Consider the following 106,234-nt stretch of genomic DNA (forward strand, 5'->3'; position numbering starts at 1 on the left):
CGCGAGGTAGTGCGACTCCAGGGCCCGGGTGGTGAGGCCGTCCTTCTCGGTCAGCCCCGCCTGATACGCCATGATCTTGGAACGGACGATGATGTTCGGATTCACCTTCCGGAACGACATTCCGACCAGGTCGACGATGGTGACGTTGGCCTGGGTGAGGAAGGCCTGGATCCAGAGGTTGAAGTACTTCGTGATGAAGATGCCGCCCAGCAGCGCGATCACGCCGAGCGTGACCACCCCCAGCCAGAACATCGTCGGGCCGGGCATCGCGACCGGGTTCGCTTGGGCGAGTATCATGGCTGTCATGGAGGATCCTCGAGGTTCGTGGGTGATTCTCAGTGGACGGGCGATGCTAGGTCCCGGCCCCGACGTCGACGCGAGGCGGCGACGGGGCCGGATCCTCGGACGTCGAGGTCCGATCCGCCGAGCCGGGGACTTCGATGGTTCGGACCACCACCTGGCCGGATCGGACGCGGATCACGCGGACCCGGTCGCCCTCGGCGATCAGGCCGGACTCGGCCATCCCATCGTAGCGACGCCCCTGAATTTCGACGTGGCCGCAGGGATGAAGCGGCGTGAGGGCCCGTCCGTCGGCGCCGACGAGGTCTCGGACGCGACGGTCGCGGTGCGAGACGTCGATCTCTTCCGGCTCCGGGGGCGCCAGCGAGAGGCGACGGCCCATGGGCGACCGCACCCACAGCCGGAACGCCACGATCGCCGTCGTGGGGACCGCGACGAAGTCGACCATGAGGAACGTGATCCCGAGCCTTCGCGAGCTCTGGAAGGCGTTCCACAGCCCCAGGCCGAGGCACACCACCGCGCTGAAGCCGATGAACCCGCCCGAGGGCACGAACAATTCCAGCGTCAGGAGCAGCAGGCCCATCGCCAGGAAGACGATCGGCCAGAAAGCCTCGTTCACGATCACCCTCCGCGGTCGAGCCTCGCGGCGCACGGCCCGGCGGCCGATTCCGCCCCGGCCTCGCAATTCGCCTCATTGTACCATGCCGTGATTCTACGCAAACGAGGGAGACGATCTCGAAAAGATCCGGCGACCTCGCCCGGGGCGACCTCCCCTCGTCGATGTGATAGGCTAATCCACGTCGCCCTCGCGGACGCCCGGACCGCCCCGCGCATCCCGTTGCAAGAGGGCGGCGGGGGGCACGCCTTGGCTGAAACGACCCGCGACTCGAATCTCTCGCTCGCCGCGACGCGCCGGGGCGGTCCCGCGATCCGCCGGCTCGTCTTGCTCCGCGTGCAGGTGCCGCTGAAGAAGCCGATCAAGCACGCCTCCCACGAGCGCTCGTCGAGCGAGAATCTGGTCGTCCGCGTCGACCTCGACGATGGGTCGGTCGGCTACGGCGAGGGCGTCCCCCGAGCCTACGTCACCGGCGAGACCATCGAGACGACCTTCCAGGCCCTCGCGAAGTGTGAATGGCCCCGCGCGATCGGTCGCCCCGGCTCGTTCGCCGACGTCGTCTCGACCCTCGAACGGCTGACCCTGCCGGAGATCGACGACGATCCCCGCGGCATGCGCGGGAACGCCGCCCGGTGCGCCCTGGAGTTGGCGGTCCTCGACGCTTACGGCCGGTCGTTCGGGGCCTCGCTCGGCGAGGCGGTCGACCTTTCCACGGCCGAAGGCCTGGAACGCAACTCGAGGCCGCTCTCCGTCCGCTACAGCGCGGCGATCACGGCCGAATCGCGACGGAAGGAGCGGATCTCGGCGATCAAGTTCCGCATCTACGGCTTCCGCGACGTGAAGGCGAAGGTCGGCGTCGCGGGCCAAGACGACGAGCGTCGGATGGAGGGCCTGCGGCGGATCCTCGGCCGCAGGATGGACCTGCGACTCGACGCCAACGAGGCCTGGCGATCGGACGAGCTGCTCGCGAAGGTCGCCCCCCTGCTCCGCTTCCGGCCCTCGCTCCTGGAACAGCCGCTCGCGCACGCCGAGGTCGACGCGCTCGCCGAGCTACGTCCTCGGCTCGGCGTGTCGGTGATGCTCGACGAGTCGCTCTGCGGCTGGCCGGACGGCGTGGCGGCGATCGAACGGAGGACGACCGACTTCTTCAACGTCAGGCTCTCCAAGTGCGGGGGCCTCCTGCCCTCGCTCCGGCTGATCGGCCTGGCGCGTCGGCACGGCCTGGGCGTGCAGTTGGGCTGCCATCCGGGGGAGACGGCGATCCTCTCGGCCGCCGGTCGCCACGTGGCTTCTCGAGTGGGGGGGGTCCGTTACCTCGAAGGATCCTACGACCGCCACATCCTCGCTGCCAACGTGACCGCCGACGACCTCACCTTCGGCTACGGGGGTCGAGCCAGGCCCATCGCGGGCCCCGGATCGGGCGTGCTCGTCGACGCCGGCCTGCTCGCGGCGATGACGACGGAGACGCTGGAGATCGACCATGTCTGAGGTTTCGCCGAACGAGGAGATCTTCACCGCGTCCGACGGCTATGGCTGCCTCGTGGCTCGCTGGCCGGCCGTGGGCGACGTCCGAGGCCGCGTCGTCGTCCTGCATGGGGTGCAGAGCCATTCGGGGTGGTATCCCGGCCTCGGGACGCGACTCGCGGAAGCGGGGTACGATGTCTCCTTCCCGAATCGTCGCGGCTCGGGGCCGAATCGCGAGGAGCGCGGGCACGCCCCGTCGGCACGACGGCTGATCGCGGACGTGTCCGAATGGATCGAGCGGCTGAAGGCCGAGGATCCCGCCCTGCCGGTCGCTCTGGCGGGGATCAGCTGGGGGGGGAAGATCGCCCTACTCACGGCCGCCCGACGCCCGGAACTGGTGGACGTCCTCGCGCTCATCTGCCCTGGGCTGGAGCCGCAGGTCGGCGTGACTTTCGGGGAGAAGCTTCGGATCGCCAAGGCGGTTCTCACCGACCTCCGCAAGACTTTCCCGATTCCCCTGGCCGACCCGGCGCTCTTCACCGACGATCCCGTGAAGCAAGAATTCATCCGCCGCGACCCCATGAGCCTGCGACAGGGGACGGCGGGGCTGCTGCTCGCCAGCTTCCTGATCGACCGGATGATCAAGCGTTCGCCCGGAAAGCTGCTCCAGCCGACGCTGTTGATGCTGGGGGGGAGGGATCGGATCGTAGACAACACGCGGACCCGAGCGTATTTCCAGAAGATCGCCGCCGCGGACCGCGAGATCATCGAGTACCCGGAAGGCTGCCACACCTTCGAGTTCGACCCGCGCCCGGAAATCTATGCTCGCGACCTAGCAGCCTGGCTGAAACCCAGGCTGGAGGCGAGACGGCGCCATCCTGGCTGATCAGGGCCGACGGGGAGCCTTCGTCCCGGCGCTCTCCCCGGTCGGGGCCGTGGATTCCGACGATTCCGGGCGATCGTCGCGCGTGGCGCCCGAGCGTCGCCGGGGTGTGGCCTTGCGTGTCGCGGTCTCCGGGCGGGTCGGCTCGGAGTCCAGTTTGAGCGCCAGCGAGTTGATGCAGTAGCGAAGGCCGGTGGGGGCTGGGCCGTCGTTGAAGACGTGCCCCAGGTGCGCGCCGCAGCGGGTGCAGGTGACCTCGATGCGGGGCTCAGCCTCGCTGCGATCCAGGCTCTCCTCCAGCGCCTGGGGGGCCATCGGCCGCCAGAAGCTCGGCCAGCCGGTGCCTGAGTCGAACTTGTGGCGAGAGTCGAAAAGCTTGGCCCCGCAGCAGACGCAGAGGAACGTCCCCTTGAAGCGGCCGTGCGCGTAACGCCCGGAGAAGGCCGGCTCGGTCGCCTTCATCCGAGTGACGAGGTACTGGTCGTAAGTCAAGAGCCGACGCCATTCCGCGTCGGTCTTCACGACCCGCTCGGGCTCCTTCGCGGACGCCTCATTCGACTCGGGTTTCGGTGCCGGGTCTTTCGCGTCGTCGCCGGCCGCGATCGTTTCCCCGGCCGGGGCTTCCGGCTTGGCCTCGGTCTTCTTCTGGACCTCCTGCGCGCGGACATGTGAGGTGAGGATGAGCAACCCCATGACCGCCAGGAGGATCCGAGGAGGGGCCAGCGCCGGGAGGAGGGTTCGCATGGACCAGTCGCCTTGAAGGGGGTGTCGGTCCGAGTCGGCGCCGCCACGCTGCGACGCCGAAAACATATGACCTCGCATCCATTCTACAGCGACGTCTAGTGCCCTGTCGGCACTTAATCCTGGTTCGGCCCGGGGACCGGCTTCATCTCGGACCTCTCGGACTTGAACGCCGCCTCCAAGAGCAGGCCGGCCGTGCTCCCCGGAAAGCCTTCGACCACGGCCACATCGGTCCCCCGTCGCTCGACGATCCGGCAGACGTCGTCCACGCACCGCCAGAGCGAGTCGGGGATCTCCACGGGTTGGAACTTCTTGTCGCCCATCCGATCGGTCTGGTAACGAATCATGCCCTGGGCGAATTCCTTCGCGTCCGATTCACCGTCCCAGGTCGTCATCCAGACCAGGCCGAGCCGCCCGTCGGGCCCCTCGAATGCGGCGTACCGATCGCCGTCCCAGCCGGCCGCGGCGGCGGCGCCGCCGTTGCGACGGAGGAGGACCGCCGTCTGCATCTCGCCCAGGACGTTGCGGCCGACTTCCTTCCACCCCTGGCCGGGATCGAGTACGCCGAGGTCGATCAACGTCGGGACGTCGGGCTTCGCCCGGTACTTCTCGGGGTGGAGGATCTGCTCGGTCGACAGCGGCGGGTTGCGGTAGGCGTCGTCCACCCCCTTCCAGCCGTCGTCGTTGGCGAGCTTCGCGCAGAAGACCATGCCCCGCAGATAGGGGAAGAGCATCGATTCGGCGATGATCGGCGGCGCGCCTTTCAGGCTCTTGCCCCCTCCCAGCGAGGTCAGGAACGGCGCCATCAGGCTCAGCCCCCGGCCCAGGTTCTCGGCGGGGGTCTTGATGATCTGGTCCCCCTCCCAGTCGTCCATCCCGGCCGCCATCATGGCCAGGGTCGCCTCGCCTTCGATGAGCGCCGACACAGCCAGCGAGTGGTCGTCGTTCTTCTTCGAGAGCTGGTGCAGGGCGTCGAGGTCGAAGTGCTGGTCGGACAGGGCGTGGGTCATCTCGTGGGCGATGACGGTCTTGTTCTCGTCCTTGTCGAAGCCGCCGGTCTTGCCCAGGAATCGTTCGAAGAACGTCGGCGGCTCGTTCTTCTTCGCCTCCGGCTCCTCGATCATGAACATGGTCTTGGTCTTTGGATCGTAGTAGGCGGCGATCTCCTCGGAGTAGACGTCGACGAGCAGCTTCTTCAGGTCCATCTCGACCGGAAGCATCCCGAACGCCTTCAGGGCCTTCTCGTTCGCCTCGAACTCGGCCGGGGTCATGTCCTCCTCGAACTCCTTGAGGAGCATGTCCTGGAGCTTATCGCGCTTCGTCACGTCGCGCTTCACTTCATGCTTGAAAGGGATGCGACGCAGCCGGGGGAGGATCTTCTCGAAGGCTTCCTTGTAGCGGAGTTGGGCGTCGTTGGGCTTTCCCTCGTCGGCGAGGCCGTCGCCCGTCTGCAGCAGGTCGGTCCCGGCCTTCACGTCGGGATGAACGTCGCCGCCGCGGGATGGGCTACCGGCGAGGAACACGAGCGCCAGGAGGAGCGGCGCAGCGGAGTTGATGGCGAAGGAGTGCATGGGGCGCTTCCCTGGTCGACGGGGCTGGTGATGGGGATGAGGTCGCTTCGGACGACGTCCGGGGCTTGTGGGCGGATCAGGGGCGGCGGACGTTCGTCGTCCGACGGACCGAGGCCGGCTTGCGGTCGGTCGACGTTGCGGGGGCCGGAGCCGGAACGGCCGAGGGGTCGACCTTGATCCGAAGGAGTTGGCGGGCCGCGAACAGCCGGACCTCCCCGGGATCGCGGGGACCGTTCCGGGATTTCATCGAGCGGTGGAGTCGATTGGCCAGGTAATCGAGGATGCCCGCCTCGGGTACGCCGATGGCGCGGAGCATCTGCACCTCGCCCTCGCGGGAGAGCTTTCCCTTGTAGTGGGCCAGGCTCCCATACGCCCGATTCTTGACGTCCTCGTTATAGCCGCGACCGAACCGATTGCAGAGGTCGTCGATCGCCTCGCCGGCGTCCTGCCCCCCCGAGGCGACGATATCCTGGAGCGCCTGGCGGAACTCGACTCGCTCGTTCTCGACCCGCTCCAGGGCCTCCGCCTCGACCGCACCCCGCGCCTCCGACTTGCGGCGTTCGATCTCCTCCTCCCGCGCCTGCTTGAGGAGCCCCTCCTGCCGGATGCGCTCCATCAACTCCTCGCGGGTCGGCGGCGGGGGGTCGACGACGGGCTCGGGATCGGCGGCCGCCGGCTCGGGCTGGAAGGGGAAAGACCTGGCCCGGTCGGGGGCCGCGGACGCGATCGAGATCGGCGCAGGGCCTTCCGGCTCGGCCCCGACGATCGGGGTCGCCGGCGCGGGGGGCGGCGCCGGGTCGGCGGGAGGCTCGGCCGAGGCCGCGGGCGTGACCTCGTCCCGGTTCGCGACGGAGTCGGTCTCGGCTCGTTCCGCAACCTTGGGATCGGCGCCGATCGTCGGCGGCAGGAAGAAGCCGGAAGGAAGCGGCTGACTCTCCAGGGTCAAGGGCATCGGGATCGACTGGAGTTCGGCGGGCATCGCCGCCGCCACCCTCGCCAGCGCCTCATCCGGGTTCACCATGGGGCGAGCGGGAGGTGCGGCCGTGGGCTGGGCGAGTGCCTCGGCGCGCGAGGTGATCGGCTCGACGAAAAAGTGATGGTAGCCGATGAACAGGGCCAAAGAGGCCAGCAGGGTGAGGGGGAAGAGCAGGACGGGCGACATCCCCCGGTTCCGGTACTGGATCACCACCACGGGCTCGGCCGGTTGGGATCCCTCCGGGGCGTTCGCTCCTCCAGCCGGCCCGGGGACGGGGGGGAGGTCGGTCCACTCCGAGTCGAGGTTGATGTCGGCATCGTCCGTCATGGGAGGTCGCCCTCGTGGTCGCGTGCTTCGATCACCTCTCCATTCTCCCCGATAGCACGCCTGGACTCCCAGAGAAGTTTCATCGAAACCACGATTATCCCCCGCCGCCGCCCCCTTCGAGCCCCCTCCGGGTTTGACGCATCGGGTCGAGCAGACGGTCGACCTCGGCGCGTGCGGGGAAGCCGCCGTGTTCGCGGAGCGAGTCCTCGGACGCCGGCGGGCCGAGCCTCCGGACGATCTCGGCCGGGGACTGCCCCTCCAGGGTTCGTGCGACCTCGCGAATGGTCAGGTCCTCGCGGTAGGCGGCCTTGGCCATGGCGGAGGCGTTGTCGTAGCCGATCCGGGGAGCGAGCGCGGTGCACATCGCCAGGCTCTGCTCCACATGCTCGCGACAGCGGGCCTCGTCGGCCTCGATCCGCGTCGCGCCTTGCGCCTTCTGGCCTTCCAGGAACGCCCGGGCGTCGATGCACTTCCGGTCGAGGTGCTCCGCGGCGGCGGTCAGCAGCTCGATCGACTGCAGGAGGTTGTAGCCCATGACGGGCATCATGACGTTGAGGTCGAAGTTCGACCCCAGGGCGTTCGCCCAGGCGATCGTGGCGTCGTTCCCCACGACCTGCGCGGCGACCATCATGACGGCCTCGGGGATCACCGGGTTCACCTTGCCGGGCATGATGGAGCTGCCGGGCTGAAGCTCGGGGATGAGGATCTCGCCGATCCCGCAGCGCGGGCCGCTACCCAGCAGCCGCAGGTTATTGGCGATGTTAGAGAGGCTTACCGCGACGGTCCGCAACATGGCGGATGCCTCGACGACCGCGTCGCGGTTGGCCATCGCCTCGAAGAAATCGGCGGCCGGGCGGAAGGCCAGCCCCGTCTCGCGACTCAGGGCTTCGGCCATCCTGGCGGGAGACTCGGCGTGGGTGTTCACGCCGGTCCCCAGCGCGGTGCCGCCGATCGGCAACTCGCCGAGGGCCTCGGAGGCGATGCCGACCCTCCGCAGCCCGTGCTCGACCTGCGCGGCGTATCCCGAAAACTCCTGGCCGAGCCGGACCGGCACCGCGTCTTGCAGGTGGGTCCGGCCGATCTTGACCACGCCGTCGAAGGCCCGGGCGCGCTCGCCGAGGGCGTCGCGGAGCCGGCTCAGCGCGGGGATGAGCCGCTTCTCCAACTCCTCGCGGGCCGCGACGTGGATCGCGGTCGGGATCACGTCGTTGGAGGACTGGCCCAGGTTCACCGCGTCGTTGGGGTGGACCGGCGAGCGACCGCCTCGAGTCCCTGCGGCCTTCTCATTCGCTCGCCCGGCGATGACCTCGTTGACGTTCATGTTCGTCGAGGTCCCGCTCCCCGTCTGGAACACGACCAGGGGGAAGTGGTCGTCGAGGAGGCCGTCGGCGACCTCCTGGGCCGCTTCCTCGATCCAGGCGCCGAGCCCGGGGTCGAGCAGATCGAGCCCGACGTTGACCGTCGCCGCGCTCTTCTTGATGAGCCCGAGCGCCCGGAGGAACGCCCGGGGGAACCGGAGCGAGCCGATCTCGAAATTCCGCCGCGCCCGCTCGGTCTGCGCCCCGTAGTAGGCGTCGATCGGCACCTGCATCTCGCCCATCGAATCGCGTTCGGTCCGGGTCTCCGCCATGGCACGCTCCAGCTGAGCTCGGTTCGAGGGAGATCGGGAGGGTCGATTTGCCGTCGACGTGCGGGCCCTCCCGGCGGATCCCTAACAAGGAAACCCCGTGCCGATCAGCCGATCGCCGGGATGATCGGGAAGTTCGCCCCGGGCGATGGGCCCGGCGCCTCCGCCTCAGGCCTCGTCGGGGGATCGAGGACGAAGGCCGGGAGCGGCCAGAATTCCAGGCGGACTTCTTCGCCCTCCACGACGACGAAAGGGCAAGGCGGGGCCTCGGTCCAGGTCCCGCTGTTGATGTAGGTCACCCCATCGCACTCGGCGGTCAGCGGCAGGTGGGTATGGCCGCAGGTGACGTATCGGAAGCCCCGGCTCCGGGCGTACTCGGTCGCCCGATGCTCGATCAGCTGGCTGTTGCGCTGGAACTTCTTCACGAGGCGGCGGATCCCCCGGGCGGCCTGGTGCGGCACCCACTTCTGGATGTAATAGAAGGCCCCGCAGGCCAGGTCGGTGATCCAGGGATAGTCGCTGACGATCGTGTCGAACTGGTCGCCGTGGAAGATCAGGAGTTGGAGCCGCCCGTTGTCGTAGACGTACTCGTCCAGGATCTCGACGCCGACGATGTGGCTCACGATGTCGGCCGGCCCGTCGTGGTTGCCCCGCACCCAGACCACGCGGACGTCGTCGCGATCGCTGTTGCGTCGGATCTGCTTGAGGCAGGCGAAGTGCCGCTTGCTCAGGCGTTTGAAGTTGAGATCGTCGAAGATGTCGCCGTTGATGACCATCGTTCGGCAATGGTCGAACGCCCAGATCAGGAACTCCTCCAGCAACCTCGCCTGGCAGACCGCGCTGCCGAGGTGCAGGTCGCTGATGACGATGCAGTCGTAGATCCGGTTCTCGGGGCTGGCGGGCGAGTTCTCGGCCATCGTGCTCTGTCGACTCCATCGGGACTCCGCGGGTCGATCGGCGTCTTCCGCATCGAGCCTACAGCCGACGCGGGGGGGCTGCCAACCACCGGCCGCCGTCGCCACGAAATCTTCAAGGACCGCCCGGAGACCAGGCGGCGTAGTAGGTCATGGCCGGATAGTCGCGGACGAACCCCAGCGCGGCCAGCCGGCCCGCCGCCGGGCTCGCCAGGGTCGGCTGGCCGTTGAAGGTCTCGACCTTGAACACCCGTCGATCCGGCGACACCAGGTCCAGCACCCGGCCCAGCGCCGAATCGAGTTCGGCCTGGGACGCCGAGGCCAGCCCCGTGAGCCGCTTCCCGTGGCCTTCCAGGATCAGGATCGGGCGCCCCCCCTTCAGCACGAGGAAGTTGCCCGGCGAGCGGAGGAGCCGGGCCGAGCCGCCCTCGAGCAGCGGGATGTCGAGCGGAGCCCCCGCCCCGTAGAGGTTGGCCGGGTCGCCCGCGGCCAGCAGGATCTCGGGGCCGTCGCCGATCGCGCCGGCCGACATCGACGCCAGCGCCTCGGCCGCCTCCTCGGTCGCGTACTGGACCCCCGAGAGCCCCTCCACGAAGTAGCCGCGGCGGATCTCGCCACGGAGTTCCAGGCGGGCCAGGTGGGGATACAGCCCGGACCAGGGCGGAGCCCAGGGATCCATCCCGGTCGTCTCTCGCGTGAGCACGCCGTAACGTGCGAACAGGGCGTCGATCCACGCCAGCGTCCGTTCTTCGGATTCGACCGCCGTCGCCACGACCTCCCACCGCCCCTCGGGCCGAGAGGACTCGGCGCGACGGGAACGCCCGCCCCGACGCCCCGCGCGTGAGGCCCCCGCGACGGCTCGATCGACCACGTCGAGCACCTCGAAAGCCCCCGGCCGCAGCGGATCGAAGCGGTCGTTCGCGATCGCGCCACGACGCATGAGCGCCCTCAGCGTCCGACGCGCTGCGAGCAGGTCGACGCCCACGGCCCGCGAAAGGTCGGCGGCGAACGACGCCCCGCGCCGCTCCAGGGCTTCGAGGATCCCGCGCTCGTCGTCCGACCAGGGCGCCGGCTCGGCGGCCTCGGGCCACGCCCCGGCGAATTCGCGTGCGACGATCGCGACGAGGGCTTCCTCTCGTCCTTCGGCGGACGCACGCCAGGTCCAACCCCCCCGGGCGAGAGCCTCGTCGAGCCAGGCCGATTGGAAACCCGCCACGCGGCGAGGGAGCAACTCCTCCTCCCAGGACGCCGCCGTCGCGGCGAAACCCTGGAGCTGCTCCAGCACCGACTCGACCCCTTCGACGCCGGAGCCTCGCGACAGGGGATGCACGCGCTGGCGACGGGCGACGAAGTCGGCGAACACCTCGGGCGACACGGCCACGCTCTCGCGACGACGCTGCGCCAGCGTGAGGCGCTGGATCTCGGCGAGGTTCTCCCGTTCGGCCCAGCGCGGACCGTCCTCCCCTTCCTCGACCCGCACGACGTCGCTCGACTCCACCCAGGCTTCAAGCAGGGTGCGGGCGGTCTCGGGGGCGATGGGGTACCTGCGGATCACGTCGCCAAGTCCCACGAGGGCGTGGGTTCGCAGGTGACGCCGGACGATCGTCTCGACGGCTTGGGGCTCGGCCCTGTCCGGCGCGGCGAAGGCCGAATCATAAAGCTCGCGCTCCTCGGCCGAGATCCAGCGGCCGGGTTCCGCGACGCCCTCCAGAGTGATCCAAGCGGCCCTCCCCTGCCCGGCCAGGTCCTTCGCGAAGGCCTCCATCGGGCCGGCCAGCTCGGACGACGCGAGGTCGCCCAGCATGCGCAGCGTCTCGGCCATCTCGTCGACGGACCGTGGCGGACGTCCTCGTTGCCGGAGCCGGCTATCCACCCGACCCACGGCTTGCTCGTCCAGACCTCGACCGGCGTCCAGGCCGTGCAAGAGCCCGTCCAGCAAGTCCTCGTCGACCTTCGTGGATGACGACGGTTCGGGCTTGCGCCGGGGCTCGTCCCACTCGTAGAGATAGGCCATGGTGAACTGGAAGACCAGGTCGGAGGCGAACGGCGAGGCCAGTTCGGCGGCTCGCTTCTCGACGCGGATCTCGCCGGCGTCGATCGCGTCCAGGAATTCCCGCAGTTTCGGGACCTGGAGATCGTCGTCGAGGCACTCCCGGTAAGTCTCGACGACGATCGGATGGTCGGGGAACTCTCCGACGACGCCGAGCAGGTCCTTCGCCCGGAGCCGTTGGAGCCAGAGCGGCGTCCGTTTCGAGGGGTCGGGGCGAGGCATGAGCAGGGCCCGGCCGGCGTTCTGTCGGAACCTCAGGCCGAACAGGGAGGTGTCGGGCAAAACCCGCCGGATGAGCCGCTCGGCCTCGGCCCCGTCGAGCCCGTCCAGCAGGTCGAGCGGCGGCTCATCGGTCTGGGGCAGTCGGAACAGGAGGCCGTCGTCGCCGTGCAGGCACGACGCCGTGAATCCGTACCGGTCCTGGATCCGCGCCAGGAGCGCGAGCTTCAGCCCCAGGTGCATCCGCCCATAAGGCGAGAGCACCGCCAGCGCGATCTCGCCGGTCGGATCGCGGAAGCTCTCCACCAGGATCGTGCGGTCGTCGGGGACCACCCCAGCAAGCCTCTGCTGCCTGGCGACCCGCCGGATCAGCAGGCGGGCGGCGGCGGGTTCGAGCCGACATTCCTCCTCAAGCCAGGCGGGGAGGCCGGGATCGTCCAGCCCGGCCGCGATCTGACGGGAAAGCACTCCCACCGCGCGTCCGAGTTCCAGCGATCGAGGGTTCGTCTCGCCTCGCCAGAAGGGCATGACGACCTGGCTCCCCTCGGCCGGGGCGACGATCACCTTGTGGACGTCGATGACCTCGATCCGCCAGGCGCTGTTGCCGAGCATGAAGCTCTCGCCGACCCGGCGTTCGAAGACGAACTCCTCGTCCAGCTCGCCCAACCTCGGCCCCCCTTCCCCCAGGTAGACCGGATAATGCCCCACGTCGGGGATCGTGCCGCCGCCGGTGAGCGCCAGCCGTGAGGTGCCGGGGAGGGCCCCCAGCCGGTTGTGGACGCGGTCCCAGGCCACTCGCGCGCGCAGGTCGCGGATCGAGCCGGTCGAGTACCGACCCGAGACGAGCCGGAGGACGCGCTCGAAGGCGTCCGCCGAAAGCTCGCGGAACGGGTACGCCCGACGCACGAGGTTGTACAGCTCGGAGGCGTCCCATCGGTCCATCGCTACGCAGGCGATCACCTGCTGCGCCAGGACGTCCAGGCAGTTCCTCGGCACGCGAAGCGGCTCGATGTCCCCCGCGAGCATCGCCCGGGCGAGCGCCGCCGATTCCAGCAAGTCGCCCGGCGTCTTGGCGATCAACCGGCCGCGACTCGTCCCACCGACGAGGTGGCCCGACCGACCCACGCGCTGGAGCCCTCGCGCGACGTTCCCCGGCGATTCCACCTGGCAGACCAGGTCCACCTCGCCCATGTCGATGCCCAGTTCCAGCGAGGCTGTGGAGACGACCGCCTTCAACTCGGCCCGCTTGAGCATCTCCTCAGTCGTCCGGCGCTCGTCCAGGCTCAGGCTTCCGTGATGAGCCCGGAACGGCGGAGCGGTAAGCTCCTCGGCGTCGGCGGGGGCCTCGCGCTCGACGTCTCGGGTCGCCAGCTCGTTGAGCCGGGCCGTGAGCTTCTCGACCGTCCGCCGATTGTTGGCGAAGACCAGGGTCGAACGATGCTCCTCCACCAGGCCGAGGATCCGGTCCTCGATCGCCGGCCAGATGGAGCCGGGGGGCCCGAGGGCCGCGTCGCGGTCGGCCGAAGGCCAGATCACGCTCAGGTCGATCGGCTTGCGGGCCGTGGCGTCGACGATCTCGACCGGGCGGAACACGTCGCCGCCGTCAGCGTGCCGCAGGCCCCCCAAATAGCGCGCGACTTCTTCCAACGGCTTCTGCGTCGCGGAGAGGCCGATGCGTACGAACGGCCTGCCCGACCCGATGGCTTCGAGGCGTTCGAGGAGGAGTGCCAGGAAGACCCCGCGCTTGTCGCCGCAGAGGGCGTGGATCTCGTCGACGACGACGTGCGACACCTCGCGGAGGGTCTCGCGGGCCCGCGAGGTCAGCATCAGGTGGAGCGACTCGGGGGTGATGATGAGGATCTCGGGCGGCTTGCGGAGGATCCGCGCCCGCTCGCTGGCCGGCGTGTCGCCGCTCCGGACGGCCGTGGACAGGGCGCGGAGAGGGGTCCCGGACGCCTCGGCCTCCTCCAGGATGCCCTGCAGCGGCACGCGCAGGTTGCGGTGCACGTCGGCGTTGAGGGCCTTGAGCGGCGAGATGTAGAGGATCCGCACGCCTCGCGAGCGTTCGGGGGAACGCCAGAGCAGGTCCAGCGCGGCGAGGAACGCCGCCAGGCTCTTGCCCGATCCCGTGGGAGCGGCGATCAGGGTGTTGCGTCCCGAGGCGATCGAACGCCAGCCGAGGCGTTGGGGGAGCGTGGGCTCGCCGAGGTTCGTCTGGAACCAGGTCGCGACGGGGGGCAGGAATAGGTCCAGGACGTCGGCGTCCTCGTCCGGGTCGGCCTTGGCTCGACCGCCTGGCTGCTTGCGTCCCGACGTCATGGCGCCTCGCGATGCTCGTACCCGATCGGCCTCGTCGTTCGGACTTCCGCACCAACTATGATACGGAAGTCCACCGCCTGGTCCATCGGGGGCGTCAGGAATGCAGGAAGAGCGCGATCGCGAGCACGGCGATAAGCCCCACCGCCAGGACGACCAGCGAGAAGTGGATCAACCAGCGATTGTCCTCCCCGTCGCCTCGGGCCGCGTCCGTCGGGGCGGGCCGGACGCGGGCCGCGATCGGCAGGGGGGCCTTGCGATGGCGCGGGGCCGGGGAGGGCTCGGCCTCCCCGAGATCGCGGATCGAGATCACGCTGGGGCTGGTGTCGGGGGCGAGGAGCCGCAGGTCGTCCTCCTCCAGCACGGGCGGCGGGGGGTGGAAGGCCTGCGCCGTCTCGGCGGCGGAGCCGAGCAAGGACCGGACGCGAAGCGGGTCGGTCCAGCGTTCGAGGTCGACGCGAAGCTCGGCGCAGTTCTGATACCGATCGGCAGGGTCCTTCGCCATCAGCTTGCGAATGATCGCGGCGAAGGCCGCCGGGACCCCTTTCGCGACCCGCTCGATCGGCTCCGGGTCTTCCATGCGCTGCTTGAAGATCTTATTGATGGCGTCGCCCCCCTCGAACGGGGGATCGCCCGCGAGGGCGAAATAGAGCGTGCAGCCGAAGCTGTAGAGGTCGCTGCGGGCGTCGGCGCGACTGGCGTCGCTGAGCTGCTCCGGGCTGGCGTAGTCGAGCGTCCCCAGGAGCGTGTTCGCGCGGGTCAGCCCCCCTTCCTCGCCGAGCGCCTTGGCCAGGCCGAGGTCGAGGACCTTGGCGTCCCCCTCGGGCGTGATCATGATGTTCGACGGCTTGATGTCGCGGTGGACGAGCCCCGCCGCGTGCGCCGCCTCCAGTCCGTTGAGGATCCGGAGGAACAGTCGGGAGGCCGCCGCGACCCGGAGCGGACCGAAACGCTCGCTCTTGATCATGTCGTACAGGCTGAGGCCCGGGATGAACTCCAGGACCATGAAGTGGACGTCGCCGTCGTTGCCGAAATCGAGCGTGCGAGCGACGTTCGGATGGTCGCAACGCATCGAGAGTTCCATCTCCCGCTTGAATCGCGCCAGGCTGTTCACCTCCTCCTGGGCGCGTCGCGGGGGGAGGACCTTGATCGCGACCTTGCGGCCGTCTTCCTCGTGAGCGGCGAGGAAGACCTTGCCCATGCCCCCCTCGCCCAGCGGGCGGAGGATGCGATACCCCCCGAGGAAGAATCCTCGGGTCGCCCCGGCCAGGAGCTTGCGGGCCTGGTATTGGGTGAGAAGACCCTGCTGGACGAGGCGGCGGGCGAGGGCCGCCGCGTCGTCGCGATCGTTCGCCGCGCAGAGAGGCTGGACCGTCGCACGGGGGATCAGGCCCGAGCGGTCGACGCACTCCAGGAACTCGTCGAGACCGATCATCGCCCGACCTTTATCGCCCAGGATCGTGGGAGCTCGCCCGGAGTCGCCCGCCGCCCCCCGTCGCCTCGCGACGCCCGCGCCCGCTCAGGATTGCGCGACGACATGGACGATCAGGCACGTGACGTTGTCCTTGGAGTCGTTGGCGAGGGCCAGGTTCTTGAGCAGCACGGCCGCCTCCTGCGGGTCTTCGACCTGGCCCAGCACGCGGCCGATCTCCTCGTCCGAGACGACCCCGGTCAGTCCGTCGCTGGCCATGAGGAAGCGGTCCCCCAGCCGAACGTCCATCACCCGGAAGTCTTCGGGGCCGCTCCTGGCGTCCTTGCTCCCCAGGTAGAGATAGAGGACGTTCTTGAACTTATGGTTGCGAAGCTCGTCCGGGGTTATGGTGCCGGCGTCGAGGAGGGCGTCGGCCAGCGAGTGGTCCTTGGTCAGCCGTTCCAGGACTCCGTCGCGAAGCCGATACGCGCGGGAGTCGCCGATCCCGGCCACATAGACCTTGTCCGGCCGGAATTGCGCGAGGACCACGGTGGTCCCCATGTTCGAGAACTCGGTGATCGCGCCTGAACTCCCCAGGATCTCCTGATTGACGTGGGCGACCGCCTCGCGGATCGCTTCCTGGACGTACCGGGGCTCGGCCTGGTCGGGCGCCAGCCGCTTGGCGACCTCGCGGGGGATCAGTTCGACGGCCATGAGGCTGGCCTGCTCGCCCCCCTGCTGGCCCCCCATGCCATCGGCCACGATGAACAGGTTCGAGGGTTCCAGCGTCATCGTCGGGTGCTCGCCGCTCTCGTTCAGCACGTCGTGCCGGACGGGTCGTCGGCCGGGGACGAAATAGTTGTCTTCGTTGTGATCGCGGTAATTGCCGCGGACCGACACCACCCCGACCCGAAGGCGGAGCTTCCCCGGGTCGAGCGTCAGGGACGACAGCGTGGCGAACTCGTCGGTCGCCTCCGGGTCGTGGCCGGAAGGGCCGCCGAACGTGCGCCGCCACCATCGCTTCAGGTTCGATAACACGGCCACGAGAACCGCCTTCGTCTATCTTGCGACCGCCGTCCCGGTCACCCCGCCGACGTCCCCGCCGCCGCCCGTGGCGCATCGACGCGCTCGTGGAGGGCTCCACAAACCCCACGCCGCCCCTCGGGCTCAGGAGCGGACGTGGGCCGGGCTGGCCCATCGCATGAGGTCGTCGACGCCGACCGACCTGTAGGTGAGGAACAATTCGCCGGCCTCGAAACCGGCCGTCAGACCGTGGTAGCGATTCATGGTCTCGACGGCCTTGAAGATACCTACCTTGCTCGCCGGAAACTGTGTCTGGTAACACCGCACCGCTTCGAGCTTTTGCTCGAGCGTGCTCCCCATCTCGGCGATGATGAATCCCGACGCCTCGGGCAAGTCTAACCCATGAAGGGCCAGCGGAAAACTCAATTGGTTCTGGATCGTGTGGGGGGCCAAGCCGTCGAAGTGCTCGTCCCATTTCGTGAGCCGGCTGTAGAAGACGGCGGCGTCGGTGATCAGCATCGCCTGATAGTGGTCGGGCGAGGCCATCACCGTCTTGCCGCCGAACCCCAGCACGACCTTGGGGCGGTGGCGGCGGAAGACCTTGGCGAGCGCCACCCGCGACTCGAACCCGTCGAACAGCCGACGGTTGGGCAGGTTCAGGTTGATGCGCGTGTGGACCCCCAGGATCTCGGCCGCCTTGCGGGCCTCCTCCAGGCGGACGTCGGGGCCGGGCGACCCCGGCGTCGGCTCGCCGTCGGTCAGGTCCACGATCCCTACCGCGTAGCCCTTCCGGGCCAGCTTCGCGAGCGTCCCGCCGCAGGCGATCTCCACGTCGTCGGGATGCGCCCCCACGGCGATCAGGTCCAGCTCCACATCGTCGGGGACGGCCATACCTTGATCCATCTTTCGCATCGAACCTCGTGAACCCGACGCCGCGCCGTCGATCGACCCCGCCTCGCGAAGACCTCACGCCGGGGAGGATCATTGTAGCCCTCGCGACGGCCGGGGGCCAGGGACGAGGGCCTTACGCCCGGGCGGGTTCGGCCTCGCGGAAGATCATGCTGGCGAACGAGACGCAGCCCCGCCCCCGTTCATCGACGGCCTGATCATACCGGAGGACCTCCCCCTTCGACGGCCCGATCGCATGGAGCATCGTGTAGGTCGCGGCCAGGCCACAGACCCGCCAGCGGTCGCCCACCTCGGCAGCGGTCCGAAACCAACCTTCCGGGTCGACCGCCTCGGCACGGTCGAGCAAACTCCGGTCGAATTCGCGGATCGTCGCCCGCATCGTCCTGTCCACCCGTTCGGGGTCGCCGAACTCGGGGCCGACGTGGCAGAGATCCACGCCGCCGATGTACGCCACCTTCCGCCCGCTCGCGCGCTCGGCCTCCCGAAGCGCGGCGATGAACCGCGCGATCTCCGGGTCGGCGAGCGGGTCCGACCGCCGCAGGAGCAGGTCGTGGAACGAGCCCACCAGGATCGGCACGATCGTGAACGGACGGTCCTTGAGGACGTGCTTCAGGAAGACGGCCTGGAACTCGATCGAGTGTTCGGTGCGGTGCGTCAGTTCGTCGGCGAACAGATGGTCCCCGCACTCGCGGACGAGGGCGTCCACGAACGCCTGGTCCGTCCGTGCCGCGCCCAACGGCGTGGCGAAGTCTTTTCGCGTCAGCACGAACCGACTCCGACAGTACTGGTGGGCCACCCCCAAGATCACGAAGACCTCGGCGTCGCTCTCCTCGACGAGATGCTTGTAGGCCCAGGTGTAGACGGGCCCGCCGCGCTCGAAGTCGATGTGCGGGCTCACCACGGCCCGGAGCCGGGGCCTCGTCGCGGCACCACCAGCGGCGGGCCTGGGCGCGGGCAAGGCGAGACGCCCGGCACCTCCGCGAGATCGGAAGAGCCGGTCCAACTCGGCGGCCAGCCGCCTCGGTTCCGAATCGTAGGATCTTCCCGCCAGCGCCGCGGGACGTTCTTCGGCGTCGCGGAACCTCTGGACGACGGCGTCGAACGTGGAGCCTTCCAAGGCCAGCGACCGATCCAGTTCGGCGATCAGCCCGCGCAGGAAACCGACGTCGACGCTCAGCGACGTCGCTTGGCGGATCAGGCGCTGGAGGTCCTCCACCGTATTGGTGCCGTCGAGACGGCGGGCGACATGTTCATAAACGTCGGAGGGAAGGACGATCGGGGCCGGACAGAATCGCTGGGGGTCGACCAGCACGACGACCGACTGGCCCTCGGTATCATGCCGTCGCGCGGAAAGAGGGCGAAGACGGGGTCGTTCGGGTACGGCCATGGGGCGTCCAGATCTCGATGCGGATGGAGGATGCGTCGACATCGCGTCCGACTTCGAGATTTTCGAGGCCCCGCCGGCTTCGGTCAAGCCGTCGGCCTCAATCGCCCTTTCGCGGACCTCTCGGCTCGATTGCAATCAAGGGGAGCGGCCACGTCGGGGGTGCCATTTCCTGGATGGGATGAGGTCGCATCTCTTGCTCCTCCCTCGTTTGAAAGTCCGAGCCGCCCGGTGAAGGCGGCCGACCAAAGCGTCCGGATGGGCCGGCGGCTGAAATCTTTGCAAATCCTGGTCCACCAACAGCCGATTCACCCAAGATTAAATCAGGACTTGGTTTACATCCCGGATCACCCTTCCGACGGCCAGGCGTGGGCCGGAGATTCGCGCCTCCTTCAGGCGGCTTGATGGGAAAAACGACAATGGCGGGTTTCGCCCTGGAAGACCTCGCCGGCTGCTCTGGTGGGAATTCGAGGTCTTTGGTAGTTAGATTCCTCAAGGAACGGGACGACGCGCGCCGAGAGGGCGGCGGGTCCTTCGGATCGGAGGGCCGGAGTCGGCCGGGACGTGTCGCAAGGATGGGGAGGCATTTCCAGATGGGACGAGGACTGATCAACGGGGCGGGCGGATGGCTGGCGGCCTGGGCCGTCGGAGGGACGCTCGCGTTCGGACAGGCCGCGCAGCCGCCCGCCGCGCCTCGCCAGGCCCAGGACGCCTCCCAGCCCGCGCCCGTCGCGGCCGGGACCGACGTCGAAACCTTGCTCAAGCGATGGGAGGAGCAGAGCACCAAGCTCAAGACTCTCGACGTCACCATCTTCCGGACCGACGTCATCCCCGCCTGGGACGAGATCGAATACTATGAAGGCCGGGCCATCTTCAAGAGCCCGAACCTGGCCTTCATCGACTTCAAGAAGATCAAGCAGGACGACGGCAAGAAGCCCGTCAAGAAGGCCGACGACTCGTGGGACAGCACCCATGAGGAGCGGATCGTCTGCACCGGCAGCGAGGTCTGGCAGTACAAGAGCGATACCACCCAAATCTTCATCTTCCCCTTGGAGAAGGACCAGGCCGAGAAGGCGATCGAGGAGGGGCCGCTCCCGTTCCTCTTCAACATGAAGGCCGAGGAGGCCAAGCAGCGCTATCAGATCGGCCTCGTCGCCACGAAGGACGACAAGACCTACGGCGTGAACATCAAGCCCAAGCTCGATGTGGACAAGGAGAGCTTCAGCCAAGCCTTCGTCCAGCTCGATCGCCGGTACATGCTGCCGATCCGGATCGTCCTGATCTCGCCCGACGGCAAGAGCCGGAAAGACTTCCAGCTCGACCCGGTAAAGCCGAACGCCGCGGTGAAGGACGAAAACTTCCAGGGGAAAGAGTTCCCCAAATGGAAGGTGGTCCGCAATCCGGCGGGCGAGGATCGTCCCCGGAACGCACCGCCCGCGAGCGCCGCGCGGCCCGCCCCCGCCCAGTCGGCCCCCCGACGCTGAAAACTCGGCCGCGCCCTGAACTCCCGTCGAGCCCTCCGCCGCGGAGGGCTCTTCGCTGCGCCGCGGTGCACCGAGGACGACCGGCCGGCGGCCCGAGTGGCGAGCCGTCGCGGTTTGACGGTCATTTCGCCCGGCCCTATAATCAGCGCGGTCGAACGGTCAGGGACGCATCCGAGGCGACCCGCTGCTTCTTCGACCTGCCGAGGACGTCCTGCGGGGCCTGAACGGCCCCCACCAGATCCGTCCCCTTCCTCGGCGGTCGATCGGACGCGCGATCCTCCCCAATGCCCGGCGTCGACGCTTCGCGGAGGGAGTCCGACTTCGATGACACGCCCCCTTGTGGTCTCCTGGCTCGCGACGGCTCTCGGTTGCTGGATCGCCGGCGGAGCGGCGGCTCGCGCCGAGGCCCCGAACGTCCAGGACGAGGCGACCCCCGGCCAGTTCTTCACCATCGTCGAGCCGATCACCCACGAGACGATCGCGAAGGTCCGCGCCAAGACGAAGAGCCTCGTGGATAAGGCGTCCGGCGGCGCCCAGGGCCGCAGCCCGATCCTGATCTTTCAATTTCTTCCCGGCGAGTCCGCCCCGGGCACGAGCGACTTCGGCGCCTCCTACGACCTCGCGAACTATATCGCCAAGGATCTCGGCGGCGCGCGGCTCACCGTGGCCTACGTGCCCGAGCCTTTGACGGGATACGCCGTCCTGCCGGTGGTCGCCTGCACCGAGATCGTGATGGCCTCGCGCGCCAGCCTGGGCCCGATCACCCCGGAGAACCAGTCGTTCGACCCCGCCCTGCGCGAGCCGGTCCGTTTCCTCGCCGTCCGCAAGACCCGCGACCCGGACCTCATCCTGGGGATGCTCGAGCCCGACGCCGACCTTCGCCTGGTCCGCACCGCCGACAAGGGGGTGCATTACGTCCTCGCCGATCACATGCCCGACTTCCTCCGGGCGCACCAGGTCGTCGACCAACCGCCGGCCTGGGAGGGAGGACGTCGAGGCGTCCTCACGTCCGAGCGGGCGCGTGAAGAGGGATTCTGCAAGCGCGTGGCGGAGACCCCCGCCGACGTCGCGCATCTCTATCGCATCGACGGCGGGTCGACGATCGACGACCCGACCCTGGGGAGCCTCCTGCGTCCGGTCTGGATCAAGATCGAAGGCCCGATCGAGGGGGCGAAGCTCTCGTATCTCGGCCGCCGGATCCAGCAGGCTCGCCAGGAGCAGGCGAACCTGGTCTTCTTCGAAATCGACAGCCCCGGCGGCATGGTCGAGGCCGCCGACTCCGTAGCCGACCTCATCGCCGGGGTCGAGGATATGAAGACCGTCGCCTACATCAGCGACCGCGCGCAAGGCGTCGCGGCGCTTCTCCCCCTGGCCTGCCGCGACATCGTCTTCAAGGATGGCGCCTCGCTGGGCGACGTCCGCCAGCTCATCACGACGCGCGGGAGGCTCGAAGCCCTTTCCGACGAGCAGGTCGCCGGCCTAGCCGAGAAGGCCGCGATGCTCGCCTCCAGGAAGGGCCATCCCGAGGCCGTCGCCCGCGCCATGGTCGATCCGACGACCGAACTTGTCGAGGCGCTCGATCAGACGACCGGGGCCACGCGCCTGCTCCTTCGGCGTGAGGCCGAGGCGGACCGAGTGCGGTTCGCCAACGTACAGCCCCGCAACGAGCCGGGCCGCCCTTTGCTCGTCGAGGCCGAGCGGGCCTCCTCGTTCGACCTGGGCCAGACGGTGCGCGACGTCGAGGAGTTGAAGGCCGTCTACGGCCTGCAGGGAGTCGCGATCCGCGTGGAAGGGCCGGGGTGGGTGGACTCGCTCGTGACCGTCCTGACCGACCCTTATGTGAGCTGGCTCCTCCTGTTCATCGGCCTCTTCATGATGGTCCTGGAACTCAAGCTCCCCGGCATCGGGCTCCCCGCGATCACCTCGGCCACCGCCTTCATGCTGTTCTTCTGGAGCCATTACCTCAGCGGGACCGCGGATCAGCTCGAAATCATCCTGTTCCTCATGGGGCTGCTCTCGCTGGCCGTCGAGCTCTTCGTGCTCCCCGGTTTCGGCGTGTTCGGCATGTCGGGCATCCTGATGATGCTGGCCAGCATCGTCATGGCAAGCCATACCTTCACATGGCCGACCCAGGAGTACGAGTATCGCGAGATGGGCCTGACGCTCATCCAGCTCACGCTCTCGCTCGTCGGCGTCTCCATCGGGGCGATGGTCCTTGCCCGGTACTTCCCGGTCATCCCCATCTTCAACAGGCTGATCCTCAAGCCGGAACCCTGGGTCGCTGTCGAGGCCGCGGACCCCGCCATCAAGCCCTCGATGGAGGGCTACGAGTCTCTGGCCTTCCTGATCGGCGAAACCGGACGCACCACCTCGCCGCTGCGTCCGACGGGCAAGGCGCGGTTCGGCAACCTGCTGATCGACGTCACCGCCGACAACTTCTACATCGAGCCGGACAGTCTCGTCGAAGTCATCGACGTCCAGGGCTCGCGCGTGATCGTCAAGCAGTGGAGCGCGCCCGAGAACACGACCGAGTCGGGGCCGAGCCTCGATTTCGACGCCGACCCGCTGGCCTGAGAGTGGAGATAGGCGGGACGATCCGCCGGACCATCCCGGCCCCGCGTCAGTTGTCGTAGAACTTGCGCAGGGCCTTGTGGACCACGTGGACGACCACATGGCGGCTGACCGGCTTCTCCAGCACGCAGAAGGCGTGTTCGGAAAGCGCTCGCCGAAGCAAGCTCTCGTCACAGGCCCCGGAGATCAGGATCGCCGGCAGGGCCCCGCGCATCTGGCGGAAGACCGCGAGGGTCTCCAAACCGGATAGGCGGGGGAGGTGCATGTCGAGCAGGGCGATGTGGACCTGATTGTCGCGAACGATGTCGATCGCCTCCTCGCCGCTCTCGGCGAGGAACGTCCGATAGCCGTGCGGGATCAGGATGTCGCGGAGGGTTTCGCGCACGCCCGCATCATCGTCCGTGATGAGGATCGAGTAATCGTGTACTGCTGGTGACGGCATATTCCCGACCCACGTTTGATCCGCTCCGAGGATTCTATCCGGAAGATCGCACGCAAAGGGCGGGCCAATCTCACGACCGGCCCTCCAACCGTCCTTCGTGATCGCAGCAAGCCGATCGAAGATCAGACGTTAAGTCATCGGATCCTCAGGCTTTCGTGTCACGAGCCGATTCTCAAGGCGTCAGGGTGCCGGCCGTTTTGGCAGTCAACGCTGCGTGGTAGGCGCGGCGGAATCGGACCCTCCGGCCGCCGCCCTGGCGAAACGGGAGAAGAGACCCTTGGCCTCGCCCCAGCGCTTGTCGGGATCGAACGCGTCGGCGGAGGCCAACTCGGTGGGATCGGTCTTCAGGCCCTCATAACGGTAGGACTCAAGAAGCCCGCCGTCGGCCTGATGGGCCGTGACCACGACGGGCATCAGGCTCTCGGGATCGAGGTAGACCCGCCAGACTTCCTTGGCCGGCGTGATGCGCTGGATGAGGTGGCAGGCGTGGTCGACGTCTTGAGGCTTCTGGAGGCCCTTGTAGGTCAGCCGACCTTCGGCGCCGGTGGGGCGTCCCTGGGCGTCGACCTGCTTGGCGAGGTTCTTGAAGATGGTATCGAAGCCCGCCTCGGTGATGGCGTGTCGGCTGTTGCGGAGCGCCAGCGGGCTGTCCACCGGCAGGCTCATGCGGGGGATCGGGATGGCCGAATTGCCGACGTTGACGTGCATCATCCGCTCGTTGATGGCGGCGGAGTAGATGACCTCACGGCCCTTGTTGGCCCCTTCGGGCCATTCCAGTCGGACAGCCTTCGGGTTGCGACGGATGCTCAGCAGGGCCTTCTCCTCGGGGAGCACCTGGTTGCCGACCCGCTCGATCCGGGTGATGGACACCTGATAGGTCGACATGGCCTCCAGCCGCTCCTGGGCCTCGTCGAGGATGGATTTGAGCGAAGGCTCGGCGGACCTGGCACGGGGTTCCTCCACGGGCTCCGACTGGGCGAGTTCCGGCGCGGGGGCCGCCTCGACCTCGACGGCGTGGGCCGGCCTCGGCTCGGGGGTCGGATCCGCCTCGGCGGCGGCGAGTTCCGGCGGAGCGGACGCGATGTCGGCCTCGGGCGCGGCCTCGAACGGTCGCGGGGCGACCGAAGGAGGAACCGCAGGCGTTGTGGTCGGAGCGGCTGATGCCAGGAGAGGTCCGGGCGAGCCGTCGGGATCGCGGAGGACGGGCAGGCTCTCGGGACGGCCCAGGGTCACCCGAACGCTCTCATCGGAGGTGCCGCGATGCCGAGGCCGCGATTCGGCGATCGCGGCCGCGGTGGATTGATCGGCCGCGACGGGCTCTTCGTCCACGGGCTCGCCGCCGTCGAGGCCGGGATGGCGGTCGGATGCCGACGCAAGGGCCTCGGCGTCCTTCACACTCTTCGACTGGGCCATGTTCTGCGCGTAGAGGTCGTATCCCGGCTGGGTCGGGGCCGTGGCGCGAGACCAGAGCATGCTCGACATCGCTCCGGCTCCCGCGCGCCAGCTCTCGCCGGTCGCGCAGCCGATCTCGGCGGTCACCGAGGCCGCCGCGGCAGCCAGGATCAGGACGGTTCGTCGTGCGGGATTCGCCCGCCGCGCGGCGTTCGCCGGATTCATGAGCAACGTTCCCCCTCGCTGGGGAAATCCGCCAGATTCGGAATCATCTGGACGGCGGCCCTGGAGCCCTGGCCTTTGGAAAGAAAAGCTGCCGAACCCTTACCAGATCCGGCCGGATGCGGCAAGCCGAACCGTCCCGGGGACGGCCTGGCGTGAGGCGATCGAAGGTTCGCCGTCCCGTCTCAGGAGCCGACGGCGGCGACCATCGGGAATCCGTGGATCGCCTCGACGTCGGGGATGAGGTGCGGCTGCTTGTATTGTTCGACGGTCCCCCCGCTGCGGGCGAGCCGGCGCTTCTGGAAATCGGACCAGGCTCCGTCCTGGATGCGGATCGTGCGGACGGGGCCGAGACGGAGGGAGTCTCGCTTCGCCGCGTACTCCACATTCAACTCGCGAAGCTGCTCCTCGACGGCCGCGGCCAGGCGGTCGGCCGCCTCGTCGTCGCCCAGGTCGGAGTTCTCCACCAGGAGCCCGTAGGAAGGGGGATCGCCCCAGAGCGGAAGCAACAGGTAAGACCGCAGCCTGACCCCGGCGGTTCGCTGGGCCGATTCGACGGCCGAGATCACCTGATGCTCCGAGATCTTCTCCCCCGTCAGGCTGGAGAAGTGCGCCCCCTTGTTGAGGAACTCGACCACCGGCGCCTCGCCGTGGAAGCCGACGCAGCGCACGAGGTCGGAGATATTGTAACGGTAAAGCCCGCCCGCCGTGGTCAGGAGGATGAAGTAGTTCTTCCCTTCCACGAGGTCCACCGCCTCCACCGTCCGGGGATCGGCCTGTTCGGCCTCTTCCTCGGGGATGAACTCGAAGTAGTGGTGGCGGACGTCGAGCACGCCGGCGGGGGTGCCGTCCTCGATCGGGATCGTCATCCGGCCCTCGGACGCGATCAGCCCGACGTCGCGGACCGGCTTCTCGCCGAAGAACTCGGGATATCCGCGCAGGTAGGCCCGCATCGTCCCGCCCATCCAGTTCGACAGAAACTCCAGGTTGGGCCAGTAGTCCTTCGGGAGCAGGCGCCCGGTCTCGCCGACGATCGCTTCCAGGCGTCGCGAGGCCGCCTTGCGGCGGAATCGGGTCCGGAACCTCAGTTCCTTGCGCACGTCGTCAGGGATCGCCCACTTCGAGGAGATCGTCCCGTCGAACAGGTCGCGGATCAGGGTCTCCCGCTCGCGATCGCCGAGCCGAACCATGTTGAGGATGGTGCTGGGGTTCGCCGCGATGATCGTCCCGAGATTCTTGGCGATCGCGAACCGAAGCGCGACGTAGTACTTGGACTCGACGTCCTTGATCCGCGAGCCGCAGGGGGGCATGCAGTAGGTCGTCCGGATCATCCGCGACTGCATCGAGGCGGTCAGGCCGGTGATGGCCCCGCAGGGGATGCCGCCGGGGGTGTAGCTCTCACGCCAGTCGCTGGCGATCTGGAGGATCGGGCGAAGGCCGTTCTGGATGATGCTCGGGTGGGAGTCGAACGCCTGAATGCCCCAGATGAGCCAGCCGTGGCGATAGTTCTCCAGCGCCTCGCGCGTGACCGGGATCGTCTTGGGACGGTTCGTCGTCCCGGAGGTCATTGCGAACATCAGGACTTCCGTACCGGGCCCGAAGAGGGCCGACACGTCGCCGTTGCGGACCCGGTCGATGTAGGGCTCGTGCCGGGTGTAGTCGCCGATGGGCACCTGCCGACGGAAGTCTTCGGGCGTACGAATCTCGCCGAAGCGATGATCGCGGCCGAAGCCGCTGTCGGCGTTGCGGGCGATGCGATCCAGGAGAAGCTTGCGCTGGACCACACCCGCTTGCTTGGCCTGGCCGTGGAACTCGACGGCCAGCGCGCGGGCGCGATTGGCGATCCGGCGGCCGACGAGCCGCTTGATGAAGGTCAGCATGGTCGGCGCCCGGGGGTGAGGGAGGGGGTTCAGCGGTTGACGGAGGAAGCGACGTTGACGATCAGGCCCGGAGCCTCGCCGCACCCCTGCTCGGCGGTCTCGTAGCGGCCGAAGCCCGACCCCATCGACTCCGCCTCGACCTCGGCCAGCGGGCGTCGGGGGGCGTGCACGTCGACGAACTCGCCGAGGCGACGGGCGTATTCCTCGGGCTGGGCTTCGCGGCAGCGGTTGTGCTTGGCGCCGGCCACGAACCATTGATCCTTGGGCTCGCTCGCGAACGAGTAGATCTCGCGGGCGATGTCGGGGCCGATGTAGACGTCGCGCTCGCCGTGGATCTGGAGCCACGGACGGGGAGCCAGGCCGGCGACGGCCTTCTCGACGCTCGGATAGACGCAGTTGCGACGCCGCTCCGTCCCGCGCCGGGCGACGTCGCCGAGGATCGCGAAGATGAAACGAGGGACGATAGCCAGGAACCACCGGCTGCGGACGTAGATCTCGGCCCAGCGGACGATGTAAGCGGTCATCGTCCCGCGAGTCGGGAAGGCCCCGTCGGTGACCACGCCCCAGACGTCGGCCTCGGCCTCCGCCACCAGCAGGGCGGTGCCGCCCCCTCGGCTGACCCCGAAGAGGCCGTAGCCCGCCAGGTCCCGGTCGGGCCGCGAGCGGAGGTAGTTCAGGGCGCTCTGCAGGTCTTCCACCTCGCGGTCGGATGCGTACTGGAGCGGCTCGTACGCGGGGTCGACTCCGCTCGCGCCATGGCTTCGGAAGTCGAAGCTGAAGACGTCGAACCCGCGATCCCGCAGGTGGTCCAGGTACGGCGCGTAGCTAAAGCGATCGCTGAGGAACTCGTGGCAATAGACGAGGACGCCCACGCGGGAGTCGGTCCGGGCCTTGAAATAGCTCCCCTTGAGAGTCAATCCGTCCGAGGTCCGGAAGGAGGCCGTCTCGCCGACGTCCTCGGGGAGGACCTTCAGCGGCTGGAACATCGGCCGTTCCTCGAAGATCCGACGGATGACCGGGCAGTACATCCAGATGGTGTACGCCAGGAATCCGCCGAAGACCAAGACCGGCAGGGTCGCCACGACCGCCAGGGCGATGAGAAGCGTAGAGAGGCCGATCACGGCAAGGCTCCCGTCGGATTCGTCCGGACCGTCCGAGGCCTGCCGGGGCCGCGCCTGCCACGGGGCGAGCGGGTCGTCGGTGGCGACGTCGGCTGCAAGACTTCGGTCAATCGGTGTAGCGTTTGAGGATCAAGGTGATGTTCTGGCCGCCGAAGCCGAAGCTGTTCGAGAGCGCGACGTCGACCTGCTTCTTGCGAGATTCATGCGGGATGTAGTCGAGGTCGCAGTCAGGGTCTGGGTTGTCCAGGTTGATCGTCGGGGGGAGCAGGCCGTCGCGGATCGTCAGCAGGCAGACGATGGCCTCGACGCTGCCGGCGGCGGCGATCAGGTGGCCCATCATGCTCTTGGTGCTGGAGATCGGCACCTTGTACGCCGCTTCGCCGAAGGTCTTCTTGATCGCCAGGGTCTCGACCGAGTCGTTGACGGAAGTGCTGGTGCCGTGCGCGTTGATGTAGTCGATCTGCTCGGGCTTCAGGCCAGCGCCGTCGAGCGCCTCCTTGAGGCAGGCGATGGCGCCCCGGCCGTCCTCGTGACTGTCGGTGATCCGGAAGGCGTCGGCCGTCGAGCCGTAGCCCACGATCTCGCCGTAGATCTTCGCGCCCCGGGCCTTGGCGTGCTCCAACTCCTCAAGGACGAGCATGCCCGCCCCTTCGCCGATGATGAAGCCGTCGCGGTCGCGGTCGAACGGACGGCTGGCCTTCTCGGGCTCGTCGTTGCGGGTCGAGAGGGCGGTGAGCAGGATGAAGCCGGTGACGCCGAACGGGTGGATCATGCTGTGGGTGCCGCCCGACAGCATGACGTCGGCGCAGCCGTGGCGGATCATCTCGTAGGCCTCGCCGATGGCCTGGGAGCTGGCCGCGCAGGCGGTGAGGCAGTTGGCGTTCGCTCCCCGGGCCCCGAACTTGGCCGCGAGGTGGGCGGCCGGGGTGCCCGGCTCCTGCTCGGCCTCGTGGATCACGTGCAGGTCGTGGACGCCGTGCTTGGTGAAGTCCTGGGTGGCGACCTTGCCCGACTTCCCGGTCTTGTAGACCAGCTTCACGAACCGCTCGAAGTCCTGCTGCCCTTCGCCGGCCCCAAGATAGACGCCGAACCGCGTGCGATCGAATTCGTCAACGGCGCGGGAAAGCCCCGAGTCGTCCATCGCCATCCGGCCGGCGGCGAGGGCGAACCGCGTATTGCGCGAGTGCTCTTTCCAGCGGTCCCCGTCCTCGATGTAGGAGCTGAGGTCGAAGTCCTTGACCTCGGCGGCGATCCGCGTCGGGAAGGTGTGGGCGTCGAACAGCGAGATCGCCCCGACCCCGCTGCGGCCTTCGAGCAGCGCGGCCCAGGTCGACTCGACGTCCCGGCCGACCGGGGTGACCATGCCCATTCCTGTGACAACGACGCGCCGCATGAAGCAACTTCCCGGGACTGAGCCCGACCTTGGATGGAATGAATCGCGATCGGAACCGAGTCGAGGGCCGCGGATCAGCTCGACGAGCCCTCAGGGGCGCCGCCCCGCACGACGACGGCGGAGGCCTGGCCGTTGACGGTGACGTTGGAATTCACGAAGACCGGATTGTCGGTCGGCCGGGGTTCGCCCGTCACGACGTCGATGCCGCAACCCGGATCCAACTCCTCGCAGTTGAGCGTGGGGGGGATCAGGCCCCGATTCACGCCCACCAGGCTGGCGATCAGCTCGACCGCGCCGGCCCCGGAGGCGATGTTCCCGAAAAATCCTTTGAGGCCGACCACAGGCACCTTGCCCGGGCCGAAGACCCGTTCGAAGGCCCGCGCCTCGGCCAGGTCGCCGAGCTTGGAGCCCGACCCGTGCGCGTTGACGTGGCCGACCGCCTCCGGGCCGATGCCGGCCTCGCGGAGGGCCGACTTGACGGCGATCTCGGTCCCGCCCCCCTGGGCATCCTGGCCGCCGGTCGGGACCGCGTCGCAGCCCGAGCCGGCCCCGAGGATCTCGCCGTGGATCTTCGCGCCGCGCCGCAGGGCGTGCCCCAGTTCCTCGAGAATCAGGATCCCCGCCCCTTCGCCGGCGAGCGTCCCGTCCCGACGGGCGTCGAACGGCCGAAGGCCCTCGGCGGGCTCGCCCCGCCATCGCGACATGGTGTCGTAGAGGGCCATCCGGGTCAGGCTGAGCGGGTGGATCTTGGAGTCGGCGCCGCCGGTGATCATGACGTCGGCCTTGCCGCGGGCGATGATCCGCGCGGCCTCGGCGATCGCCAGGTTCGACGAGGCGTCGGCCTCCGTGATCGTGTTGCTCGGCCCCTGACAGTCCATCAGGATCGAGATATGGCAGGCCAGCATGTTGGGCAGGTACTTGAGCAGCCAGATCGGCTCGATGACGCCGATCCCCTCGCGTCCCCAGATGGGGAACTCGAACTGGCCGGTGTTCGAGGAGGCCATGGCGATGGCGGGCGCCAGCTCGTCCAGCTCGGTCGAGATCAGGCCGGCGCCCAGGTCGATGCCGATGCGGGTCGGCTGTACGCCGCCGTCGACCAGGCCGGCGTCGTCCATGGCTCGCTGGGCGGCGGCCACCGCGAGCTGGATGTCCCGGGCCATGTACTTGCGGCTCTTGCGCAGGGAGTTTCGATACTTCGGCAGGGCGTAGCCCTTCAGGAAGTCGAAATCGCGGATCTCGGCGACGATGTCGTTGGGCAGCCCCTCGACGGGGAACGCCTCGACGCGTCGCAGCGCCCCTTGGCCGGAGGCGAGCCGCTCCCAGATGCGATCCGGAGCGTCACCCAGGGGCGTGACGAACCCTAACCCGGTAATGACCACGCGGCGTTCGGAACCAAGCATGAATGACCCGTCGAACTCCCCGGTGATGGTCCGCGACTCGATCCCCGAGGCCGCCCCGCCCTACTCGGCGAGTCGGTCGGGGGCTCCCAGAACCGCCCGGAATGGATTCGTCCCGCGAGGGGACCCTGAACTTGGAACGCGTACAGTCTACCGAACGAACGCGGCGATGGCGACCGATTCAAGGCGTCGGGGCCGGCGTCGCCGTGGGGGGCTCGCCGTTGACCTCGCCGTCGACCGGCGCCCCGTCCAGCTCCTTGGCCCGCTGCTGCGCCTTGGCGAGATCGAGCACGCCCAGGAGCTGTTGCGTGAAGACGAAGTTCTTTGGGCCGAAGATCTGGTTGGCCCGGGTGTTGTCCAGGTGGGCGAAGACGATCTCGCAATCGGCCAGGAGGTCCCCGCCCAGGAACGCCTTGGCGTCGACCACCGCACCTTCCGAGCGGAGGTCCGTCAGGGTCACCTCGTAGATCAGCTGATCGCCGGCGCAGGCCACCCCGAAGAACTCGGCGCGGGGGATCTTGGCGAGCACCACCTTCTCCGTGAAGCCCCCCGCCTCGCCGACCAGGATCCCGCCGGTCTGAGCCAGCCCCTCGATGATGAGCGAGGCCGGCATGACCGGGTAGCCCGGGAAATGGTCGTGCAGGTGCTCCTCGGCGAGGGTCAGGTTCTTGATCGCTCGCGCGAACTGACCGCTCCGAAACTCCGTGAATTTGTCGATCCAGATCCATCGCATGGTCGAACGCGCCGCCAGGCAAAGGGGGGGAAGGAAGGAGAAGGGCCGGCCGTCCGGCCCGCGATCACCCGGAGACGCCGACCACGCCCGCGCGGATGGACGTGAGTCCACCCGCCGCGGCGTCGCGCGGCCCGTCCGCCTTTCGGGACGGCCGTCAGCCCTGGATCAGGCGCCGACCTTGCTCTGCACGTACTGCACGAGCATGTCGACCGTGTAGAGGTCGCCCATCTTCTCGACGTCGGGATCGGCCTCGAACTTCGAGAGGTCGGCGAAGGGGAGCCGGGCCTTCAGCTCGGAGACGCCCTTCGACGTCAGGCGGCCGTCGGCGATCCACTCGGGGTCGGCGACCAGGTTCTCCGGGAACAGCTCGCCCCGGGGGATCTTGATCCCGAAGTTCCGCTCGAGGCGGAAGACGATGTCGAGGAAGTCGATCGACTCGGCGCCCAGGTCGCCCTGCAGGGTGGACTCGCGGGAGACTTCCTCCTCATCCACTCCCAGCGCGTCGACGAGAGTGGACTGGACCTTCTCGAAGATTTCTTCGTATGCGGGCATGTCATCCTCAGGATTTAGGGGAACACGGGCTCGCACTCGATCCACGGCGAATCGGGGACGCGGACGGGCCTTCGATCAAGTCGGCTCACTTAATCGTCGGCGAGATCGAGCGGCGAACTTCAAGGGGGGTGGGTCGCAGGGTGGAAGCCCGATTCGCTTGGGGGGCGTTCCCGGATCCTTCGGCCGGAATCCGGGGTCGTCCTCGATTGTCCAGAAAATCGGGAATCCTTGCAACCTCATCACGCTCAAGCAAGGATACGACCGGAATGGGCAAGATCGGCGAAGATTTCCGGCGCGTCCCCCGGGCTGTTTAACGACCTTGCGGGCTGGGGCGGTCGCGACTGCCGCGACGGCCCACGTCCTGCCGATCAGACCGACTTCGCCGCGGCCGGCTCGGGCGTCCGCGAGATCGCGCGGGCCCCGACCGAGCCCTTCCGGAGCGTGACGTAGAGGTCGCGCAGGCCGGCGACGATCTGGGCGTCGGTGTTGTGGAGCAGCGGATTCTTGTCGCGCAGGTTGTACCGCGTCAGGACGATCCGCCCCTTGACCATCTCCTGCCCGTCGATCACGCCCACCCCCTTCAAGGTGGCGTCGGTCGCGTCGCTGGACACCAGGTCGATCTTCAGCTCGAGCTGGCGGCCCGGCTCGACGAAGCTGCCGTACTTGATGGTCTTCGCGAGCTTCAGCACGATGATGCTGTGAGCGAAGTCCTCCATGTCCCGCAGCAGCCAGGCCCCGGCCTGGGTCAAGGCCTCCAGCATCAGCACCCCGGGCATGACCGGGAAACCCGGGAAGTGGTCGGCGAGATATTCCTCGGCGAGCGACAGGTTCTTCACGGCATGCAACGAACGCCCGGGTTGGACGTCGAGGATCCGATCGATCAGGACGAAACGCATGGAAGCTCCCGAAAGCTAGAAGGCGGAGACTCAAGGGGCTCGACTCTCGAGCCGTCCGGGACCGGGGCGCCGGGGGAGTTGGCGGGTGGCGACCCGGCATTTTACTCCCGGGAGAGCCGGGCTTACAAGGACCGGTCGATGGTCCTCGGACTCGGCGTCAGGCCGCAACTCTTTCGAGGAACCATACAACCTGGGGACGACCGGTCAAATCCGGCGAGGCCCCCGGGCGGCCGATCGCGCCGCGGGTTCGGGCGGACGGGGTTGGGCGGGGCCCTTTTCAACTAGGAAGTCCCCGCCCACCCCCTTATACTTGAAGCGCGTCGTCGTCACGCCGGGCGATCGACGCCCGGCCCGGACGCGGAGTCGGACCGCGTCCCCGTCCCGGCGGAGGCTTTCGGATCATGTTGTCGAGCCTGGTCGGCCTCTCGCACGTGCTGTCGGCCGCCCTCGCGACGGCCACATTCGGCGCCCCGATCGACTGGTCGAAGGACGGCAAGTGGATCGCCCATCTCGCCGTCGCCTCGCCCGACGCCCCCGCCCTGCCCCCCGACTGGATGCTGACGCCGGGCGGAGCCGCCGCGAGCGCCGACGCCTCCGCCGCGGGGAAGTCCTACCGCCTCTGGGCCACGCGGGTCGAGGGGAACGAGTCGGTTTTGATCGAGGAATCGGCCCATCCCCTGTCGTCGCCGACCTGGTCGGCCGACGGCCGGTCGCTCGTATACGGTCGGTTCGTGCCCTTCGAATCCCAGGGTGGGTCCGCCCTGCGGGGGCGGTACGAGGTCGTCGTCCAATCGGGCCTCGATCGAAAACGTTCGGTCGTGGTGCACCCCGGCCTGGAGCTGGACGCCGCGGCGCTCGCGGCCCTGAGCCTCCAGAAGCCGGCGATGAACGTCGACGGCCGTCGAGTGGCCCTCGTCAGGCCCGGCGGCGACCCCGCAGTCTGGATCGTGGGCATCGAGAGCGGCCTCGTCACGACGGTCGAGGGTGCCCGGTCGCCCGCCTGGTCCCCCGACGGCCAGCGTCTGGCGTACCTTCGCCCGAATCCCGGACCGAACGGCGAGGCGGCCGTTTCACTCCACCTGCTGGGGGTCTCCGGCGGTGAGCGGCTGCTGAGCGGCGACCCCTCGCTGACCCCCTCGGCTCCGGTCTGGGGGATCGACGGCCAGTCGATCCTGATGCTGGCCGCGCCGATGCGCGGGCCCTTCCGTCACACCCAGGTCGATCTCATGCGAATCAGCCTGGAAGGCTTCAGCGCCCGGATCTCGACCCTTGAGGCCGCAGCCCCCGCTCCGGTGAACGCCCCCCAGCGATTTCGGGGGCCGATCACCCATTTCGGCGAGCGGCCGCCGGCCCTGCGCGTCGATCTCGCACTCGACGGCGAGCAGGAGCAGGGGGCCTGCCTGATCGAGTCGGACGGCCACGATCAGTCCGTGAAGTGGTACAACGTCCGCACGCAGAATACTTTCAAGAAGATCCACCCGCTCGACGCCGGCCTCCGGCTCGCCTCCCCGTCGCTCTCCCCAGACGGCCAGACGCTGGCCTTGCGGGTCGATGACGGCAGCGTCGCGGGCCTCGCGTTCCTCTGCGACCTGAACACGGAGGCGATCACGCTCCTCGCCCCGGACGAGGCGACCCGAGAGCGATGGCTGGACCGCCTCGCCGCCTGCGCCGTCGACCATCTCCAGACCTGGCTGCCCATGACGGCCGGCGACAGCACGACCGTCCGCGCCACGGTTCTCCCCCTCATGGCCGAACTCGGCGGCATCCATCCCCGTCAGTACCGTCTGCAACGGATCGCGAAGTTCGCGCTCTCGCTGCTCGATGATAAGGCGAGCGACAGTGTCGGGGACCGGTCCGGGGTCTACCGACTCTTCTTCAGTTACCTGAACCGGGATTACGACTCGGCCGAGCGGCATCTCGCCGCCGTGGAGGCCTCGGCCGACGATCCCGCCGCCCGCCTCCGGTGGCTCTGTCTTCGGGCCCAGGTCCTCCTCGGGCAAGGCGAGTTCGAGCGGGCTCGGGGCCTGATCGCCTATCTCGATCGCGAGACGACGTCGCGCACCCTGACTCTCGAAGACTCGCCCATCGGCCCGGCCCTGACCGGCGTCCCCAGCCCCGAGAACGTCTGGGCGAAGCACCTGGAGCAAAAGTCCGGCCCCGGCGCCCTTCAACGGGCGCAGACCGGCCTGGACGGGCTCGACGTCGAAGACGGCCGCGACCCCCTGCAGGGCCTCGATCCGGCGGAACGGCTGCCCAACCTTCCCTTCGCCCCGAATCCGGGCCTCGGCAGGGATCTCGAACCGATCGCGCCCGACGAGTTCGGCGGCCAGGCCCCACAGCGTCCCCGCCGTCGAATCTTCATCGAGCCTCAGGATCCGGGCGAGGGGCCGGCGGGAAGGCCGTTCCGGGCCCCGACGCAGGTGCCTCCCGTCCTGCGACTCGAAGTCGAGGGTTGACCCTCAGAACAGGGTCATGAGGACCAGGCGGGCGGCCTGGATCATGCTCGATCGCTCCGAAGGCGTGACCACGCCTCGTTCAACCACGCCTTCGAGCGACTTGAGCGTGCTGGCGATCACGAAGCCCTGCGCGGCATTGATGCCGAGCAGGCCGCGGTTGGCGTCGAGGATCCGCAGGACGTCGCGGATGGTGACGACCTCCTCGATGGGGCGATCGATCTCATCATTCCAGCGCGGCAGCGAGGGGGCGTCGGCCGACCGGGCGATCACGGCGTGGATCAGCCGGCTGATCTCGGTGAGCTTCGGATAGTCGAGCGTATCCGGGGTGTCGCTCGGGGCATGGTAGCGCGGATTCTCGCCGGTGCTGAAGAACAGGAACGGGATCTTGCGGCTCCGGAACGGCCCGTAGTCGCTACGGTTCAGCACCAGCAGGTCCGCCCCCAGGATGCCAAGCGTGAGCGGCTTCCCGGCCACCGCCTCGAACAGCCAGGGCCTAAGCGTGGGGACGTGCTCGGTCCCCATGACGAAGACGAGATCCTCGCAGACCCCGCCGAGCGACCGACCGATCATGTCGGCCGTGACGAACAGGTCGACGCCCTCCAGCGGGAACGGCGGATTCGCGGCGAAGTACCGCGAGCCGTAGAGCCCGACCTCCTCCTGATCGAAGGCGACGAAGACGACCGAGCGTCGAGGTCGGACGCCCGACTCGACCAGGGCGCGGGCCGTTTCCATGAGCATCGCTACGCCGGAGGCGTTGTCGTCGGCCCCGGGGTAGAGGACGCCCCCGCGTACGCCGAGGTGGTCGTAATGGGCCGAGACGATGACGCAGCGATCCTTCAACTCGGGGTCCGACCCCTTCAGGATCGCGCCGACGTTCCGCCCGGGCGCGTCGACCGGGGGCGCGGCCGGGACTTCCTGAGTGAACCGCCCCTGGAAGAGCGGCTCCAGGCCGAGCCGGCGGAACTCGTCGGCGATGAGGGCGGCGGCCTTTCGGGCCCCTTCCCCGCGTCGCCCCTCGAACTCCGGCGAGGCCAGCAGGCGGACCCAGCGTTCAAGCTCGGGGCGTTCGGGGCGGACGGGCTCGGACGCGCCGGCCGGGGAGATCGCCAGGGCCGCCGCGATCGTCGCGACCGCGAGCCGGAGTGCCGTCGGGACGACCCGCGGCGAGGACCTGAAAGGGCGAATCGGCGCGTCGTGCATAACCGCTCCTCGATGGGGAAAAAGATTCGCGCAACCGCCGCCAGCCGGGATTCCGTGTGTCATCCTACTCCTGGATTGGGTTGGTTCCCTACACGGAGGTGGAACGTGTCGCGAGGCTCATGGATCACGGCGTTCGCGCTGGCCCTGGCGTTCATGCTGGCCGGCTCGGCGAAGGCTCAGGATTGGAACGATTACCTGCACTGGCCGTACGTGCCCCCGCAGGTCCCGGGGAACGGGTTCGAGTACAACGGCCTCTACGACGGCTGGTACAAGTATCCCCGCGAGCAGCGGATCGTGCCCCAGATTCAGGGCCCGTACTACCGGAACTACTACGGCGGCTACCGCGTGCTCGACAAGTTCCGGCACCCCCACGGCTGGCACGACTGGAACAAGAAGAAGTTCTACAAGGGCAATCACTTCACCATGGACGTCTTCTGATCCGGTCCAAGGATCGTCCGATCGGAAGGCCGGGCCGCATCCCCAGGATTCACGTCCGGGTTGCTCCCGACGGGAACCGCCCCGCTCCCCCTCTCCCGGAGGGGGGGCCGGGGCGGTTTCGCTTTCCCGGGCGCCGCGTCCGCTCCGGAGCGGTCAGCCCAGGCCGCGGGCGATCTGGTAGTACGCCTCGACGGCCGTCGTGACCTGATCGATCTCGACCCACTCGTCGCGGGTGTGCGCCTGGGCGATGTCTCCGGGGCCGAAGACGATCGCGGGGATGCCCACCTCCCCGAGCGGACCGGCGTCCGTGCCGTAGGGGACGCCGACGAGCGCCGGGGCCCTCCCGGTCGCCGCCTCGACGGCCTTCAGGAGCGGATCGAGCCAGGGCCCGAGCGGCGTTTCCAGCGCGGGCATCCGGCCCCAGGGCTCCTCGAACTCGACCCCTTCAAGGCCCCCGGCTCGCGCCACGACCGCGGCCCTCGCCTGCTCGACGCAGCCTTGCCAGGTCTCGCCGGGGAGGATCCTGCGGTCGATCTCGATCTCGCAGAAGTCGGGCACGACGTTCACGCTCCGGCCCCCTTCGATCCGCCCGACCGAGAGCGTGGGCAGGCCGAGGCGGTCGTGCGGCGTCGAATCGGCCAGCTCGCGAGCGTGGCCCGCCAAGGCGTCCACGACGTGAGCCATCCGGTAGATCGCGTTGACCCCCAGGTCGGGCGTCGAGCTGTGGCAGGCGACGCCGCGGGTGCGGATCTTCCAGCGCACCGAGCCCTTGTGCCAGGGGACCAGGTCGAGCTTCGTCGGCTCGGCCACGATCGCCAGGTCGATCCCCTTCTGGGTCTCGGCCAGGAGGTCCGAGCCCAGGTGGGTGTACTCCTCGTCGACGGTCAGGGCGAGGACGACCGACGCCGAGCCGGCGGGCCTCTCGTTCCAGAGCCGGCGGAAGGCGAGCAACATGGCCGCCATCCCCGCCTTGACGTCGCAGGACCCCCGGCCATACACCCGTCCCCCTTCGACGCGGGGTTCGAACGGAGGGATCGTCATCCCCTCCACTGGCACGGTGTCCTGATGCACGTCGAAGAGGAGCCGACGCGCGCCCGGCTCGGGCGACTCGAAGCGGGCCAGCAGGTTCACCCGCCCGGGTGCCACGACCTGGCGCTCGACCGGGATGCCGGCCTCGCGCAGCCAGGCCTCGAGGAAACCGCCGATCCGGGCTTCATAGTACTCGGGCCCCGACACCGACCTCCCCATCGGGTTCACGCTGGGGATGGCGATCAGGTCGGACAGCAGGCGGGTCGATTCGTCCACGGGCCGCGCCCTTCCGGTCGATGGGATTTCAGCGGGACCGGCGCGACGTCGCGCGGTCCCGACCCTGTCGGCGTCGCGAGGCGACGTCGGTCGTCACTTCACGCGTTCCAGGTACTCGCTGGTCCGGGTGTCGATCCGGATCTTCTCGCCCGGCTTGATGAACGGCGGGACCTGGACCTTGAGCCCGGTCTCCAGCGTCGCTTCCTTGTACTGGTTGGTCGCCGTGGCGCCCTGGAGCGCGGGGGGCGTGTCGGTCACGCACAGCTCGACCGAGTCGGGGATCTCGATGGAGACCGGCTTGTCGTTGATGTACTTGACCGAGACCTTGCTGTTGGGCAACAGGAACTCCATCGCCGTCCCGATGATCTCGGGCGCGAAGTGGAGCTGGTCGTAGGTCTCGGTGTCCATGAAGACGTGCTCGTCGCCCGCCGAGTACAGGTACTCGTACGGCTTCGTCTCGACGTAGGGGACCTCGATCTGGTCCACCGAACGCAGACGCTTGTCGATCAGCGACCCCGAGTTCATGTTGCGGAGCTTGGTCTGGACCATGGCCCGGAGGTTGCCCGGGGTGTGGTGGGCGAAGTCGACCACGACGAAGTTCACGCCTTCCATCGTGATCACCATGCCGCGGCGGATATCGGTCGCTTTGATCATCATGGCTAGTTGCGTCTCTCTCTGGGATCGTCAAGACGGGTCGGCGAGTCCCTCCGGCCGATCCTGTCGATGCGGGATGATTTCAAGGGCGGCGGAGCGGCGTCAGGCGCGGATCCGAAGCCCGAATTTACTGGCCCCGCGTCGTTCTGCCTAGCCCGCCTTCCACTTCCGGCCGACCGGACGGACCTTCCTCGCCGAGCTCGGACGGACCGATTTCTCGCTGGCGACCTCATCGCCCCCGCCCCGAGGCGTTCGGGTGCGCCTGCCCGGAGGGCCCAGGATTTTGCGGCCGGGCCCCGCCGTTTCTCGGCCCAAACCTACGTCCCCGAAGGGATTCGGGGTGATCTCGGGAGTCCGGCGAAATTCGACGCCTTGACGTTTTTCGACGAACCGTCAATAATCCCCGCATGAGCACGATGACGCGAAAGCAAAAGGAGATCCGTCAGCGCGAGGCGTACCTGCTGGACGTCGCCCGGAAGATGCTGATGGAGCAAGGATTCGCGGGCCTGAGCATGGACCGCCTGGCCGAGGCCACCGAGTATTCCAAGGGGACGATCTACCAGCACTTCTCGACGAAGGAAGACCTCGTCGCGGCGCTGGCGGTTCAGAGCATCGAGCACCGTCGGGAGCTGTTCGAGCGGGCCAGGGCCTTCGAGGGCCGCGCCCGCGAGCGGATGTTCGCCATCGGCGTGGCCGACGAGCTGTTCGGCCGGCTGCACCCGCAATACTACCAGGCCGAGATGGTGATCCGGCTCGCGAACCTGCAGGACCGCGCCGACGTCCAGAGGCGGAAGCTCCTGCGGGAGCGGGACCGCCAGTGCGCCGGCTGGGTCCGCGAGATCATCGAGTCGGCCGTCGCCGACGGCGACCTCGCCCTTCGCGAGCCCTGGACGCCGCAGGGCCTGACGACCGCGACCTTCGCGGTGGCCGTCGGCACCCACCTGGGACTGCTCAACGCCGACCCGCTGTTCAACGAGTGCCCCACGGAGCACACCTGCCAATTGAAGCGGGAGAGCCTCAACATGATGTTCGACGGCTTCGGCTGGCGGCCGCTCTATTCGGAGTGGGATTACGCCGCGACCCGCCTCCGGGTGATGGAGACGATCTTCCCCGAGGAGTGGCGGGTCATCAACGACGAACCCTGAGCCTTTCTTCTTCCCGCCGGACCGTATGGGCCGGCGGCGCGCCTCACTTCCCATGACCACGGGCCCTCGCGACCCCCTTCGCGAACGGGCCCCAACCCTCCGACGGAGGACGCCCCGCGCGGGGCCGGGAGAACATGGATACCACGACCGCCTCGCGAAGACGCTCCCGCCGGAGCCTCGGCCTGATGGGCCTCGCCCTTGTCTGGGGAGCCGCCGGCTCGGGCTGCTCGAAGCACGAGGCGCCGAGGACGCCCCCCCCTCCCCTCGTCGGCGTCGTCGAATCCCGGCGGATGGACATCCCCGTCATCGACACGCCCAACGGCACGACGGTCGCCCTGGAGCAGGTGACGCTCCGGGCCCGCGTCCGGGGGTTCATCACCGAGCGGCTCTTCGAGGAGGGCTCGTTCGTCAAGAAGGGCGACCTCCTCTTCGTCATCGAGGAGGAGCCGTACAAGATCGCGCTCGAATCGGCCAAGGCCATGCAGGCGCAGGCCGAGGCCGCCGTCCGCAAGGCCGAGCAGTCCAAGGTGCGGGAGACGAGCGCGGCACGAGTGGCCCTGGACGTGGCCCAGCTGAACCTCAAGCGGATCGAGGAGCGACGGGCCCGGGCCCTGCTCGCCCGGAACGCCGGCTCCCAGGAGGACCTCGACCGGGCGGAGGCCGACCGCAAGCAATATGAGGCCCAGGTCGAGGCCGACCAGGCGAACTACGACCAGGCGATGGCCGACTACGAGATCGCCATCCTCGCGGCCAAGGCCCAGCTCGACGCCGCCAAGGCGGGCGTCCGCGACGCCGAGCTGGACCTCGGATACTGCCGCATGACCGCCCCGATCGACGGCCGCATCGGCATCGCCCTCGTCAAGGTGGGGAACCTCGTCGGCCCCGGGCAAGAGGGGGGGAGCTACACCGAGCTGGCCACCATCCAGCAGCTCGACCCGATCGCCGTCGACATCCGCATCAGCTCGCGATACCTGGACCGGGCGACCCAGCTCGTCCAGCAGAAGACCCCGGTGGAGCTGACCCGTCCCGGGGTCGAGGGCGAGGAGCGGCACCAGTACAACGGCCAGCTCTACTTCATCGACAATTTCATCGACGAGACCACCTCGACCTTCCTCTCCAAGGCGAGCATGCCCAACCCCAACGGCACGCTCCTGCCCGGCGAGTACGTCAAGCTGAGGATGGAGATCGAGCAGTTGAAGGACGTCGTCGTCGTGCCGGCCCAGGCCGTCACCGAGAGCGAATCCGGCCCGGTCGTCTACGTCATCGACAAGGAAGGCAAGGTCGCCGTGCAGGGGGTGCAGGCCGGCCTGACGACGTATCAGGGGATGCGCGTGCTGTTCGGCGGGCTGGAGGCGGGCGTCCCGGTCATCGTCGAGGGCCTGCAGATGATCCGCCCCGGGATGCCCGTCACGGTCCAGCCCGCGACCCTCGCCCGGCCCGTCGAGACCCCCACCACGGCCGGAGCCGACGCCCCGACCGAGGCCCCCGCCGCGACCGACGCCCCCGCGTCCGCCGCCCCGAAGGCCGCCGCGCCGTCCCCGAAGAAGGCCGAGCCCGCCGCCGGGGCGCACTGACCCCGCGGCCGAGGAGTCGTCCTTACCCCATCCCCGAGGGACAGCCCCCAACCCAGCGAGCGCACTCTCATCATGGTGAACTTCTTCATCGGCCGGCCGATCTTTGCGACGGTGCTGGCGATCCTGATGGTGCTCATCGGCGGCATCTGCGCGACGCTCCTGCCGATCGCGCAGTACCCCCCGATCGCCCCCCCGCAGGTCCAGGTCACCACGACCTACACCGGGGCCGACGCGCTCAGCGTCGCCCGGACCGTGACGACCCCCATCGAGCAGCAGATCAACGGCACCAAGGGCCTGATCTACTTCAGCTCGGACAGCACCAGCAACGGCGTCTCGAACATCGTCGCCACGTTCGACGTCGGCTACAACCAGGACATGGCCGCGGTCGACATCCAGAACAAGGTACAGACCGCCAACGCCCAGCTTCCCCCCGAAGTCAAGCAGTACGGCGTCACGATCAAGAAGACGTCGACCGACATGGTCTGCGTCGTCAACCTGATCTCGCCCGACGGCCGCTACGACGCCAACTTCCTGGACAACTACGGCCAGATCTACATCTCCGACATCCTCAAGCGCATCCCCGGCGTCAGCGACGTCATGTCGTTCGGCCGGAAGTACGCCATGCGGATCTGGCTCGACCCCGACCGCCTGGCCAACATGCGGATCAGCAGCGACGAGATCCTCGCCGCCGTCCGCTCCGAGAACCTCCAGGCCGCCGCCGGCAAGATCGGCGGCTCCCCCGTCCCCGAGGGCCAGGTCCGCGAGTTCCCGATCACCGTCAAGGGGCGGCTCTCCAAGGCGGCCGAGTTCGAGGAGATCATCGTCCGCCGCAACGACGACGGCTCGATCGTCCGCCTCAAGGACGTAGCCCGCGTCGAGCTGGCCTCGGAGAACTACGAGACCGCCGGCTTTCTGGACGGCCAGCCCGCCGGCGCCATGCCGGTCTTCCAGTACGCCGACGCCAACGCCCTGAACATCGTCGAGGCCGTCCACCACGAGATGGAGCGGGTCAAGAAGGACTTCCCCGAGGGCCTCGACTACGCGATGGCCTACGACACGACCAAGTACGTCGAGGAGAACATCGAGGAGGTGCAGCACACCCTCCTAGAGGCCTTCGGCCTGGTCATGATCGTGGTCTTCGTCTTCCTCCAGGGCGTCCGGGCCACCATCATCCCGTTGATCGCCATCCCGGTCTCACTGATCGCCACCTTCGCGGCGATGGCCCTGTTCGGGTTCTCGATCAACTCGTTGACGCTCTGCGGCCTGGTCCTGGCGATCGGCCTGGTGGTCGACGATGCGATCATCGTGGTCGAGAACGTCGAGAAGTTCCTCCATCGCGGCTATCGGCCGCTGGAGGCCACCCGTGCGGCCATGGCCGAAATCACCACGCCGATCATCACGATCACGCTCGTCCTCGCCGCCGTGTTCGTCCCGGTCGCCTTCATGCCCGGCATGACCGGCCGGCTCTACAACCAGTTCGCGATGACGATCGTCTTCTCGTTCGTGTTCTCGGCCATCAACTCGCTGACCCTCAGCCCGGCCATGGCCCGGCTCTTCCTCAAGCCCAAGCACGGCGAGACCCGCTTCTTCCTCTTCCGCTGGTTCAACCGCGGCATGAAGTGGATCGAGGACTCGTACGACTCGGTCCTCCTGTTCACGGCGAAGCACTGGTGGACGATCGTGGCACCTTCCGTCCTGCTGCTGGCCCTGACCGTCTACATGGTCGGGGTCCGGCCCAAGGCGTTCGTGCCCACGGAGGACCTGGGCTACCTGATCGTCGTCATCCAGACGCCCGACGGCACCAGCCGCGAGATCACCTCGAAGGTGGTCCACCAGGTCGCCGAGATCGCCATGAAGCTCGACGGCATCCAGCACGTCGTGGCCCTGGACGGCCTGAACATCATGAACTCGACGACCCAGAGCAACGCGGGCGTCGTCTTCACCCCCCTCAAGCCCTGGTCGGAACGCCGGTCGCCCGAGCTGCGGGCCGCGGCGCTCTCGCAGAAGTTCCAGGGGATGCTGTTCTCCCAGATACACAACGCCCTGCCGCTGGTGCTCCAGCCCCCGCCGATCCGCGGCCTCAGCCAGACCGGCGGCCACGAGATCGTCATCGAGGACCGCGCGGCCAAGGGGGTGGACGCCCTCCAGCGGGTCGTCGACCAGTTCCAGGACGCGGCCAGCAAGCGGCCCGAACTGGCCAGCGTCTTCACCTCGTACACGGCCCGCGTCCCGCAGCTCCGGTTCGAGCTGGACCGCACCAAGGCCCGCCGGCTCGACGTGCCCGTGGCCGACGTCTTCGCCACCCTGCAGGTCAACCTGGGGGCCTATTACGTCAACGATTTCGACCTCTACGGGAAGGTCTGGCGCGTCCTCATGCAGGCCGAGGGGGGCGTGCGGAGCAAGCCCGAGGACATCCAGAACCTCTACGTGCTCAACCGCAAGGGGGAACGCGTGCCGCTCAGCAGCCTGGGCGAGGTGCACTACACCCTCGGGCCGATCGACGTCCCGCACTACAACCTCTACACCTCGGCCAAGATGATCGGCAATCCCGCGCCCGGCTTCAGCTCGGGCCAGGCGCTCACCGCCCTTCAGCAGATCGCCGACGAGGTGCTCCCCGAGGGCTTCGGCTACGAGTACACCGGCACCACGCTCCAGGAGGTCAAGACCGGCAACCAGGCGACCTACATCTTCGGCCTGTCGGTCGTCTGCGTCTTCCTGTTCATGGCGGCCCTCTACGAGAGTTGGATTCGGCCCACGGTCATCATCCTCACGGTCCCCCTGGCCATGTTCGGGGCGATGGTCGGGCTCTGGATCTACGACATGCCGCTGGACGTCTTCGGCCAGATCGGCCTCGTCATGCTCATCGGCCTGGAGACCAAGAACGCGATCCTCCTGGTCGAGTTCGCGGTCGAGCAGCGCGAGAAGCACGGCAAGAGCATCATCGAATCGGCCATGATCGCCTCTCGCGAGAGGCTGCGGCCGATCCTCATGACCTCCTTCGCCTTCGTCATGGGCGTGCTGCCGATGGCCCGGGCGACGGGTGCCGGCGCCTACAGCCGGAACTCCCTCGGCGTGGTGATCGCCTTCGGCATCGCGGTCAGCACCGTGCTCGGCCGGTTCGTGATCCCGATCTATTACGTCCTCGGCGAACGCCTGGCCGACTACCTGCGGAAGCTCCGCAACGGCGACGAGGTCGACGACGATCACGAGGCCGAGCCGGCCCACCACGACGCCCGCCCCGTCCTGGCGGGAGCCACCGCGAACGGGAACGGCCTGGTCCACTACCCCTCCACCGAGGGCGCCGGCCACGCCGCCCGAGATTGACCGCGGAAGCCTATCCTACGCCTCACGACCCCATCCCGCCGACCGGCCCGGATGGGGTTTTCGTTTCCACCCCTCGCCAGGCCTCGTCGTGTCGCTGCGGAACCGGTCGGCGGAGCGTAGGCGCCTCCTCAGTGACCGCCGACTTCGACCTTGCTATCGAGGCCCCCCGAGTTCGTCCAGCGCGGCGAGTTCCCGCAGGTCGCTCTCAAGCGAGCCGCGACGTCCCCATTCGACGATCGAGATGCATTGTCTAAGCTGCGGCGTTCCCGGACGCTCCCGCTCTTTGACAATCCGGAAGGACCCATCGGACTGCGCGAAAGGCCTCGGTGTCGGGAGTCCAGGGCCATCCGTGCGGTGGTCGGACGCGCCGAACGAACCCAATCCCCAGAGGCGAAAATCGACGCTACCTCCTACAAGACTGGCGGTAGCGTCGATTGGCTTCGATTTGGGGTCCGGCAAACGAACCCAATTTTGACCTCAGCGAGAGTCTTGGCGGGTCGGCCGCTGGGAGAGGCCCGGTTCGTCGCCGTAGGCGAGGACGGCGTCGTTGGCGGGGGGTGCGTTGCGGTTGGCGATCAGTCCGCGGTGCCAGGATCGCCAGGCGCGGTCGAGTTCGCGGACGTCGGCCAGGCCGTAGTGGTCCAGGGTGGCCGAGTCCCAGTCCGTCTCCAGGCCGTCGCGGACGAACTTGAGGAACCGGGGCCGGCCGCCGATCTCGATGAGGAATCGGGAGATCGAGTAGCCCTGGCCGTAGAAGGCCATGAGGTCGCTGGGATACTCTTCGATTCGGAAGAGGTCGCCGAGGAAGATCTCGCCGCGGCGGGCGAGCAAGTCGACGGCGATCTGGTCGTGCCGGGTCCGCTCCCGCTCGTCCTCGCTCAGGAGCGAGGCGCCCTCGTCGGCCCAGCGCGGCATGGGGCCGCCGAAGAAGGCCGCGAAGACGGTGTGCGTGACCTCATGGGGGAGCGCCGAGGCCAGGATGCGGTCGAGCCGGCCCTCGACGACCATGCTCTGGTCGCTGACGTGGCCGTGATCGAACCCGAAGGAGGTGAGGCCCCCGGCCTCGCCCCCGGTCAGCTTCACCTTCACCGGACAGGGGACCGCCCAGTCGGGGAGTTCGCGGCCGAGCCAGGCGAGGGCGATCGTACGTCGGCATTCCTCGGCATGTTCCGCAACCTTCATCGCCACGTCGCGGTTGGGGGCCTCGACGACGAAGTTCTTGGTACGGTGGGAGGCGCCGCCGAGCAGCGGCAGGAGGCCCAGGAGCAGGGCCGCGGCGGCGCGGGCGCGGGGGCCGGAAGACCGAACGCGATAGGCATCCATGCGGCGCACTCCTCCATGAGCGTTCGCGGGTCGGGCTCGATCCTTCGAGCAAGCCAGGGACGAGGGCCGGACGTCGGGACGGCTCGGTCTCTCATCGCGGAGACTTTAGCAAAAACCCCCTCCGCTGTCGCCCCTTTTTCCGATCGGTCGCAAGCCTCGACCCGGCCTACAATTCGAGAGTGTCAGGCCGGACGCAATCGGTTAGAATCCCCGGATCGCGGGCGCATCGACGCCCGGGCCGAGTCCGCCCCGCACCCCGACAGGAACCCGGCAAGCCCGACATGGAGACGTCCCACTTCCTCATCATCTCGGGCTTGATCCTGATCAACGCCTACTTCGTCGCAGCCGAGTTCGCGCTGGTGAAGGTGCGGACCAGCCAGATCGACCAGCTCGCCCAGCAGGGGAACTGGGCCGCCCGGCTCACCAGCAAGGCCCTGGACCGCCTGGACCTCTACCTCTCGGCCTCGCAGATCGGCATCACGGTCGCGAGCCTCGCGCTGGGCCGCGCGATCGAGAAGTGGATCGACCCGGTGATGGAACACCTGCTGGAGTGGGTCGGGCTCGGGCACTCCCGACTCGCCGTGGGGGGGATGTCGATCGCCCTGGTGCCAATCCTCTCCCTCACGTTCGTCACCTTCCTGCACATGGCCCTCGGCGAGCAGGCGCCCAAGACCCTGGCGATCCGGGCTCCGCGCGTCGTCGCCCTGGTCACGTCCCCTCCCCTCGTCCTGCTGGCCTACGTCTTCTGGCCGGCGATCTGGCTGCTCAACACGGCCAGCAACCTGACCCTCAAGGTCCTGGGGCTGGGGGGCGCGAGTTCCGAGGAGATCTCCCACACCGACGAGGAGATCCGTCACATCCTGGCCGAGAGCGTCGAGGGGGGCCACCTCTCGCGCAGCGAACGGGTGATGATCGAGAACGTCCTGACCCTGGAGGAGAAGACCGCCAGGCGAGTCATGATCCCCCGGCCCGACATCGTCTACCTCAGCCTGTCCCGGCCGTTCGAGGAGAATCTGCGGCTCGCCCGACAGGCCGGACATACCCGCTATCCGCTCTGCGAGGACGACCTGACGTCGGTGGTCGGCATGATCCACGTCAAGGACGTCTTCCGCAGCGGCGGATTCCAGAACGGCCGGGTCGACCTCCGCCAGCTCGCCCGCAAGGCCCCGTACCTGCCCGTGACGCTCCGGCTGGATCAGCTCCTCCTGGAGTTCCAGCGCAACCGGGTCCACCTGGCGATGCTCCTCGACGAGTACGGCAGCGTCGTCGGCATGGTCACCCTGGAGAACGTCCTGGAAGAGCTGGTCGGCCCGATCCAGGACGAGTTCGACCGCGAGGCCCCCGAGGTCACCCCGCTCGGAGACGGCGTCTTCGAGGTCGAGGCCTCCTGCCCGCTCGACCGCCTGGAGGAGGCCGTCGGCATCGAGATCCCCGAGACCGACGCCGAGACCACCGGCGGCCTGATCCTCGACCTGCTGGGCCGCCTGGCACACGCCGGCGATTACGTCGAGATCGAGGGCCACCGCCTGGTGGTCCTCAAGGCCGATCCCACCCGCATCCGCAAGGTCCGGATCGAGCCGATCGTCCCGGCGGACGTCCAAGGCGAGCGGCCCCGCGACGAGCCCGAGTCGGCCTGACCTCGCCGGGTCGGTGCCCCCGGGCGCGGAGTCGGCTATAATCCCTGGTGTTCGCGACTCGCGGGATGCGCGGTCGGCCTTTCGGCCCGGCGGCTCGCCCCTCCCGGCCGCCGCGGGTCCGCCGGAGCTGGCGCCGATGCATGTTTCGCTGTTCATCACTTGCTTCAACGACACCCTGTTCCCCGGCACGGGCAAGGCCATGGTCGCCCTTCTGGAACGCCTCGGCCACACGGTCGACTTCCCGATGGGCCAGACCTGCTGCGGCCAGATGCACTACAACACCGGCTACCAGCGCGAGAGCCTCCCGCTGATGCGACGGTTCGTGGATATCTTCCGGGATTCCGAGGTCGTGGTCTCCCCCTCGGCCTCGTGCGTCGCCATGGTCCACGAGGCCTATCCGAAGCTCGCCGCCGAGACCGGCGACGCCGGCCTCGTCCGCGAAGTCGAGGCGCTCGTCCCCCGGGTGTTCGAGCTGACCATGTTCCTGGCCGACAAGCTCGGGGTCGAGGACGTCGGGGCCTACTTCCCGCACCGGGTGACCTTCCACACGACCTGCCATTCCAAGCGGATGCTCCACATCGGCGACGCCCCGCTGAGGCTGCTGAGGAAGGTGCGCGGGATCGACCTCGTCGAGCTTCCCCGGGTCGACGAGTGCTGCGGGTTCGGCGGGACATTCGCCGTCAAGAACGCCGACACGTCGATCGCCATGCTCTCGGACAAGATCCGCTGCGTCCTGGACACCCGCGCCGAGTACTGCGCGTCGGCCGACAACTCGTGCCTCATGCACATCGGCGGCGGCCTCCATCGCCAGCGAGCGGGGGTCAACCCGATCCACATCGCCGAGATCCTGGCCACGACCGAGGACGGCATGCCGGCCGGCGGCATCGCGGCGGCCGCGGCGGTCGCCGAAAGGAACGCTTGATCATGGCCCGACACGACCCGACGACCAACGCCGAACTGATGTCGCGCGAGGGGGTCCCCCCCCTCCCCACGAAGCAGCCGGCGATGAGCTTCCAGGACGCGGCGAAGCTCTCCCTGGGAGACTCCCAGCTTCGCTTCAACATGGGGAAGGCCACGAACACGATCCGCGGCAAGCGGGTCAAGGTGGTCGAGGAGATGCCCGACTGGGAGGCCCTCCGCGAGGCCGGCCGCGCCATCAAGGATCGGACCCTCCGCCACCTCGACAAGTACCTCCTCCAGTTCGAAGCCTCGGTGGCCCGCGTCGGCGGCAAGATCCACTGGGCCGCCGACGCCGACGACGCCAACCGGATCGTCGCCGACCTCGTCAAGGCCCAAGGCGCGAAGGAGGTGGTCAAGATCAAGTCGCTGACCACCGACGAGATCGGGCTCAACGAGGCCCTGGCCCGCGAGGGGATCACGGCGCACGAGACGGACCTCGCCGAGCTGATCATCCAGCTGGCCGACGAGCGGTCCTCGCACATCCTCGTCCCCGCCATCCACAAGAGTCGCGCCGAGATCCGCGAACTGTTCCGTCGCACCCTGGAGAACACCGAGGAGCTGACCGACGACCCCCGGGCCCTCGCCGCGGCCGCCCGCGCGCACCTCCGCAAGAAGTTCCTGACCGTGCCCGTCGCCGTCAGCGGCGTGAACTTCGGCGTCGCCGAGACCGGCACCGTCTGCATCGTCGAGTCCGAGGGGAACGGCCGGATGTGCCTGACCCTGCCCAAGGTCCTCATCTCGGTCATGGGCATCGAGAAGGTCGTGCCGACCTGGCGGGACATGGAGGTCTATCTCCAACTGCTCCCGCGGTCGAGCACCGCCGAGCGGATGAACCCGTACACCTCGTTCTGGACCGGCATCGCCCCTCCGGGCGACGGGCCGGATGAGTTCCACGTCATCCTGCTGGACGACGGCCGCTCCAAGGTCCTGACGGACCGCGTGGGCCGCCAGGCCCTCGCCTGCATCCGCTGCTCGGCCTGCCTCAACATCTGCCCGGTCTACGAGCGCACCGGCGGCCACGCCTACAACTCCGTCTATCCCGGACCGATCGGCGCTATCCTGACGCCCCAGCTCGTCGGCGTCGAGAACGCCGGCTCGCTCCCTTATGCATCGTCGCTCTGCGGGGCCTGCTACGAGGTGTGCCCGGTGAAGATCAACATCCCCGAAGTGCTCGTCCACCTTCGCGGCAAGGTCGTCCGCAAGAAGCAGGAGACCCTGCGCGGGCAACTCGCCCCCGAGAACGTGGCGATGAAGACCCTGGGCCGCGTCTTCGCCTCGCCCCGACGCTATGCGGCGATGCAGAAGATGGGCCGGCAGGGGCAGAAGTTGATGGTCAAGGGGGGGGTGATCGAACGCATCCCCGGCTACCTCGGCGGCTGGACTTCCGTCCGCGACGTCTACCCGATCGCCCCCCAGACCTTCCGCGAGTGGTGGAAGCAGCGCGAGCGCAAGGTCCTGCCCAAGCAGCCCCCTCGCGAGGAGACCCGGCCATGACCCCGCCCCGAGAGACCGTCCTGGCCAGGATCCGCGCCGCCCTGACGGACGTTCCGACGCTCGAACGCCCCGAAGACGTCGTGATCGATCGGTCCTACCGGCACATCGACGACGAGCCCGAACGAGCACGCCTCGAACGATTCATCGAGAGGGTCCGCGAGTACAAGGCTCGGGTCAAGGTCGCCCGGGCCGACGACCTTTCAAGGGCGATCGCCGAGTCGTGCGCCGAGAGGGGCGTCGCCCGCCTCGTCACACCGGCTGACCTCCCCGACGGGTGGGCGCCGCCGGGAGTCGAATTGATCCGAGAGCCCGGCCTGACGAACGACGAGTTGGAGCGGAGCGACGGCGTCCTGACCGCGTGCGCCCTGGGGATCGCCCAGACCGGGACGGTGGTCCTCGACAGCGGACCCGGCCAGGGCCGACGGGCGATCTCCCTCGTGCCGGACTACCACCTCTGCGTGGTCTTCGATCGACAGGTCGTCGGCCTGGTCCCCGAGGCCGTCGTGAGGCTCCAGGCCGCGGCCGAGTCCCCCGCGCGGCCGATCACGTTCATCTCCGGGCCGTCGGCCACGTCCGACATCGAGCTCAACCGCGTCGAAGGCGTCCACGGCCCCCGGACCCTGGAAGTCATCGTCGTGACCGAGCTGGACGTCTCCTGAGCCCGGAGGCTCGCTGATTTCTGGAGGCGGGAACGCACCCCCGCCTTCGCGAATCAGCAGCCCCGCGCGTCCATCTCGACGTACTCCCGCCGGCCCGAACCGGTGTAGATCTGGCGGGGCCGGCAGATGCGCCGCTCGGGATCCTGGTAGAGTTCGTACCAGTGGGCGATCCAGCCCGGGACCCGGCCGATCGAGAACATGACCGTGAACATGTTCAGGGGAATGCCGATCGCCCGCAGGATGATGCCCGAGTAGAAGTCGACGTTGGGATAGAGCTTCCGCTCCAGGAAGTAGTCGTCCGTGAGGGCGATCTCGGCCAGCTCGCGGGCGATCTCCAGCAAGGGGTCCGACACGCCCAGCGTGTCGAGCAGCTCCCCGCAGGTCTCTTCCAGGATCTTGGCCCGGGGGTCGAAGTTCTTGTAGACCCGATGCCCGAAGCCCATCAGGCGGAACTTGCGGTCCTTGACCTTGGCGACGATCGAGCGAGGGTCGTCGCCCCCCTCCTGAATCTGCCGGAGCATCTCGATCACCGCCATGTTGGCCCCGCCGTGGAGCGGGCCCCACAGGGCGCAGACGCCGGAGGCGACCGAAGCGAAGACGTTGGCCCCGGACGAGCCGACCATCCGCACCGTGGAGGTCGAGCAGTTCTGCTCGTGGTCGGCGTGGAGGATCAGGAACTTCGTGAGCGCCCGGACCACCTGCAGGGGAGGCTCGTGCCGGCGGTGCGGCCGCGAGAACATCATGTGCAGGAAGTTGCGGCAGTAGCTGAGCGAGGGATCGGGATACTCCATCCGCCTCCCCTGCGTCATCTTGTAGCTGAACGCCGCGATCGTGCAGACCTTGCTCATCAGGGTCGCCGTGGCGCGGATCAGCCGCTCGTCGTCCATCTCGGGGGCGAGCAGCTCGGGATGATAACATCCGCAGGCGTTGATCATCGCCGAGAGCATCGCCATCGGGTGCCCATGCGGCGGGAAGCCCTCGAAGTGGTAGCGCATGCCCTCGTGGAGCAGCTGCTCGTCGGTGAGCAGGGCGCGGAATCCGGCGAGTTGGTCGGACGTCGGCAACTCGCCGAAGATCAAGAGCCAGGCCACCTCGACGAAGCTGCTCTTCTCGGCCAGCTCCTCGATCGGGTACCCGCGATAGCGGAGGATCCCACGCTCGCCGTCGATGAAGGTGATCGCGCTATTGCAGGCGGCCGTGTTGCCGAAGCCGGGGTCGACCGTGATGTAGCCCGTCTGGTCGCGGAGCCGGCCGATGCCGACGCCGTGCTCGTCCTCCGAACCCACGACGATCGGGAGGTCGACTTCGCGGCCCGGCAGCTGGAGGCGCGCGACGGAGCGGTCGGCGTCGGCCGGGGCGGGGACGGCGGGGGACGGCATGGACGGACCCTCGACGGGGAGCCAGGGAAGAGCGGGGAAGGCGATCGCGGAGCGGGCCTCGCCTCGAATCGGGGAGGGTTTGCGGCCGAGGCGTCGGGGGCGGGGGCGGGAGGGCGCGAGCGGCGGGCGGGCCTGGGGCCGCGCCCGCCGCTCGGGGATTTCGGCGTCAGCCGCGCTTGGCGACGACGGTGGAGCCGTCGGGGGTGGCGTCGGAGGAGTAGTCGAACCACTTGGGGTCGAACTCGATCCGGCGGTTCTCGCGCATGGCGATGTTGGTGGTCAGCGCGATGACCGCGTCGGCCAGGGCGACCTCGCCCTTGCAGCGGGGCTGGTGCTCCGAGTCGGCGTGGAAGTTGGAGGCGTCGCCGTGGCGGACGCAGTAGGCGAAGTGCTCCAGCTCCTCGCGGTAGCCGCGGGAGGGGTCGGCCGTGGCCAGGCCGCCGATCGCCGTCGCGGCGCTGGGGCCGGCGGTGCTCGGGCTTGTCTCCAGGACCGGCTTCTTGTTCTGGGTCTCGACGGTGACGCTGGTCGTCTTCGAGAGGGCGGCGGCGCCGGCCTCCTTGTACAGGAGGATCTCCTTCTCCTGATAGACGACCATGGTCCCCTTCGAGCCCATGACCTGCTCGCCGTATCCGTCGAACGAGTTGGTGTTGATGGACGAATACGTCACGACGATGCGGTCCTTCGCGTCGGTCCCGGGGAACTCGAACATCGTGAAGACGTGGTCGTCCGCCTCGCGGCCGTCCTTGTAGAAGAAGTTGCCGCCGACGCCGGTGACGGCGATCGGGTGCTTCTTGCCCAGGAAGATCGAGCAGGCGTCGAGCTGGTGGCTCCCTAGCTCGGCCATCAGGCCGGCGCCCGTGCGGTTGTAGAGCCGCCAATTGATCAGCTCGTCCAGGCTCTTGTAGCCGTAGGCGGCGAAGTCGATGCTCTTGTCGTCGTCGGGGTAGATCCGCTTCCAGGAGTCCTGGTAGATCAGGTTGCCCTTCTCGTCGTGCATGTACTGCGGGAGCCCGGTCGCCATGTCGTAGATCGGGCTGCCGGACGCGTCGCGAGCGACGCGGGGCTGGGCGTTGTTGCGGTGCCAGAGCGCGCGGATGTGGCGGACCTCGCCGAGCACGCCGTTGGTGAGCAGGAAGTTGGCGTTGTCGTAGAGCGCCGAGTAGTGCCGCTGGTGGCCGACGGCCAGGAGCTTGTTGGTCTCCCGGGCGACCCGGCACATCTCCTTGCACTCGCCGATCGAGTGCGCCATCAGCTTCTCGGTGAAGACGTGCTTGCCAGCCTTCATGGCCTCGATGGCGACCGGGGCGTGCAGCCAGAGCGGCAGGGCGATGACGACGACCTCGACGTCCGGGTCGGCGTACATCTCCTCCTTGTTCTGATACTGCTTGATGGTCTTGGCGGCGGCCTCGCCGTATTGCTTGTGGGTGGCGAACTCCTTGCGGGCCCGCACCTGCTGCGACGGCCGGATGTCGCAGAAGCCGACGAAGTCCATGTAGTCGCGGTTGTGGTAGCGGATCATGGCCTGGCAGCCTTCGTCGCCGGTGCCGATGATCGCGGCCTTGACCGGGGGCTTGTCTCCCAGGCCCTGGTAGCCGAAGTAGTACGCCCCCATGGCGGGCGCGGCGGCGGCGGCGGCCAGCCAGTCGCGGCGGCTCATGCCCAGGGCCCGGTTCGCGTTCTCGCGGCCCAGAATACGCTGCTCGGCGGTCAGATTCGTCATCCCAAGCTCCTCAGAGATCGATAAGCGTCATTCGGGGTCGAGTCACGAAACGGACCGTTCCAGGTTCCGGGACGAGCCGGCGGCCGTGCGGTCTTCGTCGCCTTCGAGGAGCCCCTCGCGACGGGCGAGGCGGCGACGGCGACGGCCGCCGAAGAAGAGGGCGTCCAGACCCACCCAGTGCGCGCTCGGCGTGGCCGCGATCAGTAGGCAGGCGATCAGCTCGATGAGGTTCTTGCTGACGATCCAGTAGTGCCCCTCCACCTTCGGGCTCTCGGGCAGGCCCGGCCAGGGGGGCATGGAGAAGTAGATCATCGCCAGGAACCCCGCCGCCGCCAGGGCCGAGAGGGGGGTCAGGAAGCCCAGGATCAGGCACGCCCCCATCAGGATCAGCCCGTACATGGTCAGTACGTTGGCCACGTCCAGAAAGGTCGTCGGCGGCTGATATTCGGCTCGACGGGCCAACCATCCCTCGTACTTCGCGGCGGCCTTCGGCGGGAGCGAAGACTTCAGCCAGGCCATGTCGAGCCAGGAGGTGCGGGCCTGCTTCTGGTCGGGCGGGACCAGCCCGACGACGGCCGTCTTGAGATCATCGCCCTGGGCCACGATCGGCGCGGTGAGCGTCTTCCGCTCGGCGTTGAGCGCCTGCCGGGCCTCCCAGGCCCGCTCGCGTTCGAAGGACATGGACTTGGGGTCGCGCTCGACCAGCATGGCCTCGCGGAGGTCGTGCAGGTACTTGTCGCGGCCCTGAACGTTCACGGGGTTGTGAAACCAGTAGTCGGCCCAGACGTAGGCGTCGTCAAGGAGGATCTTCGCCTTCCCCTTCTGGTCCTCGTCGAAGTCGTAGTGGCGGCCGATCCCGTCCACCATGTCGGCCCAGGACTTCTTGAGTCGAGCCTGGTCCAGCATCTCCAGGCCATTGGCGTCCGGCAGCATCCCCCGGAAGTAGGGGGCCATCGGCCCGCTGGAGTTCCGCAGGTAGATCTCGGCCGAGAACGGCTTGCCGTGCTCGCCCGACTCGTACTTGTCGAGCCCCTCGGTGAGGAAGTGCCAGCCGATCGCGATCCGGAGCAGGACGAGGAAGAGCGCCCCGAGGAAACCTATCTGGTAGCGTCTGGCGGCGTTCAGGGGACGCCTCCTTTCTACGTTCGTGAGGCGGTCAGGAGGAAGCGAAGTCTTGCGGGCCCAGGCCCATCGCGACGACGCGAGGGGAGCGGTCGGCGGGCCCTCGCTCGACGAACACGACGCCGACGTCGGGACGCCTGGCGACGAGGTCCCGCCCGGCTTCGGGCCCGAGGACGTACAGGGCCGTCGAGAGCGCGTCGGCCTCGGCGGCGGTGGGGGCGAGGACGGTCACGCTCGACGGGCCGTCGGCCGGCTCGCCGGTGCGCGGGTCGAGGATGTGGCCGTACGAGCGGCCCTCGGCCTCGAATCGCTGGTAGGCGCCGCCCGAGGTCCCGACCGCCCGGTTCCGGACCCGGAACACCCCCAGGGGGGATTCGGGGTCGGACGGGTTCTGGAGGGCGATCTCCCAGCGGCCGGCGAACCGCCCGGGGGGGGAGCCGAGGGCGAACAGGCTCGATTGGCCCCCGTGCACCAGGGCCGACGTCGGCAGGACGTGGCCGCGGAGGACGTCGACGGCGCGGTCGATCGCGTAGCCCTTGCCGATGCTCCCGAAGTTCACGACCAGCCCCGGGGTCTCGAAGCCGACGGTGCGGCGCGCCCGGTCCAGCCGCAGCTTGCTCCAGCCGGTCCTCGCCATGGCGTCGGCCCGCTCCGCGTCGCTCGGCACGCGCTTCGGGCCCCGGACGAATCCCCAGGCCTCGGAGAGCGCCCCGGCGGTCACGTCGTAGGCCCCCCCGCTCCACTCGGAGACGGCGCGGGCCAGTTCCAGGAGATCGAACAGACCAGGCTCCACCTCGACGGGCCCTTCATGGGCGGAGCGGTTGAGGCGGCTGACTTCGGAGTCGTCGCGATACACCGTGAGCTGGGCTTCGAGGGCCTCGATCCGGTCGAGCGCGCGGGAGGCCAGCTCGACCGCGCCGAGCAGGCGGGCGCCGAGCCGGATCTCGAAGAACGAGCCCATGCCGGGGCGATGCACGCGGAGCAGGTCGGAGGGCCCGACGGCCCCGGGCGTGTGGGATCCGGCCCCACGCGCCTCGGCCCCCAGGCGTCGGAGACGCATGAGGTCGCGACGATTCACTCCGCTTCGTGGAGCCTTCACGGCGGGGGCCTTTATGCAAGGGAATGCAGTGCGGGCCGGGCAGGCCCGAGGGTTCGGGGGCCCCGAGGGATCGCGGCTCGCCGGTCGGACGCAGACACTGGATTATAGGAAAAGCCGCAGCGTCGCGTGAAGAGGCCAAGCCGAGATTCGGCGGGGCCCCGGCGGGATGGGCGGGCCGGACGGGAGGTCGGGCCGCAGGCCGGCGAATCCGCGCGGGGATCCGGGGGAATTCCTGATGATCGGGGCCTCCGAGGGCCGATGGATGGTGTCGTCAGGATCGAGCCGGGTGCGTCGAAATCACGTCTTTATCGACGCCCCCAGGACTCTTGCTCGGCCCTCGAGCGGATCACGAGACGGCCAGGGTCCGCCCGGACCCGAGGTCGCGGCAAAGCACGGAGGACGAAGAACGATGGCGACTGCACGTCTGCGACTCTTCCCCTACACCGAGGAAGATCACGAGGAAGTCGAGGCTCCGTCCATCCCCATCCGGCTCTGCGACCTCTACCCCCTGCTCGCCCAGGCGTACCGCGACAATTACGTCTGGCTCCGCGACTTCGAAAACGACGAACTGCTCGTCAGCGGAGACCTGTACGAGGTGATCCGCGCCTTCTCGAACTGTCGTCCGTCGGCCTGATCCGGGACCTGAAGCCTCGCCGCCCGCCTCCGCTAGTCGCCTTCGAGGGTGCGGCCGAGGCGGCCGGGCCTTCGACCTTGTCGCCGCCTCGCGGAAGCGCTAGGCTAGGTGGGTGGCTCCACAAGGACGTCCCACTCCATCTCGGTCCGACTCGGCACTTCCACGAAGCGAGCTTCCACGATGGTCACCAAGAAAACCAGCACCGATGAGGCTTTCACGATCGAGCGTCATGGCGACGTGACCGTCATCACGGCGACGCCGGCCCTGGAGAAGCTCTCGTTTCGCCTCGAAGAACAGGCCGCCGACCTGATCCTCGACCCCATCCGGAGGCAGGACAACCCGCTGATCGTCTTCGACCTCAGCCGGGTCAACTACTTCGGCTCGATGTTCCTGGCCCTTCTGATCCGCACCTGGAAGCTGGCCTCGGCCCACGGCGGCTCGATGGCCCTCTCGGGCGTGACCGCGAGGACCCGCGAACTCCTCAGGGTGACCTCGCTCGACATCGTGTGGCCGATTTACGACACCCGCAGCGAGGCCGTCGCGGCGTTGGAACTCGACTGACCGCTCCCGACCGACCCGACCCCCCCGGGTCGGCTTTCGTCGCCGGACGGCGGCGCCCTCTCGGTGGCGCCGGCGTCCGTCGTCGCGCCTGCCGTTGACAGTTTCGTCCGCCGTCCCGATGATGACCATGAGGCCCTCGGCCGAATCCCGACGCGATCGCCGATCGTCCCCTTTCCCGGGAGCGGAGCCAAGATGGGGATTTACGACCGCGAATACTATCGTGGTGAAAAGAGCGGTCCCGGCTGGTTCAGCGGCCCCGCGCCGTGGTGCAAGACGATCATCGTCCTCAACGTCGCGATCTTCCTGCTCAGGGCGATCTTCCACCCCGATCAGGGATTCATCTACGAGTGGCTCGCGGCTTCCCCCGAGGGCATCTTCCGGCAGGGCCGCGTATGGCAGCTCCTGACGGCCACGTTCCTGCATGATCAGCTGTCGATCTGGCACATCCTCGGCAACATGCTGTTCCTGTGGATCGTCGGCCGAGAGATGGAGTCGATGTACGGCAGCCGGGACTTCCTGGCGTTCTACCTGGCCGCCGCCGTCTTCAGCACGTTCTGCTGGGCCGTGGCGGAGTCCACGGCGAGCGATCAGGTGCCCATGATCGGAGCCTCCGGCGCGGTGATGGCCGTCCTGACGCTGTACACTCTCTACTACCCGCGACGCGAGATCTTGTTCTTCTTCATCCCCATGCCGATGTGGGTCGTCCTGGGGATCTATCTGTTCTGGCCGCTGCTGGGCGGCGGCCGCGGCGACATCGCCATCGAGTCCCACCTGGCGGGGGCGGTCTTCGCCCTGGCGTTCAAGCACTTCGACCTGAGATGGTCGCGGCTGGTCGACGGTCGATTCAATCGGCCGCGACTCAAGGTGGTCTCGCCGCCGCGCTACGAGGCCACCACCCGCCCCCGCACTCCGGTCCCGACCCGTGCCGGCGAGACCGGGGGTGCCCGAGCTTCCTCGGTCTCCGTCCTGCCCGAGGAACAACTCGACGCCCAACTCGACGAGGTGCTCGCCAAGATCGCCCGCGAGGGCCGCGACGGGCTGAACGAGAGCGAGCGCCGGGTCCTCCAGGAGGCCAGCCGCCGAGCCCGCGACCGCCGGAGCGACCGACCCTGATGGCCCCGACGACCCCGCCCGCACCCGCGTTCACGATCCGAGACGCGGAGCACCAGGATCTCGACGTCATCGTCGAGTACAACCGAAGGCTCGCCGAGGAAACCGAGGGGAAGTCCCTGGACCCGTCGATCCTTCGCAGCGGCGTGTCGCGCGCCCTCGCCGACCCCGACCGCCTCCGCTACTGGGTCGCCATCGATCCGGACGGCCGCGTGATCGGCCAGACGGCCATCACACGCGAGTGGAGCGACTGGCGGGACGGCTGGCTCTGGTGGCTCCAGAGCGTCTACGTCGAGGCCCACTACCGAGGTCAGGGCGTGTTCAAGGCGCTCTACCATCGCATCCGGGTCGAGGCGAAGGCCTCGGGAGACGTGATCGGGATCCGCCTCTACGTGGAGCACGAGAACCAGCGAGCCAAGGAAGCCTATCGCGGGCTCGGCCTGGAAGCGGCCGGCTATTCGGTCTTCGAAGAGCTGTGGATCGGCACACCCGTTGACGAGGCCGACAGTCAGGGCGCCCCGTGAGAACGCGCCGCCCATCGTTCCAGCAGACCCGCGGCGTCGCCCGAATCGATCGCCAGCGCGGCTCGCTCGACGGCCGCCGGTAGGGACGTCCCCTCGACGACCCAGATCGCCGCGGCGGCGTTCGCCAGCAGGTAGGATCGCACGGGGCCGGGCTCGCCTCGGAAGGCTTCCCGCAGCAAGCGGGCGCTCTCCGACGGGCCTTCGACCCGCAGGTCCGTAGCGGGCGTCTCCGGCAGTCCGAAGTCGGCGGGACTCCAGGCGAGCGGCTCGATCCGGCCGCCGTCGACGAGCAGGACCTCCGTAGGCCCGGCGAGTGTCACCTCATCCAATCCGTCCTCTCCCCGCACGACCGCGGCGCGACGGATCGTCGCGGTCTTCGCCAGCACCTCCGCCATGCGCCGCGCGTGCTCGGGCCGGGGAGCCCCGACGAGTTGGAAGGCGGGCGACGCCGGGTTGCAGAGCGGGCCGACGAGGTTGAAGACCGTGCGGAACGGGAGCCGACGGCGGATCGGCGCGACCGCCTTCATGCCGGGGTGAAACCTCGGCGCGAAGAGGAACGCGACGCCCAACTCGTCCAGGGCCGCCCGCAGGACGGCGGGCTCCGCCTCCACCGCCACGCCCAGTTCCGTCAGCACGTCCGAACTCCCCGACGTGCTGGACGCGGCGCGGTTGCCGTGCTTGACCACGGGGACTCCGCAAGCCGCCAGGATCACGGCGGCCCCCGTCGAGATGTTCACGGTCGCCGCGCGGTCGCCGCCGGTCCCGCAGGTGTCGATCGCGTCGCTCCGGCCGGAGTCGAACGGGATCATCCGTTCCCGGATCGCTTCCACGGCCCCGAGAAGCTCCTCGCCCGTCTCCCCCTTGACGTGCAGCGCGGTGAGGAAGGCGGAGGTCTCGACCTCGCCGGCGAGGCCGTCCAGGATCGCGGCCACCGCGATCCGGGCCTGCTTGGTGCTCAGGGGACGTGACGAGGCCAGGGTTTCGATCGCGGTCGAGAACGAATCGTTCGGATCCATGAATCAAGGGACTCGTATGACGTGGCGTTCGAGCCGGCCCCCCGCGGGGCGATCGAGGCTGATGATCAGGGGGGCCTCGCCTTGATGCGAGAGATACCGGGCGGCCTGCTCGGCGGTCTGGATCGGCCGATCGTTGATCGCGGAGATGACGTCGTCGGCTCGACAAAGCTCGGCGAACGGGCTGCCCGGCTCGACGCGGACCACCAGGGCCCCGCGTGTCGCGTCCGGCAGTCCGCGATCGGCGGCGAGCGTCCCGTCCAGGCTCTGCATCTCCAGGCCCATCGCCCGCCCCACGGCCGACGCCGGCGCGTCCGACCCTCGGGCGGGGCCGACGGCGTTCGGCTTCGCGTCCCGGGCCGGCGCCTCGGGCTCCGCGAGGGCGACCTCGCGATCGGCCACGGTCACCTGCAGCTTCGTCTCGCGACCGTCGCGCCACACGACCAGGTCGGCCGGCTTCCCCACGGGGAACATCGAGACGGCGTTGATCAGGTGGTTCTGGTCCTGGATCGCGGCCCCGGCGAACTGGAGCACGACGTCCCCCGCGTGGAGCCCCGCACGCTCGGCCGGCGAGTCGGGGTTGACCACCTCGATCAGGGCGCCCCGGGGCCGGTCCAGCCCGTGCTCTACGGCCTTCTCCGGGCGGAAGTCGGGGTCGAGCCTGACCCCCAGGCCCCCCCGCGTGACCCGGCCGTTGACGATCAGTTCGTTCATGATCCAGCGGGCGAGGTTGATCGGGATGCTGAAGCCGACCCCCTCATTGCCGCCGTGGCTGCTGGCGATCGAATTGTTGACGCCGATGACCTCGCCGAGCATGTTCACCAGCGGCCCGCCCGAATTGCCCGGGTTGATGGCCGCGTCGGTCTGCAGGAAATCCTGATTCTCCACGTCCTGCAGCTCGTCCATGTGGCGGCCACGGGCGCTGATGATCCCCTGGCTCACCGAATGGGTCAGGCCGAACGGGCTTCCCAGGGCCAGGACCCAGCTTCCCACCTGGACCACGTCGCTGTCGCCGAAACGGGCGGCGGGCAGGTCGTCGCGGTCGAGCTTCAGCACGGCGACGTCCGCCATGACGTCGCTCCAGACCTTCTCGGGAGTGAGTGAGCGGCCGTCCTGCAGGAACACCCGGATCCGATTGCTCTTTCCACCTTCGACGACGTGGTGATTCGTCAGCACGAAGAGGCCCGGCGCCTTGTCGCTCCGGACGATGACCCCCGAGCCGGTCTCTTCGAATTTGCGAGCCCGCTGCCCTTCCTCGTTCCGTGAAGTCTTCTGAGTGACGATGTGGACGACCGTCGGCCGCACGGCACGCGACACCAGCTCGAAGATTCGATCGACGTGCCGGAAGCGGTCGTATTCCCGCGCCAGCTCATCGTAGACCTTGGCGTCGCTCTCCTCGACCCGGCTGATCTTCCGGACCTCGGCGGTCGCCGGGCCGTTCAGCGCCGGCGATGTCCCCGCGACTTGGGCCGAGATCGTCGCTCCGCCGCGACCCACCTGGAAGCCGACGCCGAGGCCGACGCCGAGCGAGCCCGCCGCAAGCATGATCGAGGCCGACCGGATCTTCATGAACGGACTCCGCGCCGATAGATCGGAAGGCGATTCGGCTCGCGCAAAAAAATGGGCGACGGACGCTCGCCAACGCCGGACCGGCTCCACCTCAATATACATCTCGTGGAGATCCCAAGTCAAAACTCCGACCCACGCCCGACTCCCCCATTCCAGTCCGCTGCGAATCGGAGCAGGCGTCCTCTCGTCGAATCCTTGAATCTCCGAATCTTGACTTCTTCAATATGCAAACTAGGAATTTGTATCGAGGGTTCTTGTCGTTGGTCGATACTTGACCGGCACCTCCGGGATCGAGGCGTGATTCGATCGATCGCTTGGTTGATGGGGGAGAGGCGATGCATGGCTTTGCGAGACGGATGGCCTGGGCGATTGGCCTGACGGCTGCGATGGCGGGCGGCTCGACGGCGTCGGCTTCCGACCGCAGGCCGAACATCATCCTCGTCGTGGCGGACGATCTCGGCTGGGGCGACGTCGGTTTCAACGGCCGGACGGAATGGAGCACGCCGCGTCTGGATCGGCTCGCACGCGAGGGGATCGTCCTCAACCGCTGTTACGCCCCGGCACCGATCTGCGCGCCGAGCCGTGGGGCCTACTTGACGGGCAAGTTCACCATCCACTCGGGGGTTTCGAAGAACAGCGACGACCTTCCCAGCGAACAGACCACGATCGCCGAGGCCCTGCGCCCCTCGGGTTATGCGACGGCCGCGTTCGGGAAGTGGCATCACGGCCGCCCCAAGCCGGGGACGCGCGAATACGTCCACCCGCTGGATCAGGGCTTCGACGAATTCTACGGCTTCACGGACGCCACTGCCGCCTGGGAGAAGGACCCCAAGCAGCTGTGGAAGGGTCGCGAGCGGGTCCCGGTCGACGGTTACGCCGACGACCTGTTCACCGACCAGGCCCTGGACTTCGTGGACCGTCGCCGCGACCAGCCGTTCTTCCTCTACTTGGCCTACACAGCGACCCATTTCACGATCGCCGCCCCGCCCGACGAGGTGGCGAAGCACGTGGGGAAGCTGCCCGAGCCGAGGGAGGGCCAGGATCTCTCGGCGCACTACGCGGGGATGGTGACGCGGCTCGACGCGAACGTCGGGCGAGTCCTCGATCGCCTGGATGTCCTCGGGCTGCGCGAGGACACCTTGATCGTGTTCACGAGCGACAACGGGGCGACCTTCGAGTCGGGGAACCTCGGCGTCAGCGCCCTGCTCGACGGCAATCGACCGTTCCGGGGTCAGAAGCGAACCCTCTGGGAAGGAGGGATCCGCGTTCCAGGGGTGGCGTCGTGGCCCGGTCGATTGCCGGCCGGGACCGTGTCTTCCGTGCCGATCAGCCTGATCGACCTCCTTCCGACCTTCGCCGCGGCGGCTGGGGCGACGGTCGATCCCTCGTGGAACATCGACGGGGCGAACCTGCTGCCGTCGTGGCAGGGTCACGAGTCCTTGAAGGCCAGGAAGCTGTTCTGGGAGTGGCGGGCCGAGGGCTCGGATCAGGTCGCCGCGATCGAGGGTGATTACAAGTTGGTCGTCACTCGCGGCGGCAAGCCCGAACTCTACAACGTGACGAACGACCCGGCCGAACGCCGAGATGTGGCCGCCGAACGACCCGACTTGGTTACGGCCCTGAAACGCGAACTTGACGCTTGGCTCCGAAGCGAGCCGTCGCCGGGAGGATGATCGTCCGGCGATTGATTTCCGGCAGGGAGGTCTTCGTGGCGTGAAGGATCGTTGCAGCGGTTTCTCGACGCGAGACGCGAGGGTAAGCTGATGAAGAGGTTCCAGTCCGGGCTGGCGGTGGTTGGGCTCCTCCTTGTGGGTGTATCCGCCAGCGTGGCGGACGAAGGCGGCCTGGGCGGCGACGTCGCCAGGCTTCAGGGGAAATGGGAATGCCGCGCCGGGACCTCCCGCGAGTTCCAGGTGAGCCTCGACGTCGATGGGAAACGGGTCGAGGTCCTGATCCAGACCCCGCAGGGGCTGAAGCTGCAGGCGCGTGGCGAGATCCGACTCGACGAGACGACCTCACCCCGGAAGATCGACTGGATCGACTTCTCGGCGGGCGATTTCCAGGCCTTTCCCGAAGTTCAGGGCGTCTACAAGATCGAGGGGGACTCGTTCGTGATCTGCAACGGCGGCTTCAACGGCGCGCGGCCGGTCGACTTCATCCCCGGAGACGGCCCGCTCGCCGACGTCGTGACCTTCCGTCGCAACGATTCGGCCAAGGTGGCGGACGCGAGCCCGTCGGGCGAAGCCAAAAAGTGACCGTCTCGGACGTCCAGAACTCCGCTCGCCGGGAACTGAGCCATGGTTGAAGTGGCCGCCATCGTGTTATGCGGCGGCGAGAGCCGGCGGATGGGAACCTGCAAGGCCGATCTGCCCTTCGGACCCGAGACGCTCCTGCAGCGGTCCGTCCGGCTCATCGGCGGCGTCGCTCGGCCTCTGGTCGTCGCAGCGGCCCACGATCAGCCGATCCCGCCGCTGCCGGCGTTCGCGATCGTCGCTCGCGACCCGCCCAGCCGTCGCGGCCCTTTGCAAGGCCTGGCCTCGGGGCTGGCGGCGCTGGGACGGGATGTGGATCTCGTGTATCTCGCCTCGGTAGATGCCCCATTCTTCAAGCCTCGCTGGCTGGAGACTCTAGTCGCGACGATCGGCGATCACGACGCGGTCGTCGCGGTGATCGAGGGCCGGATCGACCCGCTCAACGCCCTCTATCGAGCGGCACCGACCCGTTCGGCCGTCGAAGGCTTGCTGGGGCGGGGCCAGCTTCGCGCGTCGACACTGTTCGATTGCCTGAATACCAGGGCGGTCGCCGACTCGGAGCTGCGGCGGCTCGATCCCGACGGGAGGGCGCTCGCGAACCTGAACACCCCTGAAGACTACCGCCGAGCCCTCGACTTGTTGGAGGGTAGAGCCCCCTCGAGTTGACCTAACATCTCTCGCAAACGGCGGCCAATTCTTCCAAAGTCCTTTCCCGCCAACGCCTTGGCAGCGTGACGCGAATCGCCGAAAACCCGCCGGATTTCGTTGGGAGCCACATCGGGCGTTGGGTATACTCAAGGGTGGCTGGGAATGGATGCGTTCGCGAAACCGATCCCTCGGGGACACGCTCGTCGACCCTTCTCCCTTCCTCCCGGGCCGCCATCCGGCCCCTTTCGCCTCGGCCTAGAAAGTAAAACGAGGGCCGCTTTCACGTCCAGGCTCAGGAGATTGCAAGTTGGGCAAGAAATTGTACGTCGGTAACCTGACCTACGGGGTCGCCGATACCGACCTTGAGCAGCTCTTTTCCCAGTTCGGGACCGTCCAGAGCGCTCAGGTGATCACCGATCGCGAGACCGGTCGCAGCAAAGGCTTCGGATTTGTCGAGATGGACACGGATGCCGAAGCTCAGGACGCCATCCGCGCCCTGCACGACCAGGAACACAACGGGCGTCGGCTCACCGTCAATGAAGCCCGGCCTCGCGAGCCTCGCTCGGGCGGCGGCGGCGGCTACGGCGGTGGTGGCGGCGGCGGCTACGGCGGCGGCGGCGGCGGTCGCGGCGGCTACGGCGGCGGTGGCGGCTACGGCGGCGGCGGCGGTGGTCGGGGTCGTTATTGATCCTTCGATCTCTGGGCGTGGACGATCGAATCTGAGCGATTGTCGGCTTACCGCGTGATGTCCAACTGACTCGCCGGGATCCAGGGTCTGCTTGTTCGAGAGCGGCTCTGGGTCTCGTCGTACGATCCGCGAATGAGGGCTGGCCCTCACGCTCGTGATCGCCCAGGGTCGGACGCCTGACCTGGGACGACTCAATGCATCAAAAACAACGCAGGCCGGCGAGGGGAAACCCTTCGCCGGCCTGCATCATTTGAGCGTCGAATCAGATTCCAGTCGCGGGCCCGCGATCAGCGGGCCGAGTCGCTGAAGTCCATCTCGAAGTCGCTGAGATTGATCTTGGCGTCGCCTTCCTCGTCGGCAGGCTTGGAGAAGACCTTCGCCCAGCGGAGCGAGTCGGAATCCATACCACGCCCCTGGCCGAGCCGCTCGTTCTCGCGCTGGCAGTCGATGCAGCTGTTCGTATACGGCAGGGCGTTCAGCCGGGGTTCGGAGATCTTGCCGCCGCAGAATTCGCAACGGCCGTAAACTCCGGCCGCGATCCGCTGCAGGGCATGCTCGATCTGTCCGAGTTCGCGGCTCTCGATCTCGACGAGGCGGGAGCTGATCTCATCGTTGGCGGAATCGACCGCGGCGTCCACGTTGTCGCCCACGCCGCCCATATCCGAAAACTTCCGGAAGCCGTCGAGGTCCCCGGAGAGGGCCTTGCGGAGAGCGTCTCGTCGCGCGATCAACCGAGAGGTCAAGCGAAGCAGAGCGTCTTTGCGGGCCATGTTACACCTCCTGGTGTATTTCTTCTGGGATCACTGAGACTCGGCCGCCGCAGATCGAGGGTCCGCATCACCGTCGAGCGCCAGCGCAGGTATGAATCGGCTCGGAGACGATATCAAGAGGAGGATAGCTCATCGCGGGGTCCACGGCGGCGAGTCGTCAAAGATCCCAGGCCGATCTTCGGGCCTCGAACGGTCGGCGCGGGGATCATCGCCTTACGCCAAAAGGTAGTAGCACACGAGATGCCATCAGAAACTCTGGGGCTGTCATTCTCTCCAAAGCCGTGGGTATTACGCTGACGGCCTCGAAAGGTTTGACGAATTCGCTAGGATTTCCGTTCCCTCTGCTCCAATAGATGAGCAGGGCCCCCCGGCCTCGAAACGCAAAGTCTGCAACTCGTTTCGATTAGGCCGCGGAACTCGTCGGAACGACGAGCGGTCTCGGCTTGAGAAATCGAGGAGGGCGACGAGGCGGGAAAGCGTCGTTATTCTGGACCCCGCTCGCCGGAAATCAATCAAAAAATCTCCCGGCACGGGGATTTTATCGAGAATCGGCCGACCCGAGCGACAGGATCGGCCTAGAAGGATTCGATCGGCAGGACGAAGTCCGAGGCCACCCGCGGGGTCGAACTCCCGGGGACGTAAAGGAAATTGACATACCTCCGTTGCCGGGTCTCCAGGAAGATCCACTGCAGAATCACCCGCCCCTTCGTGGCGATGATGGTCCGGGAGGTCGGCTCGACGCCGAGGACGGCCCGGACTTCGGGCGGGGTCTTGCCTCGCAAGCCCTGGTCGCCCTCGACGGGCGGGCTCGTCGGCTGAGCGGAGGCCTGGGCGGGGGCGTCCTTCACCCACTCGTCGCCCGCGAGTCGGTAGCCGCGGAGCTTGAACGCCTCCGTCACCTCGGCGGAGCCGGGGGCGATCTTCCAGGCCCTTTCCAGGAGCTGCCGGGACTGCTCCGAGTCGCGCAGAAGTTCCTCGTATTGCCCGGCCAGCGCAACCGGGCCCTCGGCGTCTGTGTCGCGGAGCCGATCGCGTTGCGCTTTGAGCCAGTCTCGATACAGCTCGATCGCGCCATCGGGGTCCTTCGCCCGGTCGGAGAGCAAGGCGCCGATGGTCTTGACCTCGGCGAGACGCAAAGACGGCAGGTTCGCGGCGGCCCTCTCGCGCACCTGACCGATCAGCCTGGCGGCGAGCTGGGGACGGTCCGGCACGAGATCGCCTGCCCTGTCGACCACGCGCAAGGCCGACTGGACGTCCTGGACGACCTGAAGTTCGAGCGACCGCTCGACGACGTCCGCCCAAAGTTCGCGGTCCATGGACGTGCGGACTTCGGGCGTCGCGGCCCGATAGCTCCCGGCCGGGTCCTGAGCGTAACGGTCACGCCACGAGGCGACGTCCGCTCCCCCTGCCGCGAGGGGCTGTGCGGAGGCCGGGAAAAACCGCTCGACCTCGGTTTTGAGCGATTCCAGGCCAGCGGGCGAGTTCGCGGCAGCCAGCATGGAACGGAAGGCGCGATGGGCCAGCGCCGAGGGTTCCGGCTCGGCGACGCCTCGTTTGCGGCCGTCCTGGGCCAGATTCAGCCATTCCCCGGGGGCGTCCACCGTGACCCGCTGGGCGTCGGCCTGGATCTGCAGGGCCTCGACCTCGACCGCCCCGGCCCGGCGTGCGAGTTCCTTGTCGCCGAAGTCGCGGGCCCGCTTCGAGGCCCATTGCACCCACGATCGCCTTTGGGCGAAGTCTCGCGCCGGGAGCGCGGCGACGGCCTTGTCGAACCGCTCCACGTCCGCCGGCTGGAGGCTCAGGGATGTCGCGTCCAGGTGGAGTCGCGTGCCTTCGCGGGTCAGGCGGCCCTGGACCACGACGGCCGGGTTGCGGGGCGGGGACTCCGGCCGCAGCTCCTCAGGGAGGCGGACGGCGAGGGGCGTGCGCTTCAGGTAAAGCTCGTCGAACCCGACCTTGGGATGGTGCTGGAAGAACTTGATCCGGTCGTCGACGACCACGAGCTTACCCACCAGATCCTCCCTGCGAGTCAGCTCGGCCGGCTCCACGGGGACGGGAGCTTCCTGCCGGCCGCTCGCCTCGCCCGTGAGGCCCGCGCCCAGCAGCAAGGCCAGGGCCGCGGCCAGGCCCCGGGCGTCGGAAGCGAATCGGAAACGCCCCAGCGTGATCGTGGTCATCACTCGTCTCCGATTTCGGGGGCGGGGGCCGGTTCGATCGCATCGGGCCAGCCGAGCGACTCCAGGGCTTCGTGGAACTGGACGAAGAGGCCGCTGTCGGGCTCCAGGCGAACGACCCAGGCGTTCTTCGCGGCGTCGAACTCGAGGGCGGCGAGCCGGGCCCCGAAGACGACGTGGTCGCCGACCTTGGGGCGGGCGAGATCGAAGAGCTGGAAGCCCTCGAAGTCGATCCGGGCCGACCGTTCAGGGCGGGCCCCCCCCGCGCGGAAGCTACCGGCGTCGGCCGTGGGGAGGACGACGTAGTCGATCTCGTAGCGTTTCTCCGGGCTTTCGGGCGTCGCCTTGATCCGCGAGTCGAACACGACGCCCCGGCCTCGATGCTGGTCGTCGAACCGGGAGGCCCAGGACTTGGGGTTGGTCCTGGCCGCCTCGTCAAGCAGCTCCTCGAGGCCGGCGTTCGAGAGGTTGACGTAGAGCGAGGCCTCGTCGGCGGCCTGGCGGATCCGATCGGCACCTTCCACCTCGCCGCCAAGGGTATCGACCGCTTGCTTGGCGGGGGCGAGGAGCTGATAGGCCTTGTCGAAGTCGCCGGCCTCCAGCGCGGGGATCCCCTCGACGCGGCCCAGCTCGGCGACCTGGGGCAGCCCCTGGAGGTGGATCCGCCAGGCTCGATAGGCGACCGTCGCCACGACGAGCAGGGAGACGACCGCGAAGAGCCGCAAGGGCCGCCACGCGGAGCGGCGTCGGCCCCTGGGCTCGATCTCGACCACGGGACGGCTCGGGGAATCGCGTCTGGCTCGGGCCGCCGGGGCCGCTTCGCTCAGCACCGCGGGCTCGACGACTCGCGACGGGCGGCGGCGTGGCGCCTTCGCCGCGGGTCGGGCCCTGGCGGGGCTCGAGGCCGCCTCCTCGTCGACGGGGTCGACGCCGCGATCGGGCGAGGCCGCCTCGTCTTCCCAGGAAATCTCGGCGTCCGGGTGGGGGATCGCGTCGGCGATCTCGACCGTGACCTCGTCCGCGTCGTTCAGCTCGATCGGCCCTTCCTCGATCGCCCGGGGCGGCGAATAGGACTCGGTCGACCTGCCACGCCCCGTCGTCGTCGAGATCCGCGGCCCGGGGTCCGGCAGCGGGCTGACGGGCAGCACGAACACGCCCTCGCCGCAGGCCGGGCAACGGAGCGCCTGATAGCCTTCGGTTCGCTGGCCGCGAACGCGATGTCCAAGCGGGCACACCACGTTGAAATACTGGACCTCGGCCTCCGACGTCGTCGCCAGGCCCTTGATCAAGTTCCTCGCTCGGCCGAAGAGACCCAAAGACCACCTCTTCCCCGCCGAACCGCGACGCGGTGCGGTCGATCGACGACCAACCTGGCGGGGTTCGAACCATGACGACCGTAAGACAGGCGTTTCTCGAATTATGGAGACCTGTGCGTCGAACGTCAACGATCCGCGCCCCTTGCCGGCAACCGGGCTGGAAAGCGAACGGGCCGCGGCCTCTGGCGAGGCGACGACCCGTCGTGGAGGGAATCGTGCGGAGTCGTGATCAGTAGCGGAGGATCGCCGCCAGTCCGGTCTCCGTCGGCATCCGATCGGGGGGCACGACCACCACCTCGCCCTTCATGCGAAGGACGCCCTCGGCCAGGTCGTCGATCAGGTCGTCGATCAGGTCGTCGACACCGGGGTCGTCGATCGAGTGGGCCTTCTGGATCTTGCCGTTCTCCAGCTCGAGCTTCCCGGGGACGACGCGATCGGCCTCGACGAGCAGCGTGGCGATGCGGCCGGCCGCCGCTTCGCGGGCCGCCTCGGCCAGCTTGCTCACGGCCTTGCCCGCCGCCTGGGCGGCCTGAAATCGCTCGCTTAACATGGAAGCTCCGCCACCACCGGTTCCGCGACCGGCCGTTGGAGCTGATAGTCGTGAAAGGCGTCGGCCGAGCGGAACAGCGCCAGGCCGTCCTGTTGATGGGTCCAGAACTGGTAATCGTCGAGCAGCCGGCGGCATCGGCTCCAGCAGGGCGTCGACCTCGCGTGCCGGATGCTTCTCGCTGAACGATCGCTCGGCGCGGGTCAGGAGGTTCTTGTAGCGGATCAAATCCTGGCCGTTCTCGGGATTCGCGCGGTGAGTCGGCTCTTACAGCGACACGACTGGCGCCGCGACGGGTCCCAGAAGTCCCCGGAGGTCCTCCGTCGTGATGTGGGGCATTCGCATTCTCCGGATCAAGATTCACGGTCTGTCGGAGAATGAGAAGCAACTCTGGGACCGGGCTCGATCGTGGCGGATTCGATCAGCCGCGGGTGATCGCCTCGAACAAATCGTCCGGGCAATGCTCGTCGAAGCGGACGCGGACGAAGTGCCCCCCGTCGCCCGTCGGCGAGACCTCCAACACCTCGCCCACGGCGCAGTCGGAGGGGGCGGCCTTCGCCGCCTTGAGCCAGACCTCGTCCCCCGGCGCGGGGGGAGTGGGGGTCAAGATGCGGGCGCCCCCCCGACTGAGGTTGAGGACCAGCGAGCCGACCGTCGCGAACTCCGACTCCGAAGCCCACCAGCCGAGCCAGGTCCGGCCGTCGACCGCCGGCAGCCTGGGCTCGGCGCGACGTTCCAGCGAGATGTGCGGACCCCGCCCGCGGCTCGGGCCCGACACCATGCGCCTCTCGGTCGACCTGTCGAGCTTCATCGTGCGACCCTCCAATCCTGGACGCCGGCTATCCCGGAGCCGTCGAGGGCGAGGACCGGACCCGCCCCGGCTCCCCGCCCCTCTCTTCGCAACCCTAGGGTGCGGTTCGGGGGCGGGACGGCCGCGTTGAGAATAAACACGATCCGTCGCCCGACGTCACCCGTCGCACCGCGGCGACCGGGCGGCCTTGGAGGCGAGAGGTCAGGCCCGGAGCGTCTCCATGGAAGTCCTCAGGTCGCGGTCGACGCCGAAGAGTCGGTCGAGGTTCGAGGTCCGGAAGACCTGCTGGAGCACGGGGGACAGCTCGCAGAGTCGGAGCTTGCCGTGGGTGCCGTCGACCCGGCGCTGGAGGAGGATGAGCTTGCTCAGGAGGGTGCTGGAGATCAGGCCGACGTCGCTGAAGTCCAGGACGAGTCGGATCGGCTTGCCGTCGTTGGGGAGGTTTGCGGCGATCTGCTCGGCCGCTTCGCGCACGGTCCGCTCGTCGAACAGCTGGCGGTCGTGGAAGCGGACGACCTTGACCCCGTCGACCTCCGTCATGCTGATCCGGTCTGCTGGAGGCATTTTACTGATCCTGTGAAGATCATTCGGGTTCGGTTGCGGATCTCTTGCGGCGGAGGCGACCGAGACGGTCCGAGGCCGGCCCGGCCGGACGAGGGCGGTTCGATTCGACTTCGGCCGTAGGCTCGGACCTGGAGGAGGTCTCGGGCTCCCCCCTCTCGATCGCCGCGAGCGCGGCATCGCGATCGACGAGGAACTCGAAGAGCTTGTCGAGCTTGCTCGCGCGGAAGACTTCGGCGACCGTGGGTTCGACGTGGCAGAAGACCACGCGGCCCCCATTCTGCCTGGCGCTCCGGTGGAGTGCCACGAAATTCCCGAGCGCCGCCGAACCGGCGAAGCCGACCCCCGCCAGGTCGATCACCACGAACGGCCGGCCTTTCGCCTTGAGATGCTCGTCGTACCGATGCCGAAGTTCCAGGGCGGGCGCCGGGTCCAGCCGGAGGCAGTCCCAGAACTCCGCCAGGAGCACGCCGTCCACGTTATGGACCTGAACGGTTGGCTTCAACATCGATCGATCACCTGTGCCTGACGGTTAGATAAGACGTCCCGTCCGCCCGGGCCGTGGGGCGGCTTCGTGCAGGCGGTCGCGACCTTGCCGCTCGGTGGAAGGCCGACGTCGACGACCGATTCCTCGCCCCCGCCCCTCGAGGGCGCCGGGGTCATCCTAGCAGCGCCCTCGGGTCCCGAACAGGGACCTGTCCGAACCGTCGCGGGCGTCAAGTCGCGAAGAAACGCTGCATCCCGCACCGGCCGCGAGTGGTCTCGCGGGATCGGCTGCGGAGGTCGTCGAGGCCGGACGATCTCACCATTTGGACGCCCGTTCGATGCGGTCCCTCGGCACTCCGATCGAGGTGCGGCGCGGCGCTCGGGTCGACGGCTGGGACGGCGGCCTCGCCGTACCTCGACTCCAGGGTACAATGTCTGGACCTCGCCCGGACCCGCGGGCTCGGATCGGAGTACGAGCCCAGGTCGCCGTCGGGGTCCCGCCCCGAACGGAGTCGGCCCCGCCCGGCGGTGCCCTATTGGAGTCGCTGCGATGCGTTCGATGAGACTCAACGCGTGCTGCCTGATCCTGCTGGCAGCCTCCTTCCCCGCGACCTTCGGCCAGGACTACAGCTGGCTCGACACGGCCTTGCCCGAACGCGCCTACGATTTCGGGACGGTCGCCCGCGGCTCCCAGCTTCGACACGCCTTCCCGGTCGTCAATCGGACCTCCCAGGAGATCCGGATCCTCGAGTGGCGTACGAAGTGCGGCTGCACCGACGTCAAGGTCGGTGCCAAGGTGATCCCCCCGGGGACCCAGACGACCGTCGAGGTGACCGTCGACACGACCCGATTTCTGGGCCACAAGCCATCCGGTCTGACGCTGATCTTTGAAACGCCGTCTTACGTGCAGGTCGACCTGAACACCTCGTGTTTCATCCGGGGGGACATCGTGACGACCCCCGGCCAGCTCGATTTCGGGATCGTCCGGCGTTCCGAGAAGGCCCCGACCGCGGCCCTGACGCTGGCCTACGCCGGCGGGCGGCCCGATTGGCAGGTGACCCGCATGAACACCCTCTCCGACCACATCAAGGCCGAGTTCAGCGAGGTCGGCCGCACCGCGGACGGCCAGATCAACTTCTCGCTGACCGCGACCCTCCAGCCCAGCGCCCCCAACGGCTATTTCAAGGACGAGATCACGCTGGAAACCAGCGATCAGCAGAAGATCCCGATCTCCGTCGTCGCCAACATCCAGAGCGCAGTGGCCTTGACGCCTTCCATCGTCAACTTCGGGCAGATCAAGCCGGGCGAGAGCATCACCAAGACCGTGCTCGTCCGCTCCGCCCAGGCTTTCAGCATCACCAACCTGACGACGACCAAGGCCGAGCTTCAGGGCGACGACCAGACGAAAGGCTCCCAGGCCGTTCATCAGGTCAAGCTCACGCTCAAGGCCCCGGATCAGCCGGGGGCGTTCCACTCCCTGATGACCGTGAAGACGGACATCCCCGACGAGCCCGAAGCGGTCCTGAAGACGTTCGCGACGGTCGGTCCATGAGGTCGGAGGGCCTGTCGCTCGCGGTCGCCGACGTCAACTGGTTCAGCACCGAGAACCTCTTCCGCGAGCTGGACGAGCCCGACGTCCGTCTCCTGACCCTGCGGTGCATGGACTATCGCAACGGCTGGCGGAAGGGCGTGCATCCCTGGTCGGCTTCGTGCCGCCGCCGCCGCGTGGGAGAGCGTCGCTGGGCGCGCGACGTCCTCCTGCCCCCAGGCTGGATGAAGCAGTTCCCGAGCGTCGGGATGCTGCCGATCGCCCGGACGATCGGGCGGTTCTGGGAGCGCCGCGGGGGCCGCCGCGGGCTGGTCGCGACCTACCCGCACTATCGCCATCTCGTCGACCTCGCCGAGCCCGACGCCACGCTCTACTACAACCTGGACGACTACACGCTCTACTGGCCCTCGCGCGCCGACGAATTGCGCGCGCTCGAACACGACCTCGTCGAGCGCTCGACCTCGACGGTCTGCGTGGCGTTGGCCCAGGCGGAGGCGTTGCGTCAGGCGGTCCCCTCCGCCGCGCACAAGATCCACCACATCGGCCACGGCACGCCCGCCGCCTTCCTCGCCGACGAACCGCTCGACCGGCCCGCGCCGCCCCCCGCCGACGTGGCGGACCTCCCCCGGCCGATCCTGGGCTACGTCGGTTCCCTGGAGGACCGGCTCGACTGGCCGCTGCTGGAGTCCGTAGCCCGCGCCTTCTCGAAGGCCTCGCTCGTCGTCGTCGGCAGGCCGCCCGAACCCGGCGACGAGCCCTGGCGCGAGTCCTGCCTCCGGACCTGCTCGCTCCCCAACGTGCACGTCCTCGGCTGGCGTCCTCAGGCCGAGCTCCCGTCCTATTACCAGACGTTCGACGTCAACCTGATCCCCTATCTGGTGGACCACCCGTTCAACCGGGCCTGCTCGCCCACCAAGATCATGGACGGGATGGGGGCGACGCGGCCCATGGTGGCCACCGCCGTCCCCCAGTGCCGGCTCTACTCCGAGTTGTTCGACGTGGCGGAATCCCGCGACGCCTTCCTGGAGGCCGTGACGCGGATCCTCGACCGGGGCTCGGACGACGGCCGGGCGGCGGACCGCTTCGCGCACGCCGCCGACAACGGCTGCGCCGCCGTCGCCTCGCGCGTGGTCGCGACGCTCGACGTCGCATCCTGAAGCCTCTCTGGCGGGCGGCCGAAGCGGGAACCCGGTGGCTTTGCAAGCCGTGCGCCGCTAGAGTCGTTCCCCAGAACACGCCGAGTAACTCGAGCCGGTGAGAACGTCCGCGACCGAAGGAGGACCCTGATGAGCCTTGGCCTGCGCGTGCGCCTGTCGATCATGATGTTCCTGCAGTACTTCGTCTGGGGCATCTGGCTCCCCATGCTCGCCCAGCGGCTGGGGAACAACGACCTGAAGCTGGCCGGCGGCGAGATCGGCTGGATCTTCACCGTGTACGGCTTCGGCTCGATCGTCGGCCCGCTGATCATGGGCCAACTCGCCGACCGCTACTTCGCCACGGAGCGCGTCCTGGCGTTCGCCCACTTCGTCGGCGGCCTGCTGCTCATCGCCACGGCGTACGCGACGACCTTCTGGCCGATCTTCCTCCTGCTGCTGGCCTACTGCCACCTGTACATGCCGACGATGGCCCTCACGAACTCGCTCTCGTTCCGCAGCCTGGGCGAGGCCAACCAGGCGTACTTCCCCTCCATCCGCTTCTGGGGGACGATCGGCTGGATCGCGGCCGGGCTGTTCTTCACCATGTACCTGGAATATGAAGACCTGCCGTTCTTCCGGTCCGTCTTCGACCTCCTGGGGCTCCACGGGGTGTTCGAGGGCTTCATGGGCTTCTGGAAGTCCTCGATCGTCCCGATCTGGCGATCGCTCTTCGCGCTCTCCTTCGTGGGCGAGCCGAGCTACCGGGACTGCCTCCGCGTCTCCGGATTCTTCTCGATCATCTACGCTTTGTACTGCTTGACGCTCCCCCACACGCCCCCCACCCCGGCGAGGGAGTCCGACCCGATCGACAAGCGTTCGGCGATCGTCGAGTGCCTGGAGCTGATGAAGTTCCGCTCGTTCGCCGTCCTGATCGGCGTGGCCGGCCTCGTCGGCATCATGTTGGCCTTCTACTTCGCCTGCGAGAGTTACTTCCTCGTCTCGATCGGGGTCGCCCCCACGCAGACCGGCGCGTACATGGCCATCGGCCAGGTCGCCGAGGGGGTGGTGATGCTCCTCATCCCCCTGTCCGTGGCGAAGCTAGGGTACAAGAACACGATGCTGCTCGGCATGGCCGCCTGGGCGACCCGATTCGGGCTGTCGGCCCTCGGCTACCCCTTCTGGCTGATGATCTCGACGCTCGTGCTCCACGGCTTCGCGTTCGGCTTCTTCTTCGTCGTCGCCCAGATGTTCGTCGACCGTGCGTCGAGCAAGGACATCAAGGCCTCGGCCCAGTCGCTCCTGGTTTTCGTCATCTACGGACTGGGGACGGTCGTCGGCAGCGCCGTCTCGGGATACATCCGCGAGTACTTCTCGACGCAGGCGAACGGCCTGGCCGTCGAGAACTGGAGGGGGATCTGGATGGGCCCCTTCCTCCTGACGCTGGGCTGCATGGCGATCTTCGCCCTGCTCTTCAAGGAGCAGCAGATCGGCGAGATCCGCGAGGACGCCGAGTCGCACTTCGAGCCCAGCGTAGCCTCGCATTGATCGCCCAAACTCCTTGATCGTCGCTGGGGGGGCGATTCGTCGCCCCCCCTTCGCTTTTCGAACGGCGTCGTCGCTGCGAGTGGCTTTGGGATAAGCTGGAAAGGTGACTTGGTTCGTCGTCGCCGCTCGTAGGTCGGGGGTCCTGGAATGGTCTCGTCGTCTGCCTTGCGTGCCGTGATCCGGAAGGCCGTCATGACCTGGCTGACGCTAGTCGCCCCCACGGTCGTGGGCGCCCAGACTCCCGAGGCGGACGCGGAGACCGACAGTCACCTCGCCTCGTTGCGGGATCGGCTCGAAGACCGGACGATCGAACTGCCCGTGCGCGAGGATCTGGCCCTGGAGATGACCGGGACGCTCGACCGCTCGGCGCGAGCGGCGACCCGCCTGGAAGCCAAGCAGGCCCGCTGGGACTCGGCGGTCGCCCTCCTTGACGAGTTCGACCGCAAGAATCCCGACCACCCTCGCAAGCGGGAGTTCGGCCTCCAGGCGGCGGTCTATCGCTGGGCGCAGGCCCGCACCTGGCACGATCGGCGCGAGCTCTTCCCGACCCAGACCCAGTCCGTCACGAAGGAAGCGGAGGCCCTCGACGACGCCATCGCCCGGCTTCGCCTGCTGGTGGGCGGGGCCCCCGGCGGGCTCGCCGACAACATCCGATTCCGACTCGCCTGGGCCCTGACCGACCGTGCGGCGCTCGAAGACGAGGGAGCCCCCACGGCCGCCCTCCGCCGCGAAGAGGCGCTGGATTTGTTGAAGGAGCCGCCGACCGAGCCCTCCCTCGCGGGCTTCCACGCGCTCCTGAAAGCCGAGCTGCTTCGCGAGGCCGGCAAGCTCGACGAGGCCGCCGCACAGGTCGATCTCGCCCTCAAGGCCGACCCCCCGCCGCCGGAAGCCGAGGTGATGGACCTCCTCGTCCAAATCTTCGTCGATCGAGGTCGATTCGACGAGGCGAGGCGACGAGTCGAGGCGTCGGGGATTTCTGGCCCCCGTAAAGATCTGCTCAAGGTTCGCATCGGCCTCGCTGCGTGGGCCGCCGAACCGGCCGATCCCGGGCGACGCGAGCGACGTCGGACGATCGAGGAGGACCTGGTCCAACGGATTCGGGCGCTCCGCGAGGCGAACACGACGGAGGTCCGCAGGGCCCTGGCCGACCTCGCGAGGTCGGCAGCGGAGTTCGATACCGACGCACCACACGCCCTCCGCGACGCGATGGCGGAGGGCTTCGAGATCCTGGGAGACCTCGACAAGGCCGCCGAATCCGCCGAGAAGGCCGCCGAACGCGCCGAGCAGGTCGGGCGGCGGGACGAGGCCGGCGCGTCGCGACTCCGGGCCGGCGGGTACCTGTTCCAGGCCGGTCGCAACGTCGAGGCCGCCGCCGTCCTCGGGAAGGTCGTGGCCGACACCGGTGCCGGGGACTCCCGTGCGAAGGCGGGGCTTCTGCAGACGCTCGCCCTCGGCCGGGCCCTCGCGGCCGGCTCGGGCGACGTCCCCCCCGACGCCTACGCGCGAGCCCTGGAGCGCCAGCTTCGAGACTTCCCGGACGACCCGACGGCCGACGAGGCTCGCTGGATGCTCGGGATGCTGGAGCATTCGAAGGGACGACGTGACGAGGCCCTGGCCCTCTGGAAGGCCGTGCCGGTGAAATCCCCGCGATGGATCCAGTCCCGGATCGCCGCCTGCGACGGCTTTCGCCGCGCGCTGGAGGACCAGATCGCGGCCGAGGAGCGCGACGGCCTGGAAGCTCGGTTCGCCGAGGCCTCCGCCTTCCTGGACGAGAGCCTGGCCCTGGGACGCGACCGACCGGACGCCGATCGGGCGGACCTCCTACTGGCTGGCGCCCGCCTGAATCTCGTGCCCGTCGTCGGGAAGGCCGCGCTCGCCCGGGACGCCGCCGAGCAGTGCTCGGCGATGAACGTCAGCGCGGACCGCCGGTATGAGGCGCGACTCGCCCGACTGATCGCACTCGCGGTGCTCGGTCGATACCTCGAAGCCGAGCGCGAGGCTCAGCAGCATGCTGGGTGGGCCGTCGCCTCGGGACGCCCGGCGCTGCTGGATTCCCTCCGTCAGATCGACCTGGCGGCCTCCGCGGCCGACAGCGATCTATTGCAGCGGCGGCTCGGGTTGATCGCTCGACACCTGATCCAGCCGCTCCTCCAGGACGAATCGATCTCCGACGACGAGCGCAACGAGTTGACGTTCCGGCTGGCCCGCGCCCTCCTCTTCCAGGGCGACCCCAGGTCGGCCCAGGCCACGCTGCAGGGCTGGGCTCCATCGACCCGCAAGGCCGACGACCGCTTCCTCAAAGATCTGGCCGACACCTACTTCCGGCTCGAAGCCAACGAGCTGGCGATCGACGTGGAGCGGCTCCGCCTCAAGAATCTGACCGCCGGGGCGCCGGCGTGGTTCGACGCCCGTTATGGGCTCGCCCTGGCCTACTATCGCCTCGGCCGGAAGCAGGACGCCTTGCAGCTGATCGAGGGCACGGCGATCCTCCACCCCGACCTCGGCGGGGGGAGGCTGCGCGACAAATTCATCCGCCTCCGTCAACGCCTCGGCTCGGGCCCTTGAGGCCGAACGCCTGGCGCAAGGCCCCGGCGATTTCGTCCACGGCCTCGCGGCCGCGGTCGAAGAACGGATAACGGCGCAGGAACCCGTGGATCATCCCGCCGTAGCGGGTGAGCTTCGCCGGCGTCCCGGAGGCCGACAAGCGCTCCGCGTAACGTTCGCCTTCGTCGCGGAGGACGTCGTGGCCGGCGGTAAGCACCAGCGCGGGGGCGAGCCCCGAGAGGTCGGTCGCCCGCATCGGCGACGCATAAGGTTCGTACCGCAGGCCCGGATCGGGGACGTACTGGTCCCAGTACCACAGCATCTCCGCGCGGGTCAGCATGCAGCCCTCGGCGAAGAGGCGATAGCTCTCGGTCTCGAAATCGCAGTCGAGGATGGGGTAGGCGAGGATTTGCAGGGCGAGGGCCGCTCCGCCCCGATCGCGCGCCGTCAGGGCGGCCACGGCGGCGAGATTCCCCCCGGCGCTGTCCCCGCAGACCGCGAGGCGGGTCGGGTCGCCGCCGACCTCTCCCGCGTGCTTCGCGAACCAGGACAGTGCGGCGTAGGCGTCGTCGGCGGCGGCCGGGTATGGGTGCTCCGGGGCGAGTCGATAGCCGACCGAGGCCACGATCGCCCCGGAGGCGTTCGCCATCGCGCGGCAGACCCCTTCATGCGAGGCCAGGTCGCCGACCACCCAGCCGCCGCCGTGGTAATAGACCACCACGGGCGCCGGTCGCTCGTCGAGGTTCACCGGCGTGATCACACGGATGGGGAGCCCGCCGCCGGGCCCCGGGATCGTCCGATCCTCGACTCGGCCGACTCGCGGCAGGCGACCCAGGAAGCGGGTGGAGACCCCCATCTGCGTTCGGGCCTGGGACGGGGTCATCTGATCGACCGTGGGGAGGCCCGACGCCGCCAGCTTGCCGAGGAACTCGCGCACCTGAGGGTCGAGGGGGGTCAAGGCCGCACTCCCCGGCGGACGCGTCCTGCATAATGGTTGTCAGGCATGTTGATTCGTTGCGGGATGGTGGAGTCGATAGGTCTTGTAGCCGCCGCCCAGATTGTACGCGTCGAGGCCTGCCTCCCGCAGGATCAAAGTCGCCATGTAGCCGCGCATCCCCACCTGGCAGTAGGCCACGACCGGACGATCTCGGGGGAGCTCGCCGAGCCGCTCGCGAAGCTCGTCGATCGGCATGTTCACCGCGGCGGGGATCGCGCCCGCCTGGAACTCCTTCGGCGTGCGGACGTCGAGGATCAACGCCTGGGAGTAGGTTTCGCTCTCCAGGTCCTCGACGTGGATCTGGGGGTAGAGACCGTCGGCGACATTCGCCGCGACGAAGCCGGCCATGTTCACCGGATCCTTGGCCGAACCGAACTGCGGCGCGTAGGCCAGCTCGACCTCCTGCAGATCATGCACGGTCATCATCGCCTGGATCGCCATCGCAAGGACGTTGATCCGATTGGCGACCCCCTCGGTCCCGACGACCTGGGCGCCGAGCAGCCGGTTCGACCCCGGCTCGGCCAGGAGCTTGATCGAGAGGGGCTTCGCGCCGGGATAATACCCGGCGTGGTGATTGGCGTGGACGTAGACCTTGAAGAACGCGGTTCCGACGCGCTCCAGGGCCTTCTGAGTCAGTCCGGTCGCCGCAAGGGTCTGGTCGAAGAACCCGACGATCGAGGTTCCCTGCGTCCCACGGTAGCGGCTCTCGCGGCCGAAGATGTTGTCGGCGGCGATGCGCCCCTGACGATTCGCGGGACCGGCGAGCGGGACCTGAGTCGGAGTTCCGGTCACGTAGTCCCGGGTCTCCACCACATCGCCCACCGCGTAAATCGACGGATCGCTCGTCCTCATGCGCTCATCGACCTGGACGCCTCCGCGCGGGCCCACGTCCAACCCGGCCTGGGCCGCCAGTTGGTTCTCCGGCCGGAGCCCGATGCCCAGGACGACCAACCCGGCCTCGAGCGTTCCGCCGGACTTCAGGGCGAGTGTGAGTCTCCCGCCCGAAGCGTGGATGGAGTCGATGGAGTTCTGGAGCAGCACCTCAGCGCCTCGCGAAACGAGGGCCTCCACGAACGGAGCCGTCATCTCGCGGTCGACGACGGGGAGCACCTGATCCTGCAACTCCACGACGGTGGTGCGCAGCCCCCTTCGCAGGAAGTTCTCGGCGAGTTCCAGGCCGATGAATCCGGCCCCCACGATCACCGCGTGCTCGACCCCCTGGTCGACTACGGCCTTGATCCGATCAACGTCGTCCAGGTTTCGGAGCGTGTAGACGCCAGGCAGGTCCGCCCCCGGGATAGGGGGCTTCACCGGCACCGCGCCTGGGGCCAGGATCAGCGCATCGTATGAAAGCTCGGTCGTCGAGCCGTCGGCAAGGTTTCGCGCGGTCACGGTTCTGGCCCGGCGGTCGACCGCGATCGCCTCGGTCCGGGTGCGGACGTCGATGCGGTAACGCCGCCTGAGCAGGCTCGGCGTCGTGACGATCAACTTTTCGCGTGCGGCGATCTCGCCCCCGATGTAGTACGGCAGGCCGCAATTGGCGAACGAGACGTCGGGTCCTCGCTCCAGGATTACGATCTCGGCGCTCTCCGAAAGCCGCCTGGCTCTCGTCGCCGCCGAAGCTCCGCCCGCCACACCACCGATGATCACCAGCTTCATCGCCGTTCCTCCGTGACGCAGGGCGTCCGCCTCGCATCCTTCGAGTGCGGAAGTCGATGCGGCGCCCTGGTCCCTGCCTCAGGAGGTCATCCTACGTCCCAACCCCCAGGATTGCCACGGCTACGAATCAAGCCTCGCGTGCGACCAGGTCGACTGCTCCTCGAATCGTTCGAAACGAAACAGGACCGGGCCCGCGCGACTCCGGAGAGGAGAGTCGAGCGGTTCCCGGCCCGTGTCTCAAGGCGATTCAGCCAGGGATCGGCCACTTGGGCCGAGTCGCTTGTCAGCGAGGCTGGACGGTGGTCGCGGGGGCCGCGGCAGGAGCCGGGGCCGGGGTCCGCTCGACCGCCTGCTTCACCTGATTCGTGATCGAGTTCGCGGGCTCGGGGACCTGGAGGTTCTTCAGCTCGCCGACGATCACCCGCACGCCCGACTGCAGCTCTTCACGGGAGAGCTGGCCGTCGTTGTTGGCGTCCATCACGCGGAAGACCACGCTGGCCGGGTTGACGATGGCCTTCTCGAACTCGTCGCGGCTCACCGCGCCGTTGTTGTCGAGGTCGGCCGTCTGGAAGGCGGCCTGGAGGCCGGCGCGGCCCAGCTCGACGGCGGCGCCGTTGAGTTCGGCCGGGTCGAGCTGGCTGTCGCCGTTCCGATCCGCGGTCAGGAAGAGGCTCTGGACGCCGGTCTGCACGGCCTGGCGGAGCTCGGTGGCGTCGAGGGAGCCGTCCTGATTCGTGTCGATCGCGGCCATGGCGTTCTTGCCGGCCTTGTCGATCTCGGGCTTGCTTCCCTGAGCCGCCGTCTCCTGCTCGGCCCGCTGCAGGACGAAGCGGAGGATCGGGCGCTGATTGAGGAGGTTCTCGCGAGCCTGATCGCCTTCCTCCTTCGTCACCTTGCCGTCGCCGTTGGCGTCGGCGCGGAAGAAGAAGCCGCCGACCAGCAGGTTGCCCGCGTCGACCGCCTCCTTCTGCGAGATCAGGCCGTCGTTGTTCACGTCGGCCATCTTGAAGAGCATCTTGGCCGAGTCCTGGACGTCGCCCAGGCTGTCGATGGGTCCGATGGGATCCTTGTCGTCGGCCCGCGCGACGGTGAAAGTACCGGCGACGAGCAGCGTCGAGAAGATGGTCAGAGTCCCTTTGTGCATCTCATGTCTCCTTGTCTGATCTTATGTTACGAAACTCTTCCTGAAGCTCAAGGCAGGCAGTCGTCCACATCAGGTACGGCTCAACAGTCCGAGTTCCGTGACCACCTACGAGGGACACATCTATTGCAATCGGAGTACCATCGAGCTCGAAACCTCGAAGACTCTCCGTGAGTTTCACGGAAATCCGGATTAATTCGTTGATGCTTCTCTATAGCGGAAAGCGGAGGTCCCAAATCCGTTGAATCCCTCGGCACTTCGAATTCCCTCATCCGCCCAGGCTCCGAGTCGGACCGGGTAGGGTGAAGCCCGGTTCTCGAACGTCGGGAAGCGGATCGCTCGGGGTGCAATAAGGTCCGAAGCTAACGGGCAAGCCCTCGCCGATCGCCAGGCCGAGGCCCCGCGTCGGCTGGGTTGATCGCCAAGTGCTCAAGACTTGTTGATCAACGACGGCGTCTTGAACACCATCGCGACATCCCTCACAACGCCCGCGAGGAACTTGTCGTGGTCTTCATGATGAGCGATGTACCTACGCGGAAAATCGACTCGTCGATGCCTGCATTTACTTCGACATCAAGGGTCGGAGGGCGGTACGGGCTTTGCTGTACGGATGCGAACCTGTCAGGCTTCCGAGTCCCTCTCCATCCATATGTGGCTCTCAATAGCCCGGCCGGAAGGTCGGGCCGAGCCGCGGGAGGCATCATGCCCGAGTCAATCGACGTCGCGGTACCGGTCGCGGATCGCGGCGAGCTTACCCGGCGTCTTCGTTCGTTGTTCGGCTTCCGCAAGTTCCGACCCGGCCAGGAGCGAGTCGTGCAGGCTGCCCTGGAAGGGCGCGACACCCTCGTCGTCATGCCGACCGGATCGGGCAAGAGCCTTTGCTTCCAGCTCCCGGCACTGGAGTTACCCGGGGCGACCATCGTCGTCAGCCCTCTGATCGCACTCATGAAGGATCAGACCGAAGCCCTCCAGGCCCGCGGATTCGAGGCGATCGCGATTAACAGCACGCTCTCATCGGCCGACCGAGCGGCGGCCGAGGATCGTCTTCGAAACGACTTTCACGGATTCATTTACACGACGCCCGAGCAGCTCGCCTCCGCCGAATTCCGTTCACTCCTACGCGGGTGCCTGATCGACCTCTTCGTGGTCGACGAGGCTCATTGCGTCAGCCAGTGGGGCCACGATTTCCGGCCCGAGTTTCTCACGCTCGGTTCGGTCATCGAGGACCTGGGGAATCCCACGGTGCTCGCCCTGACCGCGACCGCCACGGCCTCGGTTATCGAGGACGTCTTGAAGCAGCTGCGCATCCCGGACGCAGGCGTGGTGCACACCGGCTTCTACCGGGATAATCTGCACCTGCTCGCCTGCGAGACCAACGGCGAGGAGGACAAGGTCGAGCGGATCGCCTCGCTCCTGATCGCCAATCCGGGGCCGGGCATCATTTACGCCGCGACCGTCAAGAGCGTGAAGGAGATCAGCGAACGGCTGGCCGAGAAAGGGCTCGTCGTCACCTCGTATCACGGCCGCATGCGGAAGGCCGAACGTGAGGAGAATCAGGATCTCTTCATGAGCGGCAAGATCCCCATCATGGTCGCGACGAATGCGTTCGGCATGGGAATCGACAAGCCGGACGTCCGATTCGTCATCCACGCCCATCCCCCAGCGACGATCGAGGCGTTCTATCAGGAGTTCGGCCGCGCCGGCCGCGACGGCGAGGCCGCCCGTTGCGTCCTGATGCACCACGGCGACGACTGGAAGCTCCACAACTTCTTCCAGGCAGGCCGCTATCCGTCGGGCGAAGATCTCGTCAACGCCCACCACGCCCTGAAGCGGTTCGACGCCGAGCCCCCCACGTTCGAGCAGTTGACGAGCCTCTCCCCCCTGCCCCGGACGAAGCTCAAGACCGCGATGAACTTCTTCCGGAGCCAGGGGATCGTCAAGGAAGACCTCGCGGGCAAACTGCACCTGCTCCGCGCCGACATGGACCTCGACTCGCTCACCCGCCTGGCCAGGCACTACGAGGAGAAGGACGAGGTGGACCGCATGAACCAGCAGCGCGTCGTCGAATACGCCGCGATGCGGTCTTGCCGCTGGTCCGCCCTCCTGGATTACTTCGGCGACGAGGAGTTCGCCGCCGCTTGCGGACGCTGCGACAACTGCCACGGCCACGCGGCCTGACCCGCTCTTCGCACCCCTGCGACCGCGCGAGCCTCCGCCAGGCTCGCGCGGTCGCTATTGTTTTGACGCCCGCCCCTTTCGGCGTTCCGATTCCGACAGGGGGCTTCGAAACGAAAAGGAGCCCCGCCGAAGACGACCCACTCTTGGCGGGAGATCCTTGACGGGGCTTGCTCTGGTCTTGATCGTCCTGAACGGGACGGCTCAGCGGCCGGCGTTCCGGCCCTTGTCGTCGATGTTCACGTCGCCGTGCTTGTCGACCTTGAGCTGTTCCTTACGGACAGTGCCCGAGGCCTGCTCGGTTCCCTGAACTTTCCGCTTGCCGACGGAAACCTCGTCCGTGACGACGGTCTCCTTCTCGACGTCGATCTCCTCACGCCTGACGGGGATGCGGACCTCCTCGGAGCCGGAGGCCGAGATGCCGCCAGGTACGGCGCGGCCGGAGCCGGGACGACGCTCGACGACGATCTCCTCACGCTCGACCGGGACGGTGACGGTCTTGTTCTCCGTGACGACTTCCTTGCGCACCGAGACGTCGCCAGCCTCGACCGAGTGCTTGCCGACCTTCAGCCGCTCCTCGTGAAGCTTGAAGGTGCGGTCGTAGGCGCTGCGGACGGCGTCGCGGGCCTGGTCCCAGGTCACGCTGGCGGCGTGCTTCGTCTTGCCCCAACCCTGCTTGAGGTCGTTCTCGACCTCGGCGAAGGGCCGGCCGCCGTACTGGTTGTACGCATCCCCGCCGTAGCGGTTCGCGGACCGGTAGTCGAAGACGTCCTTCACGGCGTGCTTGGCCTTGTCCCAGGTCAGGGAGGCCGCATGCTTCGTCTCGCCCCAGCCCTTCTGCAGGTCGCCTTCGATCTCGTCGTAAGGCTTGCCGGAGTAGCGGGCCTCCGATTCGCCGGCGTAGTGGTAGGCGGGCTCGTAAGTCTCGTAATCGTGCCCCTTGGCATAGGGACGGGAGGGGAAGCTCTCGCGGAGCCAGTTGTCCTCGGTCGTGGGGTCGATCAGCTCGCCGACGCCCTTGCCGGCGAGGCCGCCCGCGATGGCGCCCACCGCCGCGCCGATCGCCGTGCCCAGCGGGCCGGCCACCGATCCGATGGCCGCCCCGGTGGCGACGCCGCCGAGGGCCGCACCGATGCCGGTCTCCACGGGGTGGGACCCCGGGGCGTCCGTGATCGGGTCGGGGTTGCGGCTGCCGGTCGGCGGGACGTCGACGCTCTTCTCAGGGTCTTTACGGTTCGCCATGGTGTGCTCTCCCTTGGATCTGATGATAGGTCGAACGGTGTTGGTGCGGCGAAGGGACGATCTAGGATCGCTCGAGCGGGCCACCACATCGGGCCTCGGCCTCGCCACGTTCCGACGGGAAGTTGAATTCGCAAACGCGATGCCGTCGGACCGATATGGAGCCCGGAAATGGGGCCGAGGACCCTCCCTCATTTCGCGACGATTCGGGCACACCCCTTGCAACATTCATCAATCAGAGCAAGCCATGCGGGCATCCATATAAACTAAGTCCAAAAGGACTCTCGTTCGTCGAGACGTGGACGTCGCGAGCAGCGTGCGGGGCGGTCCGGGAGGTGGGTGGTGAGCGAGGGCGTTCAACCGACGAACGAATTGCCGGCCTACGCGCGCATGATGGCCGATTATCATGAAGCCTTCGCGCCCGAGCTTCGAGGTGTCGTGGGAGGCCTAGAGCTAGCCCGCGGATCGCGGGTGGTCGACCTGGCCTGCGGCGACGGCGCCTACACCCGATGGCTCGCGGAACGGGTCGGCGAAGACGGCGAAATCGTCGCCGTCGACCTCTCCTCGAGCTTCCTCGAATGGGCCCGGGCGAAACTCCAAGCGGGCCCGCTGCTGGGTCGTGCGCGGTTCGTCCAGATCGACGTCGAGCATTCGCCGCTGGTCGAAGGCCGTGCGGACCTCGTGTGGTGCGCCCAGAGCCTCTACAGCCTCCCCGACCCCGTGTCGACCGTCCGTCGCATGGCCGCGCTGGCCCGTCGGGGGGGTCGCATCGCCGTGTTCGAAAGCGATGAACTTCATCATATATCGCTCCCCTGGCCCATCGAGATCGAGCTGGCCCTCAAGCAGGCGGAGCTGCGCGCTTTCGAGGAGCGTTCTGACCGCCCCGCAAAGTACTACATCGCCCGCGACCTCCCCCGGATCTTCCGCGAGGCCGGGCTGCCGGACTGCGCCTTCCGAAGCTTCGCCTTCAGCCGCCGCGCCCCGTTCGACGCGCCGACGCGACGTTTCCTGGAGGCCCACGTCAAGGAGCTTCGCGATCGCGCGGCCCCCTACCTGGACGCGGCCCAGAACGCCGAGGTCGCCGAGCTGACGGCGCCCGGCTCGCCCCGCTTCATGCTCGACGACCCCGACGCCCTGGTCGTCTGCCTCGACCACCTGGCGACGGCGGTCCGCGGCGAGGAATAAAAAAAAGAAGATCATGCGAACAAGACGTCGCATGATCTTCTCTTCAAACTCTTATGACCGGGTCGACGGCTCATCTCGTGAGCGAGCGGTACTTGATCCGATGCGGCTGGTCCGCGTCCACGCCGAGCCGCTCGCGGCGCTGGGCTTCATAGGTCTCGAAGTTGCCGTCGCACCAGACCACCCGGCTGTCCCCCTCGAAGGCGAGGATGTGCGTGGCGACCCGGTCGAGGAACCAGCGATCGTGGCTGATCACCACGGCGCAGCCGCCGAAATCGAGGAGAGCCTCCTCCAGGGCCCGGAGCATGTCGACGTCGAGGTCGTTCGTCGGCTCGTCGAGCAGGAGCAGGTTGCCGCCGCTCTTGAGCAGCTTGGCGAGATGGACGCGATTCCGCTCCCCTCCCGAGAGCTTGCCGACGAGCTTCTCCTGGTCCGGCCCCTTGAAGTTGAACGCCGCGACGTAGGCCCTCGCGGGCATCTTCCGGCGCCCGAGCGTCACCTGATCGAGCCCCCCGGTGATCTCCTGGAAGATCGTGTTCTCGGCGTTGAGCGAGTCGCGATTCTGGTCGACGTAGGAGGGGACCACCGAATTGCCCACCTTGAGCACGCCCCGGTCCGGCGATTCCTGCCCGACGATCATCCGGAAGAGCGTCGTCTTCCCCGCGCCGTTCGGACCGATGACTCCCACGATGCCGCCCGGCGGCAGTCGGAAATTCATCTCCTCGAAGAGCAAGCGTTCGCCGAAGCCCTTCGAGACCCCCTCCGCCTCCACCACGAGCGATCCGAGGTGGGGACCCGGAGGGATCTGGAGGATCACCGCCTCCTCCCTCTTGTCGTAGTCTTGCGCGGCGAGTTGCTCATAACGCTGAAGCCGGGCGCGACTCTTGGCGACCCGGGCGCGCGGCGACATCCGCACCCACTCAAGCTCGCGGGCGAGCTGCTTCCGACGCGTGCTCTCCTGCTTCTCCTCCAGGGCGAGGCGGTTCTGCTTCTGCTCGAGCCAGGAGGAATAATTCCCTTCCCAGGGGATGCCCTGCCCTCGATCCAACTCCAGGATCCACTTGACCACGTTGTCGAGGAAGTAGCGATCGTGGGTGACGAGGATGACGGTGCCGGAATGCTCCTGGAGATGGCGTTCGAGCCAGGCGACGCTCTCGGCGTCGAGGTGATTCGTCGGCTCGTCCAGCAGCAGGATGTCGTGGCGCTCCAGGAGGATCTTGCAAAGCGCGACCCGGCGCCGTTCGCCGCCGGAGAGCGTGGTGACGTCGGCGTCGCCCGCGGGCAACCGCATGGCGTCCATCGCGATCTCCAGCCGCCGGTCTAGATCCCATCCGTCCGCCGCCTCGATGGCGTCCTGGACGTCGGCCTGCTCGGCGAGCAGGGCCTCCATCTCGTCGTCGTCGGGCCCTTCACCGAGCCGGGCGTTGATCTGGTCGAACCGATTCAGGAGGTCGCGCATCGGCTTCACGGCCAGCTCGACGTTGCCTTTGACGTCGTAACGATCGTCCAGCACAGGCTCCTGAGGCAGATAGCCGATCGAGATCCCCGAGGCCGGCCGGGCCGTGCCGACGAAGTCCTTGTCGAGCCCCGCCATGATCCGAAGCAGGGTGCTCTTGCCCGATCCATTCCCTCCGATGACGCCGATCTTCGCGCCGGGATAGAAGGAAAGCCAGATGTTCTTCAGAACTTCTTTCTTCCCATGAGCTTTCGACAACTTCTCGATGCTGTAGATGTACTGAGGAGGCATGACCTGGGCTTTCCGAAGGACAGGAGCAGGGCGAAGTAGGACGGCCGTCGATCGCCGCAGGGGGGACGGAGGCGAGCCTTCGGATCCGCCGCCGGATCCTCTTGAATCCCCCCCGGCCGTCTGGTAGGGTGATTATGGCTGAGGTGAGGCTGGGGGACAAGCTTCCCGAGATCATCCTCGACGCCGGGGTAGCTCAGTTGGTCAGAGCGGCGGTCTCATAATCCGCAGGTCTGGGGTTCGAGTCCCCACCCCGGTAGTTCTCCTCCCTCCTTGATCTCGATCACGCTGGGTACGGATCCCGCATTCGCAACGAATCCCACCTGTGGAAATGGTCAGGATGACCGCCATAAAAAACTCGACGCCAGTCCTTTCATGGCTGCTTCGTCACCTGCCGCGACGAAACGAGTTTCTTCGGTCTTATCCCGAGTTTATCGGCCCGGCGATCACGGGTTTGAGCGGAAACGGCTGTTCCTCCGTCAGGAGTTGCGGCGTGCCGTGCGATGACGGTCCGATTTTTGCACAGCTGAACCTGAAGCGGCCAGTTTCGGGTCGTTCGTCGCGAGTCTCGGGGCCTTTCCTACAGTTTCGAGGTGCGTGGGGCCTTTGGGAATCGCGGGGCGATGGCTTGTCGGGGACGTCGACGGGGCATGTTTCGCGAGATCAACGCAAGACTTCAGTCTGGGGTGATATCGCGCGAATGTTCCGGACGCCCTTGACTCGCGGCGTCCAGATTCGTTAGCTTACGTTGCTTGTTCGGAATAGCAGGTCGATACGTTCTCGTTTCCGACCACCATCTTGGGAAGAGCAAAGGAGCCACTGAGTGATCAAGCTGCATCGTATGTTGTTGGCCGGCGTCGTCCTCGCCGTCGCCACGTCCTCCGTCAAGGCCGCTGAAGTCAACGGCCAGCTCGTCATCGGCGTTCTCGGCCCGATCACCTCCACGGGTACGGACCTCTCCTCGCCGACGGCCGTCATCAGCCTCCCGACGATCCAGGCCACCCAGGCTGGTACCGGTGACTTCTCCGCCATCACGGCGGGCACGACCATCGACCCCACCGGTGCCTCGATCGACGTCGCGCTGGCGGCCGCCGGTTTCGGCTTCGCCCTCAGCGACGGCAACGGCACGTTCGTCGCCGATCTGGGCGTCATCGTCACCCAGAACGCCAATTTCCTCAACCTCTACGTCGAAGGCCTGTACTCGCCGGCCGGCGTCGTGACCGGCGATCCCGGCCGCGCCAGCCTCAACATCAGCTTGACCTTCACCCCGAACGCGTCGGGCACGGGCGGCGTTTACAGCTTCTCGGGCACCCTCAACGCCCCGCCGACCCCGATCATCCCCGAGCCCTCCTCGATCGCCCTCGCCGGCATCGGTCTGGCCTCGGCCGGCCTCTTCGGCCTGCGGAAGCGCTACAGCAAGTGAACGGCTCCCGAGCCGATCACTAACTGAGTCAAAATCGACGGGCGTCCGATTCATGCGATCGGACGCCCTCTTTTTTGTGGTATCATCCGACATCTTTCGCCATTCTTTGGCTCGGATTCGCCGAACAAGGTCCTGTTGCAGGTGATGAGACCTTTCCGCTTGATCCAGGATCGAGCCCGAGACTCCGCTCCGCGGCGACGGACACTTTCAAACCCTGGCGATGTCGCCGTTCCCACCACGGCATCCTCGCTTCGAGCACAACAGGAACTCAATCCATGATGAATGTCGGCCGCTGGCGGGTCGGGCCCTTGGTGACGTCCCTCTTCCTGACGTTCGTGCTGACAGGAGCCGTGGGCCGAGGCGACTCGGTCTTCGATGTGACGATCGGCGGAGCCAGCATCGGCAACTTCACGGTAGGAGTCTATCACGGTGAAGTGACGAATACGCCGCAAGGCGTCCTCTATGGAGCGGCCATCCAGGGGGTCTTTACGCCCGGCGGGACGTTGGGGCTACCCCTGGGTTACGAATATCGCTGGATCCAGACGGTCTCCTCGACGGCCCCGATTTATCAGCCGACGCCCGATTGGCAGCTGCCGAACGTCACTTATGTCGACCGCACTCGCGCCGACGATGGCCGAACGGTCGCGGATGGATCGCCCTTCTACGCCAACCGATTCGACCCGGTCACGGGGACCTTGCCGTTCCAGGACAATCCGTCCCGGCTCGTCGAGGAGTTCGACGGTAACTGGACGCTCACACTCGTCGCCGTCGAGGCCCCCTCTATTCCCGGGGCCCCGTTCGACGTGGCGAATCCCGATGACGATCGCGATATCTTCGCGATCACAAGCTTCGTCTGGGGATTCAGTTACGGCGTGGGTGCCAGTGCCGTGACCTTGAAGGATCTCGTCCAGCAGGCTGCCGACCTCGACGCCTTGAAAGCCGCATTCGCCCGCGACGTGGCCTTCGGCGACCCGAATACGTTTTCTTCTCGCGCCTGGACGCTGAGAGCGGGATTTCCGACGGTCGTCATACCGGAGCCCTCCTCATTCGCCCTGCTGTCCGTATCCTTGCTCATCGTGGCGTTCCCCGCCGCCACGGCCCGGTGTCGGACGCTCAAAAAAACGGCATAACCAATCCTTTCTGCCTCCAACTCGGGCACCCTTCGAGATCCCTTGGGGCCTATCTAGTCCTCATGCCTAGCGATTCGGAGTGAGCCCGAGTACATTGGCCTCCACCGCGATCCGAAGACGGCTCATCCTCCTAAGAACCGGAGCCGTCCTCCGCCTCCGGGAGAGAGCGCCATGTTCGACCTGCCCTCCATTCAGAAGCAGCTCGAGGAGTTCCGCCTGGACGGATGGCTCCTCTACGACTTTCGAGCGCACAACGTCCCCGCGAGGCGCATCCTCGACCTGGACGGCGTACCGCCCGGATCGCGACGCTTCTTCTACTTCATACCCGTCGCGGGCACCCCGCGAAAACTCGTTCATGCCATCGAGAGCAAGGCCCTCGATCATCTGCCGGGCGAGAAGATCGTCTATCGAGCTTGGGGCGAGCTCGAAGCCGGGATCACCGCGCTGATCCAGAGTCGGCGGCGCATCGCGATGGAATACGCCGTCGACCTATCCAACCCTTACGTTTCCAAGGTTGACGGCGGAACGATCGAATACGTGCGCAAGTTAAACGTCGAGATCGCCTCTTCGGGAGACCTGATCCAGGTCTTTGAGTCGTCGTGGAGTGACGACCAGTGGCGCAGTCACCTCGAGGCCGAGAAGGTCACGACGTCGGCTTTCGACCTCGCCTGGGGCCTCATCGCCGAGAAGACTCGGGGGGATGGGTCGATCCGCGAGATCGAGGTCCAGGCCGCGATCCTGGAGCACTTCGAGAAGCATGACCTCACGACCTACAGCCCTCCGAACGTCTCGGTCGGCCCGCACAGCGGCGATCCTCACTATGAGCCCACCGCGGGGGGCGACGCCCCGATCCGGACCGGCGACTTCGTGCTGATCGATCTCTGGGGCAAGTTGAAGCGGCCGGGATCCGTCTACAGCGACCTCACCCGCGTCGGATTCGTCGGCGACGCCGTCCCCGAGAAATACGAGAGGATCTTCCAGATCGTGGCCGCGGCGCGCGACGCCGCGATCGACCGGGTCCGAGAGGCATTCCGGTCGGATCGACCCCTGCACGGCTTCGAGGTGGATGATGCGGCGCGTGAGGTGATCCGGCGGGCCGGCCATGAGTCGCACTTCATCCATCGCACGGGCCACAACATCGGCCAGGAAGTGCACGGCAACGGGGCGAACATGGACAACCTGGAGACCCACGACGAGCGACTGGTGCTCCCGCGGACCGGATTCTCGATCGAGCCCGGCATCTATTTCGAGGATTTCGGGATCCGGAGCGAGGTGAACGTCTTCGTCGACTCGGAACGTCGAGTCCACGTCACCGGGGGGCTCCAGAAGAGCGTCTTGCCCATCCTGGCGTGACTCCTGCTCCGGTTGCCGGACGATTGCGGGCCCGACTATACTGCTCGACTCGGCCGCGAGTGGCCGGGCCCGCGTGAGGGGAAGTCGAGTCCCAGCCCCATCGTACGGAGCAGATCTTGGGTATCGAGGAGCGGAGTGCGGCCGATCGCGAGTCAGCGACGACGAGGAGCGAGGGGAAAGGCCGGATCGCCCCACCGGAGCCGTCGAGCCTCGCTCGCATCGGGGTGCGGCTGGATCCTGATGATTCGCCCTGGCTCTATGCGGCGATCCTACTCGGGATGTCGATCGTCTTCGGCCTGGATTTCAACACGCCCCTGGGCGTGACGGTCTGGGTGCTCTACCTCGTTCCGATCGCCTTCTCGCTCTGGGTGTGGCGGACCTTCGTCCCGATCCTCGCCGCCGGCGTCGCCACCCTCCTGATGGTGATCGGCTACTTCACGAGCGAAGTGTGGGTGATCACCCGGGAAGCGGCCCGGATCAACCGATCGTTCGGCGTCGTAACCATCTGGATCATGGCCGTCGTCGGCTACCATTTCATCCGCAACAAGCGTGAAGTGAGGCGTCAGGACTGGCTGCAGTCGGGCCAGACCCGGATCAGCGAGACGATGCGGGGCGATCAGCGTCTGGAGCAGCTCGGCGAGAACGTCCTGAGATTTCTGGCCGAGTACCTCGACGCCCACGCGGGCGTGGCTTACGTAGGCGAGGGGGCCGACTTCCGGCGGCTGGCCGTCTATGGGGTCGAGGCTGAAGGAGGGGCCCCGTCAGCGTTCAAGTGGGGCGACGGGCTGCTCGGCCAGGCGGCCAAGGACCGCCGGAGCCTCGTGATCCAGGACGCGCCCGAGGGCTACATAAAAATCGCCTCGGCGCTCGGCCGGGGTAAGCCGCGAGGCCTCGTCATCGTCCCCATCTCGGCGGACGGCGTCGTGAACGCCGTGCTGGAGCTGGGGTTCTTCCGACCGATCGACGCTTCCGCCACGGACCTGCTGGAGCGCGTCTCGGAGTCGATCGGCGTGGCGATCCGCTCGGCCCGCTATCGCGCCCACCTCCAGAATCTGCTCGAAGAGACCCAGCGGCAGTCCGAGGAGCTGCAGGCCCAGGGCGAGGAGCTTCGCGTCTCCAACGAGGAACTGGAGGCGCAAAGCCGGAGCCTCAAGGACTCGCAGGCCCGTCTGGAGCTGCAGCAGGCGGAGCTGGAACAGACCAACACCCAGCTCGAAGAGCAGACCCAACTTCTCGAAGGCCAGCGCAACGACCTGTCGCGGGCGAAGTCGGAGCTGCAGCTCCGGGCCCGCGAGCTGGAGCAGGCCAGCCAGTACAAGTCCGACTTCCTGGCGAACATGTCGCATGAGTTGCGGACCCCGCTGAACTCCTCGCTCATCCTCGCCAAGCTCCTGGCCGACAACCCCCAGGGGAACCTGTCGGAGGAGCAGGTGAAGTTCGCGCGGACGATCCAGTCCGCGGGGAACGACCTGCTGACGCTGATCAACGACATCCTCGACCTCTCCAAGATCGAGGCCGGGCGCATGGACGTGCAGCCCGAGCCGGTGCGGATCGGCGATCTGATCCAGGGATTGCTGCGAACTTTCGAACCGATCGCGGAGCAGCGAGGGCTCCGGTTGACGACCCGGGTGGCGGAGGGATGCCCGTCCACGATCGAGACCGACCGCCAGCGGCTCGAACAAATCCTGAAGAACCTGATGGCGAACGCCCTGAAATTCACCGAGCGGGGCGAGGTGACACTCGAAGCGTCGCGAGCCGAGGCCGGCGGGGTCGCCTTCGCGGTGGTCGACACGGGGATCGGGATCTCCCCGGATCAGCAGGAAGCCATCTTCGAAGCGTTCCGCCAGGCCGACGGCACGACGAACCGCAGGTACGGCGGGACCGGGCTCGGCCTGTCGATCTCGCGAGAGCTGGTGCGGCTGCTCGCCGGTGAGTTGCACCTCCGGAGCGAGCCCGGCCGCGGCAGTACCTTCACCGTCACCCTGCCGATCGTCTACGATCCGGCGCTCGTCCACTCCCGCGCCGATCGCCCCGCCCCGAGCGAGCGAGATGCGGCGGCCCAACACGTCCCGTCCCCCACGCCCCGCGCGGGTCGCGACCGCGCCGAGCCGAGGGCCCTGTCGGCCCCGCCGACGCCTCCGCGGCCGCGCCGGCTCGACGACGACCGCGAGACCCTCCGCGGCGATTCGCACGTCATCCTCGTGGTCGAGGACGACGAGCCGTTCGCGAGGATCCTCTACGACCTCGCGCACGAGTTGAACTTCCAGTGCCTGATCGCCACGACCGCGGAGGAGGCGCTCGCGGTCGCCGTGCAGCATCTGCCGAGCGCCGTGGTGCTGGACGTCGGCCTGCCGGACCAATCCGGCCTCTCGGTCCTCGACCTGCTCAAGCACGACGCGCGGACCCGGCACATCCCCGTGCACGTGGTCTCGGCGGGCGACCACGCGCAGACGGCCCTCGCCCTGGGCGCGGTCGGCTACATGTTCAAGCCGGTGAAGCGCGAGGAGTTGGCCCGGGCCCTCGGACAGCTGGAGTCGCGGCTGTCGCGACGCCTGCGCAGCGTCCTCCTCGTGGAGGACGACCCGGTCCAGCTCGAAAGCATGCGGCGGCTGCTGGGCTCGCACGACGTCGAGACGGTCGGGGCGCGGACGGCCGCCGAGTGCCTCGATCGGCTCCGCTCGGCGACCTTCGACTGCATGGTCCTCGACCTGTCGCTCCCCGACGCCTCGGGCTATTCTCTGCTGGAGACCCTGAGCCGTGAGGACGCGTACTCCTTCCCCCCCGCCATCGTCTACACCGGTCGTGACCTTTCCGTCGAGGAGGAGCAGAAGCTCCGGCGGTACTCGAAGTCGATCATCATCAAAGGGGCGAAATCTCCGGAGCGGCTCCTGGACGAGGTGACGCTGTTCCTGCACCAGGTCGTCGCCGACCTGCCGCCCGAGCATCAGCGTATGCTGGAGAAGGCCCGCAGCCGCGACGCCGCGCTGGAGGACCGCCGCATCCTGGTCGTCGAGGACGACGTCCGCAACGTCTTCGCGCTGACGAGCGTGCTGGAGCCCCGGGGCGCCAAGGTCCAGATCGCCCGCAACGGCCGCGAGGCGATCGAGGCGCTGGAGAAGTCGCGCGAGCCCGGCGGCGCGGCGATCGACCTGGTCTTGATGGACGTCATGATGCCCGAGATGGACGGCCTGACCGCAACGCGCGAGCTTCGCAAGCGGCCCGAGTGGAAGAAGCTGCCGATCATCGTGCTGACGGCCAAGGCGATGAAGGACGACCAGGAGCAGTGCCTGGCCGCCGGCGCGAACGATTACGTGGCGAAGCCGCTGGACGTCGAGAAGCTCCTCTCGCTCGTCCGCGTCTGGATGCCCCGCTGACGCGGACCTGGAGGTCGGACGACCCATGCTCGACTCGACCGAGGATATCGAGTTCCGCCTTCTGCTCGAGGCGATCCTCCGCAAGTATCACTACGACTTCCGCGGTTACTCGACCGCCTCGCTCAAGCGACGGCTCCGCCAGGCGCGCGAGCGGTTCGGATGCCGCAGCTTCTCGACGTTGCAGGATCGGGTGCTGCACGACCCGACCGTCTTCCCCGACCTGCTCTCCTACCTGACGGTGCAGGTGAGCGAGTTCTTCCGCGACCCGGACTACTTCCGCGCCATCCGCGAGCATGTCGTCCCTTACCTGAGGACGTACCCATCGCTCAAGATCTGGGTCGCCGGCTGCAGCGCGGGGGAGGAGGTCTACTCGCTGGCGATCCTCCTGCGGGAGGAGGGGCTGGAGGACCGGACGATGATCTACGGCACCGACATCAACCCCGAGGCGCTGCGCCGGGCCGAGGCCGGCGTCTACGAGATGGACCGCATCCCCCTGTTCACGGAGAATCATCGTCGATCGGGGGGGAAGTCGTCGCTCTCCGACTACTACACGGCGGCCTACGGCGGGGCCGTCTTCGACAAGAGCCTGCGGCGCCGCGCCGTCTTCTCGGACCACAGCCTGGCGGCCGACGAGGTGTTCGCCGAGGTCCAGCTCGTCTCCTGCCGGAACGTGCTGATCTACTTCGACCGCGAGTTGCAGGACCGGGCCGTGGGGCTGTTCAAGGATTCGCTGTCCCGGAAGGGCTTCCTGGGGATCGGAGGCAAGGAGAGCCTGCACTTCTCCCTCCACGCCGAGGCGTTCGAGGAGTTCGTCCGGGACGAGCGGATCTATCAGAAACGAGGCGACCGATGAGCGGGCCGAGGGTCGCGGCGGTGGCGGTGGGGGCGTCGGCGGGGGCCCTGGAGTCGCTGTCCGTCATCCTCCCCGAACTCCCCGAAGACTATCCGCTGCCGGTGCTGGTGGTGGTCCACCTGCCGCCTGACCGGAAGAGTCTCATGGCCTCCCTCCTCCGCGAGCGCTGCCGGATCGCCGTCAAAGAGGCGGAGGACAAGGAGCGGATCGTCGGGGGGATGGTGTACCTCGCCCCGCCCGACTACCACCTGATGGTGGAGGAGGACCGCCGGCTCTCGCTCTCGAGCGAGGAGCCCGTCCGCTACTCGCGCCCTTCCATCGACGTCCTGTTCGAGACCGCCGCCGAGGCTTACGGCCCCGGACTGGTGGGGATCGTGCTTTCTGGGGCGAACAGCGACGGAGCCCGCGGCTTGCGAGCCATCTGCGACGCGGGCGGCGTCGGGCTGGTCCAGTCGCCGGATCAGGCGTTGGCCTCGGCGATGCCGCACGCCGCCCTGCTCGCCTGCCCCGAAGCCGCCGCCATGAGCCTGGGGGAGATCGCCAAGCACCTTCTTGGTATCGTAGGCCCGTCATGACCGAATCATCGACCGATCGCGTCTACTTCCTTCTGGTCGACGACCTCGAGGAGAACCTCGTCGCGCTCGCGGCCCTGTTGCGCCGCGACGGCCTGGAGCTCCTCACGGCCCGCTCCGGCCCCGAAGCCCTCGAACTGCTGCTCAAGCACGAGGTGGCGCTCGCGCTCATCGACGTGCAGATGCCCGGCATGGACGGCTTCGAACTCGCGGAGCTGATGCGCGGCGCCGAGCGGACCCGGCGCGTCCCCATCATCTTCCTGACCGCCGGCAACACCGACCAGCGGCGGCGGTTCCGGGGCTACGAGGCCGGGGCGGTGGACTTCCTCGGGAAGCCGTTGGAGCCCGACGTCCTCCGCAGCAAGGTCGAGGTCTTCTTCCAACTCGCCCGCCAGCGCGACGAGCTGAAGGCCGCGCTCGCCGAGAACGCCAGGCTCCTGGAAGAGACCCGGCGTCACGCCGCGGCGCTCAAGGAGACCGACCGCCTGAAGGACGAATTCCTGGCGATGCTGGCTCACGAGCTTCGCAACCCGCTCTCGGCGGTCGCCAGCGCCGTGCAGCTCTGGAAGATGAGCGGCTCGGCCGCGCACCACGACTGGGCGAAGCAGGTCATCGAGAATCAGATGAAGACCTTCTCACGCCTGATCGACGATCTGCTGGACGTCTCCCGGATCAACCACGGCAAGATCCGCGTGAAGAAGCAGGTCCTCGACCCCGGCCCCATCCTCCAACAGGCCGTGACGTCCGTCGCGCCGCTGGTGCGCGAGCGTCGCCACGAGCTGTCCGTCGACCTCGGCCACGGCTCCGCGACGGTCGACGTCGATCCGACGCGGCTCGAACAGGTCATCGTCAACCTGCTGAACAACGCCGCGAAGTACTCGGAGGACGAGGCCCGGATCCACCTCTCGACGACGGTCGCCGGCGGCCGGCTGGCGATCGCGGTGAAGGACTCCGGCATCGGCATCCCGCCCGACCAGCTCCCCAGGATGTTCGAGCTGTTCGCGCAGGGGGACCGATCCATGTCCCGCTCGGAGGGGGGCCTGGGAATCGGCCTCACGCTCGTCAAGTCGCTGGTCGAGCTCCACGGCGGCTCGGTGGCCGCGGAAAGTCTGGGGATCGGCCACGGCAGCACCTTCACGGTCAGCCTCCCGATCGCCAACGCGGAGGCGCGGGCCGCCGAGGAGGCCGCCCGCGTCGCCACCGGATCGGAGTCCGCGACCGCCAAGCTCCTGATCCTGGTCGTCGACGACTGCACCGACGCCGCGCTCGCGATGTCCCGCCTGCTCCAGCTCCTGGGGCATGAAGTCGTCGTCGCCCACGAGGGACGCACGGCCGTCCGCCTCGCCGAGGAACGAAGGCCGGACGCCCTCATCCTCGACATCGGGCTGCCGGGGATGACCGGGTACGAGGTGGCCCAAAGACTGCGGCAAAACCCCGCAACCCGGGCGATCAAGCTCATCGCCGTCACCGGCTACGGGCAGGACAAGGATCGCGCCCGCGCCATCGAAGCGGGCTTCGATCATCATATGATCAAGCCCATCGACATCGATCAGCTGATGGAACTGCTGAACGGTACCCGGCCCCTCGACCGAGAGTCCCAGGAAGGATGAAGGGCCGCGACCTGGCCGATCGGGGGCGAGGGGGGGAAGCTACCCGGCCAGGATTCGAACCTGGAAAAACAGGACCAAAACCTGTTGTGATACCGTTTCACCACCGGGTAATCGTCCTTGCATTCTAACGAGCGCTCCGCACCCCGTGAAGATGAGTGCGCGGGGAAGGCCGGCCCCGGCCCGTCTCATCTCATCCCGCCCACGAGACGCCGTCGAGCGAGCCCTGCACCTTGTACGCGAGGTTCTCGAGTTGGATGCTCAGGTCCACCGCGATGACGCTGACGTTCGGCGGCACGGCGAGCGGCACGGGCGCGAAGTTGAGGATGCCCCGGATGCCGACGGCGATCATCTGGTCGGCCACGGCCTGCGCGGCCTCGGCCGGCACGCAGAGCAGGGCCAGCGTCGTCTTGTGGGCGGCGATGGTCTTGCGAAGGAGGTCGAGCGGTTCAACCGTCACCCCCTGATGAACCTGCCCCACCTTTCGAGGGTCGGTGTCGAAGATCGCGACGATGTGGAACCGACGCGACTGGAACCCTCGATACCGGAGCAAGGCCCGGCCCAGGTTGCCGAGACCGACCAGGATCAGCGGCCAGTCCTTGTCGACCCCGAGGATGCGCCTCAGGACCAGGATGAGGTCGTTGATCTCATAGCCGATGCCCGGCCTGCCGAACTGCCCGAAAAACGCGAGGTCCTTGCGGACCTGGGCGTTCTTGATCGCGAACGGCTCGCCCAGCTGATGGCTGGACGTCTTGCTCAGGCCCTGGCGCTGGAGGGCTTCCAGCTGCCGGAGGTAAAGGCTGACCCGCCCCACGACGGCTTTCGGAGCCGGCTTCGCGTTCGGATGCCCGTTTCGTGAAGGACTCACGATGTGGATCTCCGAAGGAAGGCTAGTCCCTGATTGGGCAAAATCCATGCCGTCTGATTAAACAATAGTAACGACCGAATCCCGCCGACGTCAAGGCGGGTTGAGCTCGGCCGCGGTTTCCGGCTCATACAATCCGGCAATGCGTCCCCGCCAGGCCTGGGGGACGGTTCCCTGCACGCGTACGTCGTCTCCGATCAGCGTGCGCTGCAAGCCGCGGAGTCGAAGGGCGTCGGCCATCCGAGCTCGGCCGCGCCCTCGGACCGCGGTGCGGGCGTGATCGCCCCCCTCGATGAGCGGGGCGAGGAAGACGTCGACCTCGTCCACCTCGCCGGCCTCGAAGAAGGCGGCGAGGACCGGGCCTCCGCCCTCGACGAGCACGCTGGTCATCCCGCGCCGTCCCAGCTCGGTCAGCAGGGGGCCGACGGGAGGACGGGACTCGCCCGGGAACTCAAGGACCTCGCACCCCGCGTCCCGCAGGCGAAGCACCGCGTCCGGGAGGACCCGGTCGGCCACCGCGACGAGCGTCGGGATTTCCCGAGCCGTCTTCACGAGCTGCGAATCCAGGGGGAGACGCGCCCCGGAATCCATGACGACGCGGCAGGGAGTCCGAGGGCCGGGAGGGCGGGCGGTCAGGATCGGATCGTCGGCGGTCGCGGTCCCGACCCCCACCAGAATCGCGTCCATCCGGCCGCGGACCTCGTGCACGAGGACCCGGGAGGCTGGCGACGAGATCCATCGGCTGTCGCCGCCGGCGACCGCCGTCTTCCCGTCCAGCGTCATCGCCCACTTGGCGATCACATAGGGCCGGCCCGTGAACAGCCGCTTCAGGTAGGGGGCGTTGAGCGCCGCAGCTTCCGGCCCCCCCAGGCCGACCGAGACGTCGAGACCCGCGTCGCGGAGTCGCGCGAGTCCCCCGCCGGCCACCTTGGGGAATGGGTCGCGATGCGCGGCCACGACGCGGTTCACTCCCGCTCGAAGGACGGCCTCCGTGCACGGCGGGGTCTTGCCGTGATGGCAGCAGGGCTCCAACGTGACGTAGAGCGTCGCTCCGCACGCCCGGTCTCCGGCGGCCCGCAGGGCGACCACCTCCGCGTGGGGGCCCCCGAATCGCTCATGATGCCCGACGGCGATGAGTTCGCCGTCGCGGACGACCACCGCGCCGACCATCGGGTTGGGCTCGACAGCCCCCCGCCCCCGGGCGGCCTCGTCGATCGCCCGTCGCATCCAGGCCTGTTCGGACTCGTCGCCCATCGTCGGGTTCGCTCGCCTCTCTCGCCGCGATCAGGGGGGTCAGAACGGCGGTTGGACCGTCGCCTTCGGGGTGGTCGGCCCGCTTGGGGGGCTCGCCGAGGGTCCGCCGGGGGGGGCTTTGCGAGGGGGTGCCGCAGCCTTCGCGGTCGACGCCGTCGGCCGATATTCCTCAGGAAAGGGGAAGAGGATGCGATAGATTACCGAGAGCCGTCGACGCACCTCGTCGCTCGGGAAGGCCCCGAAGGTCGACTGGATCCAGGGGGGCGTGGCCGCGAAGAATTGGGCCAACCTCGTCGAATCGACGGGATGGGCCGGCACGTGTTCTTGCACGTAAAGGTTCACCGCCAGCCGGTGCATGAACGGCCGAGGCCGCTGCGGAACCTCCGGGATGTTGGGACCGGCCTGCTCGAACTTGCTTTCGATCTTGCCGATCCAGTCCCTCGGGCCGGCGGACGCCTCGCGAAGCTCGCGGATGCGCGTCTCGACCTCGGCGGCCCAGCGCGCCTCTTCGAAGTCATCGGGCTTGAGCTCCCGGGGGATCTTCAACTCGCGACCGCGACGGATCAGCTCGCCCTTGCGGTCGCCGGCCGGCAGAGCGTCGACGCGCTGACGGTCGGCGGGGGACAGCGAGAGCCACACCTTGCAGAGCGACGCCAGCTCGAACGCCCCCGTGCCGCCGATCTGCATGAAATCCAGGGGCGATCGCGACTCGCCGTCGGGCGGCGGATACTTCGCGGCCGCCTCGCGGATCTTCGCGAGTCGGGCGTCGACAGGCTGGTTCAGGATCTCGTTTCGGACCCGCTCCGGGAGCAGGTGGAGCCAGTTGTGATAGCGTCGCAGTACGGTCAGATACTCGTCGCGATCGGAATCCGGCAGGGAATTCAGGCGGTCGTCGAGCCCTCGCGCCGCTCGCTGTTCGTCGAGATTCAGCCTCATGTCGTAGCGACGCAGGGCCTCGCGGAGGTCCTGGCGTTCGGCGGCGGACTTGACGAGGAACCGGGGCCGATTGGCTTCGAGAGTGGCGGCCCCCGCCAGGGCCACCGCAATGACGCCGAGCGACGACGCGACGAGTCGGGCGCGGGTCGAACTGTGATTGAGGCCGATCATGGGTTGGCTCGGTTCAACGTCCGGGGCGGAACTCGGGCGTGTTCTTCAGGGCGTCGAGGAGGTCGAAGCCGCCGACCTCCAGATACTCGTCGAGATGCTCGGCGAGGCTCAGGTCGCGGATGACACGCTCGTCGGGATCGGGCCAGAGGTGGCGAACGGCGCCATATCCGGCCGCCCCGGCCGAGGCGAGGATCAGCAAGCAGGCGACGCCTCTCACGAAACTCCTCGCCACGCCCGCGAGCGGAGCGAACCGGGCACCTCGACCGACCTCGAGCGAGTGGACGTAACTCAGCGTCCGCTCGTGAAACTCCTCGCTGACATGGGGCCTTGGCAGCTTCTCAAGCGCTTCCCACGTCTTCTTGAGCAGGTCCACTTCGCGACGGGCCGTCGGGCTGTGCGTCAGCTTGGTGGAAAGGGCTCGCGATTCGGCTTCCGTGAGCTCGCCGTCGATGTACGCGACGAGATTCGCGCGTTCCTCGGGTCGCAATCGCTGATGCTCGGAGCCGGCCGACATGAACGAACTTCCTCCACGGTCGTCGACTTCAGCCCAGTCCGCTGATGCTCAGCCAGGCATCCCCATGCCACCCATGCCACCCATACCACCCATGCCACCCATACCACCCATACCGCCCATGCCACCCATGCCACCCATGCCCATCCCGCCGCCGCTACGACTGCCGCCCATACGACGACCACCCGTGGCGACCGTTGCATTCGGTCCGCGGCCGGCCCTCAGGTTGGGGAAGTATTGCGAGGCGCGGCCGTAGTAGAGCGACGGCCCGGTGCCGTCCGAATTCGAGGGGTCCTGGGCGAACCGATAGGGGTTGGCGGCGCGCTCGCGTCCCTGTTGCTGGTTGTAGGGCCGCAAGGGATCGTAGGGCTCGGCCGTGTAGGGCGAGATCGGGTCGTAGAGCCTCGGCTTGGAGATGTTGGCGTAGTACTGCCGCTGCTGAACCGCCTGATTGATCGAGTCGTCGGCCCGAGGACGCATGGCCTGCATCTGCTGGTTGGGCAGATAGTAGGCGTAATAGAAGGCGAAAGGATCTGAGGTGATATCTCCGATGCCTAGCTGGGCTCGCGCGGTGGAGGGTGCGCAGAGCACGCCCAGGCCGAACAGCAGCAGGGCGGAGCCACGGAGTTTCGGGTGAATCATGGGAGCCCCCCTGTTCCTCAGAAAAGCGACGTCGGGAATCCTGTTCCTGAAGATCAGTGTTCGACCTGCGTCGACGCTCGACAAGACCCGAAGTGCGCCTGATGGGAACGATTCGGCCGCGCCGAGACATTCACCTAGTATAATCAACCGACTCGACCGAGCAAAGCGCGAGGTCTTCGCAGATCCAACCGGCCGGTCCGCACTCGGGGCCTCGCGCGTGCGGCGGACGTTGGCCAGGGAGGACTTCCAAAATTGCGTGACGATCGACTCGACATCGCGGCCGTTACGGGCTTGCTCGGGGAGATGCCCCCGACGGATCCCCTGTATTACTACATGGGTCTGGCCGCCTTGGTGATCGCGATGATCTGGGGCGGCGTGCTGGCCTACCGGTCCTGGGAGGAAGCCCACGAGGAGTTGGACCCGGCCACCCCCGAGGAACTCCTGGACGCCTTCCGCCAGGCTCGCCTCGAAGGTGAGATGGATGCTGAGGAGTTCGCCCGAGTGCGCGAAAAGCTGGAGCAGGCCGAGGGCCGCGAACGGCCCGGCAAGCCGCCCGGGCAACCGAGCTGACCGGGCCCGGCTTGGATTTCGATCACTGAACTTCGTAATTCTCGCGGTCGCTGGACCTGGCCGGGTTGATGCCGATCTTCGACTCGCGAATGAACTCCAGGAACTCGGCGACCTCGGCGATCTCGCCCAGATCCCCGGCGATCCGTTCCAGGGCGGCGGAGATCGGCCGCCCCTCGCGATAGAGGATCCGGTAGGCCTGCCGGAGGGCGTTGATCGCCTGGTTGGAGACGCCCGCGCGGCGAAGGCCGACCAGGTTGAGCCCGGTCACGCAGTTATACCCCTGCTGCAGGAGAAACGGGGGGATGTCCTTCGACGAGGCCCCCATCCCGCCGAGCATCGCCAGGCGGCCGACCCGTACGCGTTGCTGCACGGCGGTGTTGCCGGACAGGATGCACGAATCTCCCAGCGTCACGTGGCCGGCCACCAGGGCGTTGTTGACCACGGTGCAGTGGTCGCCGACGCGGGCGTCGTGGCCCAGGTGGGAGTTGCACATGAAGAGGTTGTGGTCGCCGATCATCGTGACCCTCTCCCCCTGCACGGTTCCTCGGTGCACGGTCACGAACTCGCGGAACACGTTGTGGTCGCCGATCCGCACGCCGGTCGGCTCGTCGCGATAGCCCCGGTGCTGCGGGCTCTTGCCGATGACCGCGCCGTGGCCGACGAAGTTGTTCCGACCCATCGTCAGGGGCCCGCAGAGGCAGGCGTGGGCCTCGATCACGCAGCCGGGACCGATCCGTACCGCCCCCTCGATGATTGCGTAAGGCCCCACCTGGACGTCCGGGGCGAGGATCGCCTCGGGATCGATGATGGCCGTCGCGTGGACGGTCTCCGAATAGACCAGCGTCATGATCGTTCTCCTCGCGCTCGGCGTCCGTCCGGCATTCCGCAACCACCTCGCCGACTACTTTCATCGGTCGAATGGGTTTTGCCGCATGAGACAAACGCGCCGTGCGGGACGGGGACCCGCCCGCGGCGGGCGGGCATTTCCTCGTTCCCGGGACTTCTGGAAGAGGTGGAGTTCGGCCGCGTCCGGGCCCGGTGGACCGGCCGCGCGGGTCGCGCGTTTCCGCTGTCCCGTCCGGCGCCGCCGCGGTATGCTCGCCGAGGGCGGCCATCGGACGCGCCGCCGCGATCGGGATCGAGATCGAGAGGAGGCGACGCGGATGATGTCCCGCTCCCGGATGCTCGTGCTCTCGCGGCTCGCGCTGGCGGCCGGGCTCGTATTGTTCGCGGGGGCCTACCTCGCGATCTCCTGGCTCACGGCCGAGCGCCTGACGCGCGCCACGAACCATCCGCTGACGCTCGACCCCTGTCGACTCAGCCTCGACGCCGAACCCTGGACGACCCGGACCCGCGACGGCTTCACGCTCCGGGGATGGCGGCTGGTCGCCGGCGAGCCGCGTCGCCTGCTCGTGCTCGTCCACGGCATGTGGAGTTCGTGGCCCGAGATGGCGAACCTGGGGAGGGACCTGCACGCGCGCGGCTACGACGTGCTCCTGTTCGACCTCCGGGGTCACGGGCAGAGCGACCCGTCGCGGCTCTCGCTCGGCAGCCGCGAGCGGGCCGATCTCCGCGCCGTCCTGGACTGGGCGCGAGCCGAGGGCTACGACGAGGGCCAGATCGGATGGCTCGGCTACTCGATGGGGGCGGCGACGCTCGTGCTGGAGGCGGCGGCGAATCCCTCGATCCGGGCCGCCGTCCTGGACAGCCCCTACGGCGACCTGCCCCGGCTGCTGGAGACGCAACTCAGCAAGCACAGCCGGCTCCCCGGCTGGTTCAACCCCGGCATCCTCGCGTGCGCGCGGGTGTTCTACGGCCTCCGCACCGAGGAACTCGTACCGATCGCCGCGGCCGCGGCCTGGGGCGACCGGCCGATGCTCCTGATCCACGGCGAGGACGACTCGACCGTCCCGGTCGATCAGGCGCGTAAGCTCGGCCGGGCCGTCGGCGCGGCCTGCCTGACGACGTTCTTGCCGGGCGTCGAGCATGTCGAGGCGTATCGATCGGACCCCGGGCGCTACGTCGCCTTGATCTCGCGATTCTTCGACGACAACCTGAGCCCCTGAGGCCCGCCCGCCTCCGCTCGCGTCTA

General features: G+C 68.0%; 85 protein-coding genes and 2 tRNA genes (1 of these 87 running past the window's edge). 37 read left to right on the plus strand and 50 right to left on the minus strand.

Translation table 11 applies throughout. From position 1 onward, the window contains the following. Both floA and G6O68_RS06290 read right to left on the minus strand, forming a co-directional pair. Positions 1-306 carry the start of a flotillin-like protein FloA gene (gene floA, locus G6O68_RS06285; RefSeq protein ID WP_165245973.1) on the minus strand. Its footprint begins 768 nt before the window's first position, so the window shows 306 of its 1,074 coding nt (coding positions 1-306); the start codon lies at positions 304-306; the stop codon falls past the left edge of the window. 46 nt (positions 307-352) lie between these two features. Further along, the gene (locus tag G6O68_RS06290) at positions 353-919 is read right to left on the minus strand and encodes an NfeD family protein (RefSeq protein WP_165245975.1); all 567 of its coding nucleotides are present in this window, start codon (positions 917-919) and stop codon (positions 353-355) included. A 246-nt stretch (positions 920-1,165) separates the two neighbouring features. Between G6O68_RS06290 and G6O68_RS06295 the strand changes: the two genes are divergently transcribed. Beyond that, positions 1,166-2,404 carry an enolase C-terminal domain-like protein gene (locus G6O68_RS06295; protein WP_240911067.1) on the plus strand — a complete coding sequence of 413 codons (1,239 nt, stop codon included), beginning with the start codon at positions 1,166-1,168 and terminating at the stop codon, positions 2,402-2,404. After that, positions 2,397-3,266 (plus strand): alpha/beta fold hydrolase, encoded by an 870-nt coding sequence (locus tag G6O68_RS06300; protein WP_165245977.1) that lies wholly within the window; start codon positions 2,397-2,399, stop codon positions 3,264-3,266. Before G6O68_RS06295 ends, G6O68_RS06300 begins: the two co-directional genes overlap by 8 nt. On the opposite strand, the gene msrB is transcribed toward G6O68_RS06300, so the two are convergent. The 10 genes from msrB to amrB form a co-directional block, all read right to left on the minus strand. Next, the gene (gene msrB / locus G6O68_RS06305; protein ID WP_240911068.1) at positions 3,267-4,007 is read right to left on the minus strand and encodes a peptide-methionine (R)-S-oxide reductase MsrB; all 741 of its coding nucleotides are present in this window, start codon (positions 4,005-4,007) and stop codon (positions 3,267-3,269) included. It abuts the gene before it with no gap. Between the two features lie 113 nt (positions 4,008-4,120). After that, entirely contained in the window at positions 4,121-5,575 is a 1,455-nt protein-coding gene (locus G6O68_RS06310) for a hypothetical protein (RefSeq protein WP_165245979.1), read from the minus strand. A gap of 76 nt (positions 5,576-5,651) precedes the next feature. Beyond that, entirely contained in the window at positions 5,652-6,878 is a 1,227-nt protein-coding gene (locus tag G6O68_RS06315; protein WP_165245981.1) for a hypothetical protein, read from the minus strand. 94 nt (positions 6,879-6,972) lie between these two features. After that, entirely contained in the window at positions 6,973-8,508 is a 1,536-nt protein-coding gene (locus tag G6O68_RS06320) for a class II fumarate hydratase (protein WP_165245983.1), read from the minus strand. Positions 8,509-8,612: 104 nt separating this feature from the next. Beyond that, positions 8,613-9,422 (minus strand): UDP-2,3-diacylglucosamine diphosphatase, encoded by an 810-nt coding sequence (locus G6O68_RS06325; RefSeq protein WP_165245985.1) that lies wholly within the window; start codon positions 9,420-9,422, stop codon positions 8,613-8,615. A gap of 112 nt (positions 9,423-9,534) precedes the next feature. Further along, positions 9,535-14,007 carry a DEAD/DEAH box helicase gene (locus G6O68_RS06330; RefSeq protein WP_165245987.1) on the minus strand — a complete coding sequence of 1,491 codons (4,473 nt, stop codon included), beginning with the start codon at positions 14,005-14,007 and terminating at the stop codon, positions 9,535-9,537. Positions 14,008-14,101: 94 nt separating this feature from the next. Then, positions 14,102-15,439 (minus strand): serine/threonine-protein kinase, encoded by a 1,338-nt coding sequence (locus tag G6O68_RS06335; protein ID WP_165245989.1) that lies wholly within the window; start codon positions 15,437-15,439, stop codon positions 14,102-14,104. 84 nt (positions 15,440-15,523) lie between these two features. After that, positions 15,524-16,459 carry a PP2C family protein-serine/threonine phosphatase gene (locus G6O68_RS06340; protein WP_240911069.1) on the minus strand — a complete coding sequence of 312 codons (936 nt, stop codon included), beginning with the start codon at positions 16,457-16,459 and terminating at the stop codon, positions 15,524-15,526. Between the two features lie 123 nt (positions 16,460-16,582). Further along, positions 16,583-17,350: a PIG-L family deacetylase gene (locus tag G6O68_RS06345; protein WP_240911070.1), complete on the minus strand. Its 768-nt coding sequence runs from the start codon at positions 17,348-17,350 to the stop codon at positions 16,583-16,585. A 112-nt stretch (positions 17,351-17,462) separates the two neighbouring features. Continuing rightward, positions 17,463-18,659 (minus strand): AmmeMemoRadiSam system protein B, encoded by a 1,197-nt coding sequence (gene amrB / locus G6O68_RS06350; RefSeq protein WP_240911071.1) that lies wholly within the window; start codon positions 18,657-18,659, stop codon positions 17,463-17,465. 665 nt (positions 18,660-19,324) lie between these two features. Here amrB and G6O68_RS06355 point away from each other — a divergent pair. After that, the gene (locus G6O68_RS06355) at positions 19,325-20,215 is read left to right on the plus strand and encodes an outer-membrane lipoprotein carrier protein LolA (protein WP_165245993.1); all 891 of its coding nucleotides are present in this window, start codon (positions 19,325-19,327) and stop codon (positions 20,213-20,215) included. A gap of 324 nt (positions 20,216-20,539) precedes the next feature. Then, positions 20,540-22,789 carry an NfeD family protein gene (locus G6O68_RS06360; RefSeq protein WP_165245995.1) on the plus strand — a complete coding sequence of 750 codons (2,250 nt, stop codon included), beginning with the start codon at positions 20,540-20,542 and terminating at the stop codon, positions 22,787-22,789. 46 nt (positions 22,790-22,835) lie between these two features. On the opposite strand, the gene G6O68_RS06365 is transcribed toward G6O68_RS06360, so the two are convergent. From G6O68_RS06365 to G6O68_RS06405, 9 genes are all read right to left on the minus strand, one after another. Continuing rightward, a complete protein-coding gene (locus G6O68_RS06365) occupies positions 22,836-23,228 on the minus strand; it encodes a response regulator (RefSeq protein ID WP_165245997.1) in 393 nt (130 codons plus the stop codon). Between the two features lie 204 nt (positions 23,229-23,432). Next, complete coding sequence (locus G6O68_RS06370) at positions 23,433-24,845, minus strand: DUF1571 domain-containing protein (protein ID WP_165245999.1); 1,413 nt, start codon at positions 24,843-24,845, stop codon at positions 23,433-23,435. 182 nt (positions 24,846-25,027) lie between these two features. Next, positions 25,028-26,722, minus strand: a complete 1,695-nt coding sequence (locus tag G6O68_RS06375) for a GH3 auxin-responsive promoter family protein (protein ID WP_165246001.1) — start codon at positions 26,720-26,722, stop codon at positions 25,028-25,030. Between the two features lie 29 nt (positions 26,723-26,751). After that, on the minus strand, positions 26,752-27,843 hold the full coding sequence (locus G6O68_RS06380) for an alpha/beta hydrolase (RefSeq protein ID WP_240911073.1): 1,092 nt from the start codon (positions 27,841-27,843) through the stop codon (positions 26,752-26,754). Positions 27,844-27,949: 106 nt separating this feature from the next. Beyond that, positions 27,950-29,236, minus strand: a complete 1,287-nt coding sequence (gene fabF / locus G6O68_RS06385; RefSeq protein WP_165246003.1) for a beta-ketoacyl-ACP synthase II — start codon at positions 29,234-29,236, stop codon at positions 27,950-27,952. A 74-nt stretch (positions 29,237-29,310) separates the two neighbouring features. Further along, complete coding sequence (locus G6O68_RS06390) at positions 29,311-30,636, minus strand: beta-ketoacyl-[acyl-carrier-protein] synthase family protein (protein WP_165246005.1); 1,326 nt, start codon at positions 30,634-30,636, stop codon at positions 29,311-29,313. Positions 30,637-30,814: 178 nt separating this feature from the next. Continuing rightward, positions 30,815-31,366 carry a 3-hydroxyacyl-ACP dehydratase FabZ family protein gene (locus G6O68_RS06395; RefSeq protein ID WP_165246007.1) on the minus strand — a complete coding sequence of 184 codons (552 nt, stop codon included), beginning with the start codon at positions 31,364-31,366 and terminating at the stop codon, positions 30,815-30,817. 165 nt (positions 31,367-31,531) lie between these two features. Further along, positions 31,532-31,918: an acyl carrier protein gene (locus tag G6O68_RS06400; RefSeq protein ID WP_165246009.1), complete on the minus strand. Its 387-nt coding sequence runs from the start codon at positions 31,916-31,918 to the stop codon at positions 31,532-31,534. 368 nt (positions 31,919-32,286) lie between these two features. Then, on the minus strand, positions 32,287-32,814 hold the full coding sequence (locus G6O68_RS06405) for a 3-hydroxyacyl-ACP dehydratase FabZ family protein (RefSeq protein WP_165246011.1): 528 nt from the start codon (positions 32,812-32,814) through the stop codon (positions 32,287-32,289). Between the two features lie 401 nt (positions 32,815-33,215). Here G6O68_RS06405 and G6O68_RS06410 point away from each other — a divergent pair, with 401 nt between their 5' ends. Continuing rightward, complete coding sequence (locus G6O68_RS06410) at positions 33,216-35,270, plus strand: PD40 domain-containing protein (RefSeq protein WP_165246013.1); 2,055 nt, start codon at positions 33,216-33,218, stop codon at positions 35,268-35,270. A 3-nt stretch (positions 35,271-35,273) separates the two neighbouring features. On the opposite strand, the gene G6O68_RS06415 is transcribed toward G6O68_RS06410, so the two are convergent. Beyond that, positions 35,274-36,470, minus strand: coding sequence for a M28 family metallopeptidase (locus tag G6O68_RS06415; protein ID WP_165246015.1), 1,197 nt, complete (start codon positions 36,468-36,470; stop codon positions 35,274-35,276). Positions 36,471-36,575: 105 nt separating this feature from the next. Here G6O68_RS06415 and G6O68_RS06420 point away from each other — a divergent pair, with 105 nt between their 5' ends. After that, positions 36,576-36,908, plus strand: coding sequence for a hypothetical protein (locus G6O68_RS06420; protein ID WP_165246017.1), 333 nt, complete (start codon positions 36,576-36,578; stop codon positions 36,906-36,908). Positions 36,909-37,061: 153 nt separating this feature from the next. Here the strand turns inward: G6O68_RS06420 and G6O68_RS06425 are convergent, their stop codons facing one another. Both G6O68_RS06425 and efp read right to left on the minus strand, forming a co-directional pair. Further along, positions 37,062-38,213: a M20 family metallopeptidase gene (locus G6O68_RS06425; RefSeq protein ID WP_240911075.1), complete on the minus strand. Its 1,152-nt coding sequence runs from the start codon at positions 38,211-38,213 to the stop codon at positions 37,062-37,064. Between the two features lie 93 nt (positions 38,214-38,306). Beyond that, positions 38,307-38,870 (minus strand): elongation factor P, encoded by a 564-nt coding sequence (gene efp, locus G6O68_RS06430; RefSeq protein ID WP_165246019.1) that lies wholly within the window; start codon positions 38,868-38,870, stop codon positions 38,307-38,309. A gap of 413 nt (positions 38,871-39,283) precedes the next feature. On the opposite strand from efp, the gene G6O68_RS06435 reads away from it, so the two are divergent. From G6O68_RS06435 to G6O68_RS06445, 3 genes are all read left to right on the plus strand, one after another. Continuing rightward, positions 39,284-40,012 carry a TetR/AcrR family transcriptional regulator gene (locus G6O68_RS06435; RefSeq protein ID WP_240911076.1) on the plus strand — a complete coding sequence of 243 codons (729 nt, stop codon included), beginning with the start codon at positions 39,284-39,286 and terminating at the stop codon, positions 40,010-40,012. Between the two features lie 134 nt (positions 40,013-40,146). After that, positions 40,147-41,586, plus strand: a complete 1,440-nt coding sequence (locus G6O68_RS06440; RefSeq protein WP_165246023.1) for an efflux RND transporter periplasmic adaptor subunit — start codon at positions 40,147-40,149, stop codon at positions 41,584-41,586. A gap of 72 nt (positions 41,587-41,658) precedes the next feature. Next, on the plus strand, positions 41,659-44,910 hold the full coding sequence (locus tag G6O68_RS06445) for an efflux RND transporter permease subunit (RefSeq protein WP_165246025.1): 3,252 nt from the start codon (positions 41,659-41,661) through the stop codon (positions 44,908-44,910). A gap of 477 nt (positions 44,911-45,387) precedes the next feature. On the opposite strand, the gene G6O68_RS06450 is transcribed toward G6O68_RS06445, so the two are convergent. Continuing rightward, on the minus strand, positions 45,388-46,233 hold the full coding sequence (locus G6O68_RS06450) for a hypothetical protein (RefSeq protein ID WP_240911077.1): 846 nt from the start codon (positions 46,231-46,233) through the stop codon (positions 45,388-45,390). A 281-nt stretch (positions 46,234-46,514) separates the two neighbouring features. Between G6O68_RS06450 and G6O68_RS06455 the strand changes: the two genes are divergently transcribed. The 4 genes from G6O68_RS06455 (at position 46,515) to G6O68_RS06470 (ending at position 50,983) form a co-directional block, all read left to right on the plus strand. Then, positions 46,515-47,870 (plus strand): hemolysin family protein, encoded by a 1,356-nt coding sequence (locus tag G6O68_RS06455; protein WP_165246027.1) that lies wholly within the window; start codon positions 46,515-46,517, stop codon positions 47,868-47,870. A 136-nt stretch (positions 47,871-48,006) separates the two neighbouring features. Continuing rightward, on the plus strand, positions 48,007-48,792 hold the full coding sequence (locus G6O68_RS06460) for a (Fe-S)-binding protein (RefSeq protein WP_165246029.1): 786 nt from the start codon (positions 48,007-48,009) through the stop codon (positions 48,790-48,792). 38 nt (positions 48,793-48,830) lie between these two features. After that, complete coding sequence (locus G6O68_RS06465; protein WP_165246156.1) at positions 48,831-50,324, plus strand: LutB/LldF family L-lactate oxidation iron-sulfur protein; 1,494 nt, start codon at positions 48,831-48,833, stop codon at positions 50,322-50,324. Then, positions 50,321-50,983, plus strand: coding sequence for a LutC/YkgG family protein (locus G6O68_RS06470; RefSeq protein WP_165246031.1), 663 nt, complete (start codon positions 50,321-50,323; stop codon positions 50,981-50,983). The genes G6O68_RS06465 and G6O68_RS06470 overlap by 4 nt, the downstream gene beginning before the upstream one ends. 53 nt (positions 50,984-51,036) lie before the next feature. On the opposite strand, the gene G6O68_RS06475 is transcribed toward G6O68_RS06470, so the two are convergent. From G6O68_RS06475 to G6O68_RS06490, 4 genes are all read right to left on the minus strand, one after another. Continuing rightward, positions 51,037-52,362 (minus strand): citrate synthase, encoded by a 1,326-nt coding sequence (locus G6O68_RS06475; RefSeq protein WP_165246033.1) that lies wholly within the window; start codon positions 52,360-52,362, stop codon positions 51,037-51,039. A gap of 166 nt (positions 52,363-52,528) precedes the next feature. After that, positions 52,529-54,085: a Gfo/Idh/MocA family oxidoreductase gene (locus tag G6O68_RS06480; protein ID WP_165246035.1), complete on the minus strand. Its 1,557-nt coding sequence runs from the start codon at positions 54,083-54,085 to the stop codon at positions 52,529-52,531. 42 nt (positions 54,086-54,127) lie between these two features. Then, complete coding sequence (locus tag G6O68_RS06485; protein ID WP_240911079.1) at positions 54,128-55,039, minus strand: DoxX family protein; 912 nt, start codon at positions 55,037-55,039, stop codon at positions 54,128-54,130. Positions 55,040-55,241: 202 nt separating this feature from the next. Continuing rightward, complete coding sequence (locus tag G6O68_RS06490; protein ID WP_240911080.1) at positions 55,242-56,285, minus strand: FAD:protein FMN transferase; 1,044 nt, start codon at positions 56,283-56,285, stop codon at positions 55,242-55,244. Positions 56,286-56,715: 430 nt separating this feature from the next. On the opposite strand from G6O68_RS06490, the gene G6O68_RS06495 reads away from it, so the two are divergent. The 4 genes from G6O68_RS06495 (at position 56,716) to G6O68_RS06510 (ending at position 59,135) form a co-directional block, all read left to right on the plus strand. Next, positions 56,716-56,940 (plus strand): hypothetical protein, encoded by a 225-nt coding sequence (locus G6O68_RS06495; RefSeq protein ID WP_165246039.1) that lies wholly within the window; start codon positions 56,716-56,718, stop codon positions 56,938-56,940. Between the two features lie 180 nt (positions 56,941-57,120). After that, a complete protein-coding gene (locus G6O68_RS06500) occupies positions 57,121-57,501 on the plus strand; it encodes an STAS domain-containing protein (protein WP_165246041.1) in 381 nt (126 codons plus the stop codon). Between the two features lie 192 nt (positions 57,502-57,693). Further along, positions 57,694-58,614, plus strand: a complete 921-nt coding sequence (locus G6O68_RS06505; protein ID WP_165246043.1) for a rhomboid family intramembrane serine protease — start codon at positions 57,694-57,696, stop codon at positions 58,612-58,614. Next, entirely contained in the window at positions 58,614-59,135 is a 522-nt protein-coding gene (locus tag G6O68_RS06510; protein ID WP_165246045.1) for a GNAT family N-acetyltransferase, read from the plus strand. Before G6O68_RS06505 ends, G6O68_RS06510 begins: the two co-directional genes overlap by 1 nt. Here the strand turns inward: G6O68_RS06510 and trpD are convergent. Both trpD and G6O68_RS06520 read right to left on the minus strand, forming a co-directional pair. After that, a complete protein-coding gene (gene trpD / locus G6O68_RS06515) occupies positions 59,120-60,151 on the minus strand; it encodes an anthranilate phosphoribosyltransferase (protein WP_165246047.1) in 1,032 nt (343 codons plus the stop codon). The two genes, G6O68_RS06510 and trpD, sit on opposite strands and share 16 nt — an antisense overlap. 3 nt (positions 60,152-60,154) lie before the next feature. Next, entirely contained in the window at positions 60,155-61,717 is a 1,563-nt protein-coding gene (locus G6O68_RS06520) for a trypsin-like peptidase domain-containing protein (protein WP_165246049.1), read from the minus strand. Positions 61,718-62,073: 356 nt separating this feature from the next. Between G6O68_RS06520 and G6O68_RS06525 the strand changes: the two genes are divergently transcribed. The 4 genes from G6O68_RS06525 (at position 62,074) to G6O68_RS06540 (ending at position 65,305) form a co-directional block, all read left to right on the plus strand. Next, entirely contained in the window at positions 62,074-63,390 is a 1,317-nt protein-coding gene (locus G6O68_RS06525) for a sulfatase-like hydrolase/transferase (RefSeq protein ID WP_165246051.1), read from the plus strand. A gap of 90 nt (positions 63,391-63,480) precedes the next feature. Then, complete coding sequence (locus tag G6O68_RS06530; protein WP_165246053.1) at positions 63,481-63,972, plus strand: hypothetical protein; 492 nt, start codon at positions 63,481-63,483, stop codon at positions 63,970-63,972. A gap of 42 nt (positions 63,973-64,014) precedes the next feature. After that, positions 64,015-64,635, plus strand: coding sequence for a molybdenum cofactor guanylyltransferase (gene mobA / locus G6O68_RS06535; protein WP_261345590.1), 621 nt, complete (start codon positions 64,015-64,017; stop codon positions 64,633-64,635). A 289-nt stretch (positions 64,636-64,924) separates the two neighbouring features. Beyond that, complete coding sequence (locus tag G6O68_RS06540) at positions 64,925-65,305, plus strand: RNA recognition motif domain-containing protein (RefSeq protein ID WP_165246057.1); 381 nt, start codon at positions 64,925-64,927, stop codon at positions 65,303-65,305. A 287-nt stretch (positions 65,306-65,592) separates the two neighbouring features. Here the strand turns inward: G6O68_RS06540 and G6O68_RS06545 are convergent, their stop codons facing one another. The 7 genes from G6O68_RS06545 to G6O68_RS06575 form a co-directional block, all read right to left on the minus strand. Continuing rightward, a complete protein-coding gene (locus G6O68_RS06545; RefSeq protein WP_165246059.1) occupies positions 65,593-66,075 on the minus strand; it encodes a TraR/DksA family transcriptional regulator in 483 nt (160 codons plus the stop codon). Between the two features lie 575 nt (positions 66,076-66,650). Next, on the minus strand, positions 66,651-68,252 hold the full coding sequence (locus G6O68_RS06550) for a hypothetical protein (protein ID WP_165246061.1): 1,602 nt from the start codon (positions 68,250-68,252) through the stop codon (positions 66,651-66,653). Beyond that, positions 68,252-69,538: a hypothetical protein gene (locus G6O68_RS06555; RefSeq protein WP_165246063.1), complete on the minus strand. Its 1,287-nt coding sequence runs from the start codon at positions 69,536-69,538 to the stop codon at positions 68,252-68,254. Before G6O68_RS06555 ends, G6O68_RS06550 begins: the two co-directional genes overlap by 1 nt. Positions 69,539-69,794: 256 nt before the next feature. Beyond that, positions 69,795-70,115, minus strand: a complete 321-nt coding sequence (locus G6O68_RS32325; protein WP_206108028.1) for a hypothetical protein — start codon at positions 70,113-70,115, stop codon at positions 69,795-69,797. A gap of 418 nt (positions 70,116-70,533) precedes the next feature. Further along, positions 70,534-70,923: a PilZ domain-containing protein gene (locus tag G6O68_RS06565; RefSeq protein ID WP_165246066.1), complete on the minus strand. Its 390-nt coding sequence runs from the start codon at positions 70,921-70,923 to the stop codon at positions 70,534-70,536. A gap of 201 nt (positions 70,924-71,124) precedes the next feature. Then, a complete protein-coding gene (locus G6O68_RS06570) occupies positions 71,125-71,487 on the minus strand; it encodes an STAS domain-containing protein (protein WP_165246068.1) in 363 nt (120 codons plus the stop codon). A gap of 19 nt (positions 71,488-71,506) precedes the next feature. Then, complete coding sequence (locus G6O68_RS06575; protein WP_165246070.1) at positions 71,507-71,992, minus strand: STAS domain-containing protein; 486 nt, start codon at positions 71,990-71,992, stop codon at positions 71,507-71,509. 528 nt (positions 71,993-72,520) lie between these two features. On the opposite strand from G6O68_RS06575, the gene G6O68_RS06580 reads away from it, so the two are divergent. The 4 genes from G6O68_RS06580 (at position 72,521) to G6O68_RS06595 (ending at position 78,765) form a co-directional block, all read left to right on the plus strand. Continuing rightward, positions 72,521-73,522 carry a DUF1573 domain-containing protein gene (locus tag G6O68_RS06580; protein ID WP_165246072.1) on the plus strand — a complete coding sequence of 334 codons (1,002 nt, stop codon included), beginning with the start codon at positions 72,521-72,523 and terminating at the stop codon, positions 73,520-73,522. Continuing rightward, positions 73,519-74,676: a glycosyltransferase gene (locus tag G6O68_RS06585; protein WP_165246074.1), complete on the plus strand. Its 1,158-nt coding sequence runs from the start codon at positions 73,519-73,521 to the stop codon at positions 74,674-74,676. Before G6O68_RS06580 ends, G6O68_RS06585 begins: the two co-directional genes overlap by 4 nt. 129 nt (positions 74,677-74,805) lie before the next feature. Next, entirely contained in the window at positions 74,806-76,200 is a 1,395-nt protein-coding gene (locus G6O68_RS06590; RefSeq protein WP_165246076.1) for an MFS transporter, read from the plus strand. 192 nt (positions 76,201-76,392) lie between these two features. Beyond that, positions 76,393-78,765, plus strand: a complete 2,373-nt coding sequence (locus G6O68_RS06595) for a tetratricopeptide repeat protein (RefSeq protein ID WP_165246078.1) — start codon at positions 76,393-76,395, stop codon at positions 78,763-78,765. Here G6O68_RS06595 and G6O68_RS06600 read toward each other — a convergent pair. From G6O68_RS06600 to G6O68_RS06610, 3 genes are all read right to left on the minus strand, one after another. Next, on the minus strand, positions 78,728-79,702 hold the full coding sequence (locus G6O68_RS06600; protein ID WP_206108029.1) for an alpha/beta hydrolase: 975 nt from the start codon (positions 79,700-79,702) through the stop codon (positions 78,728-78,730). The two genes, G6O68_RS06595 and G6O68_RS06600, sit on opposite strands and share 38 nt — an antisense overlap. 39 nt (positions 79,703-79,741) lie before the next feature. Next, positions 79,742-81,400, minus strand: coding sequence for an FAD-dependent oxidoreductase (locus G6O68_RS06605; RefSeq protein ID WP_165246080.1), 1,659 nt, complete (start codon positions 81,398-81,400; stop codon positions 79,742-79,744). A gap of 283 nt (positions 81,401-81,683) precedes the next feature. Next, positions 81,684-82,544: an EF-hand domain-containing protein gene (locus G6O68_RS06610; RefSeq protein ID WP_165246082.1), complete on the minus strand. Its 861-nt coding sequence runs from the start codon at positions 82,542-82,544 to the stop codon at positions 81,684-81,686. A gap of 699 nt (positions 82,545-83,243) precedes the next feature. On the opposite strand from G6O68_RS06610, the gene G6O68_RS06615 reads away from it, so the two are divergent. Beyond that, a complete protein-coding gene (locus tag G6O68_RS06615; RefSeq protein ID WP_165246084.1) occupies positions 83,244-84,719 on the plus strand; it encodes a RecQ family ATP-dependent DNA helicase in 1,476 nt (491 codons plus the stop codon). A gap of 201 nt (positions 84,720-84,920) precedes the next feature. Here G6O68_RS06615 and G6O68_RS06620 read toward each other — a convergent pair whose 3' ends face one another. Next, positions 84,921-85,958 (minus strand): YsnF/AvaK domain-containing protein, encoded by a 1,038-nt coding sequence (locus G6O68_RS06620; RefSeq protein WP_165246086.1) that lies wholly within the window; start codon positions 85,956-85,958, stop codon positions 84,921-84,923. Positions 85,959-86,297: 339 nt separating this feature from the next. Between G6O68_RS06620 and G6O68_RS06625 the strand changes: the two genes are divergently transcribed. Continuing rightward, positions 86,298-87,140, plus strand: coding sequence for a class I SAM-dependent methyltransferase (locus tag G6O68_RS06625; protein ID WP_165246088.1), 843 nt, complete (start codon positions 86,298-86,300; stop codon positions 87,138-87,140). 70 nt (positions 87,141-87,210) lie between these two features. On the opposite strand, the gene ettA is transcribed toward G6O68_RS06625, so the two are convergent. Further along, positions 87,211-88,884, minus strand: coding sequence for an energy-dependent translational throttle protein EttA (gene ettA, locus G6O68_RS06630; RefSeq protein WP_165246090.1), 1,674 nt, complete (start codon positions 88,882-88,884; stop codon positions 87,211-87,213). Positions 88,885-89,066: 182 nt separating this feature from the next. On the opposite strand from ettA, the gene G6O68_RS06635 reads away from it, so the two are divergent. From G6O68_RS06635 to G6O68_RS06670, 8 genes are all read left to right on the plus strand, one after another. Then, a tRNA-Met gene (locus G6O68_RS06635) sits at positions 89,067-89,140 on the plus strand. 564 nt (positions 89,141-89,704) lie between these two features. After that, on the plus strand, positions 89,705-90,304 hold the full coding sequence (locus G6O68_RS06640) for a PEP-CTERM sorting domain-containing protein (protein ID WP_165246092.1): 600 nt from the start codon (positions 89,705-89,707) through the stop codon (positions 90,302-90,304). 275 nt (positions 90,305-90,579) lie between these two features. Further along, positions 90,580-91,434, plus strand: coding sequence for a hypothetical protein (locus tag G6O68_RS06645; protein WP_165246094.1), 855 nt, complete (start codon positions 90,580-90,582; stop codon positions 91,432-91,434). 171 nt (positions 91,435-91,605) lie between these two features. After that, positions 91,606-92,787, plus strand: a complete 1,182-nt coding sequence (locus tag G6O68_RS06650) for a M24 family metallopeptidase (protein WP_165246096.1) — start codon at positions 91,606-91,608, stop codon at positions 92,785-92,787. A 278-nt stretch (positions 92,788-93,065) separates the two neighbouring features. Next, positions 93,066-96,161 (plus strand): response regulator, encoded by a 3,096-nt coding sequence (locus G6O68_RS06655; RefSeq protein ID WP_165246098.1) that lies wholly within the window; start codon positions 93,066-93,068, stop codon positions 96,159-96,161. Positions 96,162-96,186: 25 nt separating this feature from the next. Beyond that, on the plus strand, positions 96,187-97,014 hold the full coding sequence (locus G6O68_RS06660) for a CheR family methyltransferase (RefSeq protein ID WP_165246100.1): 828 nt from the start codon (positions 96,187-96,189) through the stop codon (positions 97,012-97,014). Beyond that, a complete protein-coding gene (locus tag G6O68_RS06665; RefSeq protein ID WP_165246102.1) occupies positions 97,011-97,589 on the plus strand; it encodes a chemotaxis protein CheB in 579 nt (192 codons plus the stop codon). Before G6O68_RS06660 ends, G6O68_RS06665 begins: the two co-directional genes overlap by 4 nt. After that, on the plus strand, positions 97,586-99,196 hold the full coding sequence (locus G6O68_RS06670) for a response regulator (RefSeq protein WP_165246104.1): 1,611 nt from the start codon (positions 97,586-97,588) through the stop codon (positions 99,194-99,196). The genes G6O68_RS06665 and G6O68_RS06670 overlap by 4 nt, the downstream gene beginning before the upstream one ends. A 39-nt stretch (positions 99,197-99,235) precedes the next feature. Here the strand turns inward: G6O68_RS06670 and G6O68_RS06675 are convergent. The 6 genes from G6O68_RS06675 to G6O68_RS06700 all read right to left on the minus strand — a co-directional run bounded on the left by G6O68_RS06675 (position 99,236) and on the right by G6O68_RS06700 (position 103,572). Beyond that, positions 99,236-99,306 (minus strand) — tRNA-Gln (locus G6O68_RS06675). Positions 99,307-99,386: 80 nt separating this feature from the next. Beyond that, positions 99,387-100,061 (minus strand): redox-sensing transcriptional repressor Rex, encoded by a 675-nt coding sequence (locus tag G6O68_RS06680; RefSeq protein ID WP_240911081.1) that lies wholly within the window; start codon positions 100,059-100,061, stop codon positions 99,387-99,389. 90 nt (positions 100,062-100,151) lie between these two features. After that, positions 100,152-101,312: a bifunctional diaminohydroxyphosphoribosylaminopyrimidine deaminase/5-amino-6-(5-phosphoribosylamino)uracil reductase RibD gene (gene ribD / locus G6O68_RS06685; protein ID WP_240911082.1), complete on the minus strand. Its 1,161-nt coding sequence runs from the start codon at positions 101,310-101,312 to the stop codon at positions 100,152-100,154. Positions 101,313-101,351: 39 nt separating this feature from the next. After that, positions 101,352-102,419, minus strand: coding sequence for a hypothetical protein (locus G6O68_RS06690; protein WP_165246108.1), 1,068 nt, complete (start codon positions 102,417-102,419; stop codon positions 101,352-101,354). A gap of 13 nt (positions 102,420-102,432) precedes the next feature. Then, positions 102,433-102,933, minus strand: a complete 501-nt coding sequence (locus tag G6O68_RS06695; RefSeq protein ID WP_165246110.1) for an anti-sigma factor family protein — start codon at positions 102,931-102,933, stop codon at positions 102,433-102,435. A gap of 48 nt (positions 102,934-102,981) precedes the next feature. Then, entirely contained in the window at positions 102,982-103,572 is a 591-nt protein-coding gene (locus tag G6O68_RS06700; RefSeq protein ID WP_165245610.1) for a hypothetical protein, read from the minus strand. A 303-nt stretch (positions 103,573-103,875) separates the two neighbouring features. Between G6O68_RS06700 and G6O68_RS06705 the strand changes: the two genes are divergently transcribed. Further along, positions 103,876-104,142: a hypothetical protein gene (locus G6O68_RS06705; protein ID WP_165246112.1), complete on the plus strand. Its 267-nt coding sequence runs from the start codon at positions 103,876-103,878 to the stop codon at positions 104,140-104,142. Positions 104,143-104,164: 22 nt separating this feature from the next. Here the strand turns inward: G6O68_RS06705 and lpxA are convergent, their stop codons facing one another. Beyond that, complete coding sequence (lpxA, locus tag G6O68_RS06710; protein ID WP_165246114.1) at positions 104,165-104,989, minus strand: acyl-ACP--UDP-N-acetylglucosamine O-acyltransferase; 825 nt, start codon at positions 104,987-104,989, stop codon at positions 104,165-104,167. Positions 104,990-105,305: 316 nt separating this feature from the next. On the opposite strand from lpxA, the gene G6O68_RS06715 reads away from it, so the two are divergent. Beyond that, entirely contained in the window at positions 105,306-106,208 is a 903-nt protein-coding gene (locus G6O68_RS06715; RefSeq protein ID WP_165246116.1) for an alpha/beta hydrolase, read from the plus strand. Positions 106,209-106,234 lie beyond the last annotated feature (26 nt).

The organism is Paludisphaera soli, assembly GCF_011064595.1.
Lineage (GTDB): Bacteria > Planctomycetota > Planctomycetia > Isosphaerales > Isosphaeraceae > Paludisphaera > Paludisphaera soli.

Bases quoted from the DNA above. Each gene is read 5' to 3' on its own strand.
- G6O68_RS06480 (WP_165246035.1), bottom strand. From the start codon at position 54,085: ATGACGAATCTGACCGCCGAGCAGCGTATTCTGGGCCGCGAGAACGCG.
- G6O68_RS06455 (WP_165246027.1), top strand. From the start codon at position 46,515: ATGGAGACGTCCCACTTCCTCATCATCTCGGGCTTGATCCTGATCAAC.
- G6O68_RS06500 (WP_165246041.1), top strand. From the start codon at position 57,121: ATGGTCACCAAGAAAACCAGCACCGATGAGGCTTTCACGATCGAGCGT.
- ribD (WP_240911082.1), bottom strand. From the start codon at position 101,312: ATGGGCGACGAGTCCGAACAGGCCTGGATGCGACGGGCGATCGACGAG.
- G6O68_RS06615 (WP_165246084.1), top strand. From the start codon at position 83,244: ATGCCCGAGTCAATCGACGTCGCGGTACCGGTCGCGGATCGCGGCGAG.
- G6O68_RS06465 (WP_165246156.1), top strand. From the start codon at position 48,831: ATGTCGCGCGAGGGGGTCCCCCCCCTCCCCACGAAGCAGCCGGCGATG.
- G6O68_RS06405 (WP_165246011.1), bottom strand. From the start codon at position 32,814: ATGCGTTTCGTCCTGATCGATCGGATCCTCGACGTCCAACCCGGGCGT.
- mobA (WP_261345590.1), top strand. From the start codon at position 64,015: ATGGTTGAAGTGGCCGCCATCGTGTTATGCGGCGGCGAGAGCCGGCGG.
- G6O68_RS06450 (WP_240911077.1), bottom strand. From the start codon at position 46,233: ATGGATGCCTATCGCGTTCGGTCTTCCGGCCCCCGCGCCCGCGCCGCC.
- G6O68_RS06715 (WP_165246116.1), top strand. From the start codon at position 105,306: ATGATGTCCCGCTCCCGGATGCTCGTGCTCTCGCGGCTCGCGCTGGCG.
- G6O68_RS06610 (WP_165246082.1), bottom strand. From the start codon at position 82,544: ATGCACAAAGGGACTCTGACCATCTTCTCGACGCTGCTCGTCGCCGGT.
- G6O68_RS06435 (WP_240911076.1), top strand. From the start codon at position 39,284: ATGACGCGAAAGCAAAAGGAGATCCGTCAGCGCGAGGCGTACCTGCTG.
- G6O68_RS06665 (WP_165246102.1), top strand. From the start codon at position 97,011: ATGAGCGGGCCGAGGGTCGCGGCGGTGGCGGTGGGGGCGTCGGCGGGG.
- G6O68_RS06475 (WP_165246033.1), bottom strand. From the start codon at position 52,362: ATGCCGTCCCCCGCCGTCCCCGCCCCGGCCGACGCCGACCGCTCCGTC.
- G6O68_RS06645 (WP_165246094.1), top strand. From the start codon at position 90,580: ATGATGAATGTCGGCCGCTGGCGGGTCGGGCCCTTGGTGACGTCCCTC.
- G6O68_RS06355 (WP_165245993.1), top strand. From the start codon at position 19,325: ATGGGACGAGGACTGATCAACGGGGCGGGCGGATGGCTGGCGGCCTGG.
- G6O68_RS06415 (WP_165246015.1), bottom strand. From the start codon at position 36,470: ATGCACGACGCGCCGATTCGCCCTTTCAGGTCCTCGCCGCGGGTCGTC.
- G6O68_RS06650 (WP_165246096.1), top strand. From the start codon at position 91,606: ATGTTCGACCTGCCCTCCATTCAGAAGCAGCTCGAGGAGTTCCGCCTG.
- G6O68_RS06345 (WP_240911070.1), bottom strand. From the start codon at position 17,350: ATGCGAAAGATGGATCAAGGTATGGCCGTCCCCGACGATGTGGAGCTG.
- trpD (WP_165246047.1), bottom strand. From the start codon at position 60,151: ATGGATCCGAACGATTCGTTCTCGACCGCGATCGAAACCCTGGCCTCG.
- G6O68_RS06580 (WP_165246072.1), top strand. From the start codon at position 72,521: ATGCGTTCGATGAGACTCAACGCGTGCTGCCTGATCCTGCTGGCAGCC.
- G6O68_RS06325 (WP_165245985.1), bottom strand. From the start codon at position 9,422: ATGGCCGAGAACTCGCCCGCCAGCCCCGAGAACCGGATCTACGACTGC.
- G6O68_RS06485 (WP_240911079.1), bottom strand. From the start codon at position 55,039: ATGGCCCCCTACTTCCGGGGGATGCTGCCGGACGCCAATGGCCTGGAG.
- ettA (WP_165246090.1), bottom strand. From the start codon at position 88,884: ATGCCTCCTCAGTACATCTACAGCATCGAGAAGTTGTCGAAAGCTCAT.
- G6O68_RS06700 (WP_165245610.1), bottom strand. From the start codon at position 103,572: ATGATTCACCCGAAACTCCGTGGCTCCGCCCTGCTGCTGTTCGGCCTG.
- G6O68_RS06390 (WP_165246005.1), bottom strand. From the start codon at position 30,636: ATGCTTGGTTCCGAACGCCGCGTGGTCATTACCGGGTTAGGGTTCGTC.
- G6O68_RS06525 (WP_165246051.1), top strand. From the start codon at position 62,074: ATGGCCTGGGCGATTGGCCTGACGGCTGCGATGGCGGGCGGCTCGACG.
- lpxA (WP_165246114.1), bottom strand. From the start codon at position 104,989: ATGACGCTGGTCTATTCGGAGACCGTCCACGCGACGGCCATCATCGAT.
- G6O68_RS06310 (WP_165245979.1), bottom strand. From the start codon at position 5,575: ATGCACTCCTTCGCCATCAACTCCGCTGCGCCGCTCCTCCTGGCGCTC.
- G6O68_RS06365 (WP_165245997.1), bottom strand. From the start codon at position 23,228: ATGCCGTCACCAGCAGTACACGATTACTCGATCCTCATCACGGACGAT.
- G6O68_RS06520 (WP_165246049.1), bottom strand. From the start codon at position 61,717: ATGAAGATCCGGTCGGCCTCGATCATGCTTGCGGCGGGCTCGCTCGGC.
- G6O68_RS06550 (WP_165246061.1), bottom strand. From the start codon at position 68,252: ATGACCACGATCACGCTGGGGCGTTTCCGATTCGCTTCCGACGCCCGG.
- G6O68_RS06620 (WP_165246086.1), bottom strand. From the start codon at position 85,958: ATGGCGAACCGTAAAGACCCTGAGAAGAGCGTCGACGTCCCGCCGACC.
- G6O68_RS06360 (WP_165245995.1), top strand. From the start codon at position 20,540: ATGACACGCCCCCTTGTGGTCTCCTGGCTCGCGACGGCTCTCGGTTGC.
- G6O68_RS06470 (WP_165246031.1), top strand. From the start codon at position 50,321: ATGACCCCGCCCCGAGAGACCGTCCTGGCCAGGATCCGCGCCGCCCTG.
- efp (WP_165246019.1), bottom strand. From the start codon at position 38,870: ATGATGATCAAAGCGACCGATATCCGCCGCGGCATGGTGATCACGATG.
- G6O68_RS06335 (WP_165245989.1), bottom strand. From the start codon at position 15,439: ATGATCGGTCTCGACGAGTTCCTGGAGTGCGTCGACCGCTCGGGCCTG.
- G6O68_RS06575 (WP_165246070.1), bottom strand. From the start codon at position 71,992: ATGTTGAAGCCAACCGTTCAGGTCCATAACGTGGACGGCGTGCTCCTG.
- G6O68_RS06595 (WP_165246078.1), top strand. From the start codon at position 76,393: ATGACCTGGCTGACGCTAGTCGCCCCCACGGTCGTGGGCGCCCAGACT.
- G6O68_RS06410 (WP_165246013.1), top strand. From the start codon at position 33,216: ATGTTGTCGAGCCTGGTCGGCCTCTCGCACGTGCTGTCGGCCGCCCTC.
- G6O68_RS06655 (WP_165246098.1), top strand. From the start codon at position 93,066: ATGTCGATCGTCTTCGGCCTGGATTTCAACACGCCCCTGGGCGTGACG.
- G6O68_RS06510 (WP_165246045.1), top strand. From the start codon at position 58,614: ATGGCCCCGACGACCCCGCCCGCACCCGCGTTCACGATCCGAGACGCG.
- G6O68_RS06375 (WP_165246001.1), bottom strand. From the start codon at position 26,722: ATGCTGACCTTCATCAAGCGGCTCGTCGGCCGCCGGATCGCCAATCGC.
- G6O68_RS06445 (WP_165246025.1), top strand. From the start codon at position 41,659: ATGGTGAACTTCTTCATCGGCCGGCCGATCTTTGCGACGGTGCTGGCG.
- G6O68_RS06300 (WP_165245977.1), top strand. From the start codon at position 2,397: ATGTCTGAGGTTTCGCCGAACGAGGAGATCTTCACCGCGTCCGACGGC.
- G6O68_RS06585 (WP_165246074.1), top strand. From the start codon at position 73,519: ATGAGGTCGGAGGGCCTGTCGCTCGCGGTCGCCGACGTCAACTGGTTC.
- msrB (WP_240911068.1), bottom strand. From the start codon at position 4,007: ATGCGAACCCTCCTCCCGGCGCTGGCCCCTCCTCGGATCCTCCTGGCG.
- G6O68_RS32325 (WP_206108028.1), bottom strand. From the start codon at position 70,115: ATGTTAAGCGAGCGATTTCAGGCCGCCCAGGCGGCGGGCAAGGCCGTG.
- G6O68_RS06440 (WP_165246023.1), top strand. From the start codon at position 40,147: ATGGATACCACGACCGCCTCGCGAAGACGCTCCCGCCGGAGCCTCGGC.
- G6O68_RS06495 (WP_165246039.1), top strand. From the start codon at position 56,716: ATGGCGACTGCACGTCTGCGACTCTTCCCCTACACCGAGGAAGATCAC.
- G6O68_RS06330 (WP_165245987.1), bottom strand. From the start codon at position 14,007: ATGACGTCGGGACGCAAGCAGCCAGGCGGTCGAGCCAAGGCCGACCCG.
- G6O68_RS06545 (WP_165246059.1), bottom strand. From the start codon at position 66,075: ATGGCCCGCAAAGACGCTCTGCTTCGCTTGACCTCTCGGTTGATCGCG.
- G6O68_RS06605 (WP_165246080.1), bottom strand. From the start codon at position 81,400: ATGAAGCTGGTGATCATCGGTGGTGTGGCGGGCGGAGCTTCGGCGGCG.
- G6O68_RS06570 (WP_165246068.1), bottom strand. From the start codon at position 71,487: ATGCCTCCAGCAGACCGGATCAGCATGACGGAGGTCGACGGGGTCAAG.
- G6O68_RS06705 (WP_165246112.1), top strand. From the start codon at position 103,876: ATGCCCCCGACGGATCCCCTGTATTACTACATGGGTCTGGCCGCCTTG.
- G6O68_RS06320 (WP_165245983.1), bottom strand. From the start codon at position 8,508: ATGGCGGAGACCCGGACCGAACGCGATTCGATGGGCGAGATGCAGGTG.
- G6O68_RS06530 (WP_165246053.1), top strand. From the start codon at position 63,481: ATGAAGAGGTTCCAGTCCGGGCTGGCGGTGGTTGGGCTCCTCCTTGTG.
- G6O68_RS06695 (WP_165246110.1), bottom strand. From the start codon at position 102,933: ATGTCGGCCGGCTCCGAGCATCAGCGATTGCGACCCGAGGAACGCGCG.
- G6O68_RS06565 (WP_165246066.1), bottom strand. From the start codon at position 70,923: ATGAAGCTCGACAGGTCGACCGAGAGGCGCATGGTGTCGGGCCCGAGC.
- G6O68_RS06400 (WP_165246009.1), bottom strand. From the start codon at position 31,918: ATGCCCGCATACGAAGAAATCTTCGAGAAGGTCCAGTCCACTCTCGTC.
- G6O68_RS06315 (WP_165245981.1), bottom strand. From the start codon at position 6,878: ATGACGGACGATGCCGACATCAACCTCGACTCGGAGTGGACCGACCTC.
- G6O68_RS06460 (WP_165246029.1), top strand. From the start codon at position 48,007: ATGCATGTTTCGCTGTTCATCACTTGCTTCAACGACACCCTGTTCCCC.
- G6O68_RS06370 (WP_165245999.1), bottom strand. From the start codon at position 24,845: ATGAATCCGGCGAACGCCGCGCGGCGGGCGAATCCCGCACGACGAACC.
- G6O68_RS06660 (WP_165246100.1), top strand. From the start codon at position 96,187: ATGCTCGACTCGACCGAGGATATCGAGTTCCGCCTTCTGCTCGAGGCG.
- G6O68_RS06590 (WP_165246076.1), top strand. From the start codon at position 74,806: ATGAGCCTTGGCCTGCGCGTGCGCCTGTCGATCATGATGTTCCTGCAG.
- G6O68_RS06505 (WP_165246043.1), top strand. From the start codon at position 57,694: ATGGGGATTTACGACCGCGAATACTATCGTGGTGAAAAGAGCGGTCCC.
- G6O68_RS06670 (WP_165246104.1), top strand. From the start codon at position 97,586: ATGACCGAATCATCGACCGATCGCGTCTACTTCCTTCTGGTCGACGAC.
- G6O68_RS06395 (WP_165246007.1), bottom strand. From the start codon at position 31,366: ATGCGATGGATCTGGATCGACAAATTCACGGAGTTTCGGAGCGGTCAG.
- fabF (WP_165246003.1), bottom strand. From the start codon at position 29,236: ATGCGGCGCGTCGTTGTCACAGGAATGGGCATGGTCACCCCGGTCGGC.
- G6O68_RS06690 (WP_165246108.1), bottom strand. From the start codon at position 102,419: ATGATCGGCCTCAATCACAGTTCGACCCGCGCCCGACTCGTCGCGTCG.